The sequence below is a fragment of the Rhodococcus sp. FG69 genome (assembly GCF_057808915.1).
The window spans coordinates 1-115,343 of sequence record NZ_JBMDIX010000007.1 but is presented as its reverse complement, the minus strand read 5'-3'; the positions used below and the strand labels follow the sequence as shown (position 1 = coordinate 115,343).

Annotated in this window: 88 protein-coding genes, 1 tRNA gene and 1 riboswitch; of the genes, 35 read left to right on the top strand and 54 right to left on the bottom strand. The window is 64.1% G+C overall.

The window, feature by feature from the left end; genetic code table 11:
* Positions 1-74: 74 nt before the first annotated feature.
* The 6 genes from ACODSO_RS07960 to phoU all read left to right on the top strand — a co-directional run bounded on the left by ACODSO_RS07960 (position 75) and on the right by phoU (position 6,697).
* Positions 75-1,325 (top strand): lipase family protein, encoded by a 1,251-nt coding sequence (locus ACODSO_RS07960; RefSeq protein WP_489036281.1) that lies wholly within the window; start codon positions 75-77, stop codon positions 1,323-1,325.
* 63 nt (positions 1,326-1,388) lie between these two features.
* Positions 1,389-1,464, top strand: a tRNA-Lys gene (locus ACODSO_RS07955).
* A gap of 276 nt (positions 1,465-1,740) precedes the next feature.
* Positions 1,741-2,697 carry an acyl-ACP desaturase gene (locus ACODSO_RS07950; protein ID WP_489036280.1) on the top strand — a complete coding sequence of 319 codons (957 nt, stop codon included), beginning with the start codon at positions 1,741-1,743 and terminating at the stop codon, positions 2,695-2,697.
* A 96-nt stretch (positions 2,698-2,793) separates the two neighbouring features.
* A complete protein-coding gene (dusB, locus tag ACODSO_RS07945) occupies positions 2,794-3,933 on the top strand; it encodes a tRNA dihydrouridine synthase DusB (RefSeq protein WP_489036279.1) in 1,140 nt (379 codons plus the stop codon).
* A 118-nt stretch (positions 3,934-4,051) separates the two neighbouring features.
* Positions 4,052-5,947, top strand: coding sequence for an LCP family protein (locus ACODSO_RS07940; protein WP_489036278.1), 1,896 nt, complete (start codon positions 4,052-4,054; stop codon positions 5,945-5,947).
* Between the two features lie 72 nt (positions 5,948-6,019).
* Positions 6,020-6,697, top strand: a complete 678-nt coding sequence (phoU, locus tag ACODSO_RS07935; RefSeq protein ID WP_489036277.1) for a phosphate signaling complex protein PhoU — start codon at positions 6,020-6,022, stop codon at positions 6,695-6,697.
* 298 nt (positions 6,698-6,995) lie between these two features.
* On the opposite strand, the gene pstB is transcribed toward phoU, so the two are convergent.
* The 6 genes from pstB to ACODSO_RS07905 form a co-directional block, all read right to left on the bottom strand.
* A complete protein-coding gene (pstB, locus tag ACODSO_RS07930) occupies positions 6,996-7,772 on the bottom strand; it encodes a phosphate ABC transporter ATP-binding protein PstB (RefSeq protein ID WP_489036275.1) in 777 nt (258 codons plus the stop codon).
* 50 nt (positions 7,773-7,822) lie between these two features.
* Positions 7,823-8,731 carry a phosphate ABC transporter permease PstA gene (gene pstA, locus ACODSO_RS07925; protein ID WP_489036274.1) on the bottom strand — a complete coding sequence of 303 codons (909 nt, stop codon included), beginning with the start codon at positions 8,729-8,731 and terminating at the stop codon, positions 7,823-7,825.
* Positions 8,732-8,734: 3 nt separating this feature from the next.
* Positions 8,735-9,778, bottom strand: a complete 1,044-nt coding sequence (gene pstC, locus ACODSO_RS07920; protein ID WP_489036272.1) for a phosphate ABC transporter permease subunit PstC — start codon at positions 9,776-9,778, stop codon at positions 8,735-8,737.
* 99 nt (positions 9,779-9,877) lie between these two features.
* Positions 9,878-10,975: a phosphate ABC transporter substrate-binding protein PstS gene (gene pstS / locus ACODSO_RS07915; protein ID WP_489036270.1), complete on the bottom strand. Its 1,098-nt coding sequence runs from the start codon at positions 10,973-10,975 to the stop codon at positions 9,878-9,880.
* Between the two features lie 202 nt (positions 10,976-11,177).
* Positions 11,178-12,086, bottom strand: a complete 909-nt coding sequence (gene mshD, locus ACODSO_RS07910; protein WP_489036269.1) for a mycothiol synthase — start codon at positions 12,084-12,086, stop codon at positions 11,178-11,180.
* A 6-nt stretch (positions 12,087-12,092) separates the two neighbouring features.
* Positions 12,093-12,875 carry a winged helix-turn-helix transcriptional regulator gene (locus tag ACODSO_RS07905; RefSeq protein ID WP_489036267.1) on the bottom strand — a complete coding sequence of 261 codons (783 nt, stop codon included), beginning with the start codon at positions 12,873-12,875 and terminating at the stop codon, positions 12,093-12,095.
* Positions 12,876-13,126: 251 nt separating this feature from the next.
* Between ACODSO_RS07905 and ACODSO_RS07900 the strand changes: the two genes are divergently transcribed.
* From ACODSO_RS07900 to ACODSO_RS07880, 5 genes are all read left to right on the top strand, one after another.
* Positions 13,127-13,906, top strand: a complete 780-nt coding sequence (locus tag ACODSO_RS07900; protein ID WP_489036266.1) for an LmeA family phospholipid-binding protein — start codon at positions 13,127-13,129, stop codon at positions 13,904-13,906.
* On the top strand, positions 13,903-14,316 hold the full coding sequence (locus ACODSO_RS07895; protein WP_489036265.1) for a thioredoxin family protein: 414 nt from the start codon (positions 13,903-13,905) through the stop codon (positions 14,314-14,316). The genes ACODSO_RS07900 and ACODSO_RS07895 overlap by 4 nt, the downstream gene beginning before the upstream one ends.
* 262 nt (positions 14,317-14,578) lie before the next feature.
* Entirely contained in the window at positions 14,579-15,046 is a 468-nt protein-coding gene (locus tag ACODSO_RS07890; protein WP_489036264.1) for a DUF4395 domain-containing protein, read from the top strand.
* A gap of 50 nt (positions 15,047-15,096) precedes the next feature.
* The gene (locus ACODSO_RS07885; protein ID WP_068370532.1) at positions 15,097-15,933 is read left to right on the top strand and encodes a sulfurtransferase; all 837 of its coding nucleotides are present in this window, start codon (positions 15,097-15,099) and stop codon (positions 15,931-15,933) included.
* Between the two features lie 2 nt (positions 15,934-15,935).
* Positions 15,936-16,241 (top strand): DUF1416 domain-containing protein, encoded by a 306-nt coding sequence (locus tag ACODSO_RS07880; protein WP_068370531.1) that lies wholly within the window; start codon positions 15,936-15,938, stop codon positions 16,239-16,241.
* Between the two features lie 257 nt (positions 16,242-16,498).
* Here the strand turns inward: ACODSO_RS07880 and ACODSO_RS07875 are convergent, their stop codons facing one another.
* On the bottom strand, positions 16,499-18,010 hold the full coding sequence (locus ACODSO_RS07875; protein WP_489036263.1) for a cutinase family protein: 1,512 nt from the start codon (positions 18,008-18,010) through the stop codon (positions 16,499-16,501).
* A gap of 380 nt (positions 18,011-18,390) precedes the next feature.
* On the opposite strand from ACODSO_RS07875, the gene ACODSO_RS07870 reads away from it, so the two are divergent.
* Complete coding sequence (locus ACODSO_RS07870; protein WP_442971323.1) at positions 18,391-19,011, top strand: heme-binding beta-barrel domain-containing protein; 621 nt, start codon at positions 18,391-18,393, stop codon at positions 19,009-19,011.
* 183 nt (positions 19,012-19,194) lie between these two features.
* Here the strand turns inward: ACODSO_RS07870 and cydC are convergent, their stop codons facing one another.
* From cydC to ACODSO_RS07840, 6 genes are all read right to left on the bottom strand, one after another.
* The gene (gene cydC, locus ACODSO_RS07865; protein ID WP_489036262.1) at positions 19,195-20,880 is read right to left on the bottom strand and encodes a thiol reductant ABC exporter subunit CydC; all 1,686 of its coding nucleotides are present in this window, start codon (positions 20,878-20,880) and stop codon (positions 19,195-19,197) included.
* Positions 20,870-22,540: a thiol reductant ABC exporter subunit CydD gene (gene cydD / locus ACODSO_RS07860; RefSeq protein WP_489036261.1), complete on the bottom strand. Its 1,671-nt coding sequence runs from the start codon at positions 22,538-22,540 to the stop codon at positions 20,870-20,872. Before cydD ends, cydC begins: the two co-directional genes overlap by 11 nt.
* Positions 22,537-23,580, bottom strand: a complete 1,044-nt coding sequence (gene cydB / locus ACODSO_RS07855; protein ID WP_489036260.1) for a cytochrome d ubiquinol oxidase subunit II — start codon at positions 23,578-23,580, stop codon at positions 22,537-22,539. Before cydB ends, cydD begins: the two co-directional genes overlap by 4 nt.
* An 11-nt stretch (positions 23,581-23,591) precedes the next feature.
* Complete coding sequence (locus tag ACODSO_RS07850; protein ID WP_489036259.1) at positions 23,592-25,046, bottom strand: cytochrome ubiquinol oxidase subunit I; 1,455 nt, start codon at positions 25,044-25,046, stop codon at positions 23,592-23,594.
* A 103-nt stretch (positions 25,047-25,149) separates the two neighbouring features.
* Positions 25,150-26,028 carry an aminodeoxychorismate lyase gene (locus ACODSO_RS07845; RefSeq protein ID WP_489036258.1) on the bottom strand — a complete coding sequence of 293 codons (879 nt, stop codon included), beginning with the start codon at positions 26,026-26,028 and terminating at the stop codon, positions 25,150-25,152.
* A 23-nt stretch (positions 26,029-26,051) separates the two neighbouring features.
* Positions 26,052-27,350: a dicarboxylate/amino acid:cation symporter gene (locus ACODSO_RS07840; protein WP_489036356.1), complete on the bottom strand. Its 1,299-nt coding sequence runs from the start codon at positions 27,348-27,350 to the stop codon at positions 26,052-26,054.
* A gap of 120 nt (positions 27,351-27,470) precedes the next feature.
* Here ACODSO_RS07840 and ygfZ point away from each other — a divergent pair, with 120 nt between their 5' ends.
* The 3 genes from ygfZ (at position 27,471) to ACODSO_RS07825 (ending at position 29,634) form a co-directional block, all read left to right on the top strand.
* On the top strand, positions 27,471-28,592 hold the full coding sequence (gene ygfZ / locus ACODSO_RS07835) for a CAF17-like 4Fe-4S cluster assembly/insertion protein YgfZ (RefSeq protein WP_489036257.1): 1,122 nt from the start codon (positions 27,471-27,473) through the stop codon (positions 28,590-28,592).
* On the top strand, positions 28,589-29,221 hold the full coding sequence (locus tag ACODSO_RS07830) for an MOSC domain-containing protein (protein ID WP_489036256.1): 633 nt from the start codon (positions 28,589-28,591) through the stop codon (positions 29,219-29,221). Before ygfZ ends, ACODSO_RS07830 begins: the two co-directional genes overlap by 4 nt.
* A 197-nt stretch (positions 29,222-29,418) precedes the next feature.
* Positions 29,419-29,634, top strand: coding sequence for a DUF3073 domain-containing protein (locus ACODSO_RS07825; protein ID WP_072806788.1), 216 nt, complete (start codon positions 29,419-29,421; stop codon positions 29,632-29,634).
* A 64-nt stretch (positions 29,635-29,698) separates the two neighbouring features.
* Here the strand turns inward: ACODSO_RS07825 and purM are convergent, their stop codons facing one another.
* The 6 genes from purM to purL form a co-directional block, all read right to left on the bottom strand.
* Positions 29,699-30,799 carry a phosphoribosylformylglycinamidine cyclo-ligase gene (purM, locus tag ACODSO_RS07820; RefSeq protein ID WP_489036255.1) on the bottom strand — a complete coding sequence of 367 codons (1,101 nt, stop codon included), beginning with the start codon at positions 30,797-30,799 and terminating at the stop codon, positions 29,699-29,701.
* A gap of 196 nt (positions 30,800-30,995) precedes the next feature.
* A complete protein-coding gene (purF, locus tag ACODSO_RS07815; protein ID WP_489036254.1) occupies positions 30,996-32,561 on the bottom strand; it encodes an amidophosphoribosyltransferase in 1,566 nt (521 codons plus the stop codon).
* A 121-nt stretch (positions 32,562-32,682) separates the two neighbouring features.
* Positions 32,683-33,069, bottom strand: a complete 387-nt coding sequence (locus ACODSO_RS07810) for a sterol carrier family protein (protein ID WP_489036253.1) — start codon at positions 33,067-33,069, stop codon at positions 32,683-32,685.
* 5 nt (positions 33,070-33,074) lie between these two features.
* Positions 33,075-33,671 (bottom strand): CPBP family intramembrane glutamic endopeptidase, encoded by a 597-nt coding sequence (locus ACODSO_RS07805; protein WP_489036252.1) that lies wholly within the window; start codon positions 33,669-33,671, stop codon positions 33,075-33,077.
* Positions 33,668-35,503: an alpha/beta hydrolase gene (locus tag ACODSO_RS07800; RefSeq protein ID WP_489036250.1), complete on the bottom strand. Its 1,836-nt coding sequence runs from the start codon at positions 35,501-35,503 to the stop codon at positions 33,668-33,670. The genes ACODSO_RS07805 and ACODSO_RS07800 overlap by 4 nt, the downstream gene beginning before the upstream one ends.
* Positions 35,504-35,507: 4 nt before the next feature.
* A complete protein-coding gene (gene purL, locus ACODSO_RS07795) occupies positions 35,508-37,799 on the bottom strand; it encodes a phosphoribosylformylglycinamidine synthase subunit PurL (RefSeq protein ID WP_489036248.1) in 2,292 nt (763 codons plus the stop codon).
* A gap of 92 nt (positions 37,800-37,891) precedes the next feature.
* Between purL and ACODSO_RS07790 the strand changes: the two genes are divergently transcribed.
* Positions 37,892-38,665, top strand: coding sequence for a nucleoside phosphorylase (locus tag ACODSO_RS07790; protein WP_489036246.1), 774 nt, complete (start codon positions 37,892-37,894; stop codon positions 38,663-38,665).
* A 72-nt stretch (positions 38,666-38,737) separates the two neighbouring features.
* Here ACODSO_RS07790 and ACODSO_RS07785 read toward each other — a convergent pair whose 3' ends face one another.
* A complete protein-coding gene (locus ACODSO_RS07785; protein WP_489036244.1) occupies positions 38,738-40,015 on the bottom strand; it encodes a M18 family aminopeptidase in 1,278 nt (425 codons plus the stop codon).
* A 65-nt stretch (positions 40,016-40,080) separates the two neighbouring features.
* Between ACODSO_RS07785 and ACODSO_RS07780 the strand changes: the two genes are divergently transcribed.
* Positions 40,081-40,977: a hypothetical protein gene (locus ACODSO_RS07780; RefSeq protein ID WP_489036243.1), complete on the top strand. Its 897-nt coding sequence runs from the start codon at positions 40,081-40,083 to the stop codon at positions 40,975-40,977.
* Between the two features lie 3 nt (positions 40,978-40,980).
* Here ACODSO_RS07780 and ACODSO_RS07775 read toward each other — a convergent pair whose 3' ends face one another.
* From ACODSO_RS07775 to purS, 3 genes are read right to left on the bottom strand one after another with little or no spacing between them, the layout of a single operon-like run.
* Positions 40,981-41,331, bottom strand: coding sequence for a VOC family protein (locus ACODSO_RS07775; protein WP_489036241.1), 351 nt, complete (start codon positions 41,329-41,331; stop codon positions 40,981-40,983).
* 30 nt (positions 41,332-41,361) lie between these two features.
* On the bottom strand, positions 41,362-42,039 hold the full coding sequence (gene purQ, locus ACODSO_RS07770; protein ID WP_068370577.1) for a phosphoribosylformylglycinamidine synthase subunit PurQ: 678 nt from the start codon (positions 42,037-42,039) through the stop codon (positions 41,362-41,364).
* Entirely contained in the window at positions 42,036-42,272 is a 237-nt protein-coding gene (gene purS / locus ACODSO_RS07765; RefSeq protein WP_068370576.1) for a phosphoribosylformylglycinamidine synthase subunit PurS, read from the bottom strand. The genes purQ and purS overlap by 4 nt, the downstream gene beginning before the upstream one ends.
* Before the next feature lie 88 nt (positions 42,273-42,360).
* On the opposite strand from purS, the gene ACODSO_RS07760 reads away from it, so the two are divergent.
* Positions 42,361-43,005 carry an MBL fold metallo-hydrolase gene (locus ACODSO_RS07760; protein ID WP_489036239.1) on the top strand — a complete coding sequence of 215 codons (645 nt, stop codon included), beginning with the start codon at positions 42,361-42,363 and terminating at the stop codon, positions 43,003-43,005.
* Here ACODSO_RS07760 and ACODSO_RS07755 read toward each other — a convergent pair.
* The 4 genes from ACODSO_RS07755 to ACODSO_RS07740 all read right to left on the bottom strand — a co-directional run bounded on the left by ACODSO_RS07755 (position 43,002) and on the right by ACODSO_RS07740 (position 46,573).
* On the bottom strand, positions 43,002-43,643 hold the full coding sequence (locus ACODSO_RS07755) for an LppP/LprE family lipoprotein (RefSeq protein WP_489036237.1): 642 nt from the start codon (positions 43,641-43,643) through the stop codon (positions 43,002-43,004). The genes ACODSO_RS07760 and ACODSO_RS07755 overlap by 4 nt on opposite strands.
* A 145-nt stretch (positions 43,644-43,788) precedes the next feature.
* Positions 43,789-44,487 carry a DUF2334 domain-containing protein gene (locus ACODSO_RS07750; RefSeq protein WP_489036235.1) on the bottom strand — a complete coding sequence of 233 codons (699 nt, stop codon included), beginning with the start codon at positions 44,485-44,487 and terminating at the stop codon, positions 43,789-43,791.
* 55 nt (positions 44,488-44,542) lie between these two features.
* Positions 44,543-45,049, bottom strand: coding sequence for a glutathione peroxidase (locus tag ACODSO_RS07745; RefSeq protein ID WP_068370569.1), 507 nt, complete (start codon positions 45,047-45,049; stop codon positions 44,543-44,545).
* A gap of 135 nt (positions 45,050-45,184) precedes the next feature.
* Positions 45,185-46,573, bottom strand: coding sequence for a cation:dicarboxylate symporter family transporter (locus ACODSO_RS07740; protein ID WP_489036233.1), 1,389 nt, complete (start codon positions 46,571-46,573; stop codon positions 45,185-45,187).
* Positions 46,574-46,763: 190 nt separating this feature from the next.
* Here ACODSO_RS07740 and ACODSO_RS07735 point away from each other — a divergent pair, with 190 nt between their 5' ends.
* Positions 46,764-48,251: a sensor histidine kinase gene (locus tag ACODSO_RS07735; RefSeq protein WP_489036354.1), complete on the top strand. Its 1,488-nt coding sequence runs from the start codon at positions 46,764-46,766 to the stop codon at positions 48,249-48,251.
* Entirely contained in the window at positions 48,248-48,928 is a 681-nt protein-coding gene (locus tag ACODSO_RS07730; RefSeq protein WP_489036231.1) for a response regulator, read from the top strand. Before ACODSO_RS07735 ends, ACODSO_RS07730 begins: the two co-directional genes overlap by 4 nt.
* A gap of 43 nt (positions 48,929-48,971) precedes the next feature.
* On the opposite strand, the gene ACODSO_RS07725 is transcribed toward ACODSO_RS07730, so the two are convergent.
* Together ACODSO_RS07725 and ACODSO_RS07720 are read right to left on the bottom strand one after the other, a co-directional pair.
* Positions 48,972-51,101: a S9 family peptidase gene (locus ACODSO_RS07725; RefSeq protein ID WP_489036230.1), complete on the bottom strand. Its 2,130-nt coding sequence runs from the start codon at positions 51,099-51,101 to the stop codon at positions 48,972-48,974.
* Positions 51,098-51,982 carry a phosphoribosylaminoimidazolesuccinocarboxamide synthase gene (locus ACODSO_RS07720; protein WP_489036229.1) on the bottom strand — a complete coding sequence of 295 codons (885 nt, stop codon included), beginning with the start codon at positions 51,980-51,982 and terminating at the stop codon, positions 51,098-51,100. The genes ACODSO_RS07725 and ACODSO_RS07720 overlap by 4 nt, the downstream gene beginning before the upstream one ends.
* Before the next feature lie 63 nt (positions 51,983-52,045).
* Between ACODSO_RS07720 and ACODSO_RS07715 the strand changes: the two genes are divergently transcribed.
* Entirely contained in the window at positions 52,046-53,479 is a 1,434-nt protein-coding gene (locus ACODSO_RS07715) for an MDR family MFS transporter (protein ID WP_489036227.1), read from the top strand.
* Positions 53,480-53,616: 137 nt separating this feature from the next.
* Here ACODSO_RS07715 and ACODSO_RS07710 read toward each other — a convergent pair whose 3' ends face one another.
* The 3 genes from ACODSO_RS07710 to ACODSO_RS07700 are packed head-to-tail and all read right to left on the bottom strand — an operon-like array spanning position 53,617 to position 57,443.
* Positions 53,617-54,528 carry a siderophore-interacting protein gene (locus tag ACODSO_RS07710; protein ID WP_489036226.1) on the bottom strand — a complete coding sequence of 304 codons (912 nt, stop codon included), beginning with the start codon at positions 54,526-54,528 and terminating at the stop codon, positions 53,617-53,619.
* Positions 54,529-54,569: 41 nt separating this feature from the next.
* Positions 54,570-56,399, bottom strand: coding sequence for a siderophore-interacting protein (locus ACODSO_RS07705; RefSeq protein WP_489036225.1), 1,830 nt, complete (start codon positions 56,397-56,399; stop codon positions 54,570-54,572).
* Between the two features lie 30 nt (positions 56,400-56,429).
* A complete protein-coding gene (locus ACODSO_RS07700; protein WP_489036223.1) occupies positions 56,430-57,443 on the bottom strand; it encodes an ABC transporter substrate-binding protein in 1,014 nt (337 codons plus the stop codon).
* Positions 57,444-57,758: 315 nt separating this feature from the next.
* Between ACODSO_RS07700 and ACODSO_RS07695 the strand changes: the two genes are divergently transcribed.
* Together ACODSO_RS07695 and ACODSO_RS07690 are read left to right on the top strand one after the other, a co-directional pair.
* Entirely contained in the window at positions 57,759-59,534 is a 1,776-nt protein-coding gene (locus ACODSO_RS07695) for an ABC transporter transmembrane domain-containing protein (protein ID WP_489036221.1), read from the top strand.
* On the top strand, positions 59,531-61,297 hold the full coding sequence (locus ACODSO_RS07690; protein WP_489036220.1) for an ABC transporter ATP-binding protein: 1,767 nt from the start codon (positions 59,531-59,533) through the stop codon (positions 61,295-61,297). The genes ACODSO_RS07695 and ACODSO_RS07690 overlap by 4 nt, the downstream gene beginning before the upstream one ends.
* A gap of 117 nt (positions 61,298-61,414) precedes the next feature.
* On the opposite strand, the gene ACODSO_RS07685 is transcribed toward ACODSO_RS07690, so the two are convergent.
* The 10 genes from ACODSO_RS07685 to ACODSO_RS07640 all read right to left on the bottom strand — a co-directional run bounded on the left by ACODSO_RS07685 (position 61,415) and on the right by ACODSO_RS07640 (position 90,620).
* Positions 61,415-62,230: an ABC transporter ATP-binding protein gene (locus ACODSO_RS07685; RefSeq protein ID WP_489036218.1), complete on the bottom strand. Its 816-nt coding sequence runs from the start codon at positions 62,228-62,230 to the stop codon at positions 61,415-61,417.
* Positions 62,227-63,306 (bottom strand): FecCD family ABC transporter permease, encoded by a 1,080-nt coding sequence (locus ACODSO_RS07680; protein WP_489036217.1) that lies wholly within the window; start codon positions 63,304-63,306, stop codon positions 62,227-62,229. Before ACODSO_RS07680 ends, ACODSO_RS07685 begins: the two co-directional genes overlap by 4 nt.
* A gap of 66 nt (positions 63,307-63,372) precedes the next feature.
* Complete coding sequence (locus ACODSO_RS07675) at positions 63,373-64,467, bottom strand: iron chelate uptake ABC transporter family permease subunit (protein WP_489036216.1); 1,095 nt, start codon at positions 64,465-64,467, stop codon at positions 63,373-63,375.
* Between the two features lie 129 nt (positions 64,468-64,596).
* On the bottom strand, positions 64,597-66,315 hold the full coding sequence (locus ACODSO_RS07670) for an ABC transporter ATP-binding protein (protein ID WP_489036215.1): 1,719 nt from the start codon (positions 66,313-66,315) through the stop codon (positions 64,597-64,599).
* Between the two features lie 24 nt (positions 66,316-66,339).
* Positions 66,340-67,371: an iron-siderophore ABC transporter substrate-binding protein gene (locus ACODSO_RS07665; RefSeq protein ID WP_489036214.1), complete on the bottom strand. Its 1,032-nt coding sequence runs from the start codon at positions 67,369-67,371 to the stop codon at positions 66,340-66,342.
* A gap of 101 nt (positions 67,372-67,472) precedes the next feature.
* Positions 67,473-85,934 (bottom strand): non-ribosomal peptide synthase/polyketide synthase, encoded by an 18,462-nt coding sequence (locus tag ACODSO_RS07660; RefSeq protein WP_489036213.1) that lies wholly within the window; start codon positions 85,932-85,934, stop codon positions 67,473-67,475.
* 47 nt (positions 85,935-85,981) lie between these two features.
* Positions 85,982-87,778, bottom strand: a complete 1,797-nt coding sequence (locus ACODSO_RS07655) for an ABC transporter ATP-binding protein (protein WP_489036212.1) — start codon at positions 87,776-87,778, stop codon at positions 85,982-85,984.
* A gap of 34 nt (positions 87,779-87,812) precedes the next feature.
* Positions 87,813-88,748 (bottom strand): methionyl-tRNA formyltransferase, encoded by a 936-nt coding sequence (locus ACODSO_RS07650; RefSeq protein ID WP_489036211.1) that lies wholly within the window; start codon positions 88,746-88,748, stop codon positions 87,813-87,815.
* Positions 88,749-88,782: 34 nt separating this feature from the next.
* Positions 88,783-90,066, bottom strand: coding sequence for a lysine N(6)-hydroxylase/L-ornithine N(5)-oxygenase family protein (locus tag ACODSO_RS07645; RefSeq protein WP_489036210.1), 1,284 nt, complete (start codon positions 90,064-90,066; stop codon positions 88,783-88,785).
* Between the two features lie 131 nt (positions 90,067-90,197).
* Positions 90,198-90,620, bottom strand: a complete 423-nt coding sequence (locus tag ACODSO_RS07640; protein WP_068370520.1) for an HIT family protein — start codon at positions 90,618-90,620, stop codon at positions 90,198-90,200.
* 57 nt (positions 90,621-90,677) lie between these two features.
* Here ACODSO_RS07640 and ACODSO_RS07635 point away from each other — a divergent pair, with 57 nt between their 5' ends.
* The gene (locus tag ACODSO_RS07635; RefSeq protein ID WP_489036208.1) at positions 90,678-91,481 is read left to right on the top strand and encodes an HAD-IIA family hydrolase; all 804 of its coding nucleotides are present in this window, start codon (positions 90,678-90,680) and stop codon (positions 91,479-91,481) included.
* Between the two features lie 66 nt (positions 91,482-91,547).
* On the opposite strand, the gene purB is transcribed toward ACODSO_RS07635, so the two are convergent.
* Both purB and ACODSO_RS07625 read right to left on the bottom strand, forming a co-directional pair.
* Complete coding sequence (purB, locus tag ACODSO_RS07630) at positions 91,548-92,966, bottom strand: adenylosuccinate lyase (RefSeq protein ID WP_489036207.1); 1,419 nt, start codon at positions 92,964-92,966, stop codon at positions 91,548-91,550.
* An 11-nt stretch (positions 92,967-92,977) separates the two neighbouring features.
* Positions 92,978-93,625, bottom strand: a complete 648-nt coding sequence (locus ACODSO_RS07625; RefSeq protein ID WP_197480628.1) for a TetR/AcrR family transcriptional regulator — start codon at positions 93,623-93,625, stop codon at positions 92,978-92,980.
* Between the two features lie 75 nt (positions 93,626-93,700).
* Between ACODSO_RS07625 and ACODSO_RS07620 the strand changes: the two genes are divergently transcribed.
* A complete protein-coding gene (locus tag ACODSO_RS07620) occupies positions 93,701-94,702 on the top strand; it encodes a threonine aldolase family protein (protein ID WP_489036205.1) in 1,002 nt (333 codons plus the stop codon).
* Here ACODSO_RS07620 and ACODSO_RS07615 read toward each other — a convergent pair whose 3' ends face one another.
* Complete coding sequence (locus ACODSO_RS07615) at positions 94,703-95,848, bottom strand: aminotransferase class I/II-fold pyridoxal phosphate-dependent enzyme (protein ID WP_489036352.1); 1,146 nt, start codon at positions 95,846-95,848, stop codon at positions 94,703-94,705.
* 96 nt (positions 95,849-95,944) lie between these two features.
* Here ACODSO_RS07615 and thiM point away from each other — a divergent pair, with 96 nt between their 5' ends.
* Both thiM and ACODSO_RS07605 read left to right on the top strand, forming a co-directional pair.
* Positions 95,945-96,790: a hydroxyethylthiazole kinase gene (gene thiM, locus ACODSO_RS07610; protein ID WP_489036204.1), complete on the top strand. Its 846-nt coding sequence runs from the start codon at positions 95,945-95,947 to the stop codon at positions 96,788-96,790.
* Between the two features lie 81 nt (positions 96,791-96,871).
* Positions 96,872-97,708, top strand: a complete 837-nt coding sequence (locus ACODSO_RS07605) for a DUF559 domain-containing protein (protein ID WP_489036203.1) — start codon at positions 96,872-96,874, stop codon at positions 97,706-97,708.
* Between the two features lie 71 nt (positions 97,709-97,779).
* Here the strand turns inward: ACODSO_RS07605 and purD are convergent, their stop codons facing one another.
* From purD to ACODSO_RS07590, 3 genes are read right to left on the bottom strand one after another with little or no spacing between them, the layout of a single operon-like run.
* The gene (purD, locus tag ACODSO_RS07600; RefSeq protein WP_489036202.1) at positions 97,780-99,030 is read right to left on the bottom strand and encodes a phosphoribosylamine--glycine ligase; all 1,251 of its coding nucleotides are present in this window, start codon (positions 99,028-99,030) and stop codon (positions 97,780-97,782) included.
* Positions 99,031-99,076: 46 nt separating this feature from the next.
* Positions 99,077-101,092 carry a glycosyltransferase family 39 protein gene (locus tag ACODSO_RS07595; RefSeq protein WP_489036200.1) on the bottom strand — a complete coding sequence of 672 codons (2,016 nt, stop codon included), beginning with the start codon at positions 101,090-101,092 and terminating at the stop codon, positions 99,077-99,079.
* Positions 101,089-102,324 (bottom strand): bifunctional glycosyltransferase family 2/GtrA family protein, encoded by a 1,236-nt coding sequence (locus ACODSO_RS07590; RefSeq protein ID WP_489036199.1) that lies wholly within the window; start codon positions 102,322-102,324, stop codon positions 101,089-101,091. Before ACODSO_RS07590 ends, ACODSO_RS07595 begins: the two co-directional genes overlap by 4 nt.
* 168 nt (positions 102,325-102,492) lie before the next feature.
* On the opposite strand from ACODSO_RS07590, the gene ACODSO_RS07585 reads away from it, so the two are divergent.
* A complete protein-coding gene (locus ACODSO_RS07585) occupies positions 102,493-102,918 on the top strand; it encodes an HIT family protein (protein WP_489036197.1) in 426 nt (141 codons plus the stop codon).
* On the opposite strand, the gene ACODSO_RS07580 is transcribed toward ACODSO_RS07585, so the two are convergent.
* Positions 102,911-103,426, bottom strand: a complete 516-nt coding sequence (locus tag ACODSO_RS07580; RefSeq protein ID WP_489036195.1) for a winged helix-turn-helix transcriptional regulator — start codon at positions 103,424-103,426, stop codon at positions 102,911-102,913. The two genes, ACODSO_RS07585 and ACODSO_RS07580, sit on opposite strands and share 8 nt — an antisense overlap.
* 79 nt (positions 103,427-103,505) lie before the next feature.
* On the opposite strand from ACODSO_RS07580, the gene ACODSO_RS07575 reads away from it, so the two are divergent.
* Positions 103,506-104,885, top strand: a complete 1,380-nt coding sequence (locus tag ACODSO_RS07575) for an MFS transporter (protein WP_489036193.1) — start codon at positions 103,506-103,508, stop codon at positions 104,883-104,885.
* Here ACODSO_RS07575 and ACODSO_RS07570 read toward each other — a convergent pair.
* Together ACODSO_RS07570 and ACODSO_RS07565 are read right to left on the bottom strand one after the other, a co-directional pair.
* The gene (locus ACODSO_RS07570; protein WP_489036350.1) at positions 104,882-106,270 is read right to left on the bottom strand and encodes a sensor histidine kinase; all 1,389 of its coding nucleotides are present in this window, start codon (positions 106,268-106,270) and stop codon (positions 104,882-104,884) included. The two genes, ACODSO_RS07575 and ACODSO_RS07570, sit on opposite strands and share 4 nt — an antisense overlap.
* 5 nt (positions 106,271-106,275) lie before the next feature.
* On the bottom strand, positions 106,276-106,974 hold the full coding sequence (locus ACODSO_RS07565) for a response regulator transcription factor (RefSeq protein WP_068370496.1): 699 nt from the start codon (positions 106,972-106,974) through the stop codon (positions 106,276-106,278).
* Positions 106,975-107,105: 131 nt separating this feature from the next.
* A riboswitch (guanidine-III (ykkC-III) riboswitch) is annotated at positions 107,106-107,167 on the top strand.
* A 13-nt stretch (positions 107,168-107,180) separates the two neighbouring features.
* Between ACODSO_RS07565 and ACODSO_RS07560 the strand changes: the two genes are divergently transcribed.
* Positions 107,181-107,495, top strand: a complete 315-nt coding sequence (locus ACODSO_RS07560; protein WP_489036192.1) for a DMT family transporter — start codon at positions 107,181-107,183, stop codon at positions 107,493-107,495.
* Between the two features lie 26 nt (positions 107,496-107,521).
* Positions 107,522-108,325, top strand: coding sequence for an ABC transporter (locus ACODSO_RS07555; protein WP_068370492.1), 804 nt, complete (start codon positions 107,522-107,524; stop codon positions 108,323-108,325).
* Here ACODSO_RS07555 and ACODSO_RS07550 read toward each other — a convergent pair.
* Together ACODSO_RS07550 and ACODSO_RS07545 are read right to left on the bottom strand one after the other, a co-directional pair.
* Positions 108,322-109,014, bottom strand: coding sequence for a dienelactone hydrolase family protein (locus tag ACODSO_RS07550; protein ID WP_489036191.1), 693 nt, complete (start codon positions 109,012-109,014; stop codon positions 108,322-108,324). The two genes, ACODSO_RS07555 and ACODSO_RS07550, sit on opposite strands and share 4 nt — an antisense overlap.
* Positions 109,011-110,150 carry an acyl-CoA dehydrogenase family protein gene (locus tag ACODSO_RS07545; RefSeq protein WP_489036190.1) on the bottom strand — a complete coding sequence of 380 codons (1,140 nt, stop codon included), beginning with the start codon at positions 110,148-110,150 and terminating at the stop codon, positions 109,011-109,013. Before ACODSO_RS07545 ends, ACODSO_RS07550 begins: the two co-directional genes overlap by 4 nt.
* A gap of 62 nt (positions 110,151-110,212) precedes the next feature.
* On the opposite strand from ACODSO_RS07545, the gene ACODSO_RS07540 reads away from it, so the two are divergent.
* A complete protein-coding gene (locus ACODSO_RS07540) occupies positions 110,213-110,785 on the top strand; it encodes a TetR/AcrR family transcriptional regulator (RefSeq protein ID WP_489036189.1) in 573 nt (190 codons plus the stop codon).
* Here the strand turns inward: ACODSO_RS07540 and ACODSO_RS07535 are convergent.
* Complete coding sequence (locus tag ACODSO_RS07535) at positions 110,775-112,358, bottom strand: PucR family transcriptional regulator (protein WP_489036187.1); 1,584 nt, start codon at positions 112,356-112,358, stop codon at positions 110,775-110,777. The two genes, ACODSO_RS07540 and ACODSO_RS07535, sit on opposite strands and share 11 nt — an antisense overlap.
* 101 nt (positions 112,359-112,459) lie before the next feature.
* Between ACODSO_RS07535 and pruA the strand changes: the two genes are divergently transcribed.
* The 3 genes from pruA to ACODSO_RS07520 all read left to right on the top strand — a co-directional run.
* Positions 112,460-114,109 carry an L-glutamate gamma-semialdehyde dehydrogenase gene (gene pruA / locus ACODSO_RS07530; RefSeq protein ID WP_489036185.1) on the top strand — a complete coding sequence of 550 codons (1,650 nt, stop codon included), beginning with the start codon at positions 112,460-112,462 and terminating at the stop codon, positions 114,107-114,109.
* Positions 114,106-115,050: a proline dehydrogenase family protein gene (locus tag ACODSO_RS07525; RefSeq protein WP_489036184.1), complete on the top strand. Its 945-nt coding sequence runs from the start codon at positions 114,106-114,108 to the stop codon at positions 115,048-115,050. Before pruA ends, ACODSO_RS07525 begins: the two co-directional genes overlap by 4 nt.
* A gap of 37 nt (positions 115,051-115,087) precedes the next feature.
* A partial coding sequence (locus tag ACODSO_RS07520; RefSeq protein ID WP_489036182.1) for a hypothetical protein occupies positions 115,088-115,343 on the top strand: 256 nt, incomplete at its 3' end.

Genomic DNA, 115,343 nt, shown 5'->3' with positions numbered 1-115,343 from the left:
GACAGAGAGCCCTGCGCAATAGTGTGATCCGCAACACATCGTGGTCAACGCCGACAGCGAATTCAGGTGAGAGCATGACTCTTCGAACAGTCATCGTCCGCTCCACAGGAGCAGTTCTCGCGTGCGTCATGGCGCTGGTCGGGCCATGGACGGCCGGCGCGAATCCGATCGACGACTTTCTGAACCCTCCACAGGACCCCGCCCTTGCCGCACCGACGCCACTCGGTGAACCGTGGTTCGTGCCCCCTCCCGGTTTCGAAAATAGTTCGCCGGGAACAGTTCTCAATACTCGATCGGTCGAGGTCGGTCCACTGATCACGCCGGTTCGATCCACTCAGATCCTCTTCCGAACAACCGACTCCAAGGACCGACCAGTCGCAGCCGCGACCACTGTGATCGTGCCGAACGCCCCCTGGACAGGGCCGGGAGCGCGCCCAGTCGTGGCCTACAACATGGCCATCGACTCGCTTGGCAACACATGTGCACCGTCATGGACGCTACCACGGGGAATTGCACCGGAAATTGCTGCGGTACAACTCTTTCTGGCCAAGAACTATGCCGTCCTCGTCACCGATCACCAAGGGCCACGCCAGGCGTACGCCGCTGGACGCATGGCCGGGCATGCAGTTCTGGATGCCCTCAGAGCGATGGTCAATCTCCCCTCGCTCGGGTTACCTGCGGAATCCCCGATTGCCATGACCGGATACTCGGGAGGCGCCATCGCGTCGGGCTGGGCCGCACAACTGGCGCCTGTGTACGCACCCGAAGTCAATCTCGTCGGAACCGCCTTCGGCGGCGCACCGATCGATTATCGAATTCTGCTCGGTTCGATGAACGGCAATGCTGCATCGACTCTGTTTCTCGCTGCAGCGATGGGTGTTGCTCGCGAATACCCGGAAATGTTCCAGTTGATGAATGCAAACGGACTGCGCCTTGCGCAGATAGCCAAGGACATGTGCGTCTACCTACTCGCCCCGGGCGGCCTCGTCGCGCCGATACCGGTGCAGGCACTGTCCGATGTTCCCAATGTCGACCGGACCCCGATCGCCGAGGAGATCATCCGCCAGACTCGTATGGGCGGTGACTTGGCTCCGACGACGCCCGTATTCATCTACCACGGTCAGCAGGAATTCTGGATCCCGAAGGAAGGCGCCGAAACCCTGTACGACGAATGGTGCGCCAACGGCGCACAGGTGCGGCTGGAGGAATACTTGGGCGAGCACCTGGTCGTTGCGATATCCGGGCTCCCCGGATCGCATCAGTGGATCGACGACAGGCTCGCCGGAATACCGGCACCCGCCGGGTGCAGCAGTTTCGGCAGATAGCCGAGGTGTCCGGAGGGGCGAGTATCTCAGCGCGCACGTGGACCCATTACACTTTCGATCCGCGCCCCTATAGCTCAGTTGGTAGAGCTACGGACTTTTAATCCGCAGGTCGTAGGTTCGAGTCCTACTGGGGGCACCATTGTGACCGGTTATCCGCTGGTCGAACGGGTCCGTGCGAACAATCGACCTCTTTCCCACGAACTGCCAGCAAACTCGGAGCAGCGAACGCCCGCGTCACGCGAGCACGGCCGTACACTCGGTAACAGTTCGACGGCGGGAAGCGAACAAGTCCCGGGGGACATTCTCCGACTATCAGCCGGTAGCTGTGGCGCGCCGCGGAACTCGACAGAGTTCACAGCGAAGTTACGGTGCCGTAGGCTGGCCACGGTTATCCGCAATGTATGGAGGCAATGTAATGGCGAGGGATCTGACACAGCTGGAGCTGCTCCAGGAGCTCGTTCCGGTTGCGGAAGACAACGTCAACCGGCACATGTCGATGGCGAAGGAATGGCATCCCCACGACTACGTGCCGTGGGACGAGGGCCGTAACTTCGCCGAGCTGGGCGGCGTCGACTACAACCCCGAGCAGAGCAAGCTCTCCGACGTCGCGAAAGCTGCGATGATCACCAACCTGCTCACCGAAGACAACCTCCCCTCGTACCACCGTGAGATCGCCGAGAACTTCTCGCAGGACGGCGCCTGGGGAACGTGGGTCGGACGGTGGACCGCCGAAGAGAACCGCCACGGCATCGTCATGCGTGACTACCTCGTCGTGACCCGCGGAGTCGATCCCGTCGCGCTCGAAGAAGCGCGCATGATCCACATGACCAACGGCTTCGCATCGCCCGCCGGATCGCAGACCGGGCTGCTGCACTCGGTGTCGTACGTGACGTTCCAGGAACTCGCGACGCGCGTGTCGCACCGCAACACCGGCAAGGTGTGCGACGACCCGATCGCCGACCGCATGCTTCAGCGCATCGCGGCCGACGAGAACCTGCATATGATCTTCTACCGCAACATCAGCGCTGCGGCTCTCGACATCGCACCGGATCAGACACTCGACGCTCTGTCGGACATCGTCATGAACTTCCAGATGCCCGGTGCCGGCATGCCGAACTTCCGCCGCAACGGCGTGCTGATGGCCAAGCACGGCATCTACGACCTTCGTCAACACCTCGAGGACGTTGTGTGGCCGGTTCTGCGTAAGTGGCGGATCTTCGAGCGCGACGACTTCACCGGTCGCGGCGAGAACAGGCGTGAAGAGCTCGCCGCCTTCCTCGAAGACCTGGAGAAGCAGGCGACCAAGTTCGAGGAAATGCGCGACCGCTCGCTGGCACGCGAGGCCAAAAAGGCGGAAAAGCAGGCTTCCTAGTCGCTGCCTGACCACAGATCACGCCCGGCACCCTCACGGTGTCGGGCGTTGATCGTTGAAAAGACCGAACACGAAAACGAACGAGGCTCTTCCCCCATGACACTGCGGATCGGTTCACTCGAACTCCAGAGCCCGGTAGTGCTCGCCCCGATGGCGGGTGTGACCAATGTTGCTTTCCGCACACTGTGCCGCGAACAGGAACTCGAGCGAGCCGGGAGTACCTCTGGCCTCTACGTGTGCGAGATGGTTACCGCCCGCGCCCTCGTCGAACGCCAGCCCGCGACTATGCACATGACGACATTCGGCCCGACGGAGACTCCGCGGTCGCTCCAGCTCTACACGGTGGATCCCGAGACTACGTACGCCGCCGCGAAGATGATCGTCGACGACAATCTCGCCGATCACATCGACATGAACTTCGGCTGCCCCGTCCCGAAAGTGACCAGGAAGGGTGGCGGCGCTGCGCTGCCGTACAAGCGGAACCTCTTCGGACGGATAGTGGCCGCAGCGGTGAAAGCCACTGCAGGAACGGATATTCCGGTCACAGTGAAGTTCCGAATCGGCATCGACGACGAGCATCACACACACCTCGACGCCGGACGCATAGCAGCGTCGGAGGGTGCAGCTGCCGTCGCGCTCCACGCGCGAACCGCAGCACAGCGGTACTCCGGGACCGCAGACTGGGACGAGATCGCGCGACTGAAAGAACACGTCACCGATGTTCCCGTTCTCGGCAACGGAGATATCTTCTCCGCCTCCGACGCGGTGCGCATGATGGCCGAGACTGGCTGTGACGGCGTCGTCGTCGGCCGAGGGTGCCTCGGCCGGCCATGGCTGTTCGCCGAACTCAGTGCTCGGTTCGCCGGACGCGAAGAACCTGCCCCACCGACCCTCGGTGAGGTCGCAATCGTGATCAGACGGCACGCAGAATTGTTGGCAGCCCACCATGGCGAGGACAAAGGTCTTCGGGAGCTGCGCAAGCACGTTGCCTGGTACCTACGCGGGTTCCCAGCAGGCTCCGATCTGCGGGTGTCGATGGCGCTGGTGAAGACACTGTCCGAATTGGACGATCTTTTGGGACAACTGGACCCGACGGTCCCGTTCCCCAAGGACGCCGAAGGTCCGCGCGGCCGACAGGGTTCCCCTGGAGCGGTGTCCTTGCCGGAGGGTTGGCTCGACGATCCGGAGGACGTTTCGGTGCCCGTGGGTGCGGACATGATGCACTCGGGCGGCTGACCTGCTCCTGACGTCGCCGGTCGTCGCCGAAGTGGACCACACAGCTTTCCTAAGTATCATGGCTGGGATCGCCTGACGGACGGCGAATGATTCGCAAGGAAGGTCAGGGAAAGAACACGTGGGTGACGATCGAGATTCGGGCCCGCCTGCGTCCGACGGTCGGGCTCCGTGGGAACGCCCTATTTCGCAGATCCATCGGCCCACACCTGACCTCGTCGGACCTGCCAGTCCACCCGAGCACAAGCCCGAGACCGACAGCGGACGTCTGAGGCGTCTCGGTAAGCGATCCCCCGGGAACTCCGACGCAGTCTCGGTCGCCGAATTGATGGGTCGGGGAACCGAGGACAGGGCGCCCGCAGCACCTCGACCGCGTCCGCCTGCACCGCACCCGGACGTCGACGCTCCCACCGAGAAGATCGATCCGATCACCGCCCACACCCCACCGCCCGTCCAGGCGCAGCCAGAGGCCGTCGGTGTTCCCGCCGATGAACGCCCGGCGCTCACCCGGCTGGCGATGAGCAAGGTGCGCCGCCGAAAGCGAGTCCGCAACGTCGCCCGCGGGTTCGTCTCGATCATCGCGATTCTGGCGGTCGCACTCACGGGCGTCGTGTGGGGCTACCTTCGCAGCACAGACCGCGGTTTCGCTCAGGTTGCAGCCCTGGATCCGGACTCGACGGACGTCGTCGACGCCGCAGGCCAGTACGGCGACGAGACCTATCTGATCGTCGGAACCGACACTCGAGCCGGAGCCAGTGGCGAAATCGGCGCCGGCACAGTCGCCGACGCCGAAGGCGCGCGATCGGACACCGTCATGCTCGTCAATATTCCCGCCGATCGCAGCCGAGTCGTCGCAGTGTCGTTTCCGCGCGATCTCGACGTCGAGCGGCCCGAGTGCGAGGGCTTCGACAACGACACCAACACGTACGACGGCGAGATGTACCCCGCCGCCGACGGCGACAAGCTCAACGCCACGTACGCACTCGGTGGCCCGAAATGCCTGGTCAAGGTCATTCAGAAGATCTCTGGACTGAAGATCGGGCACTTCGTCGGCATGGACTTCGCCGGCTTCGAATCGATGGTCGACGAGGTCGGCGGCGTCGAGGTCTGCACGCCCCAACCCCTCGTGGACTACGAGCTCGGAACCGTACTGCCGAACATCGGCGAGCAGCGAATCGACGGCCGTACCGCATTGAACTATGTGCGCGCTCGTAACGTCGAATCCGAGGGCAACGGCGACTACGGTCGCATCAAGCGCCAGCAGCGATTCCTCTCCTCGTTGCTGCGGTCCGCTCTGTCGAACAACGTGCTCCTCGACCCTGGCAAGCTCAACGGTTTCGTCAGCGCCTTCACTCGAGACACGTTCGTCGAGAACGTCAAGACTCAGGACCTGGTGACGCTGGGCCGATCGCTGCAGAACGTCGACGCAGGGGCAGTCACATTCTTGACTCTCCCGACGGATGGCACCAACGACTGGGGCAACGAGATTCCCGTCGACAGCGCGATCGAGGCGCTGTTCACTGCGATCATCGACGACCTCCCGCTCCCCGGCGAAGAACGAGTCGAGCCGACACCGGCGCCCGAGGCTACGGAACCAGCCGTGGTTCCGACGCTGGCCGTGGATCCGGCGACCGTGTCCGTCCAGGTGTCCAACGCGTCGGACATTTCCGGAATGGCTGCGACTGCGTCGGCCGAACTGTCGACGTACGGATTCCAGATACTCGAGGTCGGCAACTTCGTCGGAACGGCAGCCCAAACCGTCGTTCGCTACACCCCCGGCCAGGAATCCGAAGCCGCCACGGTCGCATCCGCGATCCCGGGAGCCGTCGTCGAGCAGGCTGCAGGGCTGGACAACGTCGTCGAGGTGGTTCTGGGCGCCGACTACCCTGGCAACACCACCCCGCCGGCAGCGCCCGGTCAGCCGGTAGAGATGACGCAGGTCGACGGCAGCACCGTGGCACCGCCGTTGCCGGAGAACATCGCTTTCACCAACGCAGCCGACGACACCTGCGCCTGAGCGGATCCATTCACGCCCCGTTCACCCACGCGACCACGAATAGGTCGGTGCGACGCACTAAACTCCCATCCTATGCGCGTCGCCTACAACGAACAGATGAACGAGTTGGCCGATCTTCTCGGTGAGATGGCCTCCTTGGCCGGTTCCGCCATGGACAAGGCCACTCAGTCACTCCTTCAAGCCGATCTGGTCCTCGCGGAGCAGGTCATATCGGAACACGACAAGATCACCGAACTCAGCACTGTGTGCGAGGAGAAGGCGTTCTCGTTGCTCGCGCTCCAGGCACCAGTCGCCACCGACCTCCGCTCGGTCGTCTCCGGTATCCAGATCGTCGCCGACATCGACCGAATGGGCGCCCTTGCCCTGCACGTCGCAAAGATCACTCGTCGACGCCACCCAAACCATGCCCTCCCCGAAGAGGTCAACGGCTACTTCGCCGAGATGGGTCGTATCGCGGTCCAGCTCGGAGCCTCCGCCCGCGAGGTTCTCGAAACCCGCGACCCCGAGCGTGCGGCCAAGCTCCGCGAAGAAGACGAAGCGATGGACGATTTGCATCGTCACCTGTTCACGGTCCTCATGGACCGCGAATGGCAGCACGGTGTCGCAGCGGCGGTCGACGTCACCCTTCTCGGACGCTTCTACGAGCGATTCGCCGACCACGCAGTCGAGGTCGGCCGTCGAGTGATCTTCCTCGTTACCGGCGAGCTGCCCGTCGAACTGGGCTCCACCGCCAAGCTCCCGGGCGCCTGACACTCGAATCTGCCCGGGCCTGGTCTGCTGCTGCGCCCGAAGTCCACCGAATGACCCATTCGGTCACCACTGCCGGTGACCGAATGGGTCATTCGCTGTCTCCCCGGGTGACCGAAAGAGACATTCGCTCCGCTTAGGAGACCGAAACAGACATTCGCACACTCAGAGTGACTGAATGAGACATTCGCTCCACTCAGGTGACCGAAACAGACATTCGGTCACTCTGGGGCGATCCAACCCCGCGCACAAAAAACCCCCGCACACGCATGGCGTGCGGGGGTCCTTTCGTCGCTGCTGGCTATCCGAAGCGTCCGGAGATGTAGTCCTCGGTTGCCTTCTCGGTTGGATTCGAGAAGATCTTCTCGGTGTCGTCGATCTCGATGAGCTGTCCGGGCTTACCGGTGGCCTCGAGGTTGAAAAAGCCGGTCTGATCGCTGACCCGAGCTGCCTGCTGCATGTTGTGCGTCACGATCACGATCGTGAAGTCCTTCTTGAGCTCACCGATCAGGTCTTCGATGGCGAGCGTGGAGATCGGGTCGAGGGCCGAGCATGGCTCGTCCATGAGGAGCACGTCGGGCTGCACGGCAATTGCGCGGGCGATGCACAGACGCTGCTGCTGACCACCGGACAGTCCACCACCGGGCTTGTCGAGGCGATCCTTGACCTCGTTCCACAGGTTGGCGCCCTTGAGGGAGCGTTCGGCGATCTCGTCGAGCTCCTTCTTGCCCTTGCCGCCCTGAAGCTTGAGGCCAGCTACGACGTTGTCGCGGATGGACATCGTCGGGAATGGGTTGGGGCGCTGGAAGACCATGCCGATGGTGCGTCGCACACCAACAGGATCGACGCCATTGCCGTAGATGTCCTCGCCGTCGAGCAGAACCGATCCTTCGACGCGGGCACCTGGGGTGACCTCGTGCATACGGTTCAGCGACCGCAGAACGGTCGACTTACCGCAGCCCGAAGGTCCGATGAATGCGGTGACGCCGCGCGGCGGAACAGCAAGGGTGACGTTCTGGACGGCGTGGAACTTGCCGTAGTAGATGTTTACGTCTTTGAGGTCGAGACGCTTTGCCATGGTCGGCTCCTGTTATTTCTCGAGCAGGGTGTCTGGGTGGGATGAAGTCGTCAGAAGTTCTTGGGCGAGAAGAACTTGGAGACCAACTTCGCGCCGATGTTGAGCAGAGCAATGATCAGGATCAGCGTCAGCGCTGCTCCCCACATGCGCTCGGAGGTGAGCGCGCCGGTTCCTGCTTTCTGCAGGTCGACCATCATCAGCGGCAGTGAAGTCTGCGGCCCGGCAAAGAGATTGAAGTTGATTGCGGTGGCCGATCCCACGAGGATCAGCACCGGCGCTGTCTCACCCATCACTCGTGCGAGGGCGAGCATGATTCCGGTCACGATCCCGGACAATGCCGTTGGCACGACGATCTTCGCGATCGTCTTCCACTTCGGAACACCGAGGGCGTACGACGCTTCGCGAAGGTCCTGCGGAACGATACGCAGCATCTCCTCCGAGGACCGCACGATCACGGGGATCATGAGCAGCACGAGGGCAAAAGCCACTGCCAAGCCGGATCGTTCGAAACCGAGCGTCGCGATCCACAGTGCGTAGATGAACAGCGCCGCGACGATGGACGGCACTCCGGTGAGGATGTCAACCATGAACGTCGTCAGGCGGGCGAGACGAGTCCCGACGCCGTACTCGACGAGGTAGATGGCGACGAAGATGCCAATCGGGATGGAGATCAATGCACAGAACAAACCTTGTGTCAGCGTGCCGATGATCGCGTGGTAGGCACCTCCACCCGCGATGAACTGAGTGATGCCGGCCTGCGAGTTCTGCCACCACGCCGGTTCGACTACCGCGCTGATACCGCGAGAGACGACCGTGAACAAAACCCAGACGAGCGGAACGAGTGCGACCAACACAGCGAGACTGACAAGAACGGTTGCTGCGTTGTTCGAGATTTTGCGACGAACGCTGACGCCCTGAAAGGTCGGTTCCTTGACCGGGCGGTCCATGGTTGCGGTCATGGCCTATGCCTTCTTTCCGGCGATCGCGGCGCGGGCACTTGCGTTGACCACGAAGGTGAGGACGAACAGGACCAAGCCTGCGGCGATGTACGCGCCGGCCTGCAGCTGATTGTTGAACTCGCCTGCCGCGAGGGCGATCTTGGTGGCGAAAGTGCTACCGCCGTCGAACAGTGTCCAACCGAAGCTCGACTGGACGCTACGAATAATGATGTACAGCGCGATGGTCTCACCGAGAGCGCGACCGAGCCCTAGCATCGAGCCGCTGACGAAGCCGGACTTGCCGAACGGTATGACCGTCGTGCGGACTACTTCCCAGCGGGTGGCACCCAGAGCGAGAGCCGCTTCGATCTGCCCTCTCGGAGTCTGGACGAAGACCTCGCGGGTGACCGCGGCGATGATCGGCAGGATCATGACTGCGAGCACGATGCCGCCGGTGAAGATGGTGCCGCCACCCGCGATCGAGACCGAGCCGGTCGCGAACAGCGGGAACCACCCGAGATTGGCGTTGAGCCACTCCGCGAACGGGCTGATGGCAGGCGCCAGAACGTACAGGCCCCACAGTCCGAACACGATCGACGGCACTGCCGCAAGGAGGTCGATGACGTAGCCGAGCGGCCCCGCGACCCTCTTCGGCGCATAGTTCGTCAGATAGATGGCGATCCCGAGCGCCACCGGCATCGCCAGGATCAGAGCGAAGATCGAGACAGTCGCCGTCACCAGAAAGAGGTCGCGGATACCGAACACCATTGCTGCGGTGTCCGAAGTGTTCCACTGCCCGTTGTAGGTGAGGAAGTTGACCGTGTTGTTCCGCAGCGACGGGATCGCCCGCCACAACAAGAACGCTCCGATCGAGGCAATAAGGACGATGATGAAGACACCCGAGCCCGTGGCGAGGGTGGAGAAGATCCTGTCACCAGGGCGAGTAACAGTGCCGCCCTTGGCGTTTTTGTCCGACAATTGCGTGGGTTCTTCCGTGTTCCGCGGCGCGCCGCCCGCGGAGATGCTCGCCGCGGATGGAACGCCGGTGATCGAGTGGGTGTCGCTCATACCGCTCACGTCTCTCGTGTGGTGGTTGACGACGGGGGTCCTGCCTCGACGCCGCAGCACTCAGGCCGAGGCGTCGAAGAAGGATCTCGTCTCATTGAATCAGGCGATGGCGTTGATCGCAGTGACCAAGCGCTCTTTGAAGTTCTCGGGAAGCGGGACGTAGCCTGCTTCTTCGAGGCCCTGCTGTCCTTCGTTGGCTGCACTGAGCAGGAACGACTTGACTGCTGCCGAGGTGTCGGCGTCGTAGCCTGCCGAGCAGACGATCTCGTACGTTGCGAGAACCAACGGGTAGGTCTCGGCTTCGTTGCTGGCGTACAGAGCGTCGATGTCGATGACGAGGTCGTTGCCCTCACCACTGAACGTCGTTGCGTCGATCGCTGCGGCGGCGGTCTCGTTGGTGAGCTCCACCGGTCCGTTGCCGAAGTCGACGTTGGCGGCGCTCAGGCCTTCCTGCTCGACGAAGCCGAACTCGACATAGGTGACCGAGCCTGGGGTTGCCGCAACTGCCTGTGCGACACCGGACGAACCGTTTGCGCCCTCGCCGATGCCACCGGCCCAGTCGGAGCTGTGATCGAGGGTCCAGGACTCTGGTGCTGCCTGGGACAGGAACCGCTGGAAGTTGTCACTGGTACCCGAGGAGTCGGATCGGTAGACCGGGGTGACTGCAGTGTCGGGCAGGTCGACGCCCTCGTTCAACGCCGCGATTGCCGGATCGTTCCAAGTCGTGATGGCACCGGTGAACATCTTCGCGGTCACGTCGGGGGTCAGCACGAGGCTGTCGACGCCCTCGAGGTTGTACGCCACTGCCACGGGCCCGAAGACGAGCGGCAGGTTCCACGCCGGGTTGTTATCGCAACGCACGGCTGCCTCGGCGGCCTGGGCTTCCTTGATGGCAGAGTCGGAGCCTGCGAAGTCGACGAGGCCTGCGACGAACTGCGTCCGACCGTTTCCGGAGCCACTGGTCGTGTATTCGACGGACTTGCCGGCGCAAACGCTCGAGTAGACCGATGTGAAGTTGGACATTGCGTTCTGCTGGGCGGACGAACCTTCACCCGTGAGGGGCGACTTGCCTTCGCATGTCGCGGCCGAATCTTCCGCGCCGACCGTTTCCACGTTCGAATCGCTGCCGCATGCGGTCAGCATCATCGCGCCGATCGCTACTGCGCCTATGAGAGACGCGCTGCGCTTGAGCTTCACCTGTTTCCTCCGAGGAATCTTGTGCCGTGTTCGTTGTCCGAAAGCGGAGCCTTCGAACGACGAAGATAAAGGTGCCGGCCTCGAGATGACCCTCGCACCGGGCAGCGTCGGCGCCACCCAGTGGAAAAGGTAAGGGCAGCCGGTTGACGGCTGCCCCCACAAGGGTGAACGGAAGATGAACAGCGTGGTCAGAATGTCCGATTTAGCAACGGGTGTACGCGGCGTCGACGTGAAAACGTGTGAAACCGAGCCGTTCGTAGGTATGGACAGCGGCCGCATTGTCGGCCTCGACGTAGAGCAGAACGTCCCCGAGCCCGCGGTTCCGCAGATAGTGCAGCCCGGCGAGCGTCAGAATCCGACCGAGCCCGCGCCCCTGAGCCTGCGGATCGATGCCGACTACGTAGACCTCACCGATCTCGTTCTCGCCTGCTTCGGCAGGGTGCACTTTGGTCCAGTGGAAGCCGAGGAGTGTGTCCGTCCCCTCTTCGAAGGCGAGGAACACACCGGCCGGATCGAACCACGCTTCATCTCGACGCTCGGCGATGTCCTTCTCCGTCCACCCACCCTGCTCCGGATGCCAGGAGAATGCAGAGTTGTTGACGCGCAACAACTCCGCGTCGTCCTGGTGCCCTCGGTAAGTGCGAAGCGAGATGCCGTCCTGAACGACGACGTCGGGAAGTTCGGGTGCTCCGAGCGGACGCCGCATCTGCAACAACTCGCGCGCGATCTCCAATCCGAGTGCGTTCGCCACCGCCTGCGCCGGTGCGAGATTGCCGTGCGCCCAGACTCGTGCGCCGGTTCCGCCTTCGGACAGCGCTCGCTCGACGAGCAACCTTCCGGTACCGCGCCTGCGAAACTCGGGATCGACGACGACCTCCGCCATCGACGGCGTGCCAGCGGCGACCCCCGCATAACCGACGATCGCCGATCCGCTCGTGGCTACGAGATGTGTCACCTCATTGCCAGATGAGACCGCTTTCACCGCCTGCTCGGACAGCGGCGCAGTGCCGTCCACCTCGGTGGCACGCACCACGATGGAACGGATCTGCTGGGCCACAGTCGGCGTGATCGCGGCAGGGTCGAGCCGGGAGATATCGAACGAGACAGTCATCGTCGGTCAGTTCTTGCTTCCATGGGTCGCGCCGCCCAAAGAACTGAATTCGACGCCGTCGGTGTCAGGACCGTCCAGGTCATCGTCACCGTCGGCCTGAACGGGCCCGCCCTTCGCACTGCGACTCGGCCGAACTGCTTTGTAGCCGACGTTGCGCACAGTCCCGATGAGGGATTCGTATTCGCTGCCCAGCTTCGCCCGCAAGCGACGGACGTGGACGTCGACAGTTCGGGTGCCACCGAAGAAGTCGTAACCCCAGACCTCCTGCAGCAGCTGCGCGCGAGTGAACACCCGGCCTGCGTGCTGAGCGAGGTACTTGAGCAGCTCGAACTCTTTGTAGGTGAGGTCGAGCGGGCGACCACGAAGACGCGCCGTGTACGTGCCCTCGTCGATGACCAGTTCGCCGAGAGTGATTTTCCCGGACGCTTCAGGGCTGGCAACGCCTCCGGACCGCCCGACAAGCAATCGCAATCGTGCGTCGAGCTCGGCCGGACCGGTGCCCGGCAGCAGGATGTCGTCGAGACCCCATTCGGAGTTGACTGCGACGAGACCACCTTCGGTGAGCACCGCGACGACCGGAATTGCCGAGCCGGTGCTACCGAGAAGACGACATAGTCCGCGCGCTGCAGCAAGATCCGTGCGCGCATCCACCAGCGCAATGTCCGCAGAACCTGCTTCGAGAAGCGAGGACACCTCGGTAGGTGCGGGCCGGACATGATGCGCGAGAAGTGCAAGGGACGGTAGGACCGCCTCCGGGTTAGGGTCGGAGGTCAGAAGCAGGAGTTCCACTCGGCCTCCATTCGTACCGCTGTCACGTCGGTTCCTCCGGCGAGGTCGACTGCTTGTTCAAGCAATCAGACTAGCGTGTCTTCAGGGTCGACCGCCCGTCGCCGTGCCCGACTCGCGAGAGTGAAGCCTGCGGAACGACCCTGCTGCAGAGAGTGAAGCCTGCGGAACGACCCTGCTGCAGAGAGTGAAGCCCGCGGAACGACCCGGCTGCAGAGAGTGAAGTCCCGACGCCATCGGTCACAATGGTCGTCATGCGCAAACTGATCATCGGACTCGTGAGCCTGGCGGCTCTGGCCCTCGTCGTGGATTTCGGGGCTGCGGCGTACTCGGAGTACCGCGTATCTCGCGCGATTCGTGACGGCGGTGATCTGTCGTCCGATCCACAGGTCATCGTTCACGGCTTCCCTTTCCTGACCCAGGCCGCAGACGGCAAGTATCAGAACGTCGAGATACGAGCGCAGGATGTGCCCAACGACTATGTGGGTTCGACCACGATCGAAGCCAACCTTCGTGGCGTCGCGGTACCCCTTTCGGACCTCGTCGAGGGATCCGTGAACGCAGTGCCCGTCGACGAACTCGACGGCCGCGTGCGCATCGAAGCGACAGATCTCGGTCGGTTCCTGGACATCGTCGACCTGCAGGTGTCCGCTCCCCCGGCTGACAAGTCCGATGGCACGGGCGGGTCGGGAGGCTCGGGGATGACCACGAACGGTGGCGTCGTTCTGACCGGAACTGTGCCGGTCGGACCGATTCGTACGGAAGTGAGCGTCCAGGCCGATTTGATCCTCGACGGAGACAGCGTGGACATCGTTGCCAGCGATTTCTACTTCGGACCCGAGGGAAATGCCGACTTCACGATTCCCGATTTCGCGAAGCCGACGGTGCTCGGGCTGTTCACCAAGACCATCGACAAACAGACGCTCCCGTTCGGAGTGCTCCCGACCGATGTCTATGCGGAGGGTTCCCAGATCGTCATCGAGGGCAATGCCGAGAACGTGGTAATCGACCTGGAGCAGATCGAAGCGCCATGATCGGAATCACAGTTTTGCTCGTCGTTCTGGTAGCGGCCACAGCATTCGGGATTGTGTACCGCTCCCGCGCCGGAAAGGTGCGCGTGTCCGAATCCGCAGGTTCGCCCGAGCTGCGCGCACTGCTTCTCACTGCGGGCGCCCCACTCGACGCGCCTGTGGTGCTGCACTTCTCGGCGGACTGGTGCGGTCCGTGCGCTGCAGTCCGACGTGTAGTGGGCCAGGTCCTGAGCGACCTCGAAGGACCGGTCGACCTCGAGCTGGACATCGATGCGAATCCCGAACTCGCCCGTGCGATGAACGTCATGTCCTTGCCGACAACGTTCGTCCTCGGCGCGGGTCTCGTCGAGAGGGCACGCATCTCCGGAGTTCCGAAAGCCGAAGCACTCCGTTCCGCCCTGGTGAACCCGTAGTTTCTGCTGGTCCGACTTCTCCGGTAGGATGCTCGATGTGTTGTCCCGCCAAGAGCTGTTGCTCACCAGTCGCCGCACGGTTGACCTGTGCCGTCTGGGCGGTTGTTGCTGTCGCTGCTGCTGATCCGTTCATGCCGCCGCGCCATCGTGCGCAGGTAGGCCGCTGAGTCCGTCAGGACCCGAGCCGAGATCACCGATGAACGTGCAAATTCGTTGCCGTTCGCAGTAGCTGCACTCCCCGACGCAGGAGCATTCACTCACGATGTCCATAGACACCGCACCGTCAGTTTCCCAGGTCGATGTACGGGGCCCACGCTTCGCCGCGTGGATCACCACGGCCGTACTCGCCGCCGTTCTCGTTCTGTCCACGTTCGCCACCACCGCGGCCGGCGTTCTCCTCGCTGCACAGGCCGTGGCCTTCGCGATCGGCGCCGTTCGTGGGCCACGCAACAGTCCCTACGGCACGATCTTCGCCACTTTCGTGGCACCGCGACTTGCGCCGACGTCCGAACGTGAGCCGGTCGCACCACTGAAGTTCGCCCAGCTGGTCGGCTTCGTGTTCGCTGCTGTCGGCGTTCTCGGTTTCGCGCTCGGAGCCCCCGTCGTCGGCACTGTCGCCACCGGCTTCGCACTGTTCGCGGCCTTCTTGAACGCCGCGTTCGCATTCTGCCTCGGCTGCCAGATCTACCCCCTCGTGGCGCGGCTGCGGACACAATCCGCACGCGCCTGATCGCTCGACCCACCACTCACCGAAGTACAGAAAAGATCGAAAGGAAACCCATGGCTCGCTCCGACGTCCTGGTCTCTGCCGACTGGGCCGAGCAGAACCTGAACGCCCCCAAGACCGTCTTCATCGAGGTCGACGAAGACGCAAGCGCCTACGACGGCGGTCACATCGAAGGCGCCGTGAAGCTCGACTGGCGCAAAGACCTCCAGGACGCGGTCCGCCGCGACTTCCTGAACCAGGAGCAGTTCTCCGATCTGCTCTCGTCCAAGGGCATCGCCAACGACGACACCATCGTTCTCTACGGCGGAAACAACAATTGGTTCGCGGCGTACGCCTACTGGTACTTCAAGCTGTACGGACACAAGGACGTCAAGCTCGTCGACGGTGGCCGCAAGAAGTGGGAGCTCGACGGACGCCCCCTCTCGAAGGACGTCGTGACCCGCGAGGCGACGCAGTACCACGCCGAGGCTCCCGACCTGTCGATCCGCGCGTTCCGCGACGAGGTCATCGACGCCATCGGAAACAAGAACCTGGTCGACGTCCGTTCACCCGACGAGTTCTCCGGCAAGATTCTCGCTCCCGCGCACCTTCCGCAGGAGCAGGCACAACAGCGCGGGCACGTCCCCAGCGCCATCAACATTCCGTGGAGCACCACGGCCAACGAGGACGGCACGTTCAAGGACGACGACGCCCTCGAAGCTCTCTACAAGGACAAGGGCTACGACGACGGCAAGGCGACCATCGCCTACTGCCGCATCGGCGAGCGCTCGAGCCACACGTGGTTCGTCCTCAAGGAACTGCTCGGCAAGTCGGACGTGAAGAACTACGACGGCAGCTGGGTCGAGTACGGCTCCCTCGTCGGAGCACCCATCGAGTTGGAGGTCCACTGATTATGTGTGGTGCACCCGTTCAAGGTCAGAGCATTCCCGCAGGAGTCGACGTCGAGAAGGAAACGGTCATCACCGGCCGCGTCCTCGCAACCGACGGTGAGCCCGTAGCCGGCGCATTCGTGCGTCTGCTCGACGGCACCGGCGAGTTCACGGCAGAGGTCGTGGCATCCGGTACCGGCGATTTCCGCTTCTTCGCCGCACCGGGCACCTGGACGCTGCGCGCGCTGTCGGCGTCGGGCAACGGCCAGGCCGACATCACCCCCGAAGGCGCAGGCATCCATTCGGCGAATGTGACCGTCGGAGTCTGACTTTCAGCTGTACACCGAAGAACCCCGCACCGAGAGGTACGGGGTTCTTCGTGTTCTGAGGGTTCAGCCGACGAGGTGACCGAATGAGCCGTTCGCTGCAATCCTGGGCTGTACGCGCACCTTCCAGCCCACGCGCGCGTTGCAACCTGCGCGCTCGCTGCAACCTGCGCGTTCAGCCGACGAGGTGACCGAATGAGCCGTTCGCTGCAATCCTGGGCTTGTACGCGCACGTTGCAACCTGCGCGACCACGAAGCGCTCAGCCCTGGGCCGCCTCCGGGACGATCTCGGTCGACGGTTGCTGGGTCTGTTCGGGAACCGTCGAGTACTGCGGCGGAAAGACACCCGGGGGCACGATCCCGAGCGACTCCAGGAACGCTCCGAGATCGCTGTCGCGCGTGACGGTCCCGGGTTCCGGCACAGCCAGAGGGCTCGGCTCAGACGGCTGCCCATCGACCGGAGGCGCCTCGGTGGGAGCGAGGTCGGCGTCGTTGTTCTCCCGCTCGGTCTGTGCCAGATCTGTCACCCAGGCGACGATCTTTTCGCTCTCCCACTCCCGACCGTCACCGGGATTGTTGTTCCAGTACAGAAGGTGCTGGAGGAACCCGATGAAGATGTACGGCTCGACGACGACGTCGACGATGCCCTTGTTGTTCTCCACGAGTCCGACGCCTTCTTCGTGCAATTTTTCGCGAACCTTGCCCGCACCCGGACCCATGGCCCAGTTGAGGTCGGCGAGCAGCTGGTCCGGGGTCAGCTGCTCCCAGGCTTTCTGTTCGTCGACCTCGTAGAGCTGATCCGAGACCTTCAGAAGAACCTCGAGGAGCGTCTCGTCCGATTCGAGCCAGTTCTTGTTCGTGACGATATCGACGATGGCACGCGTCGCGATCGAGGTGACTGCGCGGGCGAAATCCGCGACAGTCTGAACCGGGTTCAGAACCGTCAATCGCATCTGCCCCAGAATGCCCAAGGCGAGTTGCAACGCGACGATGTTGTCCGGAGCGTCGCATGCCAGGTCGTATGGCCGACACGACCACGTCACCTTGTCGTTCAGTGTCCCGTAGTCCTTCGGCGTCCGAGATTGGAAACCGCCGCGCGACGGGCCTGGCTCGTCGAAGTTCGGGGCACCTGCCGGACGGTACGGGTCGCCGATCATCATGACGCCGGCAAAGTCGTCGCCGGTCACGAGGGCGTTCGGGTCGCGGTGGCCGAGTTCCATCGCAACCCGCTCGACGACCTCGGCACCGACGCTGTAGCCGAGCAGAACGAACTTCGTGTCGTCGCCGCACTTCGTCTTGTACTCGTCGAGCAAGCGGTTGGTGGAGGCTATGCCGTCCGCGACCGACTGCTGATACGTCTCGACATCGGCCAGTAGACCGACGCCATAGGTCGACGGATACGGCACGTAGAGCCACCCGACCGAGCCGGGGCTGTCGGCATTGACCTGACCGATCGGAAGTGTGACATTTCCCACCCAGTTGGATGCCACCGAGCGGGGCTCCTCGTTCAATGGATCGCGATCGGCGTCGGAGTCCGTCGCACCGGAAACCGCGAGCATCAGAACGTCGGGGCAGTCCTGGGCGTAGTTGTTCGGATCGATGTTGGGTCCGTCCGAGGAGCCGGTCCCCGCAGAACCACTGTCCGAAGACTCGGAGTCCGCAGACCCCGTACCCGGCGCCGCAGACGCTGCGCCAGGCACCACCAGCAGCAATGCTGCTGCCATCGTCACGAATACGGACAGAAACGAGCCAGCACGAAAATTGCGCGGCATCAACGGATCCTTCCCCAAGCCTGTAACTTTCGAACGCACAGCAGCGTCGGACTCGATCGACCCCCAGTCCGACGCTTCTTGGAGAAAGTACCGTGTCGAATGCGTTCTGTAGACCCAGAATGCTGCGTTCCGATCACTCGTGCGACCAAATCCTGGGACACGTCACAATCGCGGTGTGCTTCTGGCAGACCGATTTCCAGCCGCGGGCCCTCTGGGTCTAAACTCAGCGACGTGGTCATCTTCTTCGAGGTCCTGCTTGCGCTCGCCGCAGTCGCCATCATCGCGTTCTCGCTGTACGTCGTCTACCGCTTGGTCACCGACGAATCGTGAGTGAACGCGCCGCCGACGAACCGGACGGCACTCGGTCCGCCAACGACGCGATTGCCGAGGCCGCCGAGAAGTTCGCATCCACCTCGGGGCGCAATGTTCCGATTCTTCCCGATCTCCCGCACCCCGAGGACACAGCGAACCTCCGGCTCGGCCCCGATCTGAATCCCGCACTGCTTGCGCTGCTGCCGTTGGTCGGCGTTTGGCGAGGCAACGGCGAAGGTCGCGATCCCGAGACTGGAGTGGAATACGCGTTCGGGCAGCAGATCGTCGTGACACACGATGGCGGCGCCTATCTCGGCTGGGAGTCTCGCTCGTGGCGCCTGGACTCGGACGGCAACTACGCCCACCCTGACCTCCGCGAGGTCGGATTCTGGCGTGTCAGTGGCGGAGACGGCGAAAAAGGTAGCGAGAACGAAGAGGTCCTCGAGCTCCTGCTGACGCACAGCACCGGACTTGTCGAGCTGTACTACGGCCACGCACTCAATCAATCCTCGTGGGAACTCGCAACCGACGTCGTGATTCGATCTACCTCGGGCGCACTGGTCGGCGGCGCCAAACGGCTGTACGGGATCGTCGAGGGTGCCGACCTGGCCTACGTCGAGGAGCGCATCGGTGCCGACGGCGAACTTGCGCCCCGCCTGTCTGCGCGACTCACTCGCTACATCGGCTGACACCCGCTACATCGACTGCCAACGGGCACATGCGAACGGCCCCCGAGCCATTCCTGACTTGTCAGGTCTCGGTCGGACGGACCGAGGGCTCGGGGGCCGGGTAGCTGCCGGGGATTCGCTCGCCGCTCGCGCGGGTGTGAATCCGTCAGCGGTAGCGGCTAGCTGGCAGCCACCTCACGCGTCCTAGAGTTCATCAACTTCAGACCACCTCCTCTCTCGTGTACTCGACAAAGTACGCCGAGATTCGTGGGTCCGCAAAGGATTATTCGACCGTTCCGCCGGTAGCGAAATTCCGAAGTCGATCACCTGGTCAGCGAGGGTGTCGGCGGGTAGTCGATGGGTCACGAGCACGACCGTTCGGTCCCGCTCGACCACTCCGCCGTCCCGGTCGAGCAGGCGCCTGAGAAGCTCGGCACCGCTGTGCTCGTCGAGGTGTTCCGTCGGTTCGTCCAACAGCAGAACCGGTGCGCTGGACAGCACTGCCCGAGCCAGAAGGAGCCGTCGTCGTTGACCTCCCGAGACGGCACGAGCGCCCCCGATGAGCGTCGTGTCGACACCCTCGGGAAGCTCCGCAACCCACTCCCCCAGCCCCACCGTCGCGAGCGCATCACGGGCTTCGTCGACAGAGGCGTCACCGCGAGCGACCCGCAGATTCTCCAGGATCGAAGTATCGAAGAGATGCGCATCCTCGGCGAAGAACAGTGCGCCGTCGACATGCTGCGCCGACGGAATCAGGCCGGCGAGGCCCATCAGCAAGGTCGTCTTTCCCGCCCCACTCGGCCCGACGATGGCTATCCGGCTCCCCGCTGGGATATCCAACGGCTCCGCCACGACCTCACCGGCCGGCTCCGTCGTAGTGGCACGGTTGAGTTCACCCTGATGCGCTTTTCCGTGCCACTGGGCCGCGTCGAGCAGCCCGACAATGCGTGTCGCCGCCACCCGAGCCCTCGTCAGCGCCACGGCTGCGGCAGGCAACACCGAAGTCGCCTCGAACGCAGCCAGCGGGACGAGCACGATGATGGCCAGGGCCATCGGCGTCATCCCACCTTCGGTACCCCCGGTCGGGCCGTACAACGAGATCCCGACGAGCAAGGATCCGAGCACCGACGCCCCGATCGACAACGGCAGCGCGGCATCGGCGAAAGCACCAGGCAGTGCAGCACGATCCCGCGACGTCACCGAGGAACGGTTGGCCGCTGCGGCCTCGCCGAGGGTGTCGTCGAGTCGGCCCGCGACCCGAAGCTCCGCCCCATGATCGAGAGCACGAACCGCCGCTTCGGAGAACTCGGCACGGGCCGTCGCGCCCTCGGTCTCGGCGATGCGCGCTGCCCGCCCCGCGAGAACAGGGGCAATCACACCAGCCAGCAGCAAAGCCAGGAACAGAATCAGTGCAGCCGCGGGCGATACGAATGCCACCAACGCCACCGCAGCGACCATCATGATCACCGACACACAGATCGGCACGATCGCGCGCACCACCACGTCACCCAGCGCATCGACGTCGGCGCCCGCCCTGGCCATCAGATCACCGCGGCGGAGCGTCAGTGTTGCGGCCGGGGGTCCGTCGGCGAGGCGTTCGTACAGGCGAGTTCGTGCGGACGTCATTCCGCGCAATGCAGTGTCGTGCGTAGCAAGCCGCTCCAGATAACGGAAGACTCCACGAGAAATTCCGAGAGCGCGCACTGCCACGACCGCAACCGTGAGGTCGAGGACCGGCGGCATCTGCCACGCTCGCGTGATCAACCACGCCGATACCGCAGCCAGCGTCAGCGCGCTACCGAGCGTGGCGACGCCGGCGAGGGTCGCAACGGCAACTCGGCCAGGTCGAAGCTCGAACAATCCGAGCGCGCGCCGCAGATCAGTGAACATGACGCGCGCTCACTTCCACGATAGTGTCTGCGGCTGCGAGCACCGCAGGTCGATGTCCCACCATGATCACCGTGCGGCCCTGCTCGGCAAGCGCCCGGATCGCACCGATTACACGCGCTTCGGCTGCGTCGTCGAGGTGGGCGGTCGGCTCGTCGAGCAGCACCACGGGCGCGGACGAACTCAGGACACGCACCAACGCGAGACGCTGGAGCTGACCCAGGGACAGTCCTACTCCTCCGGATCCGACCGCCGTCTGCCAGCCGAACGGAAGCTCGTCCAGTACCTCATCGAATCCCGTTGCTGTGCAGATTCGTTCGAGAATTCGGGCGTCGGGCCGAGTGCCGGTGAGTACGAGGTTGTCATCGAGGGTCCCCGGCAAGAGCAAAGGACGCTGCGGCAACCAGGCGACCTGGGACCACCACGAAACAAGGTCCACATCTGCAAGGTCGGTGCCGCCGATCGTGACAGTCCCCTCGCTCGCGGCCGTCAGACCCAGCAGCACGTTCAACGCCGTCGTCTTTCCTGCGCCGTTCGGCCCCGCCAGCACGGTCACGGCACCGGGAGCGAGCACCGCGTCGAGACGATGTGGAGCACTTCCGCTGCGCGCGTCAGCCGAGATGGACCTCAGCGTGATCGTTGCTCCCCGTGCGTCGACGATGCCCGTTCCATCCGGTACATACCGAGGACGATCCAGGATCCCGAATGCCTGGTCGGCCGCCGCGACACCATCCTCGGCCGCATGGAACTGCGCCCCGACGCGTCGAAGTGGGACATACACCTCCGGCGCCAGGACGAGCGCGATGATCCCAGCTTCGAGCGCCATGTCGCCGAACACCAGCCGCAATCCGATACTCACCGCGACGAGTGCAACACACAGTGTCGCAAGTAGTTCCAGGACCATCGAGGACAAGAATGCGATCTTCAACGCCTTCATCGTCGCGCGCCGATGTGCATCTCCGAGCGCCCGTACGCGGACCGCCGGTCCCCGCTCACGCCCCAGAGCACGAAGCGTCGGCAATCCGGCCAACAAGTCCAACAGCTGCGCCGACAACCGCGTCATCGACTCCAGTGTTTTCTCGGCTCGTCCCCTGGTCAACAAGCCGATCAGGATCATGAAGATCGGAATCAGAGGCAACGTGAAGAAGATGATCAGCGCCGACGTCAGATCCTGCGTCACGATCACCACGAGCGTCAGAGGTGTGAGCGTTGCGGCCAGGACCAGCGAGGGAACATACCCGGTCAGATACGGCGCCAGGCCTGCGAGCGCCCGAGTGACGACGGTGGCAATGGACTCCCGCTCGGCGTCGAGATCCCGCGGATCCATGTTCGACGCCACCGCGAGGACCTCGTTCTCGAGTTCCTCGACGACCCTGGACGCAGCACGGTGGCCGTATCTCGATTGCGCCCACGACGCGACGGTACGAACAGTGATGGCCCCGAACAGTATCCACAGTTGCATCGACCAGTCCGAGACCGAACGCGCGTCCGAGGTAATGACGCCCGCCAGCACTGTGCCGAGGGTCACCGCGGTGACGATGATCGCTGCGGTATCGATCAGTGCAAGAACGACAATCAGTACCAGATAACGGCGAGCCGACCGCGAGTAGCGCCACAGCCGTGGGTCGACTGGTCCGCGTGACGTTCGCTCGGTGGTGGTCACTTGGGGCGGCCGAGCGACAATCCGATCGAATCCGGAATATGCGTGGTCGAGATGCGCTTGCGGAACACCCAATACGTCCACGCCTGGTAGCCGATGACGACCGGTGCCATGAACGCGGCGGCCCACGTCATCACCTTCAGCGTGTACGGACTCGACGACGCATTCTCGATGGTGAGACTGTAGGCGGCGTCGGTGGTGGAGGGCATGACATCCGGAAACAGCGAGCCGAACAGCAGTACGACGACGGAGATGATCGCAATCGACGTGAACAAGAATGCCCACCCCTCACGGACCCGCGCGGTGAGCGCGACGACGGCGACAAGCGACACTGCAGCGAGCGCGACCATGATCCACGTCCACGACGTGCCGTAGGCGAGCTGCGTCCACACTGCGAATCCGCCGCCTACCAAGACCGCTGGAATCGAAAGCCGCACAGCCATTTTCACGGCATCTTCGTGGACGTCGCCGGAGGTCTTGAGTGCGATGAACACTGCTCCGTGCAGCGCGAATACCAGCGCCAACGTCACACCACCGAGCAGCGCGTACGGTCCGAGCAGGTCGAAGAAGCCCGCTGTGACCTTCTTGTTCTCGTCGATCGCCACCCCACTGACGATATTGGCGAATGCAACACCCCACAACACCGCCGGGACCCAGGATCCGATCCCGATGCCGATGTCGCAGCGTCGACGCCACACCGGGTTGTCGATCTTTCCGCGGTATTCGATGGCGCAGATACGCAGAATCAGTGCCACGAGGATGAGCAGCAGCGGAATGTAGAAGCCCGAGAAGAGCGTCGCATACCACTCGGGAAACGCGGCGAACAGCGCTCCACCTGCGGTGATGAGCCACACCTCGTTCCCGTCCCACACCGGGCCGATGGTGTTCAGCACCGCGCGACGACGCTTTTCGCCCATCTCCGGGTCAGCGTGCCGACCGAACACCGGCATCAGCATCCCGACGCCGAAATCGAATCCTTCGAGTACGAAGTATCCGGTGAACAGAACCGCTATCGCGACGAACCAGAATTCTTGAAGTCCCATGGTCTTCTTCCTCAGTACGCGAACGAAAGTTGCGTGGTCTCATCGTCGTCCGACTCATCCGCCGCGTGCGGGTGCGCGTCGTGCTCGAGCGGCCCCTCGATCACGTATCGGCGGAGGAGGAAGAACCAGACGCCGCCGAGGGCCGCGTAGATCAGGGTGAACGTAATTAGCGAGGCGACTACCAACGTCACGGGATGATCGGATACCCCTTGGTCGACGGTGAGTCTGATCTGGTCGATTCCGTTGAGATTGGGTGCCACGACCCATGGTTGGCGGCCCATCTCGGTGAAGATCCAGCCTGCACTGTTGGCCAGGAAGGGCGTCGGGATGGCTGCGAGGCTGAGCCACGCGAACCATCGTTGGTCGGGGATTCTGCCACCCCTCGTCACCCACAGCCCCGCGAGGGCCAGCAGCGCCGATCCGGCTGCGAGGCCGATCATCATGCGGAACGCCCAGTAGGTGACGAACAGGTTCGGCTTGTAGTTGCCTGGTCCGAATTGCTGCTCGTACTGCTCCTGCAGCTGATTGACGCCCTGCACTGTCGCGTCGAAGTCGTTCTCGGCGAGGAACGAGGTCAGGCCCGGAATCGAGATCAAGTGGCTCACGGACTCGCAGTTGTTGTGCGTGCCGACCGTCAGCAGCGAGAACGCTGCCCCGGTTTCGGTGTCGCACAGCGATTCTGCCGATGCCATCTTCATCGGTTGCTGCTCGAACATCAGCTTGCCCTGGATGTCACCGGTGATCGCGAGCGCTGCGCCGGCAACGATCATCACCACGAACGACATCCGTGCAGCCGGTCGGAACATACTGCGCGAGTCCGTCTGCTTGCCCCGGCGTGACTCTCGCACCATCCACCAACCCGAGATTCCGGCGACGAACGTGGCCGCCGTCAGGAATGCGCCGGCAACGGCGTGCGGGAATGCCGCCAGTGCAGTGCTGTTGGTCATCAACTCCCAGATGCTCGTCAGTTCCGCGCGGCCGGTCTCGGGGTTGTACCGGGCGCCGACGGGATGCTGCATCCAGGAATTGGCGGCAATGATGAAGTACGCGGAGGCATTGACGCCGATCGCCACCAGCCAGATCGTCGCCAGGTGAACAAGTTTCGGAAGCCGATTCCACCCGAAGATCCACAACCCGAGGAACGTCGATTCGAGGAAGAATGCGACGAGCCCCTCCAGCGCGAGCGGTGCGCCGAAGACGTCCCCCACGAACCGGGAGTATTCGCTCCAGTTCATTCCGAACTGGAATTCCTGCACGATTCCGGTGGCCACACCGAGAGCGAAGTTGATCAGGAAGAGCTTGCCGAAGAACTTGGTGAGCCGGTACCAGGAGTCCTTCTTGGTGATGACCCACATCGTCTGCATGGCGGCGATCATCGGCGCAAGGCCGATCGTCAGCGGAACGAGGATGAAGTGGTAGACGGTGGTGATGCCGAACTGCCACCTCGAGACGTCCAAGGCGTCCATGGCTACTCCGAACTCTCGGCCCCGCGGGAAGGTAACGGTGCGTTACCGCTGCGCAAGGGCTTGCCGCAGCGAGTTCGAGAGTACTACTACGTGTAGTAGTAGTTCAACCGGTGCTCGTCTCGTCGCCGATCGTCTCGACCGCCACATCGACCATCGAGCGGACCTCGTCGGCGACGGCAGGCGTACCGAGCACAACGCCGTTCAGCGAGACCACCCGAGCCGCAAGCGTGATACTCGAGATCAGCCAAACACCATCTGCCGCAATGAGATCTGCCGGGAACACATCGGAGCGCTCGCAGGTGTATCCCTTGTCGGCAGCAACGCGGAACAAGGCATCCACCGTCGTGCCGGGGAGAATGCCATGATCGGCGGGAGGTGTGATGAGAGTCTTACCCCGGGCGATCACCACCGTCGACCGCGGCCCTTCCAGGACTCGCCCCTCACTGCTGGTGAAGATCACGTCGTCGGCGCCTTGACGCGCCGCGTGGCGCAGTGCCGCCATGTTCGTTGCGTACGACAAAGTCTTCGCGCCGAGCAGCTGCCAGGGCGCCTTGGCCGCGAAGTCCACCGAATACCCGCGCTCGAGGGTGATCGCCGCCACGCCCTCGGTCCGTGCCTTGGCTACGCGCTCGTGCAGCGGACCCACCGTCGCGTAGCCGGTAGGTTCGCCGCCGCTTTCACGCCCGCGACTCAGTACTAGACGCAGGACCCCCTCGTCCTCGGACGTCCGCGTCCATTCGTCGACGGCGAGTCCTATCACCAGACGCCACTCGTCCGGATCGGGCGCCGGAAGGTCCAGGGCCCGCGCCGACGCTTGCAGTCGTTCCAGATGCAGTTCGACGGTGCACGGCGCACCACCGCGTACCAGAATCGTCTCGAAGATTCCGTCGCCGCGCACTGCCGCCAGATCGTCTGCATACAGAAGCGGCGTGTCTGCGTCGTGAACCTGCCCGTCGAGGGTGACTACTACGCGTTCGGACATGCCGCCACACTAGAGCAGCGAGGTCAGTCGGCCCGATCCGCTTGGGCCATGACGTCGCGGTACTCGTCGAGATCGATCTCCTCTGCGACGACCGTCTTCGTGCCGTTGTACACGTCGCGGTCGATCTCGTCGTCGGCATTGGCCACCAGCATCGCGACGAACGTGTCGCCGTTGACGTTGAGGAAGGTACGGAAGATCCCCGCGAACCAGTCGACAGCGATCAGCAGGCCAACCGCCTCGAACGGCAGATCCAACGACGTCGCGAGGAACATCGCGACGACCGGGAACCCACCGGGCACCGTGATGGTGCCCATGTTCAGCAGGATCGCCAGACCCATCCCAAGGGCGATCTGACCGAAACTCAAACTTATGTCGCCGGCCTGCGCGAGGAACATGACCACGATCATGTAGTTGAGGACCGCTCCGTACGAGCCCATCGTCAACCCGATCGAGAGTGTGAAGTTCGCGACCTTCTGACTGACGCCGACCTTCTCCACGGTGTTCTTGAGAACCGTCGGGAACGTGACTGCCGAACTCGTGGTGGTCACTGCGATCGCTGTCTGTTCGGTGAGCTTGCCCGGCAATTTCCGGGGGTCCAGCCGGGTGCGAACGGTCACGACCACCACGAACAGAACGAACAGGATGAGGACGCCGAGGAGAGTGGTCCCCAGGTAGCTCAGTGCAGTCGAGACGACGGAGACACCGACATCACCGGCGAGAGCGGCGAGCAGACAGAACACACCGACTGGCGCGATGAGCATCACCAGACGGATCATCGTCAGCACGATCTGCTGGATCTGATCGATGAACGTGAGTACTCCGGTGTCGCCGGTCTTGTTGATATGACTTCGCAGTGCAATCCCGAAGAGCAGCGAGAAGACGATGATAGGCACCATCGTCGCTGTCGACATCGCGCTGAAGATGTTGGTCGAGACGAAGTTCAGCAGCGTGTCCTGCCAGCCCAACGCCTCACTGGCCGATTCCTCGAGACTGGGGTCGAGGGACTGACTGAAGACCATGCCGGCGCCGGGCTTGATGAGGGTGCTGAGCAACCACGCCAAGACGGCAGCAACGACGGAGAAGCCGAGCATCCACTTGAAGGTCCGCAACGCGATCTTGCCGGTGCCCGTGCCGGACATGGATCCGGTTGCCACGATCACCGACGCCATCACCAGCGGAACGATCGACATCTGGATCAGCCGGATGAACAGATCGCCGATGAATTTCAGGTTGGCGGCCCAGTCGCCGACCACAAGACCGAATACGATTCCTCCGACTGCAGCGAGACCGATCTGCGCTGCCGGGTGACCCATGATTTTCACGTTCACGAAACTAGATCCGACGAATCGCGAGACGGTATCGGACGTATTGCGCACACGTAAATCGTCGATCAGGTACCGCCGGCGACCGGGGGTATCCAACGGTGCTCCTACTATGGAGTCGTGTCCGATTCCGCCGTGATCAGTCCGAGCCCGCTTCTCACTCTCCCCGGCGCTGTGCCGTCACCGGAAGACACCGCCGACAGCGCTGTCGCCTGGCATTACGGCAACCCGTTCGGTGAGCAGCGCGACGCGACATCGTCAGCAGCGATCATCGACCGCTCGAACCGCTTCGTCATCGCGATCAGCGGCGAGGAACGACTCACATGGCTCAACACCATCTCCAGTCAGCTCGTCTCCGACCTTCCCGACGGACGATCCGCCGAGAACCTGTCGTTGGACGTCAATGGACGCGTCGAGCACCACTTCGTCCAGACCGACCTGGACGGTGTGACGTGGATCGACACCGAAGCCACGTCGGGCCCCGATCTTCTGTCGTTTCTGAAGAAAATGGTGTTCTGGTCCAAGGCCGAACCTCGGGAGGGCAGCGAACTCGCCGTCGTGAGCATGCTGGGAGCCGAGTCGGCCCGGATCCTCGGATCGGTCGGTGTCACCGTACCGGCCGAGGTGTACGACGCCATCGCGCTCGAGGGCGGCGGTTTCGTCCGACGGATGCCATGGCCGGGCCCGACTGCTTTCGACCTGCTGGTCCCCCGCGCCGCGCTGACCGAGTGGTTCACCCGGCTGCGCGACGCCGGCGCCACACCTGCCGGAACGTGGACGTACGACGCTCTCCGCGTCGAATCCATCCGACCCCGCGTCGGCATCGACACCGACGAGAAGACCATCCCGCACGAGGTCCGGTGGATCGGCGGCGTCGCCGAACTCGGAGCGGTACACCTCGAGAAGGGGTGCTACCGCGGCCAGGAGACGGTGTCGCGGGTGCACAACCTCGGTCGGCCGCCTCGGCACCTCGTTCTACTGCATCTCGATGGTTCCGCAGACGGCAGGCCGGTCACCGGTGACCCGGTGACCGCGGCAGGACGTACGGTCGGTCGACTCGGCACCGTCATCGATCATTTCGAGCTGGGCCCTGTTGCTCTTGCCCTGATCAAACGCACCGTCCCGACCGACACCGAACTCGCCGCCGGGCCGTGCGCCGCATCGATCGACCCGGACTCGGTTCCGAGCTACGACGACGTTCAGGCGGGTCGGGCTGCCGTCGACCGGTTGCGCGGCCGGTGACGGGACGGGTCGAGGCCGTGTGCGTCGTGCACGCCGATGTTCCGCTGGGCCGACGTGGGGTCGTGAACAGTGCCATCGACAAGAGGCCGGTGGACGGTCCCGTCGACGTCCACGAGCTCGGTCTTGCCGGCGATCACAGCAGCGATACCACGTTCCACGGTGGCGTCGACCAAGCCGTGTACGCCTACGACGAAGCCGAGGCCCAGCGGTGGGCATCGGAACTGGGCCGCGACATTCGATCAGGCTGGTTCGGTGAGAATCTCAGGACCTCCGGCGTACCGGTTACCGACGCCGTCGTCGGCTCGCGCTGGCACGTCGGCGACGTAGTGCTGGAAGTGACCGTCGCGCGGACGCCGTGCGGGACGTTCGCTCGCTGGGTCGGCGAATCCGGTTGGGTCAAACGGTTCACGGAGCAGGGGGATGTGGGCGCCTACTTGCGGGTGGTGAAGCCGGGCACAGTCGAACGCGGGGCACCGATCGTCGTCGGCCACGTTCCGACGCACGGAGTCACCGTCAGGGACCTCTTCCGGGGCACCAACAAGTCGGGGTTGACGCGGCTTCTCGAAGACGCGAAACTGCCGGTGAAAGTCGCACGGGACGCGAGGGCTGCGCTGAGAAGACCTGCATGAGTCGAAATCGTTACCTTAGCAATGGGTATTTGTGCTGGTAAAGGGTACTGAGAGCAACCGAACAGCGACCGACACGGACTCCGTATGAGCATCTGAGCGATTCGCGCGCTAGAGTGTGTGCCAGGAAGAAATACCAAATCTAACGGGGCGCCCAAATTTCCCCAGGCCGCCCCGCAAGTCCGCGAGGGGGCAACGCCATGGGCCGAGGCAGGGCTAAGGCAAAGCAGACAAAGGTCGCTCGTGAGCTCAAGTACAGCTCGCCGACAACGGACTTGGAGAGTCTGCAAAGAGAGCTCTCCGGTGGTTCGTCCAACTCCCACCGTGGCGGTATCACCTCGGGCGGCATCTCTTCTTCTGACGCGGACGGCTATTCCCGCGTCGAAGAAGATGAATACGAGGACTGGCGACGCTGACAAGCGATAGACACGAATGAGGGGGAGCCGCACAGCGGCTCCCCCTCATTCGTGTCTGTTCTACTCAGAATCGCGGATGGTTGCCCACGAGCAGCGCACGTTCTGTGGTGGCAGTCTTGTCCGTCGACTTCTTGACCGTTCCAAGGGTCCAGCAATCGATGTGGCGAGCCGTCAGCACGGCGAGAGCGCGATCGACATCCTCGGGAGCGACGATGGCGACCATTCCGACGCCCATGTTGAACGTCTGCTCCATCTCGGCGCGCTCGACGCGTCCGCGCTGCGCGATGAGCGAGAACACCGGTGCCGGACTCCACGTGGTGCGGTCCAGTTCGGCGACCAGACCCACAGGCATGACCCGTCCGAGGTTGTTCGCAAGTCCACCGCCGGTGACGTGACAGAACGTCCGCACGTCGGTTTCCGCGGCGAGCGCAAGGCAGTCCTTGGCGTAGATCTTCGTCGGCTCGAGCAGCTCCTCGCCCAGGGTGCGACCGAACTCTTCGACGTGACTTCCCAGGTCCATGTGGTTGATCTCGAGCAGGACCTTGCGGGCAAGCGAGTAACCATTGGAGTGCAGGCCCGAGGAGCCCATTGCGATGACGACGTCGCCCGGGCGCACACGATCGGGTCCGAGCACTGCGTCCGCCTCCACGACGCCGACTCCGGTGGCCGAGAGGTCGTAGTCACCGTCTGCCATCAGGCCGGGATGCTCAGCGGTCTCGCCACCCAGCAATGCACATCCGGCGATGATGCAACCCTCAGCGATGCCTTTGACGAGCTCGGCGACCATCTCCGGGACGACCCGTCCGACAGCGATGTAATCCTGCAGGAACAGTGGCTCCGCGCCGCAGACGACAAGATCGTCGACGACCATCGCGACGAGGTCGAGGCCGAGGGTGTCGTGCTTACCGAGGGCCTGCGCGACGGCAACCTTGGTCCCGACGCCGTCCGTCGATGCGGCCAGGATCGGCTCGCGGTAGTCGCCCTTGAGCGCGAACAGTCCGGCGAAGCCGCCGAGTCCGCCCATGACCTCGGGGCGGGATGCCTTCTTCGCGAGCGGCGCGAACAGCTCGACCGCCCGATCACCTGCGGCGATGTCGACACCTGCCGCGGCGTAGGAAGCACCACCCGAGGAGGTTGCGCGGGGTGGTCGGGTTTCCTCGGTCATGCGGCTCCAGCCCTTGTACTCGTTTTCGGGTTGCGCGTTGTCTGCACGCAATTGCGCTCTAACGGTACCGGAGCCGGAATACGGCGCGGCGACTCCGTCGCCAGTGGCACGACTGAGTGCGCCAGGACACACTTAACCGCGCCACTGGCGCGGAGCGCCACGGACCGCCGGAATCGCTGCTTCGGGCACAATCGCCCTACGGCCGGCTGAGTGCACTCACGTTGGCGTTGGTGGACTCAGAGGGCTGACCGGCTGCGGTCGCGAGCATCCCTTCGAGAACGTGCTTGCCCAGCGCATTGTCCGCGGGAAGTTCGATGGGGTACTTGCCGGTGAAACAGGCTGTGCACAGCCGAGATTCAGGCTGCTCCGATGCCGCGATCATGCCCTCGGTCGAGATGTACCCGAGCGAATCGGCTCCGATCGCTTGCCGCACCCCTTCGAGGATGCCGTCCTCGGAGTCGACACCGTTTGCGATCAACTCTGCGGGAGAAGCGAAGTCGATGCCGTAGAAGCACGGCCACCGTACCGGCGGAGACGCGATGCGGACGTGTATCTCCAATGCACCGGCTTCACGCAACATGCGGATGAGCGCGCGCTGAGTATTTCCGCGGACGATCGAATCATCCACGACCACGAGCCTTTTGCCGCGAATGACCTCTTTGAGAGGATTGAGCTTGAGTCTGATGCCGAGCTGACGAATGGTCTGCGACGGCTGGATGAAGGTACGTCCGACGTAAGCGTTCTTCATCAAACCCTGGCCGTAGGGAATCCCCGAGCCCTGCGCGAAGCCCACGGCCGCGGGCGTACCGGACTCCGGCACAGGAATGACGAGATCTCCCTCGGCGGGGTGCTCCTTGGCGAGCCGCCGACCGATCTCGACACGAGTGGAGTGCACCGACCGTCCGGCGATGACACTGTCCGGACGCGCGAGGTAGACGTACTCGAACACGCACCCCTTCGGCTCGGGCGCGGAGAACCGCGAGGAGCGAACTCCGTCGGCGTCGATCGCGAGCAGCTCGCCCGGTTCGATGTCGCGGACGTACGCAGCGCCGACGATGTCGAGCGCGGCAGTCTCGCTGGCGACCACCCAACCGCGGTCGAGACGCCCGAGACACAGCGGGCGAACCCCGTGCGGGTCACGCGCGGCATAGAGGGTGTGCTCGTCCATGAACGTGAGACAGAAAGCGCCCTTCAGCGTCGGCAGGAGTTCCATCGCGGCTTGCTCGATGGTGCAGTCGGCCGCCTTGTGCGCCAGAAGGGCTGCCACTACATCGGAATCCGACGTGCCGTTGCCCTGCAGACGGTCACTGATGAGTCCCTGCTCGCGGGCACGCGTCGCGAGTTCGGCGAAGTTGACCAGGTTGCCGTTGTGTCCGAGGGCGATACCCGTCCCCGCTTTGGTGGTGCGGAAGATCGGTTGCGCATTCTCCCAGGTGACCGAGCCGCTGGTGGAGTAGCGGCAGTGTCCGATAGCGACATGCCCCGGCATCGCGCCGAGAGTCTGCTCGTCGAACACCTGGCTGACCAGGCCGAGATCCTTGAAGACCAACACCTGCGAACCGTCGGATACTGCAATACCCGCAGCTTCCTGTCCCCTGTGCTGCAGGGCATAAAGTCCGTAATACGAGAGCTTCGCCACATCCTCCCCCGGAGCCCAAACACCGAAGACGCCACACTCTTCACGAGGCTCGTTCTCGGGTTCGTCCACGGGTTTGCCTAGCAGAAGATTTGGACTTGATACCGATACATCGGCAGAGGTCACAGCACTGCTCCCTAAGGGGGCCGGGGCGGGGGGCACGGCCTAGTCTACGGGCCGTCAGGGCGTAGCAACGCATCGTGGGCGTTCTTCCATTCCCGAGTCGGACATCTGCTGTCCATGTGGCTCAGGCACGAAGGATCGGCAGCCAATGCCCCACTTCGCTCGCGCGGCTTCCCGACGCGGTGATCGACCCGTCTTTCAGTGCGTCCTCGAACGCTCTGACTCCCGTGGCGACCTCGAGCCAGGTGCGCGCATCGGTCTCGACGACGTTCGGCGGCGTCCCACGGGTGTGACGCGGTCCGGGTATGCACTGGACTGCGACGAACGGCGGCACGCGCACCTCCACGCTCGAACCGGGCGCGACCTGCGCGAGCGTGCGGGCGGTGGTGCGAACGGCATCCGCGAGGACGGCGCGGGGCGGGGCGTCGCGTTTGCCGTCGCGCACCCAGTCCGCGACGGCGAGCACGGCCGCTCGGACTTGTTCGGGGGTGACGGTCTTGCTCGGAGCCATGCCGATCAGCCTAGAACTGTGGATGCAGGGCGGGTGCGTCGCGCAGCCAACACCGCTCCCGACGCATTCACCGCATAGTGCAGCAGAGCGGGCGCCAGCACACTGCCGCTTCGCCGACGCAGCCACGAGAACACCCATCCCGCCAGGGCAGTGCCGACGACGGTCCCCAGCACCGAATCTCCGGCCGCTCGAGCCGGGTGAATGTGCCACAGCCCGAAGAAGATCGGCGACAACGTGGGCGACACCGCGTCGAAGACGCTGCGAAACGCCAGCTCCTCGGCGAGAACCGTCCCGACGGGTATCCGCAGCAGCACCCACTCGGCGAGATCGTCGTCCGACGGCCGTACACGTTGTGCCAGAGCCGGGACGGAGACGACTACCGCAGCACCCACGACGGGCACCGCTGCAGCCCCGAGGCCCCACCACAGTCCGCTTCGCCAGCGAGTGAGCCCCAGTTCGACAGCTGTGAGTCCACTGGCGCAGGTCAATCCGATCCCGAAGCCGGAGTTGACCACCGCTCGGCGGCGGTCGGTGAGACGCTGCGCAGGAAGGAGCACTGTGCTCCACGCCGTCGTCACGGCCCCAAGAACGAGCGGCCTCACTTCTCCGGACCGTCCCGGCCCGCGTACTCATCCATGACGGCGCGAACCTTCTCGGTGTCCTCGGCCGTCCAACCTTCCGGTGCGGCGATCGCGACCCAGCCGTCGAGCACGAGCGTTCCGTAGTTGTGCCCGTGCCCGTCGGGGACTCCCGCAGCGTTCGTGAGGTCGGCGGCGACCTGCCAGAACGTGACGATCGGGAACCAGCGCATGTCCGGCAGGCGATCCGGTCCCGGAGCCTCGGACAGCCAGTCGGGGCGGGAGAACAGCAGATCGGGTGACCACCACACCACCGGGTCCGACGCGTGTTGGACGTACAGGACTCGCGGGCTCAGCCACGGCTCACCCTCGGGCGGGATACCCGACGAATTGTCGGCGAATCGGACGACGAGGCCATCGGCATAGACGGGTCGAACCTCGGGGCTGCCGGGATCCCGGCGGGTGACGAATTGCCCCCACAGCCGGTTCGCGTTCGGTGGGCCGACCCACAGGACACCGTCGACGCTGTCGCGGATCTCGGCCAGTCCGTCGAACGCACCCTCACCGGATTGGGTGCCGAGGCTTTCGCCGTACACGTACAGGCGCGGACGGGTGTCCTCCGGTTCCTGCAGCCAGCGCGCGCGAACCTTGTCGATCAGCGCTTGTCCGGCTTCCGCGGCTTTTTCGCGCTCGGCGAGGAACGATATCCAACTCGGTAGGTACGAATACTGCGCGGCGACGGTGGCGACATCGCCGCCGAACATCAACTCTTCCGCTTCGATCGCGGTCGGGTTGACCCATCCGGTGCCGGTGGTGGGGACGACAACCAGGGCTTGTCGCTCGAATGCGCCGGTTCGTTCGAGTTCCCGCACGACGATGTCGAGCCGATCATTTTGTGTTCGAGCGGTTTCCAGACCGGCGTATGCACGAATCGGCTCGAGCGCAGGCCTGCCGAGCCCGTCGGATATCTCCTCGGCGCTGAGTCCGCTGGAGACGAAATTGCGACCCTCGAACCCGAGCGTGTCCCACGGCGCCAACGATTGTGGACTACCCGAACGTTCGGGCTGCATCGGTTGTTCTACGCCCTCGCGAGTTTCGTTGTTCTGCAAGCTGAAAACGGAGTTGGTGACGTCCGAGACAGCACGCAGCAGTACGCCCTGCACGAGTGCGATGACGAGCACCACGACCAGCACCACACCGATGACGTTGGCGACCTCGCGCGGCATCTTGACGACCCGGTTGATCTGACGGGCCACGAAACGAACCAGATCTCGCAGCACACGCGTCGCCGAGATCGACAGCGTACCGACAACAATGCTGAGAACACCGGTACGGAAGTACCCGGTAGTCGTCGTGCCCTCGGCATCCATCAGTTCGGCTAACTCTCGTTGCCAACCCGCAGACAGGAAGAGCATGTACAGAGCTGCGATCGTCGCCACCGGAGGGATGGCGAACTTGATCCACAGTTCGACCCTCCTCGGTAGCGGCCACCACGACTTGCCTGCGAGGAACCATCGGCGCACCGACCAACCCACTGCGACGCCGAAGCCGTACCCGATAGCGGCATTGATGCCGCCGATCAGCCCCTGAAACAACCAATCTCGCGGCAGCAGCGACGGAGTCAGAGACCAACAGAAGAACAGAGCGCCGAACGCGATACCGGTGAAGTCGAGCTGAAGCAGCCCCCACAGCCACATGACGAAGGGATGCTTGTCGGGAGAGGGTACGGCGAACTCGAGCGCATGCCGGTGGTTCCTGTGCTCGTGCTCGACCGTGTCGGTACCGGCGCCGGACGCCTCCGGGTTGTCCGGGGTGTCCGACGCCTCCGGGGCTTCCGAAGCCTCTCCCCTGGACATAGACCTACCCGAAAAGTCTGGGAAGTGTGCTCTCGAAGGTGTCACGGAGTTCGGTCATCTTGACCGCGAACTGACCCTGTACCTCGATCTCGTCCGAGCCTTCGTCGACAACGCCGATGCGCGTCCACGGCAGACCACGGGCGGTGCACATGCCGGTGAACCGAGTCTCCTCGGTGCGCGGGACAGCAACGAGAACGCGACCGGAGGACTCGGAGAACAACATGACGAACGGGTCCGCACCTTCGGGAAGCAAAATGCGGCAACCGGTTTCGCCGGCCAAGGCGGCCTCGACGACGGCCTGCGCCAAACCACCTTCGGACAGGTCGTGGGCGGCGCTGACGAGACCGTCGCGTGATCCTGCCAACAAAATGTCGGAGAGCAACTGCTCGCGAGCCAGGTCGACTCTCGGCGGAACTCCACCGAGGTGATCGTGCTCCACCTGCGCCCAGATGGAGCCGTCGAACTCGTCGTGGGTGTCCCCGAGCAGAATCAACGTTTCGCCCGGTTCCAGACCGAGGCCCGTCGGAATGCGTCGATGCACGTCGTCGATGACTCCGAGGACGCCGACCACCGGCGTCGGAAGGATGGGTTCGGAACCGGTCTGGTTGTAGAAGCTGACGTTTCCGCCGGTGACCGGGATACCGAGCGTGACGCAGCCGTCGGCGAGGCCGCGAACAGCCTGCTGGAACTGCCACATGACGCCCGGGTCCTCGGGCGATCCGAAGTTGAGGCAGTTGGTGACGGCTTTCGGCGTCGCGCCGGTGACGGAAACGTTGCGGAACGCCTCGGCCAACGCGAGCTGGGCACCCTGGTATGGGTCGAGGGCCGTGTAGCGACCGGATGCGTCTGTGGCGAGCGCGATTCCGCGGCCCGTCTTCTCGTCGATCCGAATCACTCCGGCATCAGCGTTCTCGGCAAGCACGGTATTCCCGCGGACATAGCGGTCGTACTGTTCGGTGATGAACTTGCGGCTGCACAGCTGTGGCGAGCCGATCATCTTCAGCAGCGTCGCTTTGAGCTCGTCGGCGGTCCCGGGCCGCTTCAACGAGGCCGTGGTGTTCGCAACGAGCGCGTCCTGCGTAGCCGGACGCTGCACGGGACGCGAGTAGACCGGGCCGTCGTGCGCAACGGTCTTCGGCGGGACGTCGACGACCGTCTCGCCGTGCCAGGTGATCTCGAGGTTGTCACCGTCGGTGACCTCTCCGATGACCGTCGCGAGCACATCCCATTTCTTGCAGACAGCCATGAACTTCTCGACGTTGTCCGGCGTCACCACGGCGCACATACGCTCCTGGGATTCGCTCGACAGCACCTCGGCGGGCGTCATACCGGTGGCGCGCATCGGCACCTGCTCGAGCGTGATGTGCATGCCGCCACTGCCTGCGGACGCGAGTTCCGAAGTGGCACAGGACAAGCCGGCGCCGCCCAGATCCTGGATGCCGACGACGAGCTTGTTGGAGTACAGCTCGAGGCAGGCTTCGATGAGCACCTTCTCGGTGAAGGGGTCCCCGACCTGAACCGCCGGAAGCTTCTTCCGGCCCCCTCCCGTCTCGTCACCGTCGAAGGTCTCCGAGGCCAGGACGGACACGCCGCCGATGCCGTCGAGACCCGTGCGAGCGCCGAACAGGATGATCTTGTTGCCCACGCCCGACGCGAACGCAAGGTGCATGTCCTCGACGCGCATGACACCTGCACACAGTGCGTTGAGCAACGGGTTGCCGGCGTAGGAGGCGTCGAACACCGTCTCGCCGCCGACGTTGGGGAGGCCGAGGGAGTTTCCGTACCCGCCGACACCCCGCACGATGCCTTCGAGTACGCGTCGGGTGTCGGGCGCGTCCGCAGCACCGAAACGCAGCTGGTCCATCACCGCAATCGGGCGTGCACCCATGGCCATGATGTCGCGGACGATGCCGCCGACACCGGTCGCGGCGCCCTGGTAGGGCTCGACGTACGACGGGTGATTGTGGCTTTCGACCTTGAACGTGACGGCCCACCCGTCGCCGACGTCGACGACGCCCGCGTTCTCGCCGATACCTGCGAGCATGGACGTGCGCATCTCGTCGGTCGTGGTCTCACCGAAATACTTCAGGTGGACCTTCGAGGACTTGTACGAGCAGTGCTCGCTCCACATGACCGAGTACATCGCCAGCTCGGCGTCGGTGGGGCGACGGCCGAGGATCTCCCTGATACGGGCATACTCGTCGTCCTTGAGTCCGAGTTCTCGGTACGGCTGCGCCACATCGGGCGTAGCAGTAGCGATCGAAACAGTGTCGGTCTTTGCTGAGCTAGCGGACACGAGGAGTGGGGTCCCTTCCTGGAGCGAAATGCCAGTGGGAGTCTATCCGTGCAGGGTGACAGGCCCCAAAATGAGCATGCGAACATACCCTCGTGGACATTGCATTGACGGAGAACGATCTGGCGTTTCCGGGCGTCCTGACGCCTCAGATGGTGGTCAAGGGTGTCGATATCCCCAGCAAGGCCGTCGTGTGCTTCTTTGCCGAAGTGATCGAATCCATAGCCGGTCAGGGACGAGCGCGAGTGTTGTCGATCCTGCGATCCGAGCACGGTGAGCATCCTGTGTACGAGATCGAGCGCGGCGGCGAGCGGCTCGCGGTGTTCCATCCAGGCGTCGGCGCACCCCTTGCAGCGCTGTTTCTCGAAGAAGCCATCGCGCTCGGGTGCTCGGAATTCGTGGCTGTCGGCGGCGCTGGAGCGTTGACCGATCAGCTCGGGATGGGCCACGTCATGGTTGTCGACAGTGCAGTTCGCGACGAGGGCACCTCGTTCCACTACCTGGCGCCGGGACGTGTCGTCGACGCCGACCCCGACGGGGTGACGGTACTACAGCAGGTGCTGACCGAGGCCGGTATCGATCATGTCACGGGCCGATCGTGGACGACCGATGCGCTGTACCGCGAGACCCGCAGCCGGGTGTCGCGGCGCGTCGAGGAGGGGTGCTTGACGGTCGACATGGAGGCGTCGGCGTTCTGCGCGGTCGCGCAGTACCGCGGAGTGCGATTTGCGCAGCTGCTGTACGCGGGTGATTCGTTGGCCGCCGACTGGGAGCACCGCGGCTGGACCAAGGCCGGCAGCGTCCGCGAGCAGCTGTTCTGGCTCGCGGCCGATGCGTGCCTGCGGTTGGAGCCTCAGGTGTCGAGCTAGGACGCTTTTTGCCGAGCGTGGACCCCTACTCGGAAGCTAGAGGGGGTCCAAGGTCGGCAAAACAGGTGCTAGCTACACCGCAGGCGCAAGGAAAGCCCCGAGCGCATCGGCGTACGCAGCGACGTCCGACGCCCCCATCAGCTCGCGCGAACTGTGCATCGCCAACTGAGCGGCGCCGACGTCGACGGTCGACAACCCCGTGCGTGACGCGGTGATCGGTCCGATCGTCGACCCGCAGGGCAGATCGGCTCGGTGGACGTACCTCTGCAGCGGCACGTTCGCCTGATCACAGGCCAGCGCGAACGCACCCGCACCGGCGGAATCCGTTGCATACCTTAGATTCTGGTTCACCTTGAGCACCGGTCCACCGCCAAGTTCGATGCGATGGGAGGGCTCGTGCCGGTCCGGATAGTTCGGATGCGTCGCGTGTGCCATGTCCCCGGATGCGCAGACGGAACCGGCCATGGTTCGCAGAAAGTCCTCGCGCCCGCCGCCACGTCCGAGAACGATGCGCTCGAGCACCGTGTTCAACAGATCCGAGAATGCCCCCCGGTCGGACATACTGCCGACTTCCTCGTGATCGAACAGCGCGAGGACAGGCGTCACCGCGGTCGGATTCTCCACTGCCGCAATCAAAGCCTGAGTTCCGGCGTAGCAGGTCCCCTGATTGTCCAGCCGCGGCGCACTGACCAATTCGGACTCGACTCCGACCACTGCGCTCGGAGCGAGATCGTGCGTCATCAGTTCCCACCCCAACACTGCCGAGGGGTCGACTCCTTCACGTTCGGCGACGTATCCCAGGAACGATCGGGGCGAATTCCCCACTCCCCAGACGGCATTGACGTGGCGCTGCGGATCGAGAGTGACGCCTTTGCGGTCCTCGGACAGGTGAATCGCCAACTGGGGTACCCGAAGGATCGGTTCGTCGACCTTGACGAGAACCTCACGCAAGCCATTGCCGTCACGAACGCTCAGTCGACCGGAAATGCCGAGATCGCGGTCGAGCCACGAGTTGAGCCACGCTCCGCCGTACGGCTCGAGCCCGACCATCTGCCACCCTGCGGACTCGAGGTCTGGATGCTGCTTGACCCGCAAATTCGGACTGTCGGTATGACCGCCGATGATACGGAACGGTCCAGAGCTTTCGGTGCTCCACGCGACGAGGGAACCGCCGCGAATGAGGTAGTAACGCCCGGCCTCGGTCGGCCAGGCGTCGGTCTCGTCGACGCGCACGAATCCCACCTCCTCGAGCTGCACCGACACCGTCCGACACACATGGAACGGCGAGGGTGACACATCGACGAAATTGCACAGACCGACAGCAGACGCGTTGGACGACATGGGAACCATTGTGTCAGTCGCTGCGTCGAACAGACCAAGGAGCACAGAACCAAGCCACAAACCTCGGGGGAACAGTGAAATTCGAACAGTCGTTGGCCGAGCAGGCCTCGCACGCAACAACCGTCGCGTTGATCCGCAGGAAGGTGATCGCCGCGTTCGATCGGCACGGCGTCAAGGTGACGAAGGTCGACGCCATGACCTTGAAGTCCGGCCCCGATGGCTACATGGGACTGGACAACCTGGTCGAACGGTGTCGAAACGCGCAACGCCGGTATTGGGACGACATCATCGAAGCGCACGTGACGGTCATGCTGGAGTCGCAGAAACTCAGCGCCCCGGACTACGTGCTCGGCCTTCCCGACGAGGAGTTCTACATGCGGCTCCGCGAGCGCGTTGCACCCCTGGGCGTCCTTCGGAAGATCGAAGAATTCCAATACTCTCGGCCGCTGGTGGACACTCCGTATTCACCGAGGCGGGTACTCAATCTGACGTTTCCGGACCTCGCCCTGACCCTGTCGGATCGATATCTGAAGAACCGAGACATGAAGGCCGCGTGGGCATTCGGCCGCGAAAACACCGGAGCGATGGCGTTCGACACCTGTGAAGCCATGACCAAAGACGGCATAGCCATCGAAGTGCAGCGCGGCGACTCGATCTACCTGGCGTCGAAGATTGCCGACATGCCCACCCTCATAGCAAACCATCTGGGAGAGGCGCCGTTCGGCGTGCTGTTCGCGATTCCGAACGCGTACGAGATCGACTACTACCGCCCGAGTGATCTCGACGAGATCACTCGGGCAACAGAGCTTTTGGTCGTTCTTGCACAGATGTTGTCCAGAAACACCCCGAACCCGCTGTCACAAGAGGTGTACTTCTGGAGGAACGGCGAATTTTGCCAAGTGTCCGATCGAGAGGAGATCACGCCAAACGGGGTCTTCGCAGACACACTCGTCGAACTCGCGGACCGATGAGGTCTAGTGCGCACCCGAAATACAGAAGACGTTGCCGTCCGGGTCTGCCAGGGTGACCCACCTGAAGTCACCCATCGTGTGTTGTTCTTTCTCCGACGCACCTGCTTCGACGAGTCGAGCGAGTTCGCTGTCCAGATCGGATGTCGTCAGATCCAGATGGATGCGATTCTTGCCCGGCGTCGGATCGTCGACCCTCTGAAACGCAAGCCGACACGGGGCCGAGGCGAGAGCGACGACGTAGAACCAGCCCTCGTTCTCCTCGACGACCTCCCCGCCGGTCTGCTCCGCCCACCACCGCGCAAGCGGGCCCGGGTCCAAGGAATCCATCGTGATCATGCCAAGTGTCAGGGTCATAGCAGCAGACTAATCCGAGCTACCGACACATCAGGCGGAGACGATTGCGTCCAATGCCGAGTAGAAGATGCCGAGGCCGTCATCGCTGGGGCCGGTGAGCGGCTCGGTCGCGTGCTCGGGGTGTGGCATGAGTCCGACGACGCGCCCGTTGGCCGAGGAGATGCCGGCGATGTCTCGCTGGGATCCGTTCGGATTGGTTCCGCTGTAGCGGAAAACCACGCGACCTTCGCCTTCCAGCTCGTCAAGCACATCCTTCGACGCCTGAAAACGGCCCTCGGCGTTCTTGACCGGAATGAGAATCTCGGCACCGGTTTCGTAGCGCGAAGACCACGCGGTGCCGCTGTTCTCGACCTTCAACCACTGGTCACGGCACACGAAGTGCAGTCCTTCGTTGCGAGTCAGTGCACCTGGAAGCAAACCGACCTCGCAGAGGACCTGAAACCCGTTGCAGATGCCGAGCACCGGCATACCGCCCTCGGCTGCTTTCACGACCGATTCCATGACGGGAGCGAACCGGGCGATGGCGCCTGCGCGCAGGTAGTCACCGTAGGAGAACCCGCCGGGGACGACGATGGCGTCGACGTTCTTCAAGTCGGCGTCGGCATGCCACAGGCTGACAGCCTCACCGCCTGCGAGGGTGACTGCGCGGGAGGCGTCGACGTCGTCGAGAGTCCCGGGAAAAGTGATGACACCGATGCGTGCACTCATGAGAGACGGGTTACCTTCCAGTCCTCGATCACCGTGTTGGCGAGCAGGGACTCGGCGATCTTCTCGAGTTCGGCGTCGTCGACACTGTCGTCGACCTCGAGCTCGAAGCGCTTGCCCTGACGGACATCGGACACTCCGGCCACGCCGAGACGTCCGAGCGCACCTGCAATGGCCTGACCCTGCGGGTCGAGAATTTCGGCCTTGGGCATGACGTCGACAACAACACGGGCCACGTGGGAGCTCCTCGAGATATAGGTACCGGCAGGTGGAGAGTCTACGCAGGACCTCGTGCAGGCGCGAAACTGCGCTTACTGTGGAGGCATGCGGCTGACTCACTTCGGACATTCCTGTGTACTCGTCGAACTCAACGGAACGACCGTCCTCATCGACCCCGGCAATTTTTCGCACGGGTTCGACGGAATCACCGATCTCGACGCCATTCTCATCACCCACCAGCATCCGGATCACGTCGACCTGGAACGACTTCCGGCTCTACTGGAGGGCAATCCGAGTGCAGCGCTCTACGCCGACCCGATGACGGCGTCACAGCTCGGGACACGGTGGACGGCCACTCACGCGGGCGATGTCTTCTCTGTCGGCGGCATTCAGGTGACGGGCGTGGGCGGCACCCACGCCGTCATTCATCCCGAGCTGCCCGTGATCGACAACACTGGCTACCTACTCGGTACCCCGGAGAATCCCGGTCAACTCCTACATCCGGGTGACTCGCTGTTCGTCCCCGAGCAGAAGGTCGACGTTCTTGCGCTGCCTACCGCCGCGCCGTGGTCGAAGCTGTCGGAGACGATCGAGTTCCTCCGCGCCGTGGCGCCCCGGACGGCCTTCCCGATCCACCAGGCCGTCGTCGCAGAGCAAGCGCGCGGCATCTACTACGGCCGATTCAAGGACATGGCCGACGAGAACACGGAGTTCCGCACGTTCGACGAGGAAACGAGCGTGCAGATCTAGCCGGTGACCTCGGGCGGCAGCGCGTCGAGCATCGTGACCTGCGAACCGTTGCACTGGTAGCGGATGGCCACCGGGCCGCCCTCAGGGGCGGCAAAAGCTTCGTCGCCGAGGAGCCAGCGGTAACTCACGGTCACGGTGTCGAAGGTCTGGTCCACTACCGACGAGAAGCTGTACGGCTCGGCTGTCGCCGTACCGAGGTAGACCCCGTCGTGGAAGAAGAGATGGTGGTCGGGGGTGCTGGCCGTCGCACGCTCCGACGTCGCGGAAACCCAGGTGAACGACGCGCACGGGTCGCCCATCTCGTAGGCAACCCACGGCGCGTCGTCGAAATACGGCGGTAACGACGCCACTGCGTCCGCCACGACGGGCGACGCGATGCCCGGGCACACGACTGGCGGCCCCGGTAGAGCTTCCGGTTCCGCAGCTGGAACAGTCGGGATCCGAACCTGCGGTGGGAGGGCTGGAATCTGATCGCTGACGTCCGGTCGCGCTCCGACCGACGGCGCGATGGTCTGGGTGACGTTCTGTTGCCCCGGTGCAGCGGACGATTCCGAGACAGCCGTTGCCGTCCCTCCATCCGAGTCTCCGCATGCCACAAGGGCAGTCGCACCGAGTCCCACGAGCAGAAGTCGTTTCATGAGCCACCTCGAGTTCGTTTGCACGTCCCGAGGAAACATCGTCCAGACCTGACGGTCTGTTACGGGCGGCATCCTGCCCAGTGGCACGTTCGAGCGCGTCGGAGTGCACTTAACCGCGCCACTGGCGGCGGAGCCGAACCTTCGGCTAGGCCGCCCGACCGATCTTCCGGACGTGCTCGTACACGCCGGGCGTCGCTCCGCTGTACAGCGCGAGGTCGATGGCGTCGAGAATGGCTTGCTTCGGACCGGAGCGGCCGAGTTGCTTGGCGCTCACGGCCAGACGAACCAACCCACCGCGGCGCGCGGTGCGCCCTGCGCCGATCACGAGGGCGCGACACCACCACGGTTCGGCCTTGAAGCCCTCACCGATTCCCAGAACACGGCCTCGCACATGCGAACCCGATTCGAGATCGTGAATTGCGGTCACCCCGGCAATCATTCGGAAACCGGCATCCGGCAGAGCCGACACAGCGCCGGGCGAGGCGATCCACCGAGGCGCCGCGAAAACCCGTGTACGCAACCCGGTCTGCTCCATGACGCGGTCGGCGGCCATCAATCGAAGTCGGGCTTCGTGCCGTGGCAGAGTCGCGAACTCCGCGCGACGACGCTTGGTCGCGGCCTGGTCGTAGCCGTGCAGGATGATTGCATCGCCCTGATCCCGACGCCCCCGCAGCCAGTCCTGAGTGCTCTCGTCCTGCGTCAAGCGATACTTGTCTTTGAGCCTCGGCGCAACGAGAAGCGAGAGCGCAACGCCACGCTTGTCCAGTTCACGGGCGAACTCCGCCGCGTTCTCGCAAGTGTCGTCCTTGATTCCGCTCACCGACACGATCAATGCTCCAGACATGCGTCGAGCCTCGCACACCAGGGTGAACGAGGCTCGACGGCAGAATTGATCGCGTCTAAACGGCGATAGTTTCCTTCGGCAGGATCTTGTCGATCGCAGCGAGGACCTCGGGCGCATCCGGTTCCGTGCGCGGACGGAATCGATTGGTGACCACACCGTCCGGAGAGATGAGGAACTTCTCGAAGTTCCACTGAATGTCTCCCGCAGTGCCGTCGGCATCCTCGGTTTTGGTGAGTTCGGCGTACAGCGGATGCCGGTTTTCGCCGTTGACGTCCACTTTCTCCATCATCGGGAAGGTGACGCCGTAGGTGGTGGAGCAGAACGTCTCGATCTCCTCCGCGGTGCCCGGCTCCTGTCCACCGAACTGGTTGCACGGGATGCCGATAACCGACAGACCCTGCGCCGAGTAGTCGGTGGCGAGCTTCTCGAGCGTGGCGTACTGGGGGGTCAATCCACACTTCGAGGCAACATTGACGACCAGGACCGCCCTGCCTGCATACTCATCGAGCGAGGTGGGCGCACCGCCCAGCGTATTGATGCCGATATTCTGGACTTCAGTCATTTCTTGAACTTACCTGTGAGTACCGACATGTGGTGAGTCGGCATGCGAGAACACAAAAGAGCGACCCTCATGGTGCGAGGATCGCTCTTTTGCTACACACCTGATGACGGGGGGTGCGCGTCACCAGGTGGGGCACTACGCCTTGACGGCGGTCTTCTCCAGTTCGACGTACTTGTCGTCTTCCGGCAGGTGGTCGTCGACCATGGTCTCCTCGTCGAACGGCAACTTGCCGCTGAGGACTTCGTTCACCCGGCCTGCGTCGATGGTCTTGGTCCATGTTCCGACCAGCAGGGTAGCGACGGCGTTGCCCGAGAAGTTCGTCAGTGCACGGGCCTCGGACATGAACCGGTCGATCCCGACGATGAGGCCGACCCCGTCGAGCAATTCGGGGCGGTGGCTCTGCAATCCACCGGCCAGCGTCGCCAAGCCGGCTCCGGAGACACCCGCCGCGCCCTTGGAGGCGATGATCATGAACAGCAGGAGCGAGAACTGCTCGCCGAGCGAGAGCGGCATGTTCATGGCGTCGGCGATGAAGATGGAGGCCATCGTCAGGTAGATCGCGGTGCCGTCGAGGTTGAACGAGTAGCCGGTCGGGACGACGATTCCGACGGTGGTGCGCTCGACACCGACGTGCTCCATCTTGGCGATCAGACGCGGCAGTGCCGACTCGGAGGAGCTGGTAGCGACGATGAGCAGGTACTCACGGGCCAGGTACTTGACCAGCTTGAAGATCGAGAAGCCGGAGACGAACTTCAGGATCAGGCCGAGGAAGAAGAAGACGAAGATGAAGCAGGTGATGTAGAACGCCAGCATCAAGGTGCCGAGCTGGATGACGGCGTCGAACCCCGTCTTACCGACCACGCCTGCAATCGCGCCGAACGCACCGATCGGGGCGAGCCACAGGATCATCGTCAAGATGCGGAACACCAGCTTCTGCACTCCTCCGATGCCCTTGAGGATGCCTTCACCCTGCTTACCCATCGCCTGCAGAGCGAAGCCGACGAGGATGGCGACGAACAGAGTCTGCAGGACGGAACCGGCCGTGAGCGACGACACCAACGTGTCCGGAATGATCCCGGCGATGAAGTCCATGGTGCCGCCGGCCTCGTGGGCCTTGTCCGCCAACTCCGCACCCGCGCTGTTCGGCTCGATGTTCAGCCCGTCACCGGGCTTGATCAAGTTGCCGACGACCATGCCGATGCCGAGCGCGATGGTCGACATACCGATGAAGTAGGCGAGTGCAAGGCCACCGACTCGGCCGACGCTCGCCGCGGCCCGCACCGAACCGATGCCAAGAACGATGGTGCAGAAGATGACCGGGCTGATCATCATCTTGATCAAGCTGACGAACAGCGTTCCGAGAATGGACAGGTCCGAGGCGAAATCTTTGGCCACCAGTCCGACGATGACGCCGGCGATGACCGCGATGATCACCGCGATGTAGAGCCAGTGGGTCTTGTCGCGCTTCTTCTTGGGTTCGGGAGCCGGGTTCCGGTTCTCGTCAGCAACGATGCTGGTAGTCATGGTTACGTCCTTTGTGACTTATGGAGTGAGTTGGATCACGCCTTGCTAAGGGACGATGTTGGTAGAGATCGTGATGGCAGTCACGAATACGTTCATTCTGTTCACACGGCAGGTTCACGAAACGAGGCAGCACGTGGCAAAACGCCCGACGAGCGTCGCAGGGCAGGTTCTGGTTCTGCAGTTGATCGTCATGGCCGTGATCGTCTTCGCCGGTGGTGTGCTGACGATCATCAACGAGAGGACCAACAGCGACGAAGCCACGCGCCGCGAAGTGATCGCAGTAGCCGCGAGTATCGCGAACGAACCGTCGACGCCGATCTCGATCCGATCCGAGAATCCGAGTGCCGTTCTGCAACCGGAGACCGAACGAATTCGAATGATCACGGGCGTCGACTTCATCGTCGTCATGGCGCCGGACCGCACCCGATTCACGCACACGACCGTCGACCTGATCGGCAAGCCGTTCAGCGGCAACATCGACCGAGCGCTGGCAGGCGAGACGTTCACCGAGACATACGTCGGGTCGCTCGGCCCGTCGATACGGTCGGTCACCCCGGTTACCGACGTGAACGGCGACATCGTCGGACTCGTGTCGGCCGGCGTGACGCGAGACAAGATAAGCGACCAGTTCGTCTCGGGTCTGCCGCTGATCATCGGCGTCGTCTTCGCGGCCTTCATCGTCGCGGCGATCGGTTCGGTGGCCCTCAGCCGCAGATTGCGCCGTCAGACATTGGGGATGGCGCCGGATGAGCTGCGGTCGATGTACGAGCATCACGACGCCGTCCTCCACTCCATCAGTGAGGGTCTGCTCGTGTTCGGGAAGAACGGGACCGCGGAGATCGTCAACGACGAGGCCCGACGCCTGCTCGACCTTCCGGATGGTCCGGTCCGTCGCGAAGATCTACCGGAATCGTTGCAGCACATGTCTTCCGGTGGTGAACTGCACTTGACGGACACGAGGGTCCTGGTGGTCAACCAAGATCCGGTGATGTGGGAAGGACGCACGCTCGGTGACGTCCTCACCATTCGCGATCGAACCGAACTGCAGGGCATGATCGGCGAACTCGACTCGGTGCGCAGCTTCGCCGAATCCTTGCGATCGCAGGCACACGAGTCGGCAAACCGTCTCCACGCGGTCATCACGATGGTCGAGCTCGGCCGTCCCCAGGAGGCAGTGGCATTCGCGACGGCGGACCTCGAGCTGTCGCAACATCTCATCGACAGGTTGATGGGGGCGGTGAACGAGCCTGCACTGGCCGCGCTACTGCTCGGCAAGGTGAGCCAGGCGGCAGAGCAAGGCGTCGAATTGACGATCACCGAGGACACCGCGCTCGATCATGCAGGAATAGTCACTCCACGCGAATTGGTCACGCTGGTCGGCAATCTGATAGACAATGCAATCGATGCGTCGAAGGAGTCCGAACAGCCGTGGGTCGAAGTAACAGTGCGTGACTCGACGTCCGAACTAGTGGTCCGTGTGTCGGACAGCGGTCCCGGAATGCCCACCGAGGTGCTCGAGACCGCGTTGACGCGAGGATACTCGACCAAATCCGGCTCTCGCGGCCTCGGACTCGCGCTCGTCACCCAGGTCGTGACTCGCTATCGCGGGACGTTGACGTCCGAGGTGACGTACGGATCCGTGCTGACAGCGACGATTCCTACGGAGCCCACGACGTGATCCGCGTACTGATCGTCGAGGACGAGCCACTCATCGCCGAAGCGCACCGCACCTACGTCGAGCGCATGCCGGGCTTCACCGTCGCCGGTATGGTCCACACCGGATCCGCGGCGCTCCGAGCGGCAAGTGAGGCCACTGAACCGATCGACCTCGTGCTGCTCGACATCGGGCTGCCCGACTCCAACGGAATCGACGTCGCCGCTGCGCTCGGCGGGCTACGTCCGAGCCCCGACGTCATCGCGATCACGTCGGAGCGAGATCTGTCGGTGGTGCGTTCGGCGGTCGCCCACGGTGTTGTGCTGTACCTGCTGAAGCCGTTCACCTTCGCCGCGTTTCGTGACAAGCTCGAACGCTACAGCGAATTTCACGATGCGCTGGCAGCGGGCGAGAACGCCGCGAGTCAACGTGACATCGACCGAGCAATGTCACATCTGCGCACCGCGGACGAGCGATTGTCGACGCCGAAAGGCATTGCGCCGCAAACCATGGACGGCGTCACCGCGATCGTCCGAGACGCACCGGGAGGCCTGAATGCATCCGAGGCCGCCAAGCTGGTCGGGGTGTCGCGGGTGACGGCATGGCGATACCTGGAGCGTCTCGCTGACGACGGTCTGGTTGTTCGAAACACCGAGTACGGCAAGGCCGGTCGCCCCCAGGTGCGGTATGTGTGGCGGTAGGCGCTCCGCGCCCTGAGCCCCGGGGGCGGGACAGCCGGACGCCCTACGTAGCGCCGGTCTGCTGCACGATCCAGGCGTACTCGAAGGCCGCTTCCTTCCACTTCTCGTACCGCCCACTGACACCGCCGTGGCCGGCGCTCATCTCGGTCTTCAGGAGCAACTCGGAGTCACCCGTCTTCGTCGCTCGCAGTGCAGCAACCCATTTGGCGGGCTCGACGTACAGAACGCGAGTGTCGTTGATGGAAGTGATCGCCAGAATCGACGGATAGTCCTTGGCCTCGACGTTCTCGTAGGGGCTGTACGACTTCATGTACTCGTACACCTCCCTGTCCGCCAACGGATTACCCCACTCGTCCCACTCGATGACGGTGAGCGGCAGCGACGGGTCGAGGATCGAGGTCAGTGGGTCGACGAACGGTACGTTCGCGAGGATCCCGTTGAACAACTCCGGTGCCAGGTTGGCCACTGCGCCCATCAGCAGTCCGCCCGCACTGCCACCGTCGGCGACAAGATGTTTCGGCGACGTGCGTCCCGTATCGATCAGGTGCTGTGCCGCTGCGACGAAGTCGGTGAACGTGTTCATCTTCGTCAGCGTCTTGCCGTTCTCGTACCAGTGCCGCCCCATTTCGCCTCCACCACGAACGTGCGCGACAACGAAGACGATCCCGCGGTCCAGCAGCGAGAGCCGAGCCACGGAGAACGCCGGGTCCATCGACGCCTCGTAGGACCCGTAGCCGTACAGCAGCGTCGGAGCAGGCCCCTCGGGAACGTCCTTGCGCACTACGATCGACAGAGGAATGCGCGTACCGTCCGACGCCACTGCCCAATCACGGTGCTGCACGTAGTCGTTCGCGTCGAAATCACCGAGAACAGGCTGCGACTTGCGGAGCAGCAACTCACCGGTCGACAGGTCGTAGTCGTAGACCTGCCCCGGCGTGATGAACGAGGTGTACACCATGCGCAGCATGGGCTGCTTCCACTCCGGGTTCGACCCTGCGCCGACGGCGAATAGTTCTTCCTCGAACTCGAGTTCGCGATACTCGCCGTACCCGTCGGCACCGAGCGGCCAGATCGCCAATCGCGTCAGCGCTTCCCGGCGATAGTTGAGCACGAGGTGGTCGGCGAACGCGTCGACATCCTCGAGTCGAACGTCGTCCCGATGCGGAATCAGGATGGTCTGATTCGACGGATCGTCGACGGGCGCGTCGGCGAGCAGGAAGTTCTCGGCCTTCTCCCCCTCGGTGCCCCAGCCGTTGACGGATCCGTTGTGCTGGATGAGAAATCGATCCTCACCCTTGACCACCGCATGCTCGACGCTGTACTCGACGCCGGCAACCCGAGGGAGTACGACGCGGAATTCGCCTTCGGGATTCTCGGATTCGAGGACGAGGCATTCGGAGGTGATTTTCGAGCCGACCCAGATCATCAAGTACTTCTCGCTACGAGTCGACCCGAATCCGACCCAGTAGCTCTCGTCGGGCTCGTGGAAGACCTTGACGTCCGACTCGGACGGCGTTCCTAGCTTGTGCCGCCACACGGTGTCCGGCCGCCAGGATTCGTCGACGGTCTGGTAGAAAACGTGGCCGTGATCGAAAGACCAGGTTGCGCCGGTAGAGACCTTCTCGATCTCGTCGGGGAGCATCTCTCCGGTCCGAAGATCCTTGAAACGCAGCGTGTACCGCTCATCGCCCTCGGTGTCGGTGGAGTACGCCAGCAGGTTGCCGTCCTGGCTGATGGAGAATGCACCGAGCGAGAAGAAACTGTGCCCCTCGGCTTCGAGATTCGAATCGAGGAGAATCTGCTCGTTCGGCACCGCAGCGTGGCCGGAGAGGTCGGGAGGCGTCCAGTCGTCGGGCGAGGCAACAGGGCAACGGCATTGCAGGCCATAGGACTTGCCTTCGATAGTCCGCGAGTAGTACCACCAGTCACCCATTCTTGTCGGAACGGACAGGTCCGTTTCCTGGGTACGTGACTTGATCTCGTCGAATATCTTTCCGCGAAGTTCCTCGAGGCCGGCAGTCTGCTGCTCGGTGTACGCGTTCTCTGCCTCGAGGTAGGCGATGACCTCGGGGTCTTCCTTCTCACGCAACCACTCGTAGTTGTCGACGAACGTGTCTCCGTGGTGCGTCCGCTCGAGCGGCACTTTCTTGGCAATGGGTGGAGTTACTGTCATGGCTTGACCCAATCGTCGAAGTTGAGGCCCGAAATACGTTCGTAGGCCTCGATGTACCGTGCTCTGGTCGCAGCGACGACCTCGTCCGGAAGCGCGGGAGGGGGTGCGTCACTTCGTCGGTCCCACCCCGACTCCCCCGTCAGCCAGTCGCGGACGTACTGCTTGTCGAAACTCGGTTGCGTTCGACCCGCTTCGTATCCATCGGCGGGCCAATAGCGAGAGGAGTCGGGAGTGAGCACCTCGTCGGCGAGCACGAGATTGCCATCGGAGTCCCGGCCGAATTCGAACTTCGTGTCTGCCAGGATGATTCCGCGGTCCAGCGCGAAGTTTGCGGCGCGAACGTAGATTTCGAGTGTGTCCTCACGGAGCTTGAATGCGAGCTCCTCGCCGACCTTGTCCACCACGGCGGCGAAGTCGACGTTCTCGTCGTGCTCGCCGAGCGCAGCTTTGGCCGCGGGCGTGAAGATCGGTTCGTCGAGTTTGCTCGACTCGACCAGACCGTCGGGCAACGCGACGCCGCACACCGCACCGGTGCTCTGGTAGTCGGCCAGTCCCGATCCGGTGAGGTAACCGCGGGCAACGCATTCGATCGGCACCATCTGCAACCGCTTCACCACGAGGGCCCGGCCGAGCAACTCCCGCGGGATTCGCTCGTCGAGTGGGTCGCCGGCGAGATGATTCACGCCGCCGAGTTGGTCGAAGAAGAACACGCTCATCGCCGTCAGGACGCGTCCCTTGTCGGGTATCGGCGTATCGAGAACGTGGTCGTAGGCGGAGATGCGATCGCTCGCGACGAGCAGCAGATGGTCGTCGTCGACGATGTACAGATCGCGAACCTTGCCGCCGGCCAGATGCTGGTAGCTACTGAGAGTTGGGCGCACGCAGTCAACCCTATCCGGGCCTGGTTTCGGGCCTTCCCGGCGACAGGAGAAGAATGGTTGGTGATGGCAACGAAACAAGAGGTGGCAGGAGTCGGATTCCGCTCCGAACGCGGACCGGTACTCATCGCGTTGATGCTCAGCACGTCCCTCGTCGCGCTGGATTCCACGATCATCGCGACGGCAGTGTTGACGATCGTCGGCGATCTCGGTGGCTTCAGTCAGTTCCCGTGGTTGTTCTCGATCTACCTGCTGGCGCAGGCCGTGTCGGTGCCGTTGTACGGCAAACTCGCCGACCTCTTCGGGCGCAAGAAAGTCATGCTGTGGGGAATCGGACTGTTTCTTCTCGGCTCGATTCTGTGCGGCCTGGCGTGGAGCATGCCCGCGCTGATCGTGTTCCGCGCCATCCAGGGACTGGGCGCTGGAGCCGTCCAACCGATGTCGATAACCATCGCCGGCGACATCTACACGCTGCAGGAGCGTGCGAAAGCACAGGGCTACCTCGCCAGCGTGTGGGCAATGTCCTCGGTGCTCGGACCTGCCCTCGGCGGTTTCTTCTCCGAGTTCCTGTCATGGCGATGGATCTTCTTCGTCAACATTGCGCTGTGCGCGCTCGCAGCGTGGATGCTGATCAGGCGGTTCCACGAAGAACCGGTCAGCGGTCCCAGACCCAAGATCGACTATCTCGGCGCCGGATTGTTGACGGTTGGGGCTACTGCAGTGCTGCTCGGCCTGCTGGAGGGCGGACAGTCCTGGGCCTGGGGGTCTGGCATGTCCGTCGGTATCTTCGCCGCCGGAATCGTCTCGCTTGCGCTCTTCACGTGGCAACAGACCCGCGCCGAAGAGCCCATCCTGCCGTTGTGGGTGTTCACTCGACGCGTCCTCGTCGTCAGTAGCCTGATTTCACTGCTCGTCGGCGCGATCGTGCTCGGTCTGACGTCGTACGTTCCGACGTTCGTCCAAGGTGTTCTCGGCACGGGTGCCATCGTGGCGGGCTTCGCGCTGGCGACCCTGACGCTCGGGTGGCCGATCGCCGCGTCACTGTCGGGCAAGTTCTACCTCCGCTTCGGCTTCCGGGCGACAGCCTTGACCGGCGGCTCGATCGCAGTCGTCGGAACCGGACTTGGCGTACTTATCGGCGCCGACTCGCAGATCTGGATGATCGCGGCCGTCTGCTTCGTCGTCGGACTGGGCATGGGGCTCATCGCCAGTCCGACGCTCATCGCGGCGCAATCGAGCGTCGAGTGGGACGAGCGAGGTGTCGCAACCTCGACGAACATGTTCGCCCGATCCATCGGCAGCGCGGTCGGCGTCGCGATCTTCGGCGCCATCGTCAACTCGCGAGTCTCCGGGGATCCAGCGCCCGAACAGCTGTCCGACGCCATCCACCTGGTCTTCATCGGCGTCGCCGCAGCCGCCGTGCTGATGCTTCTCGCCGCGATGCTCATGCCGGGCCGGGGCCCCGCCCCAGCATCACCCGGCTCCGCCTCAGCACCCTAGAACGGCTCCGCCGGCAGCACCCTAGAACGGCTCCGCCGGCAGCACCCTAGAACGGCTCCGCCTAGGTGGCACGGATAAGTGCACCAGAGGAACCCTAAGTGTGCCACTGGCGGCGTAGCCGCCCCAGAGCCCCAGCCCTACAGCCCCACCCGCTCCAACAGGGCGTCGAACTCCTCGCTCGCCTCGGTCTCGCTACGGCCAGCCTCGAGCGCGCCGTTGTACACGGCGAGGGCTTCTTCCTGGTACTTCTTGTACTTTTCGAGCCACTGCTCCGAGTTCACCCGCCAGTAGCCGATGATCTCGAATTGCCGTACGGGATATCCGACTTCCTTGCGAATGTACTTGCGGACGATGCGTGACGACGCAGCTTCGCCGGCGAACCACACGTATCCCTCGCCTTCCGGCAGGACATACTCGCGCACTGCGGCGTCGAGAACGCTCGCGCAATCACCGTTGCCGGAACCGATTCGCCAGTCGTACGTGACGTCGCCTGCAGTCTCGAACTGCTGGATATCCCCGCGCTCGAGAACCTCGACGATCGCGTGTGCCTTCGCGCCCGCTGGAAGTTCCTCGACGATTCTGCCGAGTGCGGGCAAGCCCGTCATGTCGGCGACGAGCAACTGCCACTCCGCAGAATCAGGAATGTTGTACCAGGATCGAGGACGGGTCCACAGAACTACCTGCCCGACAGCCGCATTCAACGCCCACGTGGCCGCAACGCCCCCCTCGTGCGCGACGAAGTCGATGACGAGAAGACCTGTATCGGTGTCGAATCGACGAACCGTGTAGTTCCGCCCCTCCGGCATGGGTTCGACGTCGTGATACCACCACGTGCCATCGACGTCGGTCATGGCAGGCGGGCGGTCCTCGCCGTCGCGAGCGAAGAAGATGGTGACGCACTCGTCGGGAACCCCGATCGAGGTGTACTCCGCGACGTCATCACCGCCGAATGTCACTCGCACCATGTGGGGCGTGAGTTGTTCGACCTCGACGACCTCGGCGAACCAGTAGCCCTTCTCGGCGCTGCCGTCGATCCGGTTGTCCGTCATGGCATTCCTTTCCTCTGAACATGTACCCCTGAGTCAGCCTTCTACACAGTTGTGTATTCGACGACGGTCGATCCCCACCCCAGTGCCCCGAATCGTGGCTCTCGTGCGCCAGCCTCACGCACGAGAGCCGTCAGTTCGGTCTCGGTTCTCAGACCCGACCCGTACAGGCACAGCCTGCGAAGATCGTCCTCGGTGACGTGGTCGTCGGTGGTCGACGGGTCGAGCAGGTCAGTGACGAGTACGACGCGCCGCGCCGAACGAGCAAGGGTTGCGATCAGCAGAATCGCGTCGGGATCTGGCATCGTGTCGACGACGCCTACGCCCACAGCCAGGTCGACAGGTTGTGCGAGAGGCGTGAACTCACTCGAATCGATACGCGTGACCCGCCCGCGGCGAGACTCGACGATATCGGAAAAGTTCCTGTCTCCCAATGCCGGCAGTCCCACGAGATAGATCTCCAGACGAGGTAGCAGCCTCGCCAGGGTGTCCGCGTACACACCTGCTCCTTCGCCGTACACAGCCACACTGTCCACGTCGGCGAGGTCGACTGCGGTGGGGAGTGCCGGTGATCGGTACAACGCCTCGAATGCAGATTCCTCGTGAAAGCCCGCCGTGAAACCGGGTTCACTGGCCTTGTCGGCGAATCCGTGACCAGCCGCGGGGCTGCCTGTGCGCACAGAGTCGACCAATCCCATGAATGCCATGTCCAGTCGCGTCTGGATGCTGTCGAAGTTCAGTGCCTGCGCAACAGGCCCATCGTCGTCGCCGAGGATCGCCCCTTTCTCGGTCGCGGAGAAGCGCCCAGCGTCGACGGTCAGCAGACCCATGAGCACAAGGTGCCGTAGAAGCTTCGCCGTTGCTCCTGGATGCGAATTGCAGTGTGCGGAGATCTCTTCGACCGAGTCTGCACCTCCGTCGACGGCAGAGAATACTCCCAGCGTCACTGCCGTTCTGATCACGAGCGGTGGCAACAACTCAGAAAGTTCGTGCAGCGACTCGCCGGCACTTGCAACATCCGCGGCGCGGTCACCATCGGCGGCGATGTCACCATCGGCGGCGATGTCACGGCGACGCCAGTATCCTGCGATCTCGACGAACCGCTTGTCCAGGTTCGTGTCGTGCTTCGCCCATCGACGGAGCGGCTTGACCGTCGTCGACTCCCCTGCCACCCATAGATACGGCTGGCCGCGGCGCCACTGTGCGTCCTGCACGGTCTGCGCCAGCCGCGACTCGCCACCATTGTCGGATCTGTACAGCCACGTGATGTCCACGTCGGCGTCGGATAGCAGCTCCTGACGATGTGCGGGTTCGGCGACCTCGATCACTACGGTGGCGGGCAGATCCGAGGGGAGCTTTTCGAGGCAGTGCGCAATTGCAGGCAGAGCGGTCTCGTCCCCCGCGACAAGCATCCAGTCCACCCCGACGGGAAGTGAGGACGAGTGCTTCGGTCCGGCAATCAAGATCTTCTCCCCGGGTCCCACCCGGTTGGCCCACTCGGCAGCGAGGCCGCCCGCGTGGACGACGAAATCGATGTCCATCTCACGAGCATCACGGTCGAATCGACGCACCGTGTAGGTCCGGGAGTACTGGAACGAACCCGCCGGCCAGTCGACAGTCCCGTCCGCCGAGTTCGTAGGTTCCTCGAACGGAAGCGTGCCGGTGACCGGATCGGCGGGCAGCAATTTGATGTCGTCGTCGAAACCACTCGTGCGCACCGCCGGAATCACGATTCCGTCCCGTACATGCTGATCCATCGATGGACCCCCGACCGTCACCCGTCGCATGCCAGGAGTGACGTCCTCGACCCGCAGTACATCGAGCTCTCGCATGCGGATCGGAAAGACCTCGACCTCACGGACGGTCCCAGCCATCGAACTACTCCCTGTGCTCTCGTGTGTCTGTCAGCTGGTGAACAACTGCTGGACGCGGTCCAGCGTGTCCATGACGCCGTCGTAGTCCGGGCGGTAACTGGTAGCCGGAAGCTCGAAGACCTCGCCGGTCGCGAACGCCGGCAGCGAGGCATACAACGGGTCCGCCCGGAGCTGATCGAGGGTACGACCAGCGACCGGGACGACGAACATGGTCGGAGCATCACCAACCTTCGACAGCAGCTCGTTGCTGATGATGAACGAATCTCCAGAACCGTAGAGCTCGGGGTCGTCGGCTTTGGCCAGCACGTCGTCGGCCGATAAACCGACACTCGCCAACAGCTCCGGCAACGCGGCCGTCGGTGGGATGAACGCCGGTTCGTTGGTACTGAGCGACAGCAAGTACGCCACCGGTAATTCGGGGGCGGTGATCGCGGCACCGACCTCGGCGACCTTGTCCTCGTACGCCTCCACGAGGCCGCGGACCTTGTCGCTTTCTCCAGCGGCGTCGGCCACCGCCTCGAGTTCACCCTGCCAGGTGTTGACCGACGACGGAATGAGCACAGTGGGTGCGATGGCCGCGAGCTGGTCGTAGGCTTCGCCTGCGAGCACTGCGGAAAAGCCCTGCCCACCACCGATTATCAGGTCGGGGTGGGCCAACGCAATCGCCTCGATGTCGAGAGTCTCACCTGCCGGCAACTCCTCGGTTCCCTGCGCCTCGGCTTTGTCCGCCCACTGCGGCGGAAAACCGCCGTCCAGGTTGGTCACCCCGAGCAGCCGAGTGTCGGTGATGGCGATCGGAGCGTCGAGAGTGAAGAGGTAGCCTGCCAGACCTGCAGACAGCACCGCGATACGCTGTGGATCTACCGGAACGGCGATGTCGCCGCGGTCGGTGGAGATCACGCGCGTGTCGCTCGTCGCGGAATAGTCAGCACTACCCGAGCCGTCACCGCTGCTGCACGCGGACACGCCGAGACCGAGTGCAGCGACGGCCGCGACCGTGGCAACCGCGCGAATGCTGCTGCGGTGAAATGGTGAGTCGAACAAGACTTGGCCTCTCGGAATCGATCGTGCAGTTGAAACGCGGACGACGCTTCCGCCGGAGACGGCGTACGAGCAGGTCGATGAAGCAGCAGCCGACACAGCCGGTGACGAGACCGACCAGTTGCGACCATATCAGGCTAGGCTGTCCTCACTGATTCGGCGCTGTGGATGCCGATCCACCTGACCCATCCGATGGAGTAACTACACCGTGGTTCGCGGCGCGAGAAACAACGAAGTCCACCCGATCCGCAGCATGGCACGCCACACGCGCTGGCCCAACTGCCTTCCGCGGACGTCCGACGTGGTAGCGAATCGCACATGACCGAGGCCTCCCAGGAAAGGGCAGCGTGGAATCCGCCCAAGCACCTTCCTGTCTTCTTCGACATCCCCGACACCCCGCCGGAACGCCGAATCATCATCCGCGAGAGCATGTCTCCAATGGGACTGGCGGCCTCCATCGTCAGGTCCGCCGGCTGGCACGCAGCCCTCGGTTGCCTGCTCCTGGTCCTGTACAACACGGCGATCACGCTGGTTCCCTTGGCACTCGGCGCGGCGATCGACCAGGGCATCGGACCGGTCACGACCGGCACCCCCGCGGGGGACGCCATCGGCGACTTCCTGCGGTGGATCGCGGTGATTGCCGGGCTCTATGTCGTGATCAACCTGACGTACCGCTTCGGCGGGCGGATCGGTTGGTACGCGGTACAGAGAGCGAAGTACGAGCTCTCCGCACGCGTCGTCGAGCGGATCCTGGACGTGCGAGGCACCGCGGGTGGGCCGCAACTACCCGGGCGACTGCTATCCGTCGCTACATCCGACAGCGATAGAACCAGCAGCGCGATATATTTCGCCATCTATCCACTCGGGAACCTCGTCGCTATCGTCGTTGCGGCGGTCTCGCTGTTCACGATCCACCCGATCCTGGGCCTGACGGTCGTCATCGGGTCGCCACTGCTGCTGGCAGTGATGGCAATGATCGCCAGGCCACTGCGCGTTCGTACCGAACAGGAACAGGAAGGCATCGCCGACGCCGCAGGCGCTGCCGCCGACCTGGTCTCGGGATACCGCGTCATCGCCGGAATCCATGCGCAGCGCGCCGCTGCCGAACATTACCGCGGCGTGAGCCGAGCAGCACTGCGAGGAACGCTGGCCGCCAACAAAGCCGAAGGCGCGCTGATCGGCGTCAACACTGCCCTGACCGGCCTCTTCGCCGGCGTCGTGACCGTCGTCGCCGCAGTGCTCACCTTCGACGGTTCGATTTCCATCGGCGGGCTCATCGCTGCGGCAGCCATGGCCCAGGTGCTTCTCGATCCGCTGCGAATCCTCATCGAGGAGGCCGCGACACTGGGCGCGGAGGTTCTCGCCTCCGGCCGCCGCGTCCTGGACCGACTACACATCGACCCCGATCCCGAGGCCCTCGGCACAGCCGACGTCGCATCCGCACCGACTCTTCGAATACACGGCTCCTCCCTGGTCGAAGCCCTGATCATCGGTCCGGGTGAGTTCGTGGCCATCGACCCGATCGCTGTAGATGCCGAGAGGCTGGTCGCTGCACTGACTCTCACCTCGCGGACCAGCGAGTCCGACGTACTCCACGTCACGCTCGACGATCGCCCGCTGCGCGAACACGCTCCGACTCAGGTCAGGCGCACGATCCTGGTCGCACCTCACCAGTCCGATCTCCTCGAGCCGACGGTGCTCGAGAACGTGACCACCGAACGCGTCGACGCCGATTCGAAGGAACACTCTCGGGCGCTGGCTGCACTGGCCGCCGCGCGCTGCGACAGCCTCGAAAGCGAACTGCCACACGGGTACGACACCCGGGTCGGCGACGGTGGCCGCACCTTGTCCGGTGGACAGCGTCAGCGCGTCGCACTCGCGCGCGCGCTGTATCGGCAGGCTCCGGTACTGGTCATGCACGATCCGACGAACTCAGTCGACTCGGCGACCGAACACGACATAGCGCAAAACATGCGCAGCGCGCGTGGAGGTTTCACCACGATCGTGCTCACGTCCTCGCCTGCGTTCCATTCCGTTGCAGACCGCAGCATCGTCCTCGGACATGAGGGAATGGCACGGGGATCTGCGTCATGAGTAGCACCACCGAGTCGACACCACACCACGAACAACGCCTCCCGGTCGCCGACTGGCGACAGATGCGCACAGAGATGGCCACGCTCGCGGCCGGACGATGGTGGCAAATCGGCGGCATCACACTGCTGCTGCTGATCGCCTCCACCGCGTCACTGGTTCTGCCGTTGACGATCGGATGGATAGTCGACACCGTAACCGGCCGTAGCGAATCGGGGGTCCCCTCCGTCTTCTGGTGGCAGCTGGCTGCGTTGGCCGTCGCGGCGATCGCCGGAGGCGCCGTGCAGTTCTTCGGCATCGTCGCGCTGGGACGCGTCATCGATACGATGGTCGCCGAACTACGTGAGAAGTTCATCTCCGCAACCCTCGATCTACCCGAGGCCGAAGTGGAACGAGTAGGCGTCGGCGACATCGTCACCCGCGCGGCGACCGACACTCGCACGGTCTCCGACGACCTCCCGGGCATCCTGCCGACCCTGGCGTCGGCGATCTTCACCATCACGCTCACGGTCATCGGAACGACGGCGATCGACTGGCGATTCGGTATCGCGTTCCTGCTGGCAATGCCGTTGTACGCCCGCGCGCTCCGCTCGTATCTCCCCTCGGTTCCCCCGGTGTACAGTGCGCTGAGGTCGGCGGACAGCACCCGCGGGGAGCAGATACTCACCACCCTCACCGCTTTGCCGACCGTCACCGCTTTCCACGCCGGACCTGCTCGCGTCGACGGCATCCGTTCCGCCACCTGGGATGTCGCGCAATGGGAGGTGCGAGCCCGCATCATGCAGAACCGATTCTTCGGCCGCATCAACCTAGCCGAGGCGATCTGCTTGCTACTGATACTCGGCTGCGGTTTCCTGCTCGCATCTCTATCCGGGACGACCCTCGGACAGATCACAGCCGCTTCGCTTCTGTTTCTCCAGGTGACCGGTCCGATCTCGATGCTCATGTTCGTCTTGGACGATCTGCAGTCCGCCGCCGCGTCACTCGCCCGAGTGGTCGGGGTCACCCGGAACCCAGTCCAGACATCTCCGACAAACGTTACCGCACAACCTGACTCAGGTAGTGACGATCCGCTCGTCCACGTCGATGACATTCGCTTCGCCTACCGACCGAACCACCTCGTCCTCGAGGGGATCACCATGACTCTGAACGCCGGGGAGCGCGTTGCCATCGTCGGATCGACCGGGTCGGGAAAGACCACGCTGGCCAAACTCGTCGCGGGCGTCCGCGAACCGATCGGGCGCATTCACACCACCGTCGAGCGCAACCACATCGCGTACCTCAGCCAGGAAGGCCGTGTATTCTCCGCGACGCTGCGCGAGAACCTCGCCCTTGCAGCGCCCGGCGCATCGGACGAGGATCTACATGCGGCCCTGTCCACTGTGTGCGCGGACGCGCTTGTGACATCGCTCCCCGACGGACTCGACACCGTGCTCGGCGACGAAGGCCACCGCCTCAGCGGCGCCGATGCTCAGCTGCTCGCGCTGGCTCGCTTGGTACTTCACGACCCACAGGTGGCAATACTCGACGAAGCGACCGCCGAAGCCGATTCGCGAAACGCATCCCTGCTCGACGAAGCAACCTCTCGCGCACTGGCCGGGCGCGCGGCGATCGTGATCGCCCATCGGCTCTCGCAGGCACGTGTCTGCCACCGAATCATAGTGCTCGAGAAGGGGAAGGTGATCGAAGAGGGCAGTCACGACGAGCTCCTGTCCGCCTGCGGACGCTACTCCCGACTCTGGTCCACTTCGACAGCGTCGAGATAGACGACGCCGACTTGCCGTGACCGTGACACCGTATCGCTCCTGGCGCTCCGCGCCAGTGGCACGGTTGAGTGCACCCCACTGCACTTAACCGTGCCACTGCGGCGGAGCCGCAGTCGATCAGCGCCTCGCAAGCGGAATGACGAGCGGTGTGTGCGATTCCGGATCCTCGATGATGCGGCATGGCAATCCGAACACCGATTCGACCAGTTCAGCCGTGATGACATCACCCGGCGCACCGACCGTGACGACTTGTCCGTCCTTCATCGCGATGATGTGGTCGGCATAGCGACAAGCATGATTGAGATCGTGCAACACCGCGACCAAGGTGTTGCCCTGCTCGCGATTGAGTCGAGAGCACAACTCGAGCAGATCGATCTGATGCGCGATGTCGAGAAACGTCGTCGGCTCGTCCAGAAGCATCAGCGGCGTCTGCTGCGCCAACACCATGGCCACCCAGACTCGCTGACGCTGTCCCCCGGACAACTCGTCGACCAGTCGGCCCGAGAGCTCCGAGACACCGGTCGCTTTCATCGCGAACACCACCGCAGCCTCGTCATCCCTCGACCACTGCCGAATGAGCTTCTGGTGCGGATAACGTCCGCGCGCAACGAGATCCGCGACGGAGATTCCGTCGGGAGCGATGGACGTCTGCGGCAGCAGTCCAAGGCGTCGGGCAACTTCTTTCGCCGGATAGGAGAAGATCGCCTTGCCGTCGAGCAGGACGGTACCCGCTTCCGGTTTGAGTAACCGCGAAAGGGCCCGCAAAAGAGTCGATTTTCCACATGCATTCGGCCCGACGATGACGGTGAACTTGCCGTCGGGAATCTCGACCGTCAGGTTTTCGCTGATGATGCGCTTGTCATAGCCGATCGTCACGTCGTCGGCGTGCAGCCGCACCTGCGCCTTCACCCCATCCTCCGAAGCCTGCGTCACTGCTTTCTACCTTCCCGAGCCAACAACCACACGAAATACGCTCCACCGATGGACACGGTCACGACACCGACCGGCAGCTGCGTGGGCGCGAACAGTCGCTGGGCGGCCCAATCGCTCAGTACGAGCAGGAATGCGCCCATGACGGCCGACGGAATCAGCGCGACACCCGCAGTCTTGGTCAGCCGGCGCACCAACTGCGGTGCTGCAAGCGAGATGAACGAAATTGGTCCGGCGGAGGCCGTCACCATTGCGGTCAGGGCGACACCGAGGACGATCAGAATCAGACGAGTCGGCTCGGCACGAATGCCCAGGGCTTTCGCCGCATCGTCACCCAGTTCCAGCATGGGCAGCCGCCCTGCGACGACGGTCAGGATCGGTGTGATGACCATCAATACGACGACGACCGGCCCCACCTGCACCCAGCTCGAACCGTTCAGACTGCCCGCCGCCCACACGGCCGCGGCCATCGCGTCGGCGAGGTCGGCCTTGATGATGAGCCACGTGTTGATCGAAGCAAGAGTCGCACTGACAGCGATGCCGACGATGATGAGGCGAAATCCTTGCACTCCCCGCTTGAACGCGAGCAGATAAACCACTGCTGCAGTGCAGATTCCACCGATGAGCGCGCCCGCGCCGGTCTGATAGTAGCCGCCGCTCATGGTCAGTATGACGATGAGCGCCCCGGTGTATGCGCCGGTGTCGAACCCGATGATGTCAGGGCTACCCAACGGATTTCGCGTCAACGACTGAAAGATCGCACCGGACACACCCAGTGCGCCGCCGAGAAGCAAAGCGAGCACAACACGCGGGAACCGCCATTCCATGACGACGAGCTCGGTGAATCGCGGAGCATCGGAGAAAACTGCGCGCAGCACTTCGGCGGGCGGGATCGACACATCACCCGTTCCAAGCGCAAAGACCGACACCACCAACGACAACAGAACCAGGATCGCGCAGACGAGCACGGGCCGGACACCGATTCGACCGTTGATCCTGTCGTCGCCGAACCGGAGAATGCGTACTCGGCGACCGAAGTCGACCTCGGAATCACCACGCACCGGCTCCACAAGAGTCACAACCTCTTCCGATTCACTCCGCAGGCTCCGCTCACAGTCTCCATCGATTCACTCCGCAGGCTCCGCTCACAGGCCACTCACCTTCTTGCGACGGACCAGCAAGATCAGAACCGGCGCACCGACGAACGCCGTCACGATGCCCACCTGCAGCTCACCCGGTCTGATCACGATGCGTCCGACGACATCGGACAACAGCAACAGGCACGGCGCTGCTGCCACGGTGTACAGCAGAATCCAGCGCTGATCGGGACCGACGAACCACCGAACCATGTGCGGAATCATCAACCCGACGAAACCGATAGGTCCAGCTGCGGCCGTCGCCGCACCGGCAAGCAGGGTCACCGCGACTATTCCGATGACCCGGGTGTTCCTCACTTTGGCACCGAGCGAATGCGCGAGATCGTCGCCGAGCGCGATGGCATTGAGCGGCCTCGCGATGACGAATGCAAGGACAAGTCCGAGAACCACGAACGGGCTGATGGCGAAGGAGATGTCGAGCCCCCGGCCGGACAGCGACCCAGCTCCCCAGAAGCGCATCTTGTCGAACGCCTCCGGGTCGAGCAGCGTCAACCCCGTCGTGATGCCACCTAGCACCGCACCGAGAGCGATGCCTGCCAACGTCAGCCTGATGGGCGTCGCGCCGGCTCGCCCCATGGACCCGACCGCGTACACGGCGACGGTCGCGACAATGGCACCGAAAAACGCGAACCAGATGTACGACCAGATTCCGGAAAACCCCAAGAACCCGACCGCCAGTGTCACGAAGAACGCCGCACCTGCGTTGACCCCGAGAATTCCGGGGTCGGCCAGCGGGTTTCGCGTCATCGCCTGAATGAGCGCACCACTGACTCCGAGCGCGACCCCGACGATCAGGCCGAGAACCGTTCGCGGCAGCCGCAGTTCACGAATGATGACGGCGTTGTTCGAATCGTCGAACGCGACGAGGCCGTTCCACACTTCGCCGAGTGGGATGTATTTGGTACCGACCGCGATACTCAGCAAACAGATGACACACAGAAGGCCGATGACGGCGAACAGTCCTAGAGTGCGCCGTGCATTGGTCTTGGCGAGTCCGCCGGGAGTGGTCGGACTCTCCAGTGGCCCGGAAACCGGTCCTTCCAGGTGATTGTCGCCACCTGGTGTGTTCGCCACCGTAGTCATGGACGTGCTCCCGACATCAACCCAGCAGTTCGGTGCAGAACGGACACTTCGGCCTCATCGGAGCACGTTTCTGCCTGAATCAAGCACTCTACACAGTCGAATTAGGATAGCCATACCACCTTGGCGCGCTCAGCGAACTACGGCATCGCGGTAGCGCTCGTCGTTCTGCGCGAAGTCCTGGTGAGTGCCCTCGGCCAGAACCTTGCCTGCGTCGAGGACGACGACGCGATCGACGACACTGAGCAACGACGGGCTGGATGTCACGATGATGGTCGTGTGACGACGCTCGCCGTCATGGCGTAGCGCGACAATGCCTTCCGCGATCGCGTGCTCGGTGACGGCGTCGACTGCCGTCGTCGGATCGTGCAACACGAGTACCGGAGGCTCCGCCGCGAGGGCTCGTGCGAGGGCCAGCCGCTGACGCTGACCACCGGACAGGCTCGCGCCACGATCGGTGACCGCGTGGTCGAGCCCTGCTGGATTGGCGGCGAGGACATCGAGGCTCGCCGAATGCTCGAGTGCGAGATCTACCACGGATTCTCGTCCGTCGGTTACTCCTACTCGAACGTTGGATCCGACGGTGCCCGCGAACAAGTCATGTCTGTGCGGCTCGACGAGCACTACCGAACGCGCGCTTGCCAGTTCGATCTCCTCGATCGGAATACCGTCGAGCAGCAGGCTGCCGTCGTAGTCGGTAGGCGAGATCTGGCCCGACACGACCTCGACGAGCGCCTCACTGTCCTGCGGCGAATACGACACGACGCCGACGAGCTCGCCGGGTCCGATATCGAGCTCGAGACCGCGAAGGCTGCGGTGCCGGATCCCGCGCAGCGCCACCGATGGCAGTTCCGAAACCGAGTGCTCGCCCGACGTCACGAGCACGTCTGCATCCAGTACCAACGCCAATCGGTCTGCGGAACCGCGGGACATGGCCAGGGTCTTCGGAGCCAACGCGAGCGAGGTGAGTGGCTCGATGATGAACTGCGACAACCCGACGACAGCAATGAGATCACCGATGGAAATGTCGCCTCGCAACGCGAGCCAACCCGCCCCACCGGCGACGGCTACGGCGAGAAGGGCGCTGATCATCGTCGACGCGGTCTGGTACAGACCCATGACCTTGGCGACACGAAGGTTGTCCGACAACGCTTTTCGGCTTGCCACCCGATACCTGTCCGAGGCAGTGTTCTCCGCGCCGATACCTCGGAGCGGCCTGATACCGCTGACCAGATCCGTGGCCATACCCGACGCCCGAGCTGTCGAAGCCTGTGCCGCCTCGACTTTCCGGGCGATGAGCGGTCCCGTGGCGTGAAGGACGACGAGGATGATCGGGGTTCCGACGAGTACCGCTAGTCCGAGCGGGACATCGATGACGAGCAGTGAGACCGCCGCGGTGGTGGTGGCCACCAGTGAACCGACCACCCACGGAACGATTTCCAGTGACACGGCCGTTTGGTCGGCATCGGACGTCGAGACGGTCAGTACCTCGCCCGATCGAAGGTCGGTGCGAATGCCACCCGGGTGCAGGACCTTGGCGACGGTTTCCACACGTAGGAGGTGTGCTTCCTGCAGCACGGACGCCTCGATGAGACGTGCACCGTGTCGCCATCCGACGGTGATGACGACGAACACTGCCGCGAGACCGAGCAGGGTCACCAACAGTGAATTCACGCTGCCGGTGGCCACTGCTCGGTCGACGACGACGCCGATCATGACCGGCACCATAGTCTCGGCGATCTGGTAGAAACCGTTGAGAACTGTTCCTGCGGCCAGTGTTCGGGAGTTCCGCTTCAGGGCGCGTCGGACGAGCGCGCCACCTGTGCGTTTCGGACGGGACTTCCCGAACACTTCTTCCTCCAGTCGATCGTGGTGTTATTTGGTCAGTTCGGTAAGGAGTGCGTCGGTAGCGTACGGCAGGCTCAGCGCGGTGCTGGCGGTCAGTGCAGCACCGACATAGGGCGCTGCGTCGTCGCTGACGTAGACGACCTTGTTGTTCTTGACCACGTCGAGCTGCTGGAAGTTCGGGTCGTTCTGCACGGCCTGCGCCACATCGGGGTTTCCGATGACGACGAGGCGGTCGACATCGAGCAGATCGAGACGCTCGTTGGAGATCTGAGCGTTGAACTCACCGTTCATGAGCGCGTCGACGTCGGCTGCCGGCTTGAAACCGAGGCTGGTCAGGATGCGTCCACGCGTGTCGTCGGACGAGAATGCGTAGTACTCGGGGGTCGCGTCGGCGACGACCGCGACAGCGGTTTCGTCGGCGAATTCCGGGTGCGCAGCCTTGGCGTCGGTGAACCTCTGCTCGATACCGGCAACGAGTTCCTTGCCCTCAGCTTCCTTGCCGACGGCCTTCGCGGCTGTCTCGGTGGTGATCTGCCACGGAGTTGCGTAGTCGCCGTAATCGGCACTCTTGGCAACGGTCGGGGCGATCTCCGAGAGCTGCTCGTAGAGGCGTTCGTCGATACTCGAGTACAGCGCGAGAATCAGGTCGGGCTTCAGCTCGGCGATCTTCTCGACGCTGAGCGTTTCCTCGGGATTGGATCCGACGACGGTGGGCTCGTAGCCGTCCCACGCTGCGGTCACCCACGGCCATGTCCGGTTCACGTCGGGCTCACCCGGGTACTGGTTGACCATGCCGACGGGCTTGATACCCAGCGCGAGCAGTGCCTGCTCGTCGTTGTAGCCGACGGTGACGATGCGCTCGGGTGCCGACTCGACCGTCGTGTTCCCCCACGCATGCTCGATCGTGACAGGGAACGCGCCGTCGCTCGATACCGAGGAGCCCGACGTCGACGCGGTGTCCGATCCGTCGTCGGAGGAACTGCACGCAACGAGCGCGACACTCGTCATGGCGACAACCGCCATCGCCGCGAGGCGTCGTCCTCGAACCCAAGACTTCATTGTGTCTTCTTTCTGTTCGGCCGCGACCGTCGTCGGTCGTGGCGCAATACTCGAATGCTGACCCGGAGCAAGCATAGGCTAACCACATCTAGCAGTCGTTGTCACAGCGGGTACACCAATTCGGCCAGGACATCGAGCCACTCCTGCAGCAGTTCCTCTGCCGCGGCCTGTGAAATCCCGAACGGACGCGAGGAGACGCTCACCTCGAGAATGTTGCCGGCCTCCGACGCGACGATCCGTGCCTCGACCGCAGCCAGGACGCCGTCGAGGCGATCGACCTCCCAGTCCGCGAACACGCGTCCGTACGCCGAATCCATCTGCCAGTGGCGCACATCCGGTTCGCCGTAGGTTCCGTGGTAGTTGAAGAAAACTTCCGGGGCGTTCCGCTGGCCGAGAGCTCGTCCCGCCGCCCCGGACAGATACTTCAGCAGCCCGAACGTCGCGCCCTCGCGCGGAATCGCGCGAATGGCCTCCAACGCCCGCTCGACGGTGACGCCCAGCGACACCGGGTAGTCCTCGGCGAACCAGCCGACCGTGCGCGTCACATCCGTGCCCGGCACTACGTCGGAATGACGCCCATGCCCTTGGAGTGAAACCGCCACGTGGCCATTCGGGCCTACGTCGCTCCACCGACCGACGGCCGCGGCCAACGCAGCGACGAGCACGTCGGCCGTTCCGGCATCGAGATGCGTCGGTGCACGTTCCACCAGCGCCGCCGTGTCTTCCACCGTCCACGTTGCCGACGCGCGAGCCCTCGCACCGGACTCCGATGCCGTGCGCGGGGTTCGCACCGTCGGGACGGTCTCGGTGACCTCGAACCAGTGCGGGAGATCGGCGATCACCGACGGATCCTTGACTGCCGCAACGAGAGCTCGCGCCCAATCCGCGTAACCGGTGCAAGGAACCGTCGAAATTTCACCGCGATCGTGAGCTTGCTCGAGGTCCTCGGTGATCACACGCCACGACATCCCATCGACGGCCATGTGGTGAACGATCAGGAGCAGACGGCCATCCTCGGCGCCCCGGTCGAACCACACCGCGCGAACGATCTCGCCGCGGTACGGATCCAATTCGGTGTTGGCCTTCTCTGCTTCGGCCCGAATCATCTGTTCGAGGTCCTCGGCACCAGCGGCATCGACTCGTCGGACGGATACCGCAGTGTGCTCGGATATCTCGACGAACGAGGTGCCCTCGCCACGAACCAAGGTCGAGCGCAGCATTTCGTGCGTACCGACTACCGCCGACAACGCCCGCTCCAACGAGTCGACGCTCACCTCGGCCGGTACGACCAGCAGCATCGGGGAGCCGAAGGTCTCGACACGCACAGCCTCCTCGACCATCCAGTGCATCGCAGGCGTCAAAGGGATCGAGCCCCCCGATGACATGCGCGGCGCCTCGTGCACCGGTCCACTCAGCGCCGCAATCGATTCCGGAGTTCGGTGTGCGAACAACTGCCGCGGCCCGACGGTCATGCCGTGCGCGCGGAGCGCCGAGACCAGGCGGATGACCGAGATACTGTCCCCGCCGAGCGCGAAGAAATCGTCGTCGATTCCGACGTCATCGACACCGAGAACGCTACGGAACGCCTCGCACACGTCGACCTGTTCGGGAGTACTCGGTGGTCTGCATCCTTCGGATGCCGTGGCGAACTGCGGCTCGGGAAGCTGTCGACGATCGAGCTTTCCGTTGGCTGTCACCGGGAATTCACCCAGCACCACCACGGCCGTCGGAACCATGTACTCCGGCAGCTTCGACGCCGCAAACGCGATGAGTTGGTCCACTGTGGCGCTCTCGCCTGGTGCAAGCCGCACGTAGCCGGCCAGGTACTTCCCACCGCCCGCATTCTCCAGCGCCAGAACAGCGCTCTGCCGGACCGCAGGATGCGACGCCAGAGCAACTTCGACGTCCTCGAGTTCGAGACGCATGCCTCGAATCTTCACCTGGTTGTCGGCGCGGCCCATGAAATCCAGGCTGCCGTCGGCGTTCCACCGCGCGAGGTCGCCCGTCCGGTAGATCCGCTCCCCGCTCCCGAATGGATCCGCCACGAAACGACCGGCCGTCAGGGCGGCAGCGTTGACGTACCCTCGGCCGAGCAGGAATCCGCCGGCATAGAGCTCACCGGGAACGCCCACCGGAACGGGCTGCAAAAGATCGTCCAACACGAACAACCTCGTGTTCGGATTCGGACGACCGATCGACGTGCTGACTCGGTCTGCGTAGCCCCGATAGATCACGTGGGACACGCCGATCGTCGCCTCCGCCGGGCCGTAACCGTGATACATCGTCGTACCGAGTTGACGGCGGAACCGTTCGAACAAGGTCGGCGTCAAAACCTCACCGCCACACCACACGTGACGCAGCTCGGCCAGACGTTCCGTACCCTCGGCGAGCTCCAGCAGCGCACTGAGCATGGACGACACGAGATACACGAACGTGACGTGTTCACGCTCGATCAGATCCAAGAGATACAACGCATCTCGCTCACCGCCCGGCTCGGCGACGACCACTGCACCACCGGACACCAACGGCAACAGGATCTCGTTGACCGAGATGTCGAACGCCAACGGCGCCTTGAACAGCGACGTGTCCCCCGCGCCGAAGCCGAGAATCCGGTCGCGCTGCCACGTCAACCGAGAGCAGATCGCCTCGTGGCGAATCATCGCGCCCTTCGGCTTGCCGGTGGATCCGGACGTGAAGATCACGTAGGCCAGGGACGTACCGCAAAGATTCACCGGCGGAGGCGTCGGGAGATCCTGGCCGTACGCCCAGTGCGAGAGATCGACGTGCACATCCGATTCGGTGGCCGGATCCTTCGTCACCGTCAGACGCACACCGGCTTCGGTGAGCACCGACTTCCTGCGCTCGTCCGGCCACGACGGATCGAGTGGTACGAACGCTCCACCCGCGACCATGATCGCCAGAACGGCCACCACCATCTCTGCCGATCGCGGAAGCGACACCGCGACGATGTCCTCGGAATCTATCCCCCTGCAGCGCAGGTGATTCGCCAGTTGGCACACCTTCTCGGACAATTCCGCGTAGCTCATCCGAGTGTCGCCGGACACCAGCGCAAGCGCGTCGGGCGTCGCGTCGGCGGTCCGTAGGAACAGCGCGGGGACCGTGTCGTGGGTCTCGGGCTCGACGGTGTCGTTGAACGTGTCGAGAATCAGCGTCCGCTCCTCGTCACCGAGAACGTCGATCGCACTGATCTTTCGCGACCTGTCCTCGGCCACAGCGTCGGCGACAGCCGAGAATCGAGCTGCAAGGGTCTCGATAGTGCTCTGGTCGAACAGATCACGTGCGAACTCGATCTCGCAGTCGATGGTCGCGCCACGGTCGACGAGGTTGATGCCGAGATCGAACTTCGACGCCCCTGTTCCCATCGGCACAGCAGTGACGCGTGCGCCCGGCAGCGCGAACGCGTCCGAAGCATCGCCGGCGATGTAGACGAGCATCGTTTGGAACAGCGGGTGCCGTGCCCTCGTACGCTCGGGATCGACAGCATCGACGACGCGGTCGAACGGTAGCTCCTGGTGGGCGAACGCAGCGAGATCGCTCTCCCGCACACGTCCGAGCAGCTCGGTGAACGTGGGATCCCCCGACGCGTCTGCCCGCAGGACGAGCGAGTTGAGGAACAGTCCGACCGTCGACGACAGCTCCGCGTCGGACCTGCCCGAGATGGGAGTTCCGAGGACGATGTCGTCTCCTGCGCCGATCTTGACCAACAGTGTCGTGACGAGTGCATGCGCGAGCACGAACATCGTGACGCCTGCATCCGACGCGGTCGATCGAAGACCCTGCACAGTCGACTCGTCGAGAGTGAACTCGACGATTCCGCCTCTGCCACTGGGGGTCTCGGGACGCGACCGGTCGGTGGGCAGTGTCATTTCGACGGGCAGATCCGCCAAAGCTGCTGTCCAGTACTCTCGTTCGGCGAAGGCCTGGCTGCGGGGTTCGCGGTCGGACCCGAGACGAGCCCGCTGCCACAACGCATAGTCCTGATATTGCGGGGCATCGGCGGCCCACTCGGGCTCCAGTCCACCGATTCGCGCCGTGTATGCGAAGGCCAGATCGTCGGCCACCGTCTTCACCGACCATTCGTCGATCGCGATGTGGTGAACCACCAGGAGCAGCACCGTCCTCGATGCGTCGGCGACGAGGTGACCACGAATCGGCAGTTCGGAATCCAGTTCGAAGGGGTACCGCGCCGCTTCGTCGAGGTATCGGCGCACATCCTGAATCGTTGCTGTCACCGAGACGCCGGATATCTCGGCCGCGTCGACGATCGACGCATAAGCCTCTCCAGCGAAGTCCGGGTACATCGTCCGCAACGCCTCGTGTCGGCGGACGACATCGTCGACTGCTGCCACCAATGCAGCCGAGTCGATCTCGCCATCCAATTCCCATGCCAGGGGAACGTTGTAGGTTTCGGACGGACCGTCGACGCGGTACATCGCCCACATCCGATGCTGCGCGTAGGACAGCGGAAGGACATCGGGGCGGACCACATCGCTGATCGAACCGGAGGACACCACCCGTGGACCGGCATCGACCGCAGCCGCGAGTTCGCGCGCCGACGGATGATCGAACAGTGCTCGCATCGGCAGTTCGACGCCCCACCTCATTGAGACTCCGGACAGGATCTGCATCGCCAGCAGCGAGTGCCCACCGAGGTGGAAGAAACTGTCCTCGGCCCCCACACGCTCCAGTCCGAGAACGCTCGCGAACAACCCGGCCAGCTCCGCCTCGGTGTCGGTGATCGGCTCCGACTTCGTGACGAGGGAACCGAAATCCGGTGCCGGCAACGCTCGCCGATCGAGTTTGCCGTTGGCCGTCAACGGAAGAGAATCGAGCTCGACGAACGCCGATGGCACCATATGCGATGGAAGCGTCTGCTTCACAGTGCTTTCCACGACTCGCATATCTGCATCTCCGACGACATACGCGACGAGTCGGTCGTCCCGAAGCAGCACGGCCGTGTGCTGGACACCGTCGACATCGAGAATGGCAGCGTCGATCTCGCCCAGTTCGATACGGAATCCGCGCAGCTTGACCTGATCGTCGGCGCGTCCGATGTAGTCGAGGACGAGTGGGCCGTCGGCATCGATACGCACCCACCGCGCGAGGTCGCCGCTTCGGTACAGCCGCCTCCCGGTTCCCGCGGGATCGGCCACGAAACGAGTCGAGCTCAACGCGCGCCGGCCGAGGTATCCACGCGCGAGTTGCGCTCCGGACACGTACATTTCACCGACGACACCACGTGGAACCGGATTCAGATACTGGTCCAACACCTGGACGTCGAGACCCGGAAGTGCGGTGCCGATGACGCTTCCCTGACCATGTTCGGCTGTGTCGGCGTCGACTTCCTGGAAGCTGACGTGCACGCACGTCTCGGTGATGCCGTACATGTTGACGAGCGCCGGACCTGTTGGGACACGGTCGAACCAGCGCCGCAATCGACGCACGTCCAGCGCCTCTCCGCCGAACACCACGTAGCGGAGCGAGGCGGCACCGAGATCGGTGTCGATGAGCTGATAGAACGCCGACGGTGTCTGGCTGAGAACCGTGACCTTTTCGCGTTCCAGCAGTTCGGCCATCGCCGACGGTGACCGACTGGTGTCGTGGTCGACGACCACCAGCGCAGCGCCGTGCAGCAACGGCCCCCAAATCTCCCACACGGAGAAGTCGAACGCGAACGAGTGGAACATGGTCCACACGTCGGCATCGTCGAACTCGAAGCTCTGTGACGAGGCCTCGAACAGCGCAAGCACGTTGCGGTGCGAGATGACGACGCCCTTGGGGTTGCCCGTCGATCCCGAGGTGTAGATGACATACGCAGCCTGCTCCGGCGTGACGCTCGGCAGTCCTGCGTCGATCGAGTCCTTCTCATCGATCGAGATTGTCGGAACTGTCGTATCGCCGAGCACAGCAGCCGATTCGGACGACACGATGGCCGCGACCGCCCCGCTGTCGGCCAGGATGTACTCGAGGCGCGACGCCGGGTACTGCACATCCAACGGGGTGTAGACGCCACCGGCCTTGACGACGGCGAGCATCGCGAGGATCTGCTCCCCGGAGCGTGGCAGCGCGATAGCAACTCGATCCTCGAGGGCAACTCCATGTGCGACGAGACGGCGTGCGAGCGCGTCGGATTCGGCGTCCAGTTCGCGGTAGCTCCATCGACGGTCGCCGTCGACGACGGCCGTGCTGTCCGGGTATGCCAGGGCGGAAGTGCCGAAGCGAGTCACCAGAGTTCCCTCGACCACGACCGGCTGCGCGTTCGTGATCACTGGATCGACTGTGCTCACCTGCACGGGCAGCGCCGACAACCGAGTTCTCGGGTCCGCGGCCACTGCGCCGAGGATCTGCTGAATCCGCTGAGCCAAGGCATCGGCGGTGTCGTCGTCGAACAGATCGGTTGCGTACTCGAGGCTCAGCAGGAGATCGCTGTCGGTGATGTCCACGAATGAGAAGTGCAGGTCGAATTTCGCTGCGGCATTGCTTCCGTCGAGCCAGTGCGTCTCGAGCCCGAGTACTGTCCGATCGGCGTCGGACCTGTTGTGGTAGCCGACAACCACCTGGAACAACGGGTTGAGTCCTGCTGCTCGCTCGGGGTTCAGCGCCTCGACCACGTGCTGGAACGGAAGTTCTTGGTGCTCGAACGCATCGAGGTCCACCGCGCGGGTGCGGTCCACTAGTTCCCCGAACGTCGGATCCCCACCGAGATCCGATCGAAGAACCAGGGTGTTGACGAAGAACCCGACCAGATCGTCGAGGGCGACGTCGTTGCGACCGGAGATGGGAGATCCGACCACGACGTCGTCCCCGGCACCGAGGCGGTGCAGCAGCGCGGCAACTGCTGCGTGCAGCACCATGAACAAGCTTGCGCCGTGTGCGGCTGCGACGTCGCGAAGCGCCTCGGCGACCTGCTGATCGACCACGGCGCGCACCTGCTTCGCCGACGCCGTCCGTACCGATGTCCGCTCACGGTCGAGCGGCAGGGCCGTTTCCGTCGGAATTCCGTCGAGGGTCGACATCCAGTACCGACGTTGACGGCCGGCATCGGCAGCAAGAATCTCGCGCTGCCACCGGGCGTAGTCGGAATACTGCACGGCGAGAGGCACCCACGAGGGAGATCGGCCGGCTACTCGTGCCTGGTATGCGGAGTCGAGATCGTCGAAGAACGGCCGGTCCGACCACTCGTCGGTCGCCATGTGATGCAGCACGATGGCAAGCACTCGGTCACGCTCGGAGACTTCGAGTAGTGCAGCGCGGAAGGGTATTTCCCGCGACAGGTCGAAGGGACGGTCCACTTCCTCCCGAACCGCCTGTGCGAGGGCAGAGTCCGTCACAACCCGCGTCGCGAGCGGAACCTCGGCTGCCACCACCCGCTGCCGAGCCTCGCCGCTGCTGCCCTCGACAACACTGCTGTCGATAACACTGCGCAGTACCTTGTGGCGATCTGCGACGTCGTTCAGAGCCTGCGCCAACGCGTTCCGGTCGAGACTTCCCCGGAGTCGAACGACCAGCGGATAGGTGTACGCGCTCGATCCGTCGGCGAGCCTGTCGACGAGCCACAGTCGTTCCTGCGCAGCCGACAGCGGTGTCGGTTCGCTCGACGGCCGAGCCTCGAGCACGGCACCGTCGGAGTCAGGTTCGGTGCCTTCGAGAAGCGTCGCGATGTGAGCCGGCGTGCGGAGTTCGAACAGAATGCGGATCGACAGTGTCACCCCGAATCCGCCACGGATCTCCCCGATGAGTCTGATTGCGAGCATGGAGTGTCCACCGAGAGCGAAGAAGTCGTCGTCGGGCCCTACGGAGTCCAGGCCCAGCACGTCGGCGAACAGCTGGCACAGGCGAATTTCGAGCTCGGTGTCGGCGTCTCGGCTGGACGAAGCCAGCGGCACAGCCTCGGGGAGCGCGCGGATGTCGAGCTTTCCGTTGACCGTGAGCGGCAGCGACTCCACCGACGCGTACAGCGCCGGCACCATGTAGTCGGGGAGCTTGCCGACCAACGCCTCACGGATGGCCGCCAGTAGCGACTCGTCGTGCCGACCCTGCCTCGGCAATACGTACGCTGCCAACCGTTGTGCACCGGGCGTGCTCGGGTCGCTTTGTGCCACCACTGCGGCGTGCGCGACGCCGTCCACCGCGGCGATCGCACTTTCGATCTCACCGGTCTCGACTCGGTAGCCACGGATCTTGACCTGGTCGTCGGTGCGGCCGAGGAACTCGAACTGTCCGTCGACACCTCGACGCACGAGGTCTCCGGTGCGGTACATCCGCTCTGCGGTCTCCGAGAACGGGTCGGCGACGAATCTCTCGGCCGTCGTGGAGAATCGGTTCAGGTATCCGCGCCCGAGGCCGGTTCCGGCTATGTACAGCTCACCGACGACGCCGTCGGGAACCGGCCGAAGCCACGAATCCAACACGCGAGCAGCCGTATTCAGAATCGGCCGACCGACGGTGGGGACAGCGCTGTCTGCTGTGCCGCCACCGAGCGTATTGATCGTGTACTCGGTCGGCCCGTAGAGGTTGTAGCCGAGCACTCCGTCGGCGCCGCGCAGGGACTGCCAGACCGAGTCCGACACCGCCTCTCCACCGAGCAGCACGAGCGCCGGGCGATGATCTCCGTCCAACAGCCCTTCGTCGATCAGGTGGTGTGCGTAGGTCGGCGTCACGTTGACGACGTCGATGCCGTGCGCGTCGCAGTACGACACGAGCGCGGTCGCATCGCGGCGCAACTCCTCGTCGCAGATGTGCACCTCGTGTCCCTCGACGAGCCACAGAAGTTCTTCCCAGGACATGTCGAACGAGAACGACACCGTGTGCGCGATGCGCAGGATGTCACGGCGCTGTGCCTGTCGAACACTGTCGACCACCGGGTCGAAAATCTCGCGTTGGTGATTGACCTGCATGTTCGTCAGTCCGCGGTGCGGTGTGACAACGCCCTTGGGCTTGCCGGTCGAGCCAGAGGTGTAGATGACGTAGGCGGCGTGCTCGAGCCGTCCCGGCGCGGTCCGTGCGAAGCTTCCGAGCTCGAAGTCCGACGGCAGCCGAGTGCTCTGACGCGCCCGGAGTTCGATCGTCTCGGGTGCATCGATCACGAGGGAGGGCACAGCATCCCCGAGACGCACCCGGGTCGCGTCGGTGGTGACCAGTAAGGACGGTGCCGCGTCGGTCAGAATGCCGACCAACCTGTCGTCCGGGTAGTCGAGTTCGAGAGGCAAGTACGCGGCGCCGGCGCGCAACACCGCGAAGAGCGCGACGACGGAATCGATGGAACGCGGGAGCGCGAGCGCGACGACGTGCTCGGCCCCGCAGCCACGACCCAGCAGAACCCGAGCGAGCCGTGTGACCTCGGAGTCGAACTCCGCGAACGTCATTCGCACAGGGCCGAACACGAGCGCAGTGGCATCGGGCGTTCGGTCGGCCTGAGCAGCCAGGAGGTCGGCGATGGAATCCTGTCCAGCGCCTGCCGTGTTCCTCGCGACGACAGTACGACGGTGGCCGGCCTCCCTCGGCAGCTCCAGCGGCAGCGAGGACATCGGTCGGGAGAGATCGTCCGCGACAGCGCTCAGTACCGCCTCGAACCTGTCGAGCAACCCCAGAGCGACGTTCTCGCCGACGAGATCGGGTCGGAATTCGAGCTTCACGCGGAGAGCGGCTCCCGGCGTGACAACCCAGGTGAACGGGTAGTGGGTCGAGTCCGACGCCTCGACGTCGGTGATGTGGTGCCGAGTCTCGAAGTCGGTGAACGTGTCGTCGTCAAGGAAGTTCTGCAGGACGAACAGCGAGTCGAACAGGCGCGCATGGCCGCTGACGCGCTGAATCTCACCGAGGCCGAGATGTTCGTACGGCATCGCGCTGACGCGGTGCGCCTGCACGGCCTGCGCGCAAGCCAGAATTGTCGTGCTGGGGCCAGGGCGAACTCGGACCGGAACGGTGTTGAGGAAGACACCGACGACGTTCTCCACCCCGTCGATGTCGGTAGGGCGCCCGGACACGGTTGTTCCGAGCACGACGTCGTCCGAACCCGTGACGTATCCGAGCACCGACGCCAACGCGACGGTGAGCAGCGAGTTCAACGTGACACCGCTGATCCGGGTGCGTTCGACGAGATCCGAGGACAGCGCCCGCGGCAGTGTTCGGTGCAGCAACTCCGGACGCACAGGCGATGCACCGACGGCGGTGTCGGATGCACCTGCGACCAATGTAGGTTGGTCGATTCCGCGGAGTTCACCCTCCCAGAATCGCTGTGCTTCGACGGCGTCCTGCTGATCCAGCCAGACCAGGTAGTCGTCGAAACCTGCGGTGCGAGCAGTCAACCCGGACAATTCGGACTCGTACAGGGCGAAGAAGTCCGACAGGACGATCTCTCGTGACCATCCGTCCCACAGAAGCAGGTGGTAGGTGAAGAGCAGTGTGTCGCAGCCGTTCGCACCACGGATGACGGTGAGACGAATCAGTGGTGGAGACTCCAGATCGAATCCGTTGATCCGATCGTCCTCGATCACCTCGCCCACCGAATCGTCCGAATGTGCCGGATCGACGACGCGCACTGCTGCCGTCGGCAGGGCCGGAACGAACTGCACCGGCGCATCGAGACCCTCACCGGTGAAGCCTGCGGCAGCGGCAGGGTGCCGAAGAAGAACTGCAGCCAAGGCACGTTCGAGGCGGTCGGCGTCGAGCGGACGGCTGAATCGCAGGATGTTCTGCGCGGTGTAGACGTCCTCGTCGCCCGCGTACTGCGCCTGGAAGTACAGCCCTTGCTGGAGCGGCGACAGCGGCCAGATGTGCGCGACCGACGACTCCGACAGGGACACCACCCGCTCGATGCCCGCTCGATCGATACCCGTCAGCGCTGCGTCGATCCGCGAGACCTCGACCAGCTCGGATAGGGCAGTCGCCCAGAGCTCGGCGATCTCGGCCGCGGCGTTCTCTCCGAGATCGTCGGTGTAGGTGAACGTGGCGACCAGTTCCGTTCCGCCGTCGGTGGCCAGGCATTCCGCATTCACCTCGAGGACGTACGGGGTGCCCTGCTCCGGATCCGGGTCGGTACGAAGCGTCTCGGGTGCGGTGGCCCAGTCGCCGACGCTCTGCGCCGTGCGTCCCATGTAGTTGAACAGAACTTGCGGAGCCTGGAACTCGGACAGCACTGCCGACGTCGACGGATCCAAGTATCGGAGCATTCCGAAACCGATGCCGCCGTTCGGGATCGATCGAACGACGCTTCTGACGTCGTTCAGGGCCGCGATCGGGTCGGTGTGCGACGACAGGCGAATCGGCGCGATCGCGGTGAACCACCCGACGGTCCTCGACAGGTCGATGCGCTCGTTCAGCGATTCACGGCCGTGGCGCTCGAGGTCGATCAAAAGCTCGCTGGGCTGCGTTCGCCACCTCCCGATCGCCGTCTGCAGGGCCGCGACGAGTACGTCGGTCACGCCTGCACGTAGCGCTGTCGGGGTGGTGGTCAGAATCGCATCGGTCAGGTTCTGCGGCAGCGTGATTCGGTGGTCACGCGTGTCGCACAGCGGCCGGACCGCCTCGGCGACATCGTCGACGAGCATGCCGCCGGGAGCGAGGATGTCGGACCACAGTGCGAGCTCGTCGACCCTGTCGATGGCATGCAGGACCGTCTCGGCTGCGAACTCCTTGACCGACGTCGAGACGGCGTCGAGCTCGATCGGTTGCCCCGAACTCGCCTGCTCGAATGCCTGTCGAAGATCGCCGAGAAGGATGTGCCACGAAACACCGTCGACGACGAGGTGATGTGCCACGATCAGCAGTCGGCCAGGGCGATCTCCCGCGTCGAACCACACGACCTGGAGCATCAGCCCGCGTGACGGGTCGAGACGATCGGCAGCAGCATCGGATTCCTCGGCAATGGCGTCGATACCGGTGACCACGGTGAAGATGTCGGCGGCCGGGAGACCGTCCGGCTCGTCGATCCTGAGCGACCACACCGAGTCCGGGTGAGTACGCGTCAGCTGCAAGCGCAGGGCGTCGTGCCGGATGATGACCGCGGCCACGGCAGCCTCGAAATCGGCCGCCGCACCGGCCGGTACCTGCACGAGTATCGACTGGTTGAAGCGGTCGATCGGGCCACCGAGTTCGCGGAGTCGATGGACGATCGGCAGGGCGTGCACGCTGCCGACACCCGACGAGACTTCCTGCACCGACACTGCTTCGGGGACATGAGATGCCAACGCGCGCGGGGTTCGGTCGGCGAACACGTCGCGTGGGGTGAAGCGAATTCCCTCCTTGCGCGCACGGTTCACCAGGGTGATGGCGATGATGCTGTCGCCACCGAGCGTGAAGAAGTCGCTGTCGGCACCGACATTCGTCACTCCGAGAATCTCCGAGAACAGGGCAGCAAGCACTTCCTCGTGCCTGCCTGTCGCCGAGACCGCCGGTGCGTCGAGGCTCGGTGCGGGCAGTGCCTTGCGGTCGAGTTTTCCGTTGACCGTCAACGGCATCGCGTCGAGCGCAACGAATGCCGACGGAACCATGTAGTCCGGCAGTGTTTCTGCCAATCGCTGCGGGAGGGTTGCGCCATCACCACCGACGACGTAACCCACGAGCCGACGCACCCCCGGCACATCCTCGCGCACGAGCACGGTTGCGTCGCGGACCCCGGGGGCGGCAAGGATCGCGGCCTGTACCTCACCGAGCTCGATACGGTATCCACGAATCTTGACCTGGTCGTCTGCGCGGCCGACAAATTCCAGTACTCCGTGAGTGTTCCATCGGCCCAGGTCACCTGTCCGATAGAGCCGCTCCCCCGGCGAGTACGGGTTCGCCACGAAGCGGGTCGCCGTCAGGTCGACACGTCCGAGATAGCCGCGCGCCAATTGCGCTCCGCTGACGTAGATCTCCCCTGCGAAGCCCGGCGCGGTGGGGCGTAGGAACGCGTCGAGAACATACATGTGCAAGCCGTCGATGGCTGCGCCGATGGTCGAGACGTCACCGAGGTGGTCGGCGTCGAGTGTCAGATGACTCACGTGCACGGTCGTTTCGGTGATGCCGTACATGTTGACCAGCGTCGGCGACTCCGGGTGGCGGTCGTACCATCGCGAGAGACGCCGGAGATCGAGGGCCTCGCCTCCGAATACGATGTACCGCAACGAGTTGTCGCCCGGGCTGTCCCTGTCCGCCTCGATCAACTGGTAGAACGCCGACGGGGTCTGGTTGAGCACGGTCACGCGTTCGGTGCGCAGCAACTGCAGGAAGTGCTCGGGGGACCTGGCGACATCCTGATCCACGATCACGAGAGTGCCACCGTGCAGCAGTGGGCCCCACAATTCCCACACCGAGAAATCGAATGCGAAAGAGTGGAACATCGTCCACACGTCGGATGGCCCGAAATCGAAAACGCTCGCGGTGTTGGCCATCAATTCGAGCACGGAACGATGCGGAACGAGTACGCCCTTGGGCTTGCCGGTCGAACCGGAGGTGTAGATCACGTACGCGGTGTTGTTCCATCCCACGTTCACCGGAAGAGGTTCGGTGGACTGGGCCGCGATGCGTTCGTCGGTGTCGAGAACCAGTACTCGACCGGCCGTGACGTCGCCGATCGACGCTGCGAGGTTCGACGTCGTCAGCACGCAGACCGGCGCCGAGTCACCGGCGATGTACGCCAGCCGGTCGCTCGGGTGGTGTGTGTCGAGCGGAACGTACGCGCCACCGGCTTTGATCACTGCCAGGATCGCCATGATCATCAGCGTCGAGCGTTCCACTGCAACCCCGACGAGCGATTCGACGCCGACGCCGTCCTCCACGAGCACTCGTGCAAGTCTCGTCGAGTCGCGATCGAGCTCGGCGTAGGTCAGCTGATCGCAGACACCGGAACCGTAGCCCGTGAAGCGAACGGCCACGGCGTCGGGATGTCGGGCTGCATTGCGCGCGAACATGTCCGCGATGGTGTTCGGTTCCACGGAGGCGCCGGGCACACGAGTCAGCACGGCCTCGCGCTCGTTCTGCCTGAGAATCTCGATCGACTCGACCGGCACGTCGAGCGAGTCGACCAACGCGGTCAGCACGACTGTGAGCCGATCGACCACTGCCTCCGCTTCCGCGCGGGTCACGCGGTCCGCATCGAACAGCAGGCGGAACGTCAGGTCGGCACCGGGATTCACCAACAGCGTCAGGGGGTAGTGCGGGGCCTCTACGGTCTTCACCGCAGAAATCGGCAGCGACGAACCCTCGAACGCGCTCAGATCGAGCTGTGTCTCGAACACCACGAGAGTGTCGAAGAGCGCCGATACGCCAGCCAGTCGCTGGACCTGTCCTAGTCCGAGGTGGTGGTGTTCGAGCAGCTCGGACTGCTCCCGTTGATGCACAGTGAGGGCGCTACGCACGTCGGTATCCGCAGTCCAGGACATCCGGACCGGAACGGTATTGACGAAGAGCCCGATCATCGACTCGATGCCGTCGAGATCGCCTGCGCGGCCCGAGACCGTCGAGCCGAACACGACGTCGGTACGGCCCAGTAGTCGCCCGAGCAGAATCGCCCATGCAGCGTGCACGACAGTGCCGAGAGTGAGGCCCGCGTCGCGGGAGAAGGACTGCAGCCGCGCGTATTCCGCGCTCGATACCGAGACAGACACTTCACCGTGATTGTCGACGGTGTCTCGATCGGCTTTCGTACCGAGAACTTCGCCGACCACGATTGTGCCGTCTTCGACACTCCCGATCGATCTCGTCCACGCCTGGTCTGCCGCGTTCTCCTCTCGCGACGCGAGCCACGATACGTACTTGCGGTACGGCGCGGGTGGGTCGAGAGTTTCCCTCTCGTACAACGACTTCAGCTCGCTCAGCATCAGCGGCACGGACCATCCGTCGGCGACGATGTGGTGCACCGTCTGCACGACGACCGTGCGGTGACCGACGGAGATCACCAGGTACCGCATCAGCGGAGGCGCGTCCAGATCGAACCCGCGGCGACGTTCTCGTTCGGCGAGCCGGGTGACGTGTTCGCCCGAAGCAGCGTGGACCTCGGTCCATTCCACCGGCGCCCCAACTGTCAGAACCGACACCACGCGGCCGTCGCCGAGGCCGAAGAAACCTGCCCCGAGGTTCGGATGACGCTCCATCAGAGTATCGGCAGCACGGTGTAGTGCCACCGTGTCGATCTGTCCATCGATCTCGATGATCTGCTGTTCGACGTAGGAGCTGCGTGAGCTGTCGTCGAACGTCGAATGGAAGTAGAGCCCCTCCTGCAACGGTGTGAGGGGCAGAATGTCGACGAGCAATCCCCCACTGTCAGTATCGAATCCGTCGATCTCGTCCTGCGTCAACGACACTGCCGGGAAGTCGGACGGTGTACGTCCCCCCAAGTCGGCGATGCGCGCCAACGCGGACAGCGTCTGCGACCAGTACCCGACGAGTGTGTCGATCACGGTGTCGTCGAGCACGCCCGAGGGCCACGAAAATATTGCCGACAGTGCCGGGCCGTCCGAAGAATCCGACGTTACCGCATTGACTTCGAGGGCCCGCGGCAGGCGCATGTTCGGGTCGCGTACCTCGCCGAGCGTTCCGATATCGGCTGCAGGCGTCCAGGTTTCGCCGGTCGGTGCGTCGAATCGGCCGAGGTAGTTGAACAGCACCTGCGGCGACGGAGCCGCTGCCAGACGCTCGGATACGGCCGAGTCCGCGAGGTAGCGCAGCGCGCCCCAGGACAGTCCTTTGTCCGGCACCGCACGGAGTTGTTCCTTCACGGCCTTGACCGCACGGGCGAGATAGGCAGGGGTGGAGACAGATTCATCCTGCTTCGGCGTGCCGGGGTCGACCACCACAGGAAACAGTGTCGTGAACCAGCCGACGGTACGCGCCAGGTCGACGTCGGGAAGCCCCGGCACCGGGATAACTTCACCCTCGCGGCCGTGGCCTTCGAGCTCGATAGGGGTGGAAGTCTGCATCGTGCCGCTGTCGTGACGCAGACGAAGCAGAGCGACTGTCAGTGCAGTGAGCAGAACGTCGTTGACACCGGCACCGAACGCCGCGGGAACCGTCGTCAGCAACGGACCCGTCACCGAGGTGGGCGTGATGACCGTCTTCTGCATTTCGGTTGCGACGATGTCGGTGTGCGGGTCGAGTGCCCGCGATCCGAGTAGTGCGTCCGGTGTATCGAGTGGCTCGATCCATCGGGCGAGACCGGCGTCGAAGATCCCTGCCCGAGCAGCCCTGTTCAACCGGGCCGACCAGCGACGGAACGACGTGCCCGCGTCGGGGAGCGAAATCGGCTCGTTCACGGTGATGCTTGCCCACGCGTCGGCGAGATCGTCGAAGATGATGCGCCAGGACACCCCGTCGATGACGAGGTGGTGTATCGACAACACGAGCAGACCGTCGCGCTCGGGTCCGGCATCGAGGTGAACCGCCTGCAACATCACCCCGGAATCCGGGTCGAGTCTTGTTGCAGCTTCGGCCACTTCATCCTCGAGCGCTGCGTCGGCGCCGACCACCGTCACCAGTGCGTCGACGGCGGGCACTTCCTCGGGGACGTACAGCGACCACGGCTGCGATCGGTCGAGCTGCGCGCGGAGCATCTCGTGCCGGCCCAGAAGCGCGCCGACAATCTCACGGAGCTGGTCCCCGGTCAGCCCCGCGGGCGCAGTCACCACGGTGGTCTGCACGAATCCGTCCACGTCCCCGCCCACGTCACCCGTCCAGCGCACGATCGGCGTACCGAGGACGTGTCCGACGGCAACGTCTTCCGGATCTCGTGCCGTGTCGGTGTCCGACACGACTTCCGCGAGCGCGGCAGGTGTCCGCAACCGGAACACGTCGCCGGGCCGGAGGCCGAGACCCGCGCGCCGGGCTTTGCTGACGAGCGAGATCGCGACGATACTGTCCCCGCCCATCGAGAAGAAGTCGTCGTCGACTCCTATATCGCTGCTGCCCAGTACTTCCGCGAAGAGCGCGCACAGGGCTCGTTCGGTGTCGGTCTGAGGGGCGCGAAAAGAACCTGACCCGAAGACAGGTTCGGGAAGTGCCCGACGATCCAGCTTTCCGTTGGGCGTCAGCGGAAACTCGGCCAGCACGACCACTGCAGTCGGCACCATGTATTCGGGCAGCGCATTCGTAGCCCAATCGCGCACGGAATCATCGGTGACGACCGAGCCCGCGTGCGGCACGACGTAGCCGATCAGATACTTGGTGCCGCCACGGTGTTCGCCGACGGTGACACACGCCTGCCGAACTCCCGGGTGCGTCGCAAGGCCGTTCTCGACGTCTTCGAGTTCGAGTCGCATTCCTCGAATCTTGACCTGATTGTCGGCTCGGCCGAGGAAGTCGAGGGAACCGTCGGGAGCCCACCGCGCGAGGTCCCCGGTGCGGTAGAGGCGCGAACCCGATTCGCCGAAGGGGTTGGCGACGAATCTACCGGCAGTCAACGACGGTGCACCGACGTATCCGCGGCCGAGCAGAAAGCCTCCCGCGTAGAGTTCTCCGCCCTCACCGATGCCGACCGGCCGCAAGTTGTCGTCGAGAACGTACAGCTGCGTGTTGGGATTGGGGGTGCCGATGGAGGTGGCGATGCGGTCCGCACCGTCTCGGTAGATCACGTGGGACACACCGATGGTCGCCTCGGCCGGGCCGTAACCGTGGTACAGCGTCGTGGACAACGCCGATCGGAATCGATCGAACAACTCCGGCGTCAGCACCTCTCCGCCACACCACACGTGCTTCAATCCGCCGAGAAGTTCGGTACCGGAGGAGAGTTCGAGAAGGACATCGAGCATCGAGGACACGAGGTAAACGAAGGTCACGCGCTCGGAGGCAATCAGATCCAGCAGATACTGCGGATCACGCTCACCGCCGGGCTTGGCGACGATCACCCGTCCGCCGGACACCAACGGCAGCAGGATCTCGTTGACCGAGATATCGAAGGACAACGGCGCCTTGAACATCGACGCGTCTTCGGGACCGAAGTGCAGGATCTCCTCGACCTGCCATCGCAGGCGTGCTGCGATCGCTTCGTGGCGGATCATCGCGCCCTTCGGCCTACCGGTAGAACCGGAGGTGAAGATGATGTAGGCCAGTCGGGTTCCGGCGGCAACGTCATGATCGAGCAAGGTCGCCCGGTCGTACGCCCAGTCGTCGAGATCGACGATGCTGCTGGGTACGTCGAGTTCCAGGTCGACGTCCGCGCGAAGCACACGGACGACGGAGGCGTCGGCGAGAACTGCGGCCTGCCGATCCGCGGGCCACTGCGGATCCAGCGGAACGAAGGCGCCCCCGGCGGTGAGGATGGCAAGGATCGACACCACCATCTCGGCACTGCGCGGAATGCCGACGGCGACGACGGCCTCGTCCGCAACACCGTTCTCCGCAAGGTGTGTGGCCAGTTCGCCGACGAGCCTTCCCAATTCGCCGTATGTGATTCGCCGAGCACCGTCCACCACGGCAACTGCCTCGGGCCGCAGATCGACCTGGTCGGCGAAGAATTCGATCACCGAACGCGTTTCGATTTCGGCCTGCGTGTCGTTCCAGGTGGCCAACTGCTCCAACCGGCCGGGGAGGGAATCTTGGTCCGACTGCATCGGTCGCCCTGTGGGCATGAAAAGTCACGTTCCTTGCGGGTAGTTGGTGTCTCCAGCGAGTGGTACTACGCCGAACTGGATGCGTGACGCCCCTGCCACGCGTTCCACAGTTCTGCGTACCGACCACCCGCAGCGATCAGATCGAGGTGGGTTCCGTCTTCGAGAATCCGGCCATGTTCGAGTACGACGACTCGGTCCGCCGAGGCGGCCTGCGTGAGTCGATGAGCGATGACGAGGGCAGTTCGTCCTTCCATCGCTGCGAGGGACGAGCGTTCGAGATCCCGAGCACCCGCGCTCCCCGCTTCGGCGGTGGCCTCGTCGAGGATCACGACCGGTGGATCGGCCAGGATCAACCGTGCGAGCGCCAGCTGCTGGCTTTGCGCAGCGGTCAACTCGGTTCCACCTTCGCCGATGACGGTGTCGAGCCCGCCCGGAAGCAGGTCGACCCAGTCCTGGGCACCGACGACGGTCAGCGCTGCCATCGCCTCGTCTGCAGTGGAGTCCGGACTGGCCAGACGCACGTCGTCGAGAAGAGTTCCCGCGAACACGTGTACTTCCTGGGTCACGATCGCGATGTGCTTGCGCAGACTCGTCTCGTCGAGGTCGGCGACATCGTGATCACCGACTGTCACCCGACCGGTGTCCGGACGGATCGAGCCCGCCGCGATCGCCGCGAGAGTCGATTTGCCCGCTCCCGTGGACCCGACGAGTGCGACGGTGTGGCCGCTCTCGACACGCAGATCGATGTCCTTCAGAACCGGGGTTACACCGTCGTAGCTGTGTCCGACGCCGTGCACCGTGAGGGTGTGCCCACCTGTGCGCACGTCCTCCATGGTTCCGGCTCGGTCACCCGGCATCGACACGACGCCGACCAGCCTGGCGAGCGAGGCGCCTGCGGACTGCACCTCGTCGAACGTGAACAGAATCGAGCCGAGTGGGTTGAACAGCCGATGGAACAGCAATGCTGCCGCCGTGGTCGCACCGACGGTCACCACGTCGCCACGCACCAGTACGAATCCGACCGTGAGAATCAGTGCGAGCCCGAAGAACTCGGCACGGTTCTCACGCCCGACGAATCGTGTGAACAGCGTGAACACGGTCAGCCCGAGATCACGAGCACGCGCTGACGCGGCGTCGATGGCGTGCACGTGAGCGGACTCGAGCCGGTACGCGCGGACGGTCCGCGAACCGTGCAGGCTGCTGATCAACGCCTCGGCACGTTCGCCCATCGCCACGCGCTGCTCCGCATAGAGCGGGGCCGAACGAGGCAGATACCACCGGAGTGCGACGACGTAGAGCGGCAATGCCACCAACCCGGCCAGCCCAAGACGCCAATCGAGTGCGCCCATCGCGAACATACTCAGCACGACGAGGATCAACGCCGACACGATCTGGGGAACGACGTCCGTCACGGCTTTGGAGATGACCTCCACGTCGTCGCCGACGCGGGACAGCAGATCACCCTTGCCGACCTTTTCGAGCTTCGCGGTGGGCAGCAGCAGCGCACGTCGGACCGTGCGCTCGCGCAGATCTGCCAGGATCGTCTCGCCGAGACGAGAGATCAAAACCGTCGACAGACCCGTGAACACCGCGCCGATCACGGCCGCCGCTGCGATCGAGACGACGACCCAGACGATCGTGGAGACCGGTGCGCCGTCCATCACGCGGTCGACGAGGCTGCCGAGAACGTAGATCGGCACCAGCGCCATCGCGCCACTGACGATCGCCGTCAGCACGGTCAGGGCAGTAGCACCCTTGCGTGCACCCAGTTCGCCGCGAAGCCACTGCCACGTGTGCGCGGCATCGGCGATGGGCAACAATTCCGGCTTCGGCTCGGTCACAGGGGAATTCACGACGGCCATGCTATTCGCTCCTTTGTCGGCGGACGAATCGCGCTCACGTCAGATAACGATCGGTTCCTGCGAAGTACTCGCGGGCGGCGACGTCGCTGCCGTCTTCGAGACGGACGCGCTCGATCACGAGCGCACGGTTGCCGCCCTTCCACGCATCCGGACCACACACGACCGCGACACCGTTGCCGTCGTCGATCGTGATGCGGCCGGGTGTTCCGCCGTACCGCGTGTTCGATACCGACGCCTGCAGCACACGCAGTCGTGTCCCCTCGTGTATCGCAAACGCATTGGGATACGGATCGGACTGTGCTCGCACGAGTCGCTCGATGGCGTCGGCAGGCCACGTGAAGTCGATGTGACTCTCGTCGTCGGAACGCTTGTGAAAGTACGTGGCCTGCGAGAGATCCTGCTCGACTCGCTCGACCGATCCGGACGAAATCTTGTCGAGCGCATGCAGAACCAGAGGCTCGATGATGTCCACGGTTCGGTGGAACAGGTCCGCCGTGGTGTCCTTCGCTCCCACCGACACTGCCTGCTGCGCGACGATCGGCCCGGTGTCGAGCGAATCGTCCATCAGGTGCGCCGTCACGCCGACGTGTGTCTCGCCGTTGATGAGTGCCCAGATCAGCGGCGAGAAGCCCGCATACTTCGGCAACAAGGAATCGTGGATGTTGAGCGTCCCGAATCGCGGCGCGTCGTAGATCTCCTTCGGCAACCACGTCCGCCAGTTGTTCGCGACGATGATATCGGCGTCCGCGTCACGGACGGCATCGATCAACGCCTGATCGGGCTTCTTGGCCAGTACGACGGGAATTCCGTTGTCCCGAGCCAGATCTTCGACCGAGTCGTTCCACATCTGCTCGTACGGATGGTCGCTCGGCGGGTGCGTCACGGCCAGCACTACTTCGTGCTTGCCCCCGAGCAGAGCCGACAAGGTCCGGTGCCCCCAGGTCTGGTAACCGAAAGTGATGATGCGCACAGTGATTCCTTTTCCTCTCGACAAGTTCGCGTGATCAGCCGGCGAGAACTGAATCGGCCATCTTGTGCGTGTACAGCGAATCGACGAGTTCGCCGGAGCGAACTGCGATGTTCGACAGCAACGACGACGTGAGGCCGTGTGAGTGCTCGGTGCCGCCCTGCAGATACACGCCACCGCGAATGTCACCGGTGGTACGCAGCCGGTAGTCACGCTCGAGTTCCGGAGTGCCGTCGGAGTTGAACGTGAACTCCTCTGCCAGCGGACCGAGGATTGCGGGCAGGTCGAGAGTGCGGAATCCGGTCGCGAACACGACTGCATCGCAATGGATCTGCTCGACGGTGCCGGTCGGACGATGCCGGATCGACACCTTCACGCCTTCCGCGGTTTCATTCAGCTCGGCGATCTCGGACGCACCGTGTACGAACAGACGCCGCTTCCCGGTGACGCGTTCGTTGTACTCGCGTTCGTAGAGCTTCTCGATCAGCGGGAGGTCGACGGCAGAGTAATTGGTGCTGCGGTGATAGTTGATCAACTGCTCACGAAGCTCGGGAGTCGACTGGTAGAAGTCGTCCACGGCTTCGGGGTCGAACACGCGGTTGGCGTACGGGCTGTCGTCGGCTGGGCTGTAGCCGTACTTGCCGAAGACAGCGTGCACCTCGGAGTCCGGGTACCGCTCGTGCAGATGCGCGACGACCTCGGCGGCACTCTGGCCGGCCCCGACGACGGCGAACGACCGCTGCTGCACTTCCGGCAGCTCGTCGAGGTGCTCGAGTACTCGGTGGTTGTGAAAGAGTCGTGTGCTGGCCGCAACGCCGTCGGGCAGCTTCGCGGTGAGTCCGCCCGCGAGGACGACGTTGCGAGCGCGAAGGACGTCACCCGAGTCGGTGGTGACCTCGAACTGGGTTCCGTTCCAGATCACGCCCGTTGCGCGGGTGCCGTAGAGAACGTCGGCGTCGACCTTGTCTGCCGCCCACTCCAGGTAGTCGTGGAACTCGAGGCGCGACGGAAAGAAGGTCTGCAAGTTGATGAAGTGTGTGAGCCGCCCGCGATGTGCGAGGTAGTTCAGGAACGTGTACTCGCTCGCTGCATTTCGCTGCGTCGCGAGATCCTTCAAGAACGAGATCTGCATGGTCGTGCCAGGCAACAACATTCCCGGATGCCATCTGAATTCCGGCTGCTTTTCGATGAATCGCGCAGTCAGCTGCTCGCCTGCGGAGACGGTTCGATTGTGCTCCTCGAGCGCAACGGCCAGCCCGAGGTTGGACGGTCCGAAACCGACCCCAACGATGTCCGTTTCTTCGTCGAAATTGCTAGACATTGCCCACCTTGATCGTCGCTCACGTTAAGACACCCTTAGTTCGACGCAAGCTTAGGGCATGCAAACCTAATAGCAAATAGGTTCGTTGCGAACGATTTCGCAGACCGATCGGTACGGTCGTGTTCGTTGTTCTACTGACGCAGGGCAGCACCGAGTTCCGCCGCCTTCGCGTCGAGTTCCTCCCGCCGCGGCGACGTCGGCCTCGCGCGCAAACCGAAACCGTCGCCCGTCGTCCTCGGAATCACGTGAAGATGGACGTGGAAGATTTCCTGGCCCGCCACTTCCCCGTCGGCGAGGAAGAAATTGACTCCAGCGCACCGCGGGTCGGTGGCGCGGAGCGCAGCTGCGATCTTCTGCCCGACGACGAACAGGTGGCCGCCGGTGTCGGGATCGAGTTCGGACAGGCTGCGGGCTTGCTGTCGCGGCACGACGAGAACGTGGCCGCGCGTGAACGGTCTGATGTCCATGAACGCGACAGCCATCTCGTCCTCGTACACCAGGCTGGATTCGGCGTTCCCGGCGATGATCTCGGCAAATATCGTGTACGGATTCATATGTAGAGAGTCTAAGGCTGCACTGCGTCACCCGTGGCCCACGACTAAGGTCTGCCCATGGGCATATTGGGAGGCGTTCTCTTCGACATCGACGGCGTACTGGTCACGTCGTGGAAGCCCGTCCCGGGGGCCGCAGAGACGCTCGAGTTCCTCGACAGCAAAGATATCGCGCGGGCGTTTCTGACCAACACCACGTCCAAGACCCGCGCCCAGATCGCCGACGCGCTGACCGAAGTCGGCATGCCCGTGCACGCCGACGAAATCATCACGGCGGCATCGCTCACCGCCGACTATCTGCGCGAAACGTATCCGGGGGCGAAGACGGTGCTCATCAACAACGGAGATATCGCGGGCGACATGCCAGGGATCGAGTTCGTCGAGGAGTCGGGTGACGACCCGGATGTCGTCGTCGTCGGCGGCGCAGGGCCCGAGTTCACCCATGAGCGGCTCAGTCGCGTCTACGACTGGCTGTGCCGCGGGATCCCCGTCGTCGCCATGCACCGCAGTCTGATGTGGACGACCGGAGCCGGATTGCGAATCGACACCGGCATGTATCTCGCCGGAATGGAGAAGGCGTCCGGGCACAAGGCGAGGGCGATCGGAAAGCCTGCGCCACTCGGCTTTCAGGCCGCGGCCGAGCGAATGGGAGTCGACCCGGTGGATGTGGTGATGGTCGGCGACGACCTGGACAACGATGTTCTCGCCGCCCAGGTCGTCGGCATGACCGGAGTACTCGTCCGTACCGGAAAGTTTCAGCAGGACGTTCTCGACCGCCGCGCGAAACAGGAATTCGGGCTACAGCCGAGTCATGTCATCGACTCGGTGGCGACGTTGCCTGAGGTGCTTCGCATCCGCGGGTGAGGGGTGCTTCGCATCCGCGGGTGAGGGGTGCTTCGCATCCGCGGGTGACGCCCCTGCGCACACAGTTCAGAGAATCGGCGACGGTGTGTACCTTGCCCCCGACGGGAACTGGCTGACGAGTGTCTCGACCTCCGACACGACCGCTGCGACCTGCGCCTCGGCCGAGCCGATGAACGCTGACTTGTCGGCCAGTGCCGCGTCGAGTCCGGCGCGGTCGAGCGGGATGCGCTCGTCTGCAGCGAGCCTGTCGAGCAAGTCCGGCTCCTGGCCCTGCTCGCGCATCGCCAGTGCAACAGCGACTGCATGCTCCTTGATGGCCTCGTGCGCGGTCTCGCGGCCGACTCCCGCGCGCACCGATGCCATCAACACCTTGGTCGTCGCGAGGAAGGGCAGGTAGCGCTGCAGTTCCTTCGCGATCACAGCCGGGTAGGCGCCGAACTCGTCGAGGACGGTCAGGAACGTCTCGATCATGCCGTCGATCGCGAAGAAGGCGTCGGGAAGTGCGACGCGCCGGACGACCGAGCAGAACACGTCGCCCTCGTTCCACTGCGCGCCCGCGAGTTCTGCTGCCATCGATCCGTACCCGCGGAGAATGACCTGAAGACCGTTGACTCGTTCACACGAGCGGGTGTTCATCTTGTGCGGCATCGCCGAGGATCCGACCTGACCGGCCTGGAAGCCTTCGGTCACCAACTCGTGGCCGGCCATCAGGCGAACGGTGTGCGCGAACGACGACGGCCCGGCACCGACCTGGACCAGCGCGGAGACCACCTCGTGGTCGAGCGAGCGCGGGTACACCTGGCCGACGCTGGTGAGCACGTGACGGAACCCGAGGTGATCGGCAACAATTCGCTCGAGTGCGGTGAGCTTGGCCGAGTCACCGTCGAACAGGTCGAGCATGTCCTGCGCGGTACCCATCGGCCCCTTGATTCCGCGGAGCGGGTAACGCGCGATGAGTTCCTGCAGCCGCGCCAACGCGAGCAACAGTTCGTCCGCGGCCGAGGCGAACCGCTTGCCGAGCGTCGTCGCCTGCGCCGCGACGTTGTGGCTACGTCCGGCCATGACCAGCGAGGAGTATTCGGCGGCGCGTTCGGCCAACCGGGCAGCGACGGCGACGCCGTGTGCGTGCACGTGTTCGAGCGACCGCACGATCTGCAGTTGCTCGACGTTCTCGGTCAGGTCACGGCTCGTCAGTCCCTTGTGGATGTGCTCGTGGCCCGCGAGCGCGTTGAACTCCTCGATCCGCGCTTTGACGTCGTGGCGGGTCACCCGCTCGCGCTCGGCGATCGATGCGAGGTCGACCTGATCGATGACTCGTTCGTAGTCGGCCACAGCACCGGAGGGCACATCGACGCCCAGGCTGGACTGCGCTTTCAGGACGGCGATCCACAGCTGGCGTTCGAGGACGATCTTGTGTTCCGGAGACCACAGGTCCACCAGCTCGGGGCTTGCATAACGGGTGGCAAGGACATTCGGAATGGTCACAGGTATCCAGTTTACGTGCCGTACGACTGGGCCGGCGCGACGACGTCCAACACTTCGAGCAGCATGCTCTTCGCCATGGCTCGCGGCGCCGGATCGACCTCGCCGAGCGCACCCACGACTGCACCGTCGACGACCGCGACCAGCCTGCGCAGTTGTTGCTCCTCCACGATCCGGCCCGATCGACGCAACACGTCCGTCAAGAGGTCGTCGATCTGCGCGCGCAGTCGCAGCTGGACCTCGCGCAATTGCGGATGCCGTGCGGACGCGATGAACCGCTCGTACCGCGCGATGAGCTTTTCCCGTCCCTCGCCCTGGCCGTCCTCGGGGCCGATCAACAGATCGACGATCAACAGCGCCGTCGACTCCACATCGTGTGCCAGGTCCTGCAGTTCGTCGATGCGCCCACGCATGACCACGAGCTCACGGTTTCCGAGCACCTCGACAGCACAGGCGATGAGGTCGTCGAGGGACTCGAAATAGTAGGTCGTGGAGGCCAAGGGCAGTCCGGCCCTCGTTGCGACAGCTCGATGCCTGACGGCGTCGAAACCGCCCTCGACCAGCAGATCCGCTGCCGCGCATGCCAAAGCATGCCGTCGGCGCTCCCCTTTCGGAGTCGCGCCCGACACCTTGGTAGGCGAGTCGGCCGATCCTGTTGACATTCGCACTATGGTGCCAGCCCGGGTCGATTCGTCTGAGGTAAACGGCCCTTTCACCCGTGTGGAATCGTGAACTATATGAACAACCGAACAATCGATCTTCGCTCGGATACCGTCACCCGCCCCGATGCCGCGATGCGGAAGGCGATGGCACACGCCGAGGTCGGTGACGACGTTCTCGACCGAGACCCGACGATGGCGGCGCTGGAGGAGCGGGTGGCGGCCACCCTCGGCTATGACGCCGCCCTGTGGGTTCCGAGCGGCTCGATGGGCAACATCATTGCGCTGATGATCCACCTGCGGCGCGGCGACGCCTTCCTCGCGCCGGAGCATGCACACGTCCTCGGCTCCGAACTCGGGACCGCCGCGTGGCTCGCGCAGGGCATGCCGCAGGTGCTCCCCCACGACGCCGGACCTGGCCGTCCGACGCCGTCCGCCGTCGCAGCAGCCGCTGGCGCCGGCCCGTATTTCACATTGTCGACCACGCTGCTGTGCCTGGAGAACACCCACAACTTCGCCGGCGGAGCCGTATTCGACGTGGCCGAGTGGAACGGTTTGCTCGGCGCGGCCCGGGAGGCGAATCTGCTGGTGCACCTCGACGGTGCGAGGGTGTGGAACGCCGCGGTCGCGTTGGGTGTCCCGGTGTCGGATCTGACCCGAGGCGCGGACACCGTTCAGGTGTGCCTGAGCAAGGGCCTCGGTGCACCTGTCGGATCGATGTTGGCAAGCGACAGCAGCCGCATCACCGAGGCCAGACGGATCCGCAAGATGCTCGGCGGCGGCGTCAGGCAAGGCGGGATCCTCGCTGCTGCAGGGTTGCTCGCCCTGGACAACGTCGATTCACTTGCCGACGATCATGCCAATGCACGACTGCTGGCCGACGGCTTGCGCGAGCGTGGATGGAGCGTCGAACAACCGCAGACCAACATCGTGCTCGCCGACGGCCCATTGACCGTCGCCGAATTGGCGACACTCGGGATCGCAGCCGTCACGGTCACCGGCAGGACTCGATTCGTCACGCACCGAGACGTGTCGGAAGTCGATATCGAAGAAGCGCTGGCGCGGCTGGGAGGCGCGTAGCTACTTGGTTTCGCGCTCCGGGGAGGCCAGTACCGGCCCTAGCCTCACCAGCGCTTCCCGGATGTCGGCCGTCGACCCTGCGAACGAGAACCGCACCGTGTGGTGCCCGTGCACGGTGTCGAAATCGACGCCGGGAGCAAGGGCGACGCCCGTCGTGGCGAGCACCTGTTCGCACCAGGCACGCGAGTCCTGTGTCAGATGCCCGATGTCGGCGTACGCATAGAACGCCCCGTCGGCAGGTGCGAGATCGGTGACACCGGCGGCGGTCAGTCCGTCGAGCAGGATCTGGCGGTTGACGGCGTATCTGCGGACGTGGCTTTCGAGTTCTGCCCGCGATTCCTCGGTGAATGCTGCGATGGCCGCGACCTGTGAGATCGCGGGCGGGCACACCGTCATGTTCGACGCGAGCCGTTCCACGGCACGGTGCAGGTGCTGCGGAAGCAGAATCCAGCCGAGCCGCCAACCCGTCATCGAAAAGTACTTCGACACGGAGCCGATCACCACCGAGCGCTTCGACGTCTCCCACGCACTCGACGTCTCCGCGCCACTGGTCTGACTGTCGCTGTAGGAGATTCCATGGTAGATCTCGTCGGAGATCAACAGGGTGCCGTTGGTCTCGCACCAGCGCGCGATCGCGGCGAGCTCGTCCGCGTCGATGATGGTGCCGGTCGGGTTTGCCGGGCTGGCGATGATCAGTCCCTTCGGCGGTTCCGGCAAGGCGTCGAGCATCCGTACGGTCGGCTGGAATCGCGACTCGGTGCCGCAGTCGAGCTCGACCACTCGACAACCCAACGCAGCCAACGTATTCCGATATGCCGGATAGCCGGGCCTCGCCATGACGACGGTATCGCCCACGTCGAACGCAGCGAGAAAGAGCAGCGTGAACGCGCCCGAGGACCCGGTAGTGACCACTACGTCGTCCGCGGTGACGTCGACCCCCGATTCCTCCGAATGGTAACGAGCGATTGCCTGCCGAAGTGGCAGGATGCCCAGCGTCTCGGTATAGCCGAGCAGGTGCGCGTCGAGAGCATCTCTCGTGGCCTGCAGAACCGGTGCCGGAGCCGAGGTCGACGGTTGACCTGCCGCAAGCGACAACACATCCCCGTGGGTGCGCGTACGTACCGCAGCAGCTTTGAACACGTCCATCACATGGAACGGTTCGATCCTGGACCTGTTCGACGCTGCTCTGTTCCACTCGGTGACCACTCTGTCGAGGCTATCGGAGCGTGGAACACTGGAACGATGCCCGACACCACATTGCCCACGCCGCATCCGACTGCGAACGACATCGCCGACGCGCTCGACGCACTGCGGTCGTCGACGCCGCTGGTGCAGTCACTGACGAACGTGGTGTCCGCGAACTTCGTGACCAACGTTCTGCTCGCAGCGGGGGCGAGCAATGCCCACATCGACAACGTCCACGAGGCCGCTGGATTCGCGGCGATAGCGTCCGGAGTCCTGGTCAACCTCGGCACTCCGGACGACGGCACTGCGGCGGCATTCACACTCGCCGCCGAATCGGCAACGACTTCGGGCACACCGTGGGTTCTCGATCCGGTGGGTGTCGGCGGACTGCCGTGGCGAACGGAGCTCGCGGCAGGTCTCCTGACCCAGCGCCCGACGGCCATCAGGGGAAATGCGTCGGAGATCATCGCGCTCGCCGGGCTCGGCAACTTCGGGCGGGGCGTCGACAGCTCCTCGGAATCGGCGGGCGCGCTCCCCGCTGCGGTTGCGCTCCTCGAGTTCGCGCAGGTGGTCTCGGCCTCGGGCGCGATCGACTACATCGTCGGGCGCGGCGAATCAGGCACTGTCGGAGTACGCGTGCTGGGCGGCAGTCCACTGTTGACCAAGGTGACGGCGACGGGATGTGCACTCGGCGGGCTCGCGGCGGCCTACCTCGCCGTGACGCCGACCTCGTTGCTCGGCCTCACCGCCGCGCACACGCATGTCGCTGTTGCATCCGAACTGGCACAACGCAACTCGTCGGGCCCCGGATCGTTCGCGGTGGCCTTCCTCGATGCGCTCGCCGCGGTCTCCCTCGACGACATCCGAGCCCAGGCTCGCATCGAACGCCTCGATTTGCGATGACAATTATCCACAGGCGCTGAGTTATCCACAGATATTGTTTCGGGCCCCCAGAGGGTGTGAAGTCCGAGCATTGTTCTCGGCATGGGGGTCTACACACGTATGCAGTTGGAAGAAGCCGGGATTGCGCGATCGAGTCTGACACGCCGACTTCGCAGCGGCGCGCTGGTCAGGCTGTTGCCCGGTGTGTATTCCGACCCTGAACCCAGCTACATCGAGCTCTGTGCTGCGGTTCGCCTCTGGCGAGAAGATGCGGTGCTGAGCCACGCAACTGCGGCATATCTATGGGAGCTGCTCGACGACATCCCCTCGATCGTTCATGCGACCGTCCCTCGTTCGGTCCGGGCCGGCGGTGCAGACTGGCTTACCCTTCACCGTCGCACGGTGGCAACGACCGAACGCCACGGACTTCCAGTTGTCTCGGTGACACAGTGCTTCGTCGATGTCGCATCGACACTCAGCGGCCTCGAATTGGAGCAATTCTTCGACTGGAACATCGGGACAAAGGTGTCGTGGCGGGCGGTAGCGGACCAGTGCGACGTGGCCAAGAAGATGAAGGGGATGACCGAAGTCCGTCGGCAGCTGCTGTTGTGCTGCCCAGGGACACTGTCCGAGCCGGAGCGTCTCGTCGCCCGCGCCCTGTTGGCGAGAGGAATTCGAATGGAGATCAACGCTCGCATCGGCCACTACGTCGGTGACCTTGTCTGCCATCGGGCCCGCGTCGACGTCGAGATCGATGGACGAAAGTTTCACAGCGCACCGTTTGCCTTCGACAACGACCGCGTACGTCAGAACTGGATGCTTCTCAGCGATTGGTTGGTACTGAGGTTCTCCGCGGCGAGCGTCTACAGAAATGTGGATCAAGTCGCCGACCAGATCGCCGACGTAGTTCGGCGTCGTAGGAAGAACAGGCGTGCATAGAGCTCCATTCTTCGGCGATATTTACGGGATCCCGTAAATATCGCCGAAGAATGGAGCAAAATTCACGGGTTCTACAGTGAGATGCGACCTTCCACGGCCGCCAACCCGATGTCGGTGCGGAAATGGCTGCCAGGCAAGCGGATCGGCTCGATCTTTCGATATGCATCCGCCCGAGCCGCAGCGAGATCCGAACCGACTCCCACGACGCTGAGTACCCTTCCACCGGCCGAGACCACTGCACCGTCCTTCAGCGCCGTTCCTGCGTGCAGCACACCGTCGGCATCGGCACCGGTGATCGCATCACCGGTGCGCGGACGACCGGGGTAGTTCTCTGCGGCGAGGACGACGGTCACGGCCGCGCCGTCTTTCCACTGCAGCGGCGCCAGCGAACTCAGCGTTCCGGTAGCGGTGGCATGCAGTGCTTCTCCGAGAGGAGACTCGAGCAGCGCCAACACTGCTTGCGTCTCCGGATCGCCGAAGCGGCAGTTGAATTCGACCACGGCTGGGCCCTGTGCGCCGATCGCGAGCCCTGCATAGAGCAGCCCGGAGAACGGGCATGAACGCTTGACCATCTCGGCCGCGACGGGCTCGACCACCTCGCGGACGATCTGTGCGACGACCTCGGCCGGTAGCCACGGCAACGGGGTGTACGCACCCATGCCGCCGGTGTTCGGTCCGGTGTCTCCATCGCCGACGCGCTTGTGGTCCTGCGCGGGGAGGAGCGGAACGACGGTCTCGCCGTCGACGAGGCAGAACAGCGATACCTCGGGTCCGTCGAGGAACGACTCGAGCAGTACGGGGTGACCGGTTTCGAGAAGTTCGGCGGCATGGTCGCGGGCTGCCAAGCGATCGGTGGTGACCACGACGCCCTTGCCTGCGGCGAGACCGTCGTCCTTGACGACCCAGTTCGGCCCGAATCGGTCGAGGGCCTCGTCGAGCTTGGCCGGTGTGTCGACGATCTCGCTGTGCGCTGTGCGCACACCCGCCGCAGCCATGACGTCCTTGGCGAACGCTTTCGAGCCCTCGATGCGAGCTGCGGCGGCCGACGGACCGAACGTGGCGATGCCTGCCTGGCGAAGCGAATCGGCGACGCCGAGCACGAGAGGAACCTCGGGCCCGATGATCACCAGGTCCGCTTCGAGCTTGCGTGCCAGCTCGGTGACGGCGTCACCGGACGCGACGTCGACGGGATGCTGCTCGGCGAGCTTCGCCGTGCCTGCATTCCCGGGGGCCACCAGCAGCGTGCTGACCGACGGGTCCTTGCTCAACGCAAGAAGGAGGGCGTGCTCACGAGCACCTGAACCTATGACGAGTACGCGCACAGTGCATCAGACTATCGGCAAAGACCCGTCGCGATGAAACACTGGGTCAGCTCAGCTCGTACATCGTGACTCCGTCGACCGTGATCGGCGAGTAGTTCGCGGTGACCCACTCGGAGATCTCGGCGGCAGTGCCCTCACTGCTACCGCCCATCGATGCGCCGGCGATGAAGTAGTGGATCTCGCCCTGTTCCACGTATTCCTTGAATTGCTCCAACGTCGGTGACGGGTCGGTGCCGTTGAAGCCACCGATCGGCATGACGGGTTCCTCGGTCGCGAGCTGGTACCCGGAGGCACTGTTGGAGCCGATCGCGGCGGCTACCCAGGTGTACGAGTCTGCGTCGGCCTCGAGCAACGAGGTAATCGCTTCGGTGGGTTCGCTGCCGCTGAGCAGTCCGCCTGCCGCGCCACCCATACCGCCACCCATTGGCCCGTCTGCACCAGGTGCGCCGCCGCCGGGTGCGGTAGGCATCCGACCGGGTGCGCCCTGACCGTCCGGCATACGTCCACCACCGGGCATACCTCCCATCCCGGGACCCATTCGTGTCGACGGTCCCGCCGAGACGATGGAACCGGTGTGCGGAGTGTCGATCGTGTCGACGGCATAGGCCGTCGGACCGGCCAAGCCTGCGAACATCACTGCCAGGACCGTGGCGACCGCGAGCTTGCCGCGTGTCATTGCCGGGATCAGGAGAAGAACTGCACCGATCACTCCGACGACGAGTACCGTCCAGCGCAGCCACGGAACGAAATCGGCGCTGCGACCCAACAGAACCCATGCCATTGCCACCGCGGCGATCGTCGCCACGGCAAGGCCGATGCGCACCCAGTACCGATCACGGTGACGCCAGGCCAGCACGCTGCCTGCGCCGATCAGCGCCGCAACAGCTGGCGCGAGGGCAACTGTGTAGTAGGAGTGGAAGATGCCGGCCATGAAGCTGAACACCAACCCGGTGACGAGCAGCCACAGACCCCACACGGCCAATGCGGCGCGTTGCGGATCGGTGCGAGCGACCCGTCCACGCAACACCACACCGAGCACCAACAGAATCAGCGCCGACGGAATCAGCCAGGCGATCTGGCCGCCCTGGGAGGCGTCGAACATGCGGCCGATGCCGGTTTCACCCCAGATCCCGCCCATTCCCGCACCGCCTGCACCGCCCGCACCCATTCCGTCGGCCATACCTTCTGCCACGCCGCGGCCGCCACCGCCCGGCGTGACGCTGCCGGTTTCGTCACCGTTGAGGCGACCGAGGCCGTTGTAGCCGAGTGTCAGTTCCAGAATGGAGTTGTCCTGCGATCCACCGATCCACGGCCGCGACGACGTAGGCCACAGCTCGACGGCCAGAAGCCACCAACCGGCCGCCACGATCGCAGCTCCCAGCGAGGCGACCAGTTGCACGAGGCGCTTCGACAGCTTCGGCGGACCCGCGAAGAGGTACATCAGTGCGATCGGCGGGATGACCAGCATGACCTGCAGCTGCTTGGTCAGGAACCCGAACCCGACGAGTACCCCGGTGAGTACCAGCCAGCGGGTTCGCCCGTCCTCGACGGCTCGCATGGAGGCCCATACTGCAGCGATCATGAGGAGTACGAGCAAGGCGTCGGGGTTGTTGAAGCGGAACATCAGTGCGGCAACGGGGGTGAGGGCCAGTGCGAGGCCCGCGAGAAGCCCTGCTGGAGCTCCGAATTGACGCTTGATCGTCGCCCACAACAACGCAACGGACCCGACGCCCAGCAACGCCTGCGGAATCAGCATCGCCCATGAACTCAGTCCGAAGATTCGAACCGACAGTGACATCAGCCAGAGCGACATCGGCGGTTTGTCGACGGTGATCGAGTTGGCCGCGTCGGACGATCCGAAGAAGAATGCCTTCCACGACACCGAACCAGCCTGTACTGCAGCGGAGTAGAACGAATTGGCCCAACCCGAAGCGCCGAGGCCCCAGATGTAAGCGACGGCCGTGCCGACGAGCAACGCTGCGAGTGCGATCCATTCCCATGTCCTGTTGCTGCGAGGTGCGGGTGCTGCGGCCTCGGACTGCCGTTCCATCAACGTCGTCACTGCTGAATTGCCTCTTTGTTCCGGAACACCCAGCGGAGAGCCACGAATCGACACACTGTGGCAACGAGATTGGCGACGACGAGCACGGCGAGTTCGATATGGTGCGACGCGTCCGGCAACACTGTATGGAGGACCACGAGCGAACCACTGGTGATGAGCAGCGCGAATCCGAACACGATCAAGCCCTGCATTTGGTGCTTACCCGCGTCTTGCGAACCCCGGACCCCGAAGGTGAACGCCCGGTTCGCTGCAGTGTTCAGCACTGCAGTGATGAGCAGCCCCAGGAAGTTCGCGGCCTGCGCTCCGACCGTCGGTTGCAGAATCAGATAGAGCAACGCGTACGCGATGGTGCTGGCGATCCCGACGATGCCGAATCGGACCAACTGTCCGACCATCCCGTGCGGTACTCCGGCCACGAGCGGCTCCCGTCCCAGACTTCTGCGTAGTTCAGCGACGGGCAGTTCACCCGTGGCAAGTGCGCGCCCGACGCGCCAGCACCCTTGAAGATCCTTGACCGCGGTGTCGACGATGTTGACGCTGCTGTCCGGGTCATCGACCCAGTCGACCGGCACCTCGTGAATACGCAGGCCGGCCTTCTCCGCGATGACGAGCAGTTCGGTGTCGAAGAACCAGCCGGTGTCCTGCACGAGCGGGAGGAGTTCACGCGCAACATCGGTGCGCATCGCCTTGAAGCCGCACTGGGCGTCGGAGAACCGTGCTTGAAGCGAGGCACGCAGAATCAGGTTGTAGCTGCGGGAGATGAACTCACGCTTCGCGCCACGGACGACGCGCGACGATCGAGCGAGCCGTGAACCGATCGCGAGGTCGGAGTGTCCCGACATCAGAGGGGCGATCAGCGGCATGAGCGCGTTGAGGTCAGTGGAGAGGTCGACGTCCATGTACGCGACGACGTCGGCATCGGAGGCGAGCCAGACGGCCTTCAGTGCCCGCCCTCGCCCCTTCTCCTCGAGGTGATGCACCCGAACGCCGTCGATCTCCGCGGCCAGTCGCTGCGCGACAGCAAGGGTGCCGTCGGTGCTCGCGTTGTCGGCGATGGTGATCTGCGACTGAAGAGGAATGTTGTCGTCGAGGTGGGCGTGAAGTCGGCGAATGCACTGCTCGAGGTCGGCTTCCTCGTTGTAGACCGGAATGACCACCTCGAGCGTGGCCGTGTTGCCGGAGCGCGAGCCGGTCCGGCGGCCGCCTGCTTTCAGTAGCGAGTTCGATGTCATGGCTCAAGATTGGTGCCCCTACCTGCTACGGTCCTGCGTCCATGCTGGCAGTTACCTGGGTGTGGGGCGGAACACCCAAATTTTGCGTAATGTCAAGTTCTTGTTCACCAATCGGGCACTCTGCTGTCACTCCGTGCGCGCGGGCCACCGGCCGCATACCCTCTCCTCATGGCTTCCGTCTTCAGCAAGATCATCAGCGGTGAGATTCCGGGACGATTCGTGTGGGAGGACGAGGACGTCGTCGGGTTTCTGACGATCGCTCCAGTGACTCCAGGCCACACCTTGATCGTCCCGCGCGAGGAGATCGACCAGTGGCAGGACGTCGACGGCGCAGCCTTCGGCAAGCTGACCGCCGTCGCCCAGAAGATCGGACAGGCCGTCGTCAAAGGGTTCGATGCCCCGCGAGCGGGCTTCCTGATTGCCGGCTTGGAGGTTCCGCACCTGCACCTGCACGTCTTCCCTGCGTACCAGATGGGCAACTTCGACATCTCAGGCGCCGATCCGACCCCATCGGCGGAGTCTCAGGACGAGGCGGCGTCGAAGATCAAGGCTGCGCTCACCGAACTGGGCTACGGCGACAACGTTCCTACCTGATCGGTTCCAACAACGTGCGCGGCGAACGCAGAGCTCTCGACACTGTGTTCGCTCGCACGGTCTCACCGATTCCGGGGCCTGGACGCGTCGAGACCTCACGGGGTTTGGGAGCGACTCCACACGTCGGGCAGATTCCAGCGCCCTGCAACAGGGTTCCGCAGGCGGCATGCAGGAATTCTCGACGCGCTCCTCCAGGTGACGACACCCGCTTCTCGCCCCAGTCGTTCAACGCGTACACGACGGGCCATAAATCTTCCAGAGCGGCCGTCGGGACGTATTCCTCGCGGCCGCCCTGTGGCTCCCGGGTCAGCAAACCGGCATCGATCAACCCAGAGAGTCGCTGTGCCAGAACGGCCTTCGATACCTCGAGGTGCGTCTGAAAGTCGGAGAAGCGCCTGACTCCGAACAGTGAGTCGCGAACGATCAACAGTGTCCACCGCTCACCGATCAACTCCAGCGCGCGCGCCATGGAGCAGTCCTGCTGTGCATAGTCGACGCCCAGAGCCATGCATCGAGGATACCCGAACAGTCTGTTGACCGAACCATTCCCACCGGCTACAGTTCGGTCACCGAACCGAAGGGGCACGATGACTACCACCGACGCTGCCGTCTTACAGCGGCGAGCACTGACGATTGCGGCGCTCGGCACCCTACTCACCCTCGTCGCATTCACCGCTCCTCTCGCGACCATCAACTCGACTGCGTCCACACTCGGCAGCGATGCGGCGGGAACCACGTGGATTCTCAGCTCGATGAGCATCGGGCTCGGTGCAGCGCTGCTGACAGCGGGGACGGTGTCCGACGACTTCGGGCGTCGACGATCGTTCGTCATCGGCGCGATGGTCCTCGCGGCCGGATCCATCGGCTGCGCCGTCGCACCCAACACACTGATCTTCGTCGTCGCCCGAGTCCTGCAAGGCCTCGGCGGCGCCGCCCTCGTAGCGTCCAGCCTCGGGATCATCGCGCACACCCACCCCGTCGGTCCGCTGCGCGCCCGCGCCAGCGGCGTCTGGGGCGCGAGCCTCGGCGCAGGCATCGCGCTGGGCCCCCTCGTCTCAGCGGGTCTGGACCGGATCGCGACATGGCGCGACGCCTACTGGTTGCTGGCAGTAGCGAGCGTCGCGCTTGCCTACGCTGCACACCGACGCGTCGACGAGTCCAGGACCGATTCCCCACGCGGACTCGACCCGGCGGGCGCACTTCTTCTCGGCCTCGGCGTCAGCGCATTGTTGGCAGCATTGGTCGAGGGCAGGCAAGGATGGTCACAGTCGTTGCCGATCGGATTGTTCGGCGCCTCGGCCCTGCTGCTGGCAATCTTCGTGATCGTCGAATACCGCGGTGAGTCAGCGATGTTGGACATGAAGCTGTTCACACAATCCGCCTTCCTAGCCGCGACGTTCGCAGCACTGATGACGGGGGCGGGCATCATCGCATTGATGTCGTTCATGTCCGGGTTCCTCGGAAACGCGTACGGAATCGATGCGCTGGGCGCGGCATTGCTTCTGTTCGTGTGGTCGGGGACGTCCGTCGTCACCGCGCTTCTCGCCCGTCGCATCCCTCCGCGCGTCTCCGGCGCCACGCAACTGGCAGTCGGAATGCTCGGAGTTGCTGTGGGGCAACTCTTTCTGCTCGGTCTGTCGGAGGATTCCACCTGGACACGGCTGATTCCCGGCCTGTTGATCGCGGGCGTCGCGAGCGGAGTCGTCAACGCCGCGCTGGGACGGGAGGCAGTCGCCAGCGTTCCGGACGGGCGAGCAGGCATGGGGAGCGGCGCGAACAACACGGCCCGCTATGTCGGATCGGCCGTCGGCGTGACCGTAGTGGCGGTGCTGGCCGTACCTGTCGGTGCACCGTCGACCGCAGGACTGGTCGAAGGGTGGAACAGCGCCGTGCTGTTCACGACGGCGGCGTCGATCGCGGGTGCGCTCGTCGTGCTTGCCTGCCGAAGCACAGCATCCACGAGCTAGATGGCTCGAGGAAGCTCCACGCGGAACGTTGCACCTTCGCCGGGGACGCTGTCGACCGTCACGGTTCCGTCGTGCGCAGCGACAAGGGCTGCGACGATCGACAAACCCAGTCCGCTGCCACCGCTTTCGCGCGTGCGTGAGGAGTCGGCTCGGTAGAACCTCTCGAATACGTGCTGCGCTTCCTCGGGGTCCAACCCCGGTCCGGTGTCTCGAACCTCCAGCACAACAGTCGAATCGGTGGTTGCCACACACACGGTGATGGAGGCGTCCGCCGGGGTGTGCCTGATGGCATTTCCGACGAGATTGGCCAGCACCTGACGAAGCCGCGCGTCGTCCCCCACCACTTCGGGAATGCCAGGTCCGGGAGATACTCTCAGCGCGATGTCGCGTTCGATGGCAACGGCTTTGGCGTCGTGAACTGCATCGGCGGCAATTGCGAGTATATCCACCGGCCGCCTCTCGAGCGGGCGCTGCGCATCCAACCGCGCCAACATCAACAAGTCCTCGACGAGCAGACCCATGCGCGCGGACTCACCTTCGATACGGTTCATCAGCAGCGTCATATCGGTCATCGCACCCTGCCGATACAGTTCGGCGAAACCTCGGATGGTGGTCAGCGGTGTTCGAAGTTCGTGGCTGGCATCCGCGACGAAGCGTCGCATTCTGTTCTCCGACGCGCGTGCCGCATCCTCCGATGCCTCGCTCGCGGCGAAGGCACGCTGAATCTGAGACAGCATGCCGTTCAGCGCAATCGAGAGTTTGCCGATTTCGGTTCTGGAGCTGCGTTCGGGTATTCGCTCGTGCAGGTCGCCCGCCGCGATTGCAGCAGCAGTTTCCTCCACCTCGACCAGCGGTCGCAGACTACGACGCACGACAAAGTACGCGAGAATCGCGAGCACTGCCAGGACGATCGCGCCGATGACCAGCTGAAGGCCGATGAGACGGTCGACGGTGATCTGAGTGGGCGTCAAACTCTGTGCGACCAGCGTGGTGCCTTCGGAATTCGTAATGGACAGTGCACGCCACTCGGTAGGTCCGCCGTCCGTCGACCCGACGGAGACGGGCGTCGACGTATCGACGCCCGCGACGTCGGGTCGGTCCGAATTTGCGTCCTCCTCGAATTCCACCACACCGTCGGCGTTCACGGATTTCACGTAGAAGTCGCTGGGCGGACGACGTGATTCGCTGGGCGACGGCAGCGGCGGCAAGCGCGGCTCTGCCCACCCGCGCGAGGCGTCGAACAAGCTCTTGTCGACGCGTTGGATCAACGAACTCTCCAGCGCCGAGGTCACGGCGAGACCGGAAGCCAGCAATCCCGCTGCGACGAGCAGAAGCAGCGCTGCGACAAGAGTGAAGCGCAGCGGTACACCCTTGAGGACGGGCAGTAACCTCACCGCGGCTGCCGCATGACGTAGCCGACTCCCCGCAGGGTGTGGATCAACCTGGTCTCCCCGGTGTCGACCTTGCGACGCAGATACGAGACGTAGGACTCGACGACGCCGACCTCGCCGCCGAAGTCGTAGTGCCATACGTGGTCGAGGATGCGCGGCTTGCTCAAGACCGTTCCAGCGTTGACCATGAAGTAGCGAAGCAGGGTGAACTCGGTGGGTGACAGCGACACGGGCTCGCCGGCCTTCCACACCTCGTGCGTGTCGTCGTCGAGGTCGATGTCCGCGAACGATATTCGCGACGGTGCGGTTTCCTCCGTCTTCCCCGAGCGCCGCAGGATCACCCGCAGGCGTGCGACAACCTCCTCGAGGCTGAACGGCTTGGTCACGTAGTCGTCGGCGCCGAGAGTCAGGCCGGTGACCTTGTCCTCGACCGAATCACGTGCAGTGAGGAAGAGCGCGGGCGCGTCGATGCCGTCGGCACGCAGGCGCCGGAGTAGGCCGAACCCGTCCATGCCGGGCATCATGACGTCCAGGATCACGGCTTCGGGGCGAAAGGACTTCGCCTTGTCGAGACCTTCCGGACCTGACGATGCCGTCTGGACGTCGAAACCTTGGAAACGAAGGCTGACCGACAGCAGTTCGAGAATGGTCGGTTCGTCGTCGACGATCAGTACGCGCGCCTCGGGTGTTTCGCTCACAGGTACATCATCGCCCCGGCGCCTGCGGGATTCCTGCACTGTCGCTGTGAGTTTCCTGTGCGGCTCCGCCGCACTGGCGCGGTTGAGTGCCCCAGGGTGCACTCAACCGCCACCAGGAAGTGGTACCCTAGTACCAGTCTCGATGACTAACGGACGAGCGCACCGTACCCGGCCAGCGACAAGACGGTGCATGGGAGTGTTTTCTCATGGCTTGGATCGTTCTCGTAATTTCCGGCATCCTCGAAGCAGTCTGGGCGACGGCCCTCGGCAAGTCCGACGGCTTCTCACGACCCGTCCCGACGATCGTCTTCGCAGTCGCCCTCGTCGCCAGCATGGGCGGACTCGCAGTCGCGATGCGGACCCTACCGATCGGAACCGCGTACGCCGTGTGGGTCGGCATCGGCGCGACGCTCACCGTCGCATACGCGATGATCACCGGCGACGAGACCGCGTCGTGGATCAAGGTCGCGCTGCTCATGGGCATCGTCGGCTGCGTTGTCGGGCTGAAGCTACTGCACTGAGTGGTCGAGCGGTTACAGTTACTTTCATGAACTGGGTGTCCGCGATCACACTGCCCGCTCGCGCCGGGATCGCCATCGCCGAAACGGCCATCGAGGTGTCCGGGGCCATACTTTCGACCACCCGGTTCGCTCTCGAAAGCGGTGCCGCCACACCCGCCAACATCGCAACCCTCACCAACCCCAAGGGCGGGACGATGCAGCTGCTCGCCCAGCTCGGGCAGCTCACATCGGACGATCGCGCGCTCGGCAACGCCCTCCGCGAAGGCGGGCCTCTCGACCGACTGCTCGCGCCGGGTGGCGTCGTCGATCGGTTGACCTCCGAGGAGGGAACCCTCGAGCGGCTACTCTCGGCCGGCGGTCCGGTCGACCGCATCACCGCCACCAACGGCCCCCTCGAACGATTGCTCGCCGAGGACGGCCCGCTCGAACGGTTGCTCGCCGAGGGCGGCCTCCTCGACCGCATCACCGCTGTCGACGGGCCGCTCGAACGGCTCACCGCCAAGGACGGTCCGCTCGAGCTTCTGACGCGAGAGGACGGCATCATCGAGCGCGCCATCCAGGAGGGCGGCCTGCTCGAGCAGCTGCTGTCCGAAGGGGGCGCGATCGAGCGGTTGACTGCCAAGGACGGTCCACTGGATCAGCTGGTCACCCTGTCACAGACCCTCGCCCAGTTGGCCCCCAATCTCGAGCGCATGGGCGCCAGCATCGACATTCTGCAGGACACGGCCGAGATCCTCGCGCAGGCTGTCAATCCGCTGGGCGAGCTTGTCGGACGACTACCGAACCGCTGGCTCAAAGGCGGGAAGCAGACGATCCCCGAGCTTCACTAGCGCAAATGTTCACCGAAGAACTCGAACACCCGCGCGAACGCGTCCTCAGCCTGCTCGCCGCGCCATCCCATGCCGGTGATGCGGACGAATGCACCTGCGGGCCCTGACGGCAGTGCGTTGGCGAAACTGTGACTCGCCCCCGGGTAGGTCTTCACATCGTGTGCAATCCCTTTCGCGGACAGCACCTTTTCGATCTTCTTGCCCGCACCGATCAGCGACGGATCGTTTTTTCCATACGACGCGACGATGGGGCATGCTCCTTCGAGAGCGTCCTCGACATGCCTCGGGGTGATGCCGTAGAACGGCGCGCTGGCACCGAAACCTTTGGGCGAGAGCAGCAGAGCGAATCCCCCACCCATACAGAATCCGACGATTCCCACCTTGCCGGTGACGTTGGGGTGCTCGGCGAGGAAGTCACGGGCAGCCAGTAGGTCATCGATCGCGACGCCGCGTTGACCCAGCAGCGCCCGGAACACGCCCGTCACGCACTTGCGGACGCCCCCGCGGGTGTACAGATCGGGAGCGAGCGCGACGTAGCCCTTGTCGGCGAATCGCCGGGCTATGTTGCGCGTGTCGGCGGTGAGACCGAACGCATCGTGCACGATCACCACACCCGGGCCAGGGGCGTCGGGCAGCTCGAGCACTGCATCGATCGGTCCGGCGGGACTGTCTACGGAGATGTCGGTCACGTACGCAGGCTACGCGCAATCACGAGCCGTTGGATCTGGTTGGTGCCCTCGAAGATCTGCGTGATCTTCGCGTCACGCATGTACCGCTCGACGCGGAAGTCCCGGGTGTAGCCGTAGCCGCCGAAGACCTGCACCGCGTCGGTGGTCACCTTCATCGCGGCGTCGGTTGCGATGAGCTTCGCGACGGATGCGCCGCGCGAATAGTCCAGGCCGGCGTCGCGTCGGCGAGCGGCATCGATGTACGTAGCTCGTGCCGAGTCGACGGACGCCGCCATGTCCGCGAGCAGGAAACCGAGCCCCTGGTGGTCGACGATCTTCTTGCCGAAGGTCGTGCGCTCGTTCGCATATGCGACGGCGTCGTCGAGCGCTGCCTGAGCGATCCCGACTGCCACAGCTGCGATGCCGAGCCGCCCGGAGTCGAGGGCGCTGAACGCGATCTGCAGGCCCTGTCCCTCGGCTCCGAGGCGACGCTCGCCGGAGACGAACGCGTCGTCGTAGCTCGCCGAGGTAGTGGGCACCGCGTGCAGACCCATCTTCTCTTCCGGTTTACCGAAGGACAGGCCCTGCTGATCCTTGGGTACCAGGAAGCAGGACACACCCTTGGAGCCCTCCCCGGTGCGGGCGAACAGGTTGTAGAAATCAGCGATGCCGCCGTGGGTGATCCAGGCCTTGGCACCGTTGACGACATAGCCGTCGTCTTTCGGCGTTGCCTTGCAGGTCAGCGCTGCGGCATCGGAACCGGCCTGCGGCTCGGACAGACTGTAGGCGCCGATGAGGCTGCCGCCGAGCATGTCCGGCAGCCACCGCTGCTTCTGTTCCTCGGTGCCGAACGCGAGCAACGGCGAACACGCGAGACTGTGCACACTCACAGCGACCGCGACGGCCGCCCAGCGCGCAGCGAGTTCTTCGAGAACCTGCAGGTAGACCTCGTACGGCTGACCGCCGCCACCCCATTCTTCGGGGAACGGCAGGCTGAGCAGACCGGCGTTGCCGAGCGTGCCGAACACCCCGTCGGGGTAGGTCTCGTTTTTCTCGTGCTCGTCGACGATGGGGGCGAGCACCTTGTCCGCGACATCGCGGGTGAGCTGGATCAGGTCACGGGCTTCCTCGGTGGGAAGCAGACGGTCGACTGGCACTTCAAGACTCCTCACAGTACTGACGTTTCCTTCACAGTACTGTATCCAGTACTGTCTGGCGCATGACCGCAGCCCATGCGACGGCCCGCCGAGCCGAACTCTTCGACCAACTGGTCGAGCTGTTGCTGTCGCAGGGTTTTGCACACCTCACTCTCGACGACATTGCCGCACGCCTGCACTGCAGCAAGTCGACGCTCTACACACTCGCCGGAAGCAAGGAACAGCTGGTTCGGGCTGCAACCGTCCACTTCTTCCGCGGCGCAACCGACCGGGTGGAGGCGTCCATCGCGGGGATCGACGGATTCGCCGACCGTCTCACGGCATATCTGTCCGCGGTAGGGGTTGCATTGGAGCCTGCGTCACGGCAGTTCATGGACGACCTGGCCGCGTTCGCGCCCGCCCGCGAGGTGTACGAGCAGAACACGGCATTCGCCGCGAAACGAGTCCAAGAACTGATCGACGACGGTGCCACCTCCGGGGAAGTGCGCAGCGTGCATGCTGCATTCGTCGCCGATATCGCAGCGTCGACGATGGCGCGTATTCAGACGAGGGAAGTATCCGAGCGGACAGGTCTCGACGATTCGCAGGCGTACGCCGAGCTGGCCGCACTGTTGACGACCGGCATCACCGGCTGAACACCCGCAGCTGAAGCTCGAGCAGCACCCGATCGTCCGGGTCCTTCAGATCTGTGCCGAGTATGTCTTCGACCCGTTTCATCCGGTACCGCAACGTGTTCGGGTGAACTTGCAGCTCGTCTGCTGCACCTCGTACGTCACCGAAATGCGCGAAGTACACCCTCAAGCTCTCGGTCATCGTCGATGCGTTGTCGGCGTCGTACCGACGAAGATTCTCGATGCGGGGATCGTGAAGGTGCTCGTGATTGCCGACGAGTTCGATGATTTCACCGAGCAACACAGACGTTCTCGACTCGGCCAGCGTGGTGACCCTGTTGGTGCCGACCGTCCGATCCAGCACACGGTCCACTTCGAATCGCGCCGCGGCGACGTCGTCGAGCGCTGCAACCGGCGACACGAGCGCAGCTCGCAGCGCCGTACCCGTGCGCTTCTCGATCCGGCCGATGGCATCGCGGGTCCAGAATTCGAGCGATCGTGCCGAAATTTCTCCTGGAAACAGCACGTAGATCCGCTCGCCCATTGCAGTCGCCAGCGAACTTCGATGGAATGCGCTGGCGTGCAGTCTTATAGAAGCGGCGTGGTCGGCGATCGCCCCATCGCCCATACCGGCGAATCCGACTACCGCAGCTGGACCTGACGACGAAATCGACAGTGCCGCAGCCAGTGACGGGACATCGACGCCGCCGCCGCGTCCGCCCAGAAGCCGTTGGATCTGCACTGCCTCGTTGGTGGGGGCGTCGAGGACCCTCTTGATGAGCCTGGCCGCAACAGCCGCCGCGCCGCGCAGGACCGCGTCGGCATCGGCGTCGATGGGCCGTTGCCCTTCCTGAACCCAGATCGCTCCGAGAGTGGTCGCTGCGCCCGCAGCGTCGGGGATGGATCGAATTCCGACGACGAGGCGACGGCGGATTCCCAGCGTGTCGTCGGCAGGTACCTCCACGACGTCGTCACTACGCCTGATTCGATCGAAGACTCCCCATTCGTTGAGGCGTCGAAGGTAGTCGGTCGGGCCTTCGCGACCGAGAATCGACAGCGTCCGCAACTCGTCAGCTGCGTCGTCGGTCGCCGAATACGCAAGAACGTGCGAGCGCGCGTCCTCGATGCTCACCATTCCCTTGGTGAGCGACGCAATCGTGTGCGCAAGCCCGTAGAGGTCGGTGTCGTAGAGGCCGGTGTCGTCGACCTCCGCGCGTTGAATCGAGTGGTCGAGGACGCTCCGAATCATCGACAGCATTCGCTCCCAACGGGTTTGAGGATGCACGGACACGAGGGCGATTCGGCCGACGCGAGCTGCATGACGCATCTCGATCGACGCTTTCTTGACCATGACCACCCGCGGGCGTTCCTCGAGGCGACGCAGCGCCAATTCGTCCATCCAGGCAACGGCGTCGTGGTCGGGAACGCCGACCACAAGACACAGATCAGCCCATGTCGTCGCGCCGGCCAGATCATCCGCGTCCATGAGCGTCACCGACCCGATCGAGACATCACGGTCCTCGGGCGTCGACAGCACCTCGACGAAGGCACCGCGAAGCGCACGTAGCAGCGTCTGCAGCGGAATGCGTTCGTTCATCTGACCAACATAGCCCCATTCTCTTTGGCCGATTGGAAGAATACAAGCGCGACGAATCCGACTTCAATGGCCACCAACACCATCGAAGAAGGAGGACCGCCGTGGACGCCGTCACCTCGGTACCAGCCCCGATCAACGAAGCAGTCAACTCGTACGCACCCGGTAGCCCCGAGCGAAGCCGGCTCCGGACGCAGCTCGACTCGCTGCAGTCCAATCCGACCGAGATTCACCAGGTCATCGGCGGTGTCCATCGCACTGCTGGCGGGCCCCGTGAGAACGTCGTCCAACCACATCGGCACTCGTCCATCATCGGCAGCTTTTCCAATGCGACGCACGACGACGTGCGCGACGCCATCGAATCGGCTGCGGCAGCGGCTCCTGCGTGGCGGGAGCTCCCGTTCGACGACCGCGCCGCCGTGTTCCTTCGCGCCGCGGATCTCTTGGCAGGTCCGTGGCGCGAGAAGATCGCGGCCGCCACCATGCTCGGACAGTCCAAGTCCGCGTATCAGGCAGAGATCGACGCTCCGTGCGAACTCATCGACTTCTGGCGCTTCAATGTCGCGTTCGCCCGGCAAATTCTTGCAGACCAGCCGGTGTCCTCGCCCGGTGTCTGGAATCGCGTCGAGTACCGGCCGCTCGAAGGGTTCGTCTACGCGATCACGCCGTTCAACTTCACCGCGATTGCGGGAAACCTGCCGACCGCGCCTGCCCTGATGGGCAATACGGTGTTGTGGAAGCCGTCGCCGACGCAGGCCGTCGCCGCGTACCTGACAATGCAGCTACTCGAAGAAGCTGGACTCCCGCCCGGAGTCATCAACCTCGTGCTCGGCGACGGTCCGCTTGTCTCCGAGGTTGCACTGGCCGATTCACGTTTGGCGGGAATTCATTTCACGGGTTCCACTCCCACATTTCAGCGCCTGTGGCGCGAGGTCGGCAACAACATCGCGAACTACGACGCCTACCCCAGGCTCGTCGGCGAAACCGGTGGCAAGGACTTCGTCGTCGCACACGGTTCGGCGGATCCCGAGGTGTTGACGACTGCGCTGATTCGCGGCGCGTTCGACTACCAGGGACAGAAGTGCTCAGCGGCGTCACGGGCGTTCGTACCGAAGTCCGTGTGGGCGAAGATGGGCGATCCGTTCATCGAGCAGGTCTCACAGCTGAAGTACGGCGACGTGACCGATCTGTCCAACTACGGCGGCGCCGTCATCGACCAGCGTGCGTTCGATCGCAACGCGGCCGCGCTCGATCGGGCGAAGTCGACGTCGAGCCTCACGGTCGCGACCGGTGGAACGTGCGACGACTCCGAGGGCTATTTCGTCTCCCCCACAGTGCTTCTCGGAGACGATCCCAGCGACGAGGCATTCAACACCGAGTACTTCGGACCTATTCTCGCGGTTCATGTCTACGACGATTCGGTACCGGGGTCGTACGCGGAGGTGTTGAAGCAGGTCGACGCCGGATCGAAGTATGCGCTCACCGGTGCGGTCATCGCGACCGATCGTGGTGCAGTCGATGCGGCGCACAAAGCACTGCGCTTCGCGGCGGGCAACTTCTACATCAACGACAAGCCCACCGGTGCCGTCGTCGGCCAGCAGCCGTTCGGGGGCGCCCGGGCGTCGGGCACCAATGACAAAGCGGGTTCGCCGCAGAACCTGCTTCGCTGGGCGTCGGCTCGTACCGTCAAAGAAACCTTCGTGGCGCCGACCGCGCACCGCTACCCGCACCAGGACGGCGAGGGATCGAAATGACGACTGTGCTCAACAACCCGCTGCGGCCTGCGCTGCTCGCTGCCGCTCGGTCACCTCGGCTCGAGGGCGCGATGAGCAGGATGCGCATCACCAGGAAGCTCGTCGACCGTTTCGTCGCAGGGGAATCCGAGCCCGACGCCGTAGCCGCGGTGCTGGCACTGGTGAATTCCGGTCGATTCGTCTCCGTCGACTACCTCGGCGAGGACACGGTGGACGCGGCCCAGGCGCACGCGACCGTCGACGCCTATTTGTCTCTGCTGCAGTCGTACTCGACGATGGAAGCGGCCCCTCGTTCGCTGGAGGTGTCGCTGAAGCTGTCGGCGCTGGGTCAAGGAATCGACAGATCGCTGGCGTTGGCGAATGCGCGGATCATCTGCGCGAAGGCCGAGCAGGTGGGCGTGTGGGTGACGGTCGATGCCGAGGACCACACCACGACTGATTCGACACTGTCGATCGTTCGAGAACTCCGGGTCGACTTCCCCGATCTCGGTACGGTCCTGCAGGCGTATCTGAGACGCACAGAGGAGGACTGCCGCGAGTTCTCCGGTCCGCGGTCGCGAATTCGTTTGTGCAAGGGCGCATACAACGAGCCGACATCCGTCGCGTTTCAGAGGCCCGTCGACGTCAGCGACTCGTACGTTCGGTGCCTGCGGATCCTCATGGAGGGTGACGGCTATCCGATGGTTGCCTCCCATGATCCCGAGATGATCGACGCCGCAGACCGATTCGCCCGGGCAGCTGGCCGTGACGTGTCGAGCTACGAGTATCAGATGCTGTACGGGATCCGCGACGCGGAGCAAGCGCTGCTCGTCGCGGACGGCAAGCAGCTGCGTGTCTACGTTCCGTATGGCAATCAGTGGTACGGATACTTCATGCGCCGTCTCGCCGAGCGACCGGCGAACCTGATGTTCTTCGTGCGGTCGCTGGTGTCGAGGAATTGAGGCCGCCCACAGGAATCTGAGCGGCCCGACCGCGCTGGTGTTCATTCTCGACCTGTTCCAAGAAGTCGCCTCTCGCGTTGCGGTCGCGGCAGCATTGCCAGATTCCCAGCATGCCGCGGTACGAGCCGAAATCGACAGGATTCGGTGCTCGACGCTGACGTCGAGCACCGAACTGCTACTTCCCTCTCGGTCAGAAGGGTGGGGGTTCGTTTCGTTCGCGGAGTTGTTCGCGGAGTTGTTGGATGTGTTTGTGTTGTCGGAATTGTCTGCGGATGATGCGGATTCGGGTGCGG

Coding starts and splice junctions, on each gene's coding strand:
- ACODSO_RS07885 (WP_068370532.1), top strand. CDS start 15,097: ATGGCTCGCTCCGACGTCCTGGTCTCTGCCGACTGGGCCGAGCAGAAC.
- cydB (WP_489036260.1), bottom strand. CDS start 23,580: ATGGGACTTCAAGAATTCTGGTTCGTCGCGATAGCGGTTCTGTTCACC.
- ACODSO_RS07645 (WP_489036210.1), bottom strand. CDS start 90,066: ATGTCTAGCAATTTCGACGAAGAAACGGACATCGTTGGGGTCGGTTTC.
- thiM (WP_489036204.1), top strand. CDS start 95,945: ATGCCCGACACCACATTGCCCACGCCGCATCCGACTGCGAACGACATC.
- ACODSO_RS07785 (WP_489036244.1), bottom strand. CDS start 40,015: ATGGTTCCCATGTCGTCCAACGCGTCTGCTGTCGGTCTGTGCAATTTC.
- ACODSO_RS07800 (WP_489036250.1), bottom strand. CDS start 35,503: ATGTCCAGGGGAGAGGCTTCGGAAGCCCCGGAGGCGTCGGACACCCCG.
- purQ (WP_068370577.1), bottom strand. CDS start 42,039: ATGAGTGCACGCATCGGTGTCATCACTTTTCCCGGGACTCTCGACGAC.
- ACODSO_RS07585 (WP_489036197.1), top strand. CDS start 102,493: ATGGCTTCCGTCTTCAGCAAGATCATCAGCGGTGAGATTCCGGGACGA.
- ACODSO_RS07560 (WP_489036192.1), top strand. CDS start 107,181: ATGGCTTGGATCGTTCTCGTAATTTCCGGCATCCTCGAAGCAGTCTGG.
- ACODSO_RS07715 (WP_489036227.1), top strand. CDS start 52,046: ATGGCAACGAAACAAGAGGTGGCAGGAGTCGGATTCCGCTCCGAACGC.
- dusB (WP_489036279.1), top strand. CDS start 2,794: ATGACACTGCGGATCGGTTCACTCGAACTCCAGAGCCCGGTAGTGCTC.
- ACODSO_RS07710 (WP_489036226.1), bottom strand. CDS start 54,528: ATGACGGACAACCGGATCGACGGCAGCGCCGAGAAGGGCTACTGGTTC.
- ACODSO_RS07950 (WP_489036280.1), top strand. CDS start 1,741: ATGGCGAGGGATCTGACACAGCTGGAGCTGCTCCAGGAGCTCGTTCCG.
- ACODSO_RS07880 (WP_068370531.1), top strand. CDS start 15,936: ATGTGTGGTGCACCCGTTCAAGGTCAGAGCATTCCCGCAGGAGTCGAC.
- ACODSO_RS07590 (WP_489036199.1), bottom strand. CDS start 102,324: ATGACATCGAACTCGCTACTGAAAGCAGGCGGCCGCCGGACCGGCTCG.
- ACODSO_RS07660 (WP_489036213.1), bottom strand. CDS start 85,934: ATGCCCACAGGGCGACCGATGCAGTCGGACCAAGATTCCCTCCCCGGC.
- pstB (WP_489036275.1), bottom strand. CDS start 7,772: ATGGCAAAGCGTCTCGACCTCAAAGACGTAAACATCTACTACGGCAAG.
- ACODSO_RS07535 (WP_489036187.1), bottom strand. CDS start 112,358: ATGAACGAACGCATTCCGCTGCAGACGCTGCTACGTGCGCTTCGCGGT.
- ACODSO_RS07960 (WP_489036281.1), top strand. CDS start 75: ATGACTCTTCGAACAGTCATCGTCCGCTCCACAGGAGCAGTTCTCGCG.
- ACODSO_RS07845 (WP_489036258.1), bottom strand. CDS start 26,028: ATGTCCGAACGCGTAGTAGTCACCCTCGACGGGCAGGTTCACGACGCA.
- purM (WP_489036255.1), bottom strand. CDS start 30,799: ATGACCGAGGAAACCCGACCACCCCGCGCAACCTCCTCGGGTGGTGCT.
- ACODSO_RS07675 (WP_489036216.1), bottom strand. CDS start 64,467: ATGACTACGGTGGCGAACACACCAGGTGGCGACAATCACCTGGAAGGA.
- pstC (WP_489036272.1), bottom strand. CDS start 9,778: ATGAGCGACACCCACTCGATCACCGGCGTTCCATCCGCGGCGAGCATC.
- ACODSO_RS07775 (WP_489036241.1), bottom strand. CDS start 41,331: ATGACCCTGACACTTGGCATGATCACGATGGATTCCTTGGACCCGGGC.
- ACODSO_RS07755 (WP_489036237.1), bottom strand. CDS start 43,643: ATGAAACGACTTCTGCTCGTGGGACTCGGTGCGACTGCCCTTGTGGCA.
- ACODSO_RS07540 (WP_489036189.1), top strand. CDS start 110,213: ATGACCGCAGCCCATGCGACGGCCCGCCGAGCCGAACTCTTCGACCAA.
- ACODSO_RS07525 (WP_489036184.1), top strand. CDS start 114,106: ATGACGACTGTGCTCAACAACCCGCTGCGGCCTGCGCTGCTCGCTGCC.
- ACODSO_RS07640 (WP_068370520.1), bottom strand. CDS start 90,620: ATGAATCCGTACACGATATTTGCCGAGATCATCGCCGGGAACGCCGAA.
- ACODSO_RS07760 (WP_489036239.1), top strand. CDS start 42,361: ATGCGGCTGACTCACTTCGGACATTCCTGTGTACTCGTCGAACTCAAC.
- ACODSO_RS07725 (WP_489036230.1), bottom strand. CDS start 51,101: ATGACAGTAACTCCACCCATTGCCAAGAAAGTGCCGCTCGAGCGGACG.
- ACODSO_RS07850 (WP_489036259.1), bottom strand. CDS start 25,046: ATGGACGCCTTGGACGTCTCGAGGTGGCAGTTCGGCATCACCACCGTC.
- pstA (WP_489036274.1), bottom strand. CDS start 8,731: ATGACCGCAACCATGGACCGCCCGGTCAAGGAACCGACCTTTCAGGGC.
- mshD (WP_489036269.1), bottom strand. CDS start 12,086: ATGACTGTCTCGTTCGATATCTCCCGGCTCGACCCTGCCGCGATCACG.
- phoU (WP_489036277.1), top strand. CDS start 6,020: ATGCGCGTCGCCTACAACGAACAGATGAACGAGTTGGCCGATCTTCTC.
- ACODSO_RS07900 (WP_489036266.1), top strand. CDS start 13,127: ATGCGCAAACTGATCATCGGACTCGTGAGCCTGGCGGCTCTGGCCCTC.
- ACODSO_RS07690 (WP_489036220.1), top strand. CDS start 59,531: ATGAGTAGCACCACCGAGTCGACACCACACCACGAACAACGCCTCCCG.
- ACODSO_RS07635 (WP_489036208.1), top strand. CDS start 90,678: ATGGGCATATTGGGAGGCGTTCTCTTCGACATCGACGGCGTACTGGTC.
- ACODSO_RS07750 (WP_489036235.1), bottom strand. CDS start 44,487: ATGTCTGGAGCATTGATCGTGTCGGTGAGCGGAATCAAGGACGACACT.
- cydC (WP_489036262.1), bottom strand. CDS start 20,880: ATGTTCACTGATCTGCGGCGCGCGCTCGGATTGTTCGAGCTTCGACCT.
- ACODSO_RS07605 (WP_489036203.1), top strand. CDS start 96,872: ATGGGGGTCTACACACGTATGCAGTTGGAAGAAGCCGGGATTGCGCGA.
- ACODSO_RS07705 (WP_489036225.1), bottom strand. CDS start 56,399: ATGGCTGGGACCGTCCGTGAGGTCGAGGTCTTTCCGATCCGCATGCGA.
- ACODSO_RS07745 (WP_068370569.1), bottom strand. CDS start 45,049: ATGACTGAAGTCCAGAATATCGGCATCAATACGCTGGGCGGTGCGCCC.
- ACODSO_RS07740 (WP_489036233.1), bottom strand. CDS start 46,573: ATGACTACCAGCATCGTTGCTGACGAGAACCGGAACCCGGCTCCCGAA.
- ACODSO_RS07875 (WP_489036263.1), bottom strand. CDS start 18,010: ATGCCGCGCAATTTTCGTGCTGGCTCGTTTCTGTCCGTATTCGTGACG.
- ACODSO_RS07695 (WP_489036221.1), top strand. CDS start 57,759: ATGACCGAGGCCTCCCAGGAAAGGGCAGCGTGGAATCCGCCCAAGCAC.
- ACODSO_RS07825 (WP_072806788.1), top strand. CDS start 29,419: ATGGGCCGAGGCAGGGCTAAGGCAAAGCAGACAAAGGTCGCTCGTGAG.
- ACODSO_RS07735 (WP_489036354.1), top strand. CDS start 46,764: ATGGCCGTGATCGTCTTCGCCGGTGGTGTGCTGACGATCATCAACGAG.
- ACODSO_RS07895 (WP_489036265.1), top strand. CDS start 13,903: ATGATCGGAATCACAGTTTTGCTCGTCGTTCTGGTAGCGGCCACAGCA.
- ACODSO_RS07655 (WP_489036212.1), bottom strand. CDS start 87,778: ATGGCCGTCGTGAATTCCCCTGTGACCGAGCCGAAGCCGGAATTGTTG.
- ACODSO_RS07810 (WP_489036253.1), bottom strand. CDS start 33,069: ATGGCTCCGAGCAAGACCGTCACCCCCGAACAAGTCCGAGCGGCCGTG.
- ACODSO_RS07580 (WP_489036195.1), bottom strand. CDS start 103,426: ATGGCTCTGGGCGTCGACTATGCACAGCAGGACTGCTCCATGGCGCGC.
- ACODSO_RS07665 (WP_489036214.1), bottom strand. CDS start 67,371: ATGAAGTCTTGGGTTCGAGGACGACGCCTCGCGGCGATGGCGGTTGTC.
- ACODSO_RS07615 (WP_489036352.1), bottom strand. CDS start 95,848: ATGGACGTGTTCAAAGCTGCTGCGGTACGTACGCGCACCCACGGGGAT.
- ACODSO_RS07575 (WP_489036193.1), top strand. CDS start 103,506: ATGACTACCACCGACGCTGCCGTCTTACAGCGGCGAGCACTGACGATT.
- ACODSO_RS07625 (WP_197480628.1), bottom strand. CDS start 93,625: ATGTCAACAGGATCGGCCGACTCGCCTACCAAGGTGTCGGGCGCGACT.
- ACODSO_RS07890 (WP_489036264.1), top strand. CDS start 14,579: ATGTCCATAGACACCGCACCGTCAGTTTCCCAGGTCGATGTACGGGGC.
- ACODSO_RS07620 (WP_489036205.1), top strand. CDS start 93,701: ATGAACAACCGAACAATCGATCTTCGCTCGGATACCGTCACCCGCCCC.
- ACODSO_RS07555 (WP_068370492.1), top strand. CDS start 107,522: ATGAACTGGGTGTCCGCGATCACACTGCCCGCTCGCGCCGGGATCGCC.